Below are 115343 nucleotides of genomic sequence, written 5' to 3'. Positions count from 1 at the left end.
CGAGGCGCTAATTATGGCCTCTATTATCGAAAAAGAAACCAGCGTGCCATCAGAGCGTGAATTGGTGTCAGCGGTATTTATCAACCGTCTGAATAAAGGCATGCGTTTGCAGACAGACCCAACCATTATCTATGGTATGGGTCATCGTTATGACGGTAATATTCGCCGCGCCGATATCGATGAGAAGACCGCCTATAATACCTACCAAATCGACGGCTTGCCGCCAACACCTATCGCACTGCCTTCACATGCCTCAATTGAAGCGGCAATGCACCCTGCAGACAGTGATGCGTTGTACTTTGTGGCTACTGGTAATGGCGGACATAAATTTACCAAGACCTATGCTGAGCACAACCGCGCGGTGCAAGAATATCTCAAAGTAATGCGTGAGAAAAACAGCAATTAATTAGCAGATTAGGTGGGGGGAAGCATGACATCAGCGGCGGTAACTGGGCAAGGTAAATTTATTAGTTTTGAGGGCACAGAGGGCGTGGGTAAGACCACTGCTATCAATAGCCTGTGCGCGCGATTAGAGGTAGAAGCCATTGATTATGTGCGTACTCGTGAACCAGGGGGTAGTCCCTTTGCAGAGCAGCTACGCGGCCTGTTACTAGACACTGATACCAAGATTGATGATGATACCGAGCTGCTACTGATGTTTGCGGCACGAAGCGACCATTTGAATCACGTTATTTTGCCAGCGCTTAGGGACGGTAAGTGGGTGGTCTGCGACCGCTTTATTGACTCTACGGTTGCCTATCAAGGCTATGGCCGCGGCTTTGCTAACCCTGAGGTTTTGTGCAAAATTGAGACATTAGTGACGCAGTTTGTGCCACGTTTGCCCGATGTCACATTGTGGTTAGACTTACCGGTAGAAGAGGGCATGCGCCGTGCCGGTAAACGTGGCGCAGCCGACCGTTTTGAACAAGAAGCGATGGCTTTTTTTGAGCGGGTTTATCAGGGCTTTAGCGAGCAGTATCAGAACAATCTCAGCCGTATTCAGCGTGTAGATGCTAGCGGCGATGAGACGCAAGTTGCTGAGCGTATTTGGGATGTAGTGAGTGCATTATAAGTTTAATTAGTTTGTCTGGTAGAGTTAGTGACCTACTAAACGGTTACGGTGTTAACCCGCTAAACCTACGCTTGTAATTGCGCTCGGTTGCCTTATAACCATGTTAGACTTCGCTAACTATAGAGACAGACAACAAAAAGGGCAGCCCATGGGCTGCCCTTGTTTACGGTAACGGTTTAACGATAACTTTTAGGGCGATCACTAACTCACGACTTCTTATCAGCTTCATTTTTGCGTGCTTGCGTGTCTGGTAGGCGCTCTGGATCTAGTGAGCCATCGGCTTGTTTCGGGGCTTGCGAGTTACCATTGGCTTGCGACTGTAGCGATTTAACCGAGGTGTTCTTATTCTTGCTAGACGCTTCGGTTTGTTTCTCAAGCGATTTTTCAAGCTTGCTTGCTAAGTCGGCTTCAAGCTGAGTAGCAGGTGTCGGCATTAGCGTAGCTTTAGACTTATCATCTGTCGTAGCGGCCGTTTCCGGTGCAGCAGCAGTCTCCGCTTTTGGCTTAGTTGCGGTATCCGCTTTAGTATCTGACTGTTTATCGTCATCATACATAGGGTCACGCACATCAAGCAGCGTCTTTTGCTTACGCTTCTCTGGCGCTTTCGAGGTCGCCTCAAACTGTGAGTCTGCCAAAGCACGCGCTTCATTTTGTTTTTGCGTCACATCGACTTCTTTTGGCTGAACCTCACCTTCGATAACCAGTGCAACCAGCTTATGGTCACGTGGAATCTCATTTTCGAAGCTGTCAGTAATGACGTTAAGATGGCCCTCTTTATCAATGGTATATAACGGCACAAACTGCTTATTATCCGCACGATACTGGCTATAGCTGTAGCTGTCGGTAATGTTGGTAATCTTAATACGGGCCTTTTTCGACAGCATACTGGCCATCTTGGTGTAGGTCACATCTTTACCAAACAACCAACGTGATTCGAAGTGCGAGCGTTTCTTTTCACGCTCATTTTTAGACTTATCATCACTGAATTTAAGGCGATAGATTTTTTGTTCACCAAACTCATGACGGTAATGCAGCTCCGACAGCGTATTCATCTCTTTGTCGGTACTCATCGCAAATAAATGACCAATACCAATCAAGTCTAAGTGACGGTCTGCATGGTCTGAGATTGGGTTACCAAAATAAGTGCGTAGACCGGCCATACGTGCTTTGGCAATATTGGTGTAGTTGTTATGTGCAACCAATACATCAAAGCCTTGTTCTTGCAGCGATTCAGCGACTTTTAATGCCACTGGGTTTGAGCCGACAATAAGCACGCCGTTACTGGCAGGCTCACGTACACCAAGCAAGTTACCGACGATTTTAGCACCCAAGCCTTGAATCAAGACCGTACCGATAATCACCATAAATACCAGTGGTACCAGTAGCTCAACCCCTTGGATGTCATACTCTTGTAGACGAATCGCAAACAGTGATGAGATTGCCGCGGCAACAATACCACGTGGGCCAATCCAGCTAATCATCATCTTCTCAGAGGTCTTCAAATTCGACCCCATTGCTGATGCCCATACCGATAATGGACGTGCGATAAACATGACAATTGCCAATAGCACAAGGCCACTAAAGCCAACGCTTAATAAGCTATCAAGCTGTACACGGGCGGCCAATACAATGAACAGAACCGAGATAAGCAGAACCGTTAACGATTCGTTGAACTCTAAAATCTGCTCACGTGGGAAGCCTTTCCAATTAGCTAGGGCAACACCCATTACGGTCACGGCCAATAAGCCTGATTCATGTTCTAAATGGTTAGATAAAGAGAATAACAACAGCACAAATGCCAAGGTAAAGACGTTATGCAAAAACTCAGGAATCATATGGCGCTTGATCAGGTTTGCCAGTACAAAGGCACCAAACATACCGATAATAGTCGCGATAATGACGATTTCAGCAAACAAGAAGATACTGTTCGCCTCACCGCCTGAGATGATGTATTCGTATACCAAAACCACTGCGATGGCGCCCACAGGGTCGATAATAATACCTTCCCACTTCAAGATGTTGGAGATGGTCTTATTCGGACGCACACTGCGCAGCAGCGGCATGATTACCGTTGGGCCGGTCACACACACCAAGGAGCCAAATAATAGGGCAATCAGCGGATCGACATCGAATAATAGGTAAGTGGAAAGTGCCACCACCGCAATGGTGATAACCACACCTAAGGAGACCAACATTTGTACCACTTTACCGTGTTGCTTAATCTCCTCAAACTCTAAGGTCAATGAGCCTTCAAATAAAATGATGGCCACACCGAGGGAGATGAACGGGAACAGCAAGTCGCCGAGCACAGCATCAGGATCAAAGTAGCCCATCACAGGACCAACGAAGATGCCGATAAGTAATAAAAATAAGATGGACGGCTGTTTTAAGTACCAAGCAAGCCACTGAGCTGCAATGCCAAGCCCGACCACGCCAGATAGTAATAAGGCGGTATCCATGAAGTTTTCCTTGTGTTTGCAAGACATCATCACGATATCATTTTGTGTCAGCTAACCCATTATCTAATGGTAGACGCACGTGCTTTATTATTATAATAAATATTGATGACTATCCGATGGATATGGCTCAAATATGGCTATTAAAAAGACGTACTGTAAAAAAAAGCCTAGTCATAACTAGGCTTTTTCGGGCAGCTGTTTTGTTGTTCAATAACAGTCATCAGTCGATTTTAATCTATTGTCAGCACTTAAGAAAGATTATTTGTACACTCAGTTTATCAATAAGCGAGTTATCCAACTAATTATCAAGACAGGTATCCTATCTAAGTTGATAACCTAATGCTTGTAATTATTCTGCCAATACGGTGATAAATAATGTGGTAAGTAATCAGTGCAATGATTAAAATCGATGATTCACTGCGTGTTATGATATCACGAAATACAAAAGTGGATTGTATCTGCTCTACACGTCATCAAGAATGTCTTAATGGTAATAGCAGTCGATGTAAATATTGGCTATTAACAGGAAACTATTTACCAAAATTACAAACGCGTGCAATCAGAGTGTGTTAAAACTCTGGTATAAAAGAGTAAGGCGAGGTCTGCATACTTGTTAATTTTATCAAAGTAATTGATTATAAAGATCATGAGCATATACGTCTGAGCGCTGATAAAGTCATTAGGCTCAGCAGATAACAGACTATTTAAAGGAAAGTACTCTTGGAGGATACAACAGTGAATAACATGGAGCCAAATAACTTGGCGAGACAAATGAGAAAAACACATACGAATCAAGATAATAAAGCAGCTTTTAGTCCTATACTCAAAAAAGGACAGGCTGCTTTGAAAGCCTTAGGAGCAAGTTCATTATTAACCCTAAGCGCAATCGGCGTTAGCTCTGGTATTGGCGGATTAGCGGTGAGTAGCGCTGTGGTTGCTGCCTCTACCATGCCTACCTCTGCTCAGGCCGCTGTGGTCGCTGCTGACTTCTCTGACCTAGTCGAGCAAGTGACCCCAGGTGTGGTCCGCGTTAACGTGGTTAAGCAAGTCAGTCAAGAAGAGTTGGCCAAAGCGCAAACTGCTGAGCTATTACGTCAATTCTTCGGTAACCGTATTCGCATACCGGGCGCACAAACCGCCCCTGCCATCGAATATAATTACGGTACCGGCTTCTTTGTGACCGCTGATGGTTATTTACTAACCAACCATCATGTGATTGCTGGTGCTGATAAAATCACAGTCACCTTAAATGACCGTACCGAGCTGGATGCGACTTTAGTTGGTAGTGATGAGCGTTCGGACGTGGCAGTGTTAAAAGTCAAGCCACAACCTGGTAAGACGTATCCGTCATTACCAACTGGCGATTCTACCTTACTAAAAGTAGGCGAGCCGGTACTGGCAATTGGTTCTCCATTTGGTTTTGACTATTCTGCCTCTGCAGGTATCGTCAGTGCCAAATCACGTAACTTCTCACGTGATACCAGTGTGCCTTTTATTCAAACTGATGTGGCATTAAACCCAGGTAACTCGGGCGGCCCGTTGTTTAACCGCAAAGGTGAGGTAATAGGTATTAACTCGCGTATCTTTAGTGGTACCGGTGGCTATATGGGTCTGTCGTTCTCTATTCCCATTAATGCGGCGATGGATATCTATCAGCAATTAAAACAAAATGGCGAAGTAACCCGTGCTTATTTGGGTCTATTCCCACAAGATATCGACCGCAATCTAGCCGAAGCCTATGGCTTAAGTAAGCCACAAGGTGCTCTAGTGATTAAAGTATCGTCAAAGTCACCTGCAGAAGCGGCGGGCTTACAATCAGGCGATATTATTACCCAGTTTAATGGCCGTAATGTGTTAGAAGCCAATGACTTGATTAACCAAATCAACCGCTCTAAGCCAGGTGACAGCTTTACTGCACAAATTTTGCGTGGCGGCAAAGTCAGACGTATCTCAGGTAAGCTTGAAGTCGCGCCAAGTGATGTGACGTCTGATACCATGACTAAGGCTAATAACAGCCAAGTACGCTTAGGCCTACGTATTCAGGCATTGCCTGAGGCAAGCTTAGCGAAGCTTGGCGGTGAAGGCGTACTGGTCACAGAGGTCGATCCAACAGGGCTTGCAGCACGTGCAGGTATTCGCCCAGGAGATGTTATTACCAATCTTCATCAAAGGCCAATCACTAATATAGAGGACTTTCAGAAGGCATTGAGTCAACTTCCGACAGAAGGGGTGGTCACGATTGAAGTCATCCGTCAAGGTATCCCAGCAATTATTGGTCTGAGACTCAGCTAAATTATTTCCTTTAACTTATCTTCTTCTATACGTAGCCATAAAAAAAGCACCCTGACAATCAGGGTGCTTTTTTTTATATGGATAATTATATGATAGGAGCAAATTGCATTTAAACCAATAACACTAAAAAAGATAATATTGATTTAAAGTAATCGTCTCAATTAACGTACATTGTCACCCATTCTAACGATTGGTTTGTCTAAGCGGTAGTTAGCAGCGGCACTTCTTGCACCCATAGTACTGGCAAGGAAAGTAAGTAGCGCACTAATCAACCAGAATAACCCTGAATATAAGGCAGTTTTGCGTGCCACATCTTCAGCAGTATCTAAGGCTTGATCCACTTTTTGCATACCTTGGTCAGCTTTTTGTTGGGCAGTAGCAACCATTTGCTCAGTTTCAGTTTTGTACTCATTGTAAGAGGCAACAACTTCATTACGAACTTCTTGAGCTTCAGCTTCACTGAGACCTTCAGCTTGTAAACGCGTGATAATTTCATCGCTAGTTAGCGTTTGTTCGATATCAGCCAAACGGTTTTTAGCGATTTCATCAATGTTTTTCCAAGTATCGAGGCTGGTGAAGTCAAGATCTTGTACTTCTGCTTTTTGCTCATTAACCATCTCTTCAACCACATCAGTGGTCGCAGTGATTTGTTCTTGGTCTAGACCTTGGGTGTTTTTAGCAACCCAGCTTTCGATATCACTACGGCTGATATCACCGGTTACTTTGTTATAGATATCTTTAGCTTCTTGTTGCATATTTACATCTGACTGCTCTACCGCTGTACCAACCGCACCAGAAGTAGCCGTGGCAACACCGCCAGCAGCTGAGGCTGCAGTGCTCGCTACCGTGCTAACTGTACTGCCTACAGCACTAGTCGCTGACGATAAAATACTTGTAGCGCCATTAATAGCCATCAATGTGGTTAGCGCAACCATTGCTGCTGCTGTTAATAGACCAGTTAAAGTGGCATCTTTAGGATCAATTTCAGTACCATCACCGAAAAGGGTTTCAGGTGCTGAATATTTCACAGCAAAGTAGCCTGCGACATAAGCACTAACTAAAGCGGTAATAGCAGCATAAATACCAGCGGCTATGCTGGTACCTTGAAGACTAAAAGGTAGGAAAGAGCTTAGAACTAGAGCTAGTGCAATCATGGCCATAACCACGATCAAACCCATCAAAAGCCCTGCTATTACGCCGCGCCAAGATGGGCGACGCTGTGGTGTATAAGATGGCATCATATTGTTATCCTCATAAAAAGTATTATTTCAAAGCCGAAATTGTCAGGTGCCGACTTTGAAAATAGAGTGTAATTATTTTATTTGGTCAATGACTAAACGTTTGACTTAAGTTTTTGTTTAGCTTTGATTTTTGAATACTATCACAGCCAAACTTTAAAAAGATTAAGTTTGGTAAGGTTTTGACACGAAATGTATACTTGTACCTATAAGGGTGTGTACTGTGTGTACTTGTGTAACGTTAAATAAAGAGAGTAGCGGTTATGTGAAATAGTAAATAGGCATTACTTTAAACAAGGTTATTTTTATCAAATGGCTATTAAAGCCTCAGATTATTAAAATCACAGTTTAAGTCACCGCTTGTATCTTAAAGTAAGAGGGTTAACAGGGAATATAGAGTTTTGAGACAGTTGACAGAGAGTAAAGAGATGAAAACAGTAATAACTAAATAGCAAGGCATAAAAAAACCTCCAATCATTGATTGGAGGTTTAGTTGCTTATCTTCTAATGCTGTTGATTAAAACAGTCTATTAAAGACAAGCTCGAATAGGTGGTATCCCGTAGGGGATTCGAACCCCTGTTACCGCCGTGAAAGGGCGGGGTCCTAGGCCTCTAGACGAACGGGACACAAAATCATGTAAACATGAAATAGTTTTACAACGTAAGGTGCTATGAATAGCGTTGCCTAGGTGCTTACGTTGGTGCCGCTGACGGTCATTATATATAAAATATGATGATTATCAACTATTCTTAGTATTGGTGGAGCTAAACGGAGTCGAACCGTTGACCCCTTGCATGCCATGCAAGTGCTCTACCAACTGAGCTATAGCCCCTTGCTAAGAGTGGGCGTATTTTAGGCGAGGATAGTGATTCTGTCAATACCTTTTTTCGAAAAAAGAGTAATTAATTTAAAATACTTGTTCTTATACCTGCTAAGACCTTGTTTTAAATATATTTAGTAGTAGATTTTTATTGAATTAAAATCGCTTAAAATACCCCATAAAGATAAGGTCGCCAAATTGGCGACCTTATCAGTACTGCAGTAAGTCAATACGGGGTGACTTACTGTACGCTAAGACGTCGGTGTCGGTTACGCACCTTCACCAAAACGCCCCTCTTGGAAGTCGGTTACTGCTTTGATGATCTCTTGCTGTGAGTTCATCACAAATGGGCCATATTGAACGATAGGCTCATTTAATGGACGACCGGTAACAAGGATTACTTTGGTCTCTTCATCAGCAGCGTTTTCAATCACGATACCATCAGAGTTGGCATCATTTTTTAGAATCGCCATGTTTTTAACCGGTACTTCTTGATCCGCAATGCTTGCGTGGCCACGATAGACGAAGGCAAATGCATTATGGTTTGCCGGTATCTCGTGGCTAAAGCTTGCGCCTGCTGGCAAATGAATGTCAAGATAGGTAGGTTCAGTCACTTCACGAGTCACTGCCCCTTCAACCCCATTTGATTCACCAGCGATAACGGTCACTTTGGTACCATTCTCGGTTTCAAATTTAGGCAGATCTGCGTCTTGGAAGTCTTTATACCAAGGGTCATTCATTTTGTCCTTGGCTGGTAGGTTTAACCATAATTGGAAACCTTCCATTTCGCCATCTTCTTGCTCAGGTAACTCTGAGTGAATGACACCACTGGCTGCGGTCATCCATTGTACGCCGCCGTTTTCTAATAAGCCTTCGTTGCCGGCGCTGTCTTTGTGACGCATACGGCCAGTAATCATATAGGTAATCGTCTCAAAACCACGGTGTGGGTGGTTTGGGAAACCTGCGATATAATCGTCTGGGTTATCGCTTTTGAAGTTATCGAGCATTAGATAAGGATCAAGACGTTTTTGTAATTGCTGAGTTAGCACACGGGTTAATTTAACACCCGCACCATCTTGGGTATCGACACCCGCATATAAGTGTTCAACTTGGCGAGGTTGAGTAATAGTGACATTATTTTGAATTTTATTAGTCATAACCTTCTCCGAATGTTTCGTTATGCTCTATATATGGAGCTAATAGTACGCCCTTCAATGGATTAGAGTGTTATTAGTGTGTTACTGATTAGGTAAGTATTGTTAACTAAATTTAATTATTTGCACATATAGATTTAGTTTTACTTTTTAATAAATTTTGAGATATCTTAATAAATCGTTGATTTACAGCTTTTTAAAATAGGACATGACTGTGACCGCTTTAAAATATATCGCGCATTATCCCGCTCATATACAAGACCAAGTTAAACAGCTTGTTGAGCAAAATAAGCTTGGCGCGTACCTACAACAAAAATATCCGGATACCCACCAGATTCAAAATGACAAAGCGCTATATCAGTATGTGACTGAGATTAAAAATCAAAACATGCGTAAAGTAGGGCAGCTGTCCCAAGTGAGTTATAACAGCAAGCTGAGTGTGCTCAAAAATGCGCTTGGCATTCATACCCATCAATCGAGGGTACAGGGGAGTAAGCTTAAGGCACATAACAGTATTACTGTGGCCAGTCTATTTAGAGAGGCTCCGCCAGAGTTTCTACGGATGATTGTGGTGCATGAGTTGGCACACTTTAAGGAAAGCGATCACAATAAAGCCTTTTATCAGCTGTGTTGTCATATGCAGCCTGATTATCATCAGGTTGAGCTGGACACTAGACTTTGGCTATTGTGGCGGGATTTGGAGAGTAAGAAGTGAAGGATAGTATAAGCTAATAGGAGAGTTACCATGAAATATGTATATCGAATTCTGAGCACGTTAGTAGGCATTGGCATCGCCATATTGATGACTCGTATGTTTAATATCCCAACTCAGTGGCAACTAGTGGTATGGCTAATAATGATAGTTATAAGCAATTATATCTCAGAGCAGATTTATAAGAAAAGTGTTGGGTAGGCTGTGGGTAAAATATAGTCAAAAAAGATTGTAGTTTTACCTTACGGTAGGCAAGTAATATTAGTCAATACAAATAACCTGTTTAGAATAATTAGACAATAAAAAACGCAGGTTCTACCTGCGTAAAACTTGCGTTATTTTTGAGTCAATTAGAAGCAGCAGGTTTAAAATATTTCTGAAGCTAGCTATAGTAGGAGGTTGCTTATAAACTGGGCTGAAAAGACAGGCTATCCCCTAATGATAAACCCTTTCCTACGTGTTTAAGTGGCGAGCTAACTTGATATGACTCTAGCGCATATAATGTGCTGTCACCGACGTACTACCGATTTGATGCTGGCGAATCATGAAGCCTGCAACGGCTGGACTGACGTCCGCTGGAAGCTCGATACTGGCAACATCCAAGGCATGAATGGTTAACGCATAACGATGTGGATTATCACCCGCAGGCGGACACGCTCCACCAAACCCTTTTATGCCATAATCATTGCGGACTTGCGACGCACCCACTGGCAAATTCTTATTGCTCAGATTGCCTGCATCAAGATTTAAATGAGTCACATGGTTTGGGATATTGAGCACCGTCCAATGCCAAAACCCTGACCCTGTTGGCGCATCGGGATCATATAAACTCACTGCAAAGCTTTTGGTATCTTCTGGAGCATTGTGCCAATAAAGGGCAGGGGATAAGTTGCCACCGTCACACCCAAACCCGTTAAACACTTGGTTGTCGGTGAGTTTTTTGCCTTGGATAAAGCTTTCACTATTTACGGTAAACGTTTCAGCAAAACTGGGTTGCATGGCGACCGTAGATAACATTAACGCACATAAAACTTTGGTCTTCATAGGTTAAGTCCTTAAAAAATAAATAGGGTCAGTATTGACTACTGACCCTATGTATTCTATAGGAGCTCACTTCAGTTCATTCGCCATATTGCCTCAATGTTTATGCCCAACGCATCAATTTAAAAATATTAGCAACCTTTAACAAATAGCAGAGGGCAATGCATCAAAATGTTTATAAAACGCCTGACTAAATCGGCTATGTGATTGATAGCCACACGCATAAGCGACTTCTCCAACTGATAGCTGGTTTTGTAACAGTAAACTCATGGCTTGTTCTAGACGCAAAGTACGTATTAATTGACTAAAATTAGTGCCTTCTGCTTTAAGCTTACGGTCTAGTGTGCTTTCACTTATATTGAGCGTTTTACTCACTTCACTTTTTTTCCACGTCTTATGCAACTGGCTACCAACAAGTCGAAAAACCTTATCGCTCATGGTCATAGTGCTACCGACCTTAAATTGATAGCCTAAACTTGCAAGCAGTAAGCATAGCTCATCTAAACGATGCCGATAAATCAGCGAATCTATAGCCCCATCCGCTCTATTAAACGTTTCAATACTAGTTACGGTACGCTTAAAGGTTTCACTAAGCACTGCTTTGGCTTTTATGTCTATATCTGTAGTCACAGAGGTGATTGCTAAAGTATCAGGCTTGTAAGGCATGGTTTTAATAGCTGATAAATCATGTTGATAACGAGTAGTAAAGGACTCAAGATAGTCAGCAGATAAGTCGATTACGGTTGCTTGATACGGCGCACCTGCTGGAGGCTCGTTGATGATATCTACCGTGCTACCTTGGTGTAGCATTAGTAAGCTATGAGTGTTAAAAGTCAAACGGCTTGACTCATTTTGTAACAAATACTTGGTACCAGAGGTGATTAAGCACAGCATATTATCGCGTAGGGTCAGCTCACGCACCCGAACTTCGTTGCGAGATTTTAGGTGTAATACGGCTGGGGGTGGATTTAGCATAGGGATACTTATTAAACATTGATAAAGTAGTAGGTATTGGAGGCATACTACTATGATTTCTTAACCATCCAACCTTTTTATAGTAGGACTATCCTCAAGAGTGGCTCGCATCTGCTCAGCCTGTTGCTTTAATATCTTATAGCGCTCGCTCATAACAATACCTTGCTGAATTAAAGTCGAGTTGAGCATCTCCATATTGGCAATGATGGCGTTATCTAAATGAGAGGCATAATCACGCTGATTTCCCGTTTTATCAGGATTCTCTTTTTTCCATGTAGCAGCCGTTTGCCCATAAACAATAACGTTTAGCATATCCGCTTCAGAAGTATAATGCTTCCAATGCTCTTTCTCGTTAATGCCAAGTAATAGGTTTTGCTGAATGGCATCAGTATGCAATCGATAATTAATCTTCGCCAACTCTCGGTTTGCTTGCCACTCAACAGACTGACGTCCTGCTTCCTCTTCTTTTAGGCGTTGAAACTCTTTAATTAAGTATAGTTTGAACTCGGGGCTTAGCCATGCACCAAATTCAAAAGCGATATCTCTATGAGCGTACGTGCCACCGTAACGTCCCGCTTTAGACTTAATGCCAATAGCATTGGTCTTCTCGACCCAACGCTTACCTGACAAAGAAAAACGGTTTAGCCCAGCTTGATTTTTAATTCCCTCGAATTCGGGGGAATTAAAATTAGGGTTATTAATACGCTCCCAAGTGCCTAAAAACTCAATCGTATTTTTATTCCTAAGCCATGCCTCTATTAATGATAAGCCACCTTCAAACCCTTTAACCATATCTGTTAGGCTTAAAAAATCCTCTTCCTCAATCCGTGAGACAGTGATAGGGATGTCGTTAACCGTTATTTTTCTATTATGCTTACTCACAGACTTACTCCTTTAAGACGAAAGATTTACCATTAAAATGACAGTGCTAGCTCAAAATCTACCCCTCAACATCCCCTAAAAAGTCTGGCATATCCGCTGCCGTCTTCTCAAGCTTTTTGAGTTTCTTTTTGCCCAGACCACCCAGTACTTCAACCGCATGACGTAGGCGCGCCATAGTCATATCAGCGCCAATCACAAACATAGAGTTCATCACAGGCGTGGATGAGGTACTACCAGCGATAGCGATAAAGAATGGCGCCATCATATCGCGCAGTTTGATATCTAGCGCAGCGCTCAAGCCTTTAAGCGTCTTAAAGATATTGTCTTCTGTCCACTCTGGCAACGTCTCAAGCTTCCACGTTGCGATTTGCAAGATTTCGATAATTTGCTCAGGCGTTAGCGTTTTGTGCTCGAAATCTTCGGCTTTAATCTCTGGTAGGTTCTGGAAGTAGAAGCCGCCCCAGTTTACCGCATCCGATAGCAGGTGAATACGTGGCTGAATCGCTGCCGCAATGGCGGTTAATTTATCTGAATCACTGGCCCATACTAGGATTTTATCTCGAAGCTCTTCAGGTGATAAAGCACGTAGCCATTCACCGTTTAACCAGTTCAATTTTTCCACATCAAAGATAGGGCCACCAAGCGATACACGAGTGATGTCAAAGCTGTCAATCATCTCATCTAAGGTGAAGATTTCTTTATCATCAGGCATTGAATAACCCATACGGCCCAGATAGTTCAGTAGTGCTTCTGGCAACACGCCCGCATCACGGTAGTAGGTGATAGAGGTTGGGTTTTTACGCTTAGACAGTTTTGATTTATCTGGGTTACGCAGCAATGGCATGTGGCACAGTACAGGCATCTCCCAACCAAAATAGTCATACAACAGCTGATGCTTCGGCGCTGAGTTTAGCCACTCTTCACCGCGAATCACGTGGGTAATTTCCATTAAATGGTCATCAACCACGTTGGCCAAATGATAAGTTGGCAGGCCGTCAGTTTTAAGCAGTACTTGCATGTCGACTTGTTCCCAAGGAATCTCGACTTCGCCGCGCAGCATATCTTGCACCTTACACACGCCCTCGCTAGGTACTTTCATGCGAATGACGAAGGGTTTGCCCTCAGCGGCTAATTTGTCTGATTCTTCACGTGGGAAGTCAGCATAACGCCCATCATAATGTGGGTTTTCGCCACGTGCAATTTGCTCTTTACGCATCTCATCAAGCTCTTCTGGGGTGCAGAAGCAGCGGAAGGCGTGACCTTTGTCTAATAATTCTTGGGCATGTTTTTTATAAATATCACTGCGCTCACTTTGACGGTATGGCGCGTGCGGACCACCATTGTCTGGACCTTCCGCCCAATCCAAACCAACCCAGCGCAGCGCATCAAGGATCATTTTTTCTGATTGATCGGTCGAGCGGCTTTGGTCAGTATCTTCGATACGTAGGATAAATTCGCCACCATTTGCTTTGGCAAATGCTAAGTTAAATAGAGCAATATACGCCGTGCCAACATGAGGGAAGCCGGTAGGTGAGGGGGCAATACGGGTACGAACAGGGCGATTAACAGAGGTCTGTGTCATGGTTATCTCTTAGGTTTGTGAAATTGAAGATAGTAAAATAATCAGTAATAAAACAGTGTAAAAATAATAATGCAAAAGGGGTAGTAATATTTGACGGTTATTATAACAGGTTTGATTTGGTGCTTATAATGCGTAATGCTCTTGAGTGTCGTCGTCTTATATGGATGCTTGAAATGACCGTCTTAAACTGTCTCTTTAATAAGAGGGTCATACCGATTTTAAAGACCTATAAAAAAGAGGATGAAACTGGTCATACATTTTGTTTGGTTAACTTATCTTGCTTTTCTTGACAAGCGGCTATAGCTTGCGATAATGGAGGGGTTTAATCTACCTTTTTGCTGTTTATTTTTAAGGGATCAACTTTACTGTGACCGACGCCCAAAACCCCGCCTCAAAACCTTCTACTCAATCAAATCCACCTCAAGCCGAGACTGCTTCCTCAGAATTTAGTCATGAGACAGTGCTATTGTTTGAAACCGTGGCTGCGGTACTCGGTGAGAAGTCGCTGAGCGATGATACGCCGAAGCACTTTGGCATCTATGTCGATGCGACATTTGGCCGTGGCGGGCACAGCAAATTACTGCTCAATTATCTAAGTGATGATGCGACGCTATTTGTGTTCGATAAAGACCCGGAAGCGATTGCAGTTGCTAATGATTTAGCCGCACAAGACAGCCGCGTGGTGGTGGTTCACGAAAGCTTCGCTGATATTACCAAATGCCTAAAGGCGCATGGTGTCACTCAAGTCGACGGTATTATGGCTGATTTGGGCGTATCGTCACCGCAGCTTGATGATGGCAGTCGCGGCTTTAGCTTTATGCGTGACGGCGCCATTGATATGCGTATGGATACCAGCCGCGGTCAGTCGGTTGGTGAATGGCTAGAGACGGTGGACGAGGAAACCTTAGCCAATGTGTTATATGACTTTGGAGAAGAGCGTCACAGCCGCCGTATTGCTCGCGCTATCAAGGGCATGGAGCAATACACCTCGACTCTAGAGCTGGCCGAAGTGATTAAACAGGCGCATCCAAAATGGCAGAAAGGCAAACATCCAGCAACCCAAAGCTTTCAGGCCATGCGTATCTTTATTAATAATGAGCTTGGCGATATTGACAGCTTCTTAGAGCAAAGCTTGCCGTTACTGGCCTCTCATGGTCAGCTTGCCGTGATTAGCTTCCATTCATTAGAGGATCGCCGTATTAAGCAGTTCTTGCAGCGTCACAGTCGTGGTCAATATCCAGAAGATCAAAATCTGCCGATGCCACCACTGCGTCCGCGTTATTTTAGTAAGCCGCAGCGTATTGCACCAAGTAAGGCAGAAGTCGGTGGTAATAATCGTTCACGAAGTGCGTGGTTAAGAGTAGCCACACGCAGCGATACCCCATATAATACAGAGATGTCTTCATAACCCACTTGATTGACTAAAATGATGAGTCATCTGCTTATTGACTCACACCGTTATCTTCATTTTATTTTTATTCTACTTAAATTGAGTACAGCCGCTGTTTAAGCATATGCTTGTGCTTACTGCACGTCCAGAGAGTGGTATGATTAAGACAGCACAGTCTTCCCTAACAAATAAAACTGCTCTTTCATTGAGTCATTCACAGCGCATAGGTCAACAAATCAGTCACTATATGGCAAATAAACAACCCCCTCGTCAGGATGAATTGGATTCGCACTCGCTAGCAATGGGCGATCTGCTCACAAAACGCTACGGCGGCATAAGCTTTTATGCGGTGTTGATGGCGCTGCTTGCCATCGCGATTATTTGGACCGCCATTCTAAATGCAGAACAGATACAGCAGTATCATGAAGACTATATGGCGCTGCAAAAGATGAAAGTAGAGCACCGTAATCTACAAATTGAGAATCAGCGTTTGGTGATTGAACAGCAGACCTTTAGTGCCACGCCGCAAATTGCGAATCGCGCGGTAACTCAATTGGGTATGTATTCTCCGACTACCAAAGATAAGCTGATTTTGCAGCCAATGTCTACCAAGCCGGGTGATCATCTAAACATCGACGAAGGCAGTCAGCCACAACAGCAGACACAAGCTGGAGCGCAAGCCACGACCGAGCAAGGAGGCGTAGATGACTAAGAAGCCTTCTACCAAGAATACGGCGAGCAGTCGTAAGTCCACCGCCAAAAAGGGCGCTAACAAACCTTTACATGGCAAGGTGACTGAGCCATTAAACAAAAAAACGACCAAATCAACCAAGAAGTCGACCACAAAGCCATCAGCGGCCAAAAAGAGTGCAAACAAAAGCGCACTTAGTAAACTGACGTTCTGGAAAAAAGAAGACGACAATAATGGCGTCTATACCAGTGTTAAACAGCGCGGTGCATGGGGCTTTGGGCCAAAAGGCGGGGCGTTAACCCGTGGCGGCGTTGAAAACGATCTCATTCGCTTTAAGATTATGTGGGGGCTGGCGCTATTTTTATTGTTAGGGCTGGTGATTCGTGCCATTGATTTGCAAGTTGTTAACTCAAATGTCTATATTGAAAAAGGCAACGAGATTATCACCAGTGAGCGCACGCAGCGCGCGTACCGTGGCATGATTACCGACCGTAATAATCAGCCATTGGCAGTGAGTGCACCGCTATCAAGCGTCTCATTTAGCCCTTATGACTATGCACTGGCTTATTATGACCTACAAAAGCGTATTTTAAAAAATAGCGACAATCCAGAGGCCCGCGAGCGTCTGCTTAAAAAGTTAGACGACATGGATTTAACACGTCTGGCCTCTATCTCTGGCGTATCTCTTGAACGCTTGCAGCAAGCTGTAGCGATAGATAACAGCATCGATTTTGAAGATGAAGAGGCGGTTAAAGCCGCTTTGCCAAAAGGGTCTGGCTCGCATTATGTGCCATTATTAAATAAAGTTACCCCTGAGATTGCTGATGCAGTGATGCAGCTCGATTTTATTGGTGTGTATGAAAAACAAGAGTTCCGCCGTTATTACCCGCAGCCGCAGCCGAATGCGCAACTGCTTGGTTTTATGGGCTATAACGCCAATGATCCTAAGAGCAGTTATCAGGGACGTGCCGGTATTGAGCGTCAATATGAAGCGAAACTGGCTGGCGAAGATGGCAAGGTGCGCGTCTTAAAAGACCGTTATCAAAACAGCATCGAAGAGCTTGAGCAAATCAAACCGATTGTACCGGGCGAAGATGTGGCGTTATCGATTGATTCACGCTTGCAGTATTTGCTGTACAAAGAGCTTGAGCGGGTAGGGCGCGTGCAAGAAGCACGCTGGTCGACTGGTATGGTCGTTGATGTGCATACCGGTGAGGTATTGGCATTATCAACATGGCCGTCATTTAACAACAATAATTTAAATGAAATGACCGGTAACAATCAGCGTAACCGTGCGGTGCTCGATGTGTTTGAGCCCGGGTCAGTAATGAAGCCATTTACGGTAGCGGCCGCATTAGAGTCGGGTAAATATACTGAGCGCTCGTTGATTAATACTAGTCCAGGTTCGATTCGCGTCAAAGGCTATACCATTCGTGACCATAATAACTTGGGCTCGATTACGATGGGCACCTTGATTCAAAAATCGAGTAACGTGGCCTCTACCAAGATTGCGCTGTCATTACCGCCTGATGCGATTACCAATATGCAAAAGAGCTTCGGCTTTGGTAAAAAAACCGCGTTGCAGCTCCCAGGTGAGCAAGCCGGTATTATCCCAACACCTAAAGAAAACGAAACCTCACGCCGTGCTACCGTCAGTTATGGTTATGGTCTACAGGTCACCTTAGCACAAATCGCTCAAGCGTATTCAGCGCTTGGTGCAGGTGGTGTGCTGCATCCGCTCACGCTTATTAAGCAAGAAGAAAAAGTGCCAGGTCAGCGCATTATTAGTGAAGACAAGGCGATGGCAGTGGTTAAAATGATGGAAGCCGTGACTCAGCCAGGTGGTACAGCGACAGCGGCCGCCATTGATGGCTACCGTGTGGCAGGTAAAACAGGAACATCACGCCGTGTGAACCCAAATGGTGGCTATTATACTGATCAATATCGTACCGTGTTTGCAGGTATGGCGCCGGCATCTAACCCGCGTTTGGTCTCGGTTATTTTAGTCGAAGACCCTCGCAAAGCACATTACGCTGGTATCGTGGCAGCACCTGTATTCCACAATGTGATGCAAGAAGCGCTGCGTCTGTATAATGTGCCACTAGACAAGCCGTTAAAATCAGAATAGGGCAATTAGATGACAGTACATAGCCAACACAACGACACTAACGCTGACGCAGAATCAAAGGCATTGACTCTGCGTCAGTTGTTAAGCACCACATCAAACGTGTTCTCTAATCAAACGCCTTTGCAGCAGCTGCAAGCAGAGGCGACTTCAAAGCAAACCGTACTAGATACCCCTTTTTCAGCATTCGTTTTAGACAGTCGCCAATTATCCTCATCAGATGCCGCTCAACCAGCGGCTTTTGTGCTATTAAAAAGCCATACTCAGCCTATCCAAAATAGCCAAGCCTATGTCAAGACTGCCTCACAACAGGCGGCTTTTATCTTAAGCGAGATCGATCCACAAGATTTAAAGTATGACGATAGTCTAGACAATGCCTGCCCTCTGCTATTTGTTCCCAACATTCGCGATATTCTAGGCACTTTAATTCAGTTAAGCCTTCTGCCCGTATCGACTTTATCAACCATTCAAAGCAGTGATGATCTATTGGCTCAATTGCCACATATTGTTGCAGTGACAGGGACTAATGGTAAGACCACTATTAGCCAATTAATTGCTCAGCTATGCCAATTATCTAAGCTGCCAGAGCTGCAAAATAGTGCGGTGATGGGCACGGCCGGTAATGGTCGTTTAGATAACTTAATCCAAGCCAGCCATACCACAGGCGATGCGCTTGCGGTGCAGTCGTTTTTACATCAGATGGCCAACGAGGGTGTGGATTTACTGGCATTAGAGGCCAGCTCGCACGGACTTGATCAACAGCGTTTGCAAGGCGTACCGGTACAAGTGGCGGTGTACACTAACTTAAGCCGTGATCATCTGGATTATCATCCTGATATGCAAGATTACGCACGTGCCAAGGCCCGCCTATTTGATAACGTTTATTTTCCTCAATTGACCCATGCGATTATTAATATCGATGATGATTTTGCACCGCTTATGATTGAGACGGCCACTAAATCTGGTCTTCAGGTGTGGGTATATAGCTTAAATTCTGGGTTTAATACAGATGCTTTAAAAGAAAGGGTGGCTCAAATAGATACGATTGATGCGACGTTTATTGCCAAAAATATCAGCCCAAGCTTAGAGGGCGCGACTATTGATATTGAAATAGCAGGAGATAAGGTATCAGGCACTGAAAACTCATCTAGCATGCTAACGGTCAATAGCCCGCTGTTAGGTCGCTTTAACGTTGCTAACTTATTGGCGGCGATTGCTGCAGGTCTGGCATTGGGTATCGATGAGCAACTCATGCCGAAACTGGTTAGCCAGCTGCAAGGCGCAAGTGGGCGCATGCAGCGCGTGGAGTCAGCAAGTAGGGAGCACGGTGTGTTTATTGTTGACTATGCACACACTCCAGATGCGTTAACCCAAGTATTAACCAGTCTTAAACCGCATTGCAGTGGCGACTTATGGGCAGTATTTGGCTGCGGCGGTGACCGTGATAGAGGCAAGCGTCCGTTAATGGCACAAGCAGGCTTAAGCGTCGCCGATAAAGTAATTCTGACCTCAGATAATCCAAGGAGCGAAGACCCTGCGCTGATTTTAGAGGATATGGTCGAGGGCATGACTGACGAGCAGTATGCGAAAACCACCATCATTGCGGACAGACGTGAGGCGATAACCCATGCAGCTGAACACGCAGGAAGAGAAGATATTGTGGTCATTGCAGGTAAAGGTCATGAGACCTATCAAGAAATAAAGGGCGTGCGTTATGACTTCGATGATCGTTTAGTACTGCAAGAGGCGTTGATTAAAAAATATGAGTGTTAAAAGAGAAATAGTTAATTATCTCAGCCTGACACTGACTCTAAATAGCAGACGGTATCAATTTTAGGAACTATAAAAGATGGCAATAGCGGACACCCAAAGTGGCTTATACATTTGGCAGGCGGATAACTTAGTCGCAGCAACGCAAGCAGTTAACGGTCAATGGCATCACCTAGCTGATGGTAGTCAGATTCAAGCAACTCGTATCATTACCGACACGCGTAAAATTGAAGCGGGCGATATCTTCTTAGCCATTGTCGGTGACAAGTTTGATGGTCATCAGTTTGTAGAAGCTGCGGTAGAGAAGGGCGCAGTTGCGGCTATTGTCAGCACCGTTAACGGCAAGGTTAATGTGCCGCAATTACAAGTTGATGATACGCGCTTAGCGTTCGGTCACATTGCCGCCTATCGCCGTCAGCAGCACAGCGATTTAAAAGTGATAGCCATTACGGGCTCTAGTGGTAAGACCACAGTGAAAGAGATGCTACGCAGTATCTTTGTCGCCGTAGAGTCTGAGACGAGTCAAAATGCAGCCAAGGCGGAAGGTCATTCCACACTGATTACCCGTGGTAATTTAAACAATGACTTTGGCGTACCCATGATGCTGCTAGAGTTAGAAAATCAGCATCAATACGCAGTACTTGAATTAGGTGCTAACCATGTCGGTGAGATTGAATATACCTCAGCGATGGTTAAGCCAGATGTGGCTTGTATCTTAAACATAGGTACTGCGCATTTGGGTGAGTTCGGTGGTCGAGATAACATTGCTAAGACCAAAGCAGAGATTTATCAGTCGTTAACAAAAGCAGGAACTGCCGTGGTGCCGGCAGATGATGATTATAGTAGCCAGCTAACTGCGACAGCACTGCAATATAGCGATAAGGTGCTACGCTTTGGTTGGCAGGCTGGCACGCCAAGCAAGGCAGATATTTATGCCACGGATGTGTATACTACGGCGTTACAAAGCCAGTTCATTTTACATTTGCCTACGGTTGGTTATAATGCGTCAGCCGATTTGGACGCAGTGTCGGTAGAGGTAACGCTGCCTATGGCCGGTCAGCACAATGTCAGCAATGCGTTAGCGGCAGCTGCTTGTGCTTATGCTTTGGGTGTTAGCCCGCAAGTTATTGCACAAGGTCTGGGACAAGCGCAGTCTAGCAAAGGCCGCTTAGGTCGTCAGACTTTGGGTCAACATCATATTATCGATGACACCTATAATGCCAATCCAAATTCAATGCGTGCGGCAGCGGATGTGCTTGCTGCTCAAGCGGGCACTAAGATTTTAGTGTTGGGTGATATTGGCGAGTTGGGCGATGCATCGATTGATGAGCATACCAAGCTAGGTGCTGCTATTGCTGATAAAGAGATTGACTTATTGCTGAGTGTGGGCGAATTTGCCCCACATACGATATCTGGCGCGACCAGTCAGGGTATGAAGTCTGCGTATGCTTTTGCAACCAAAGCTGAGCTGTTGGCCAAGCTTGAGGTTATATTGGTAGAGAAGAGCGCACAAAATCAAATGTGCACTTTGCTGTTTAAAGGCTCGCGCAGTGCCACAATGGAAACCCTTATCGAGGATTTGACCAAACAATCAGCGGCTTATCAATAACGATTAAGTCAGCCAATGATTGCTAACTTGATAACGTCGGCATGTTTTTTTTGGTATAAACTTCTAGCCACGCTGTTCTTAGAATGGTGTTTTTGCGATAGTTTTACGATTAATTGTAATGATTAAATGGTTGTCACTGTGCTGAGCATTATTAAGTGCCGCAAGCTGGCAGGTATTTGCCCTATATTGACCTACAAAATTTTAAGTAAATAAATGAGGAGTAAGCGGTGCTATATTGGTTATTTGACAGTGTGTTGAGTCAATTCTATTCACCGTTCTCGGCGGTTTCATCATTAACCTTGCGTGCCTTGTTGGCCGTTATTACTTCTCTTGCTTTTAGTATCATGTTGGGTCCTCGCACTATTGCTTATCTGCGTAGCGTCAAATATGACCAAGCGGTACGTGATGATGGTCCCAAAAGCCACTTAGCCAAAACCGGTACACCGACCATGGGCGGGGTGCTTATTTTGACCTCCATCGGTTTTGCTACCTTATGTTGGGCGAATTTAACCAACCCGTACATCTGGATTTTGATGGTGGTCATGGTTATATTTGGCGGTGTGGGCTGGGCAGATGACTGGCTGAAAATCAAGTATAAAAACCCTAAAGGTTTGATTGCTCGAAAAAAGTATTTTTGGTTATCACTGGGTGCGTTGTTTGTGGGTGGTTCGCTTTATTATATCGCTTCGCAGCAGCCAGACATTGCCACTACACGCGCTATGCAAGATTTGCTATTACCGGTCTTCAAAGACTGGATTATTCCTTTCTCCGTTGCCCCTCTTGGTCTTGCCTTTATTATCTTTACCTATTTTGTGATTAATGGTTCATCGAATGCGGTGAACTTGACCGATGGTTTAGACGGCTTGGCTATTTTGCCAGTGGTGTTTGTGGCAGCTGGGCTCGGTGCCTTTGCTTATGTCTCTGGGGATGTACGTTTCGCTGAATATTTGCATGTGCCTTATATCTCTTATAACTCTGAGGTGACTATTGTCTGTGCAGCAATGATTGGTTCTGGTTTGGGCTTTTTGTGGTACAACGCACATCCAGCACAAGTGTTTATGGGCGATGTGGGCGCGTTGGCCTTGGGCGCTATGCTCGGTACAATCGCAGTGATGACCCGCCAAGAAATTGCGTTTGCGATTATGGGCGGTTTGTTTGTGGCAGAAGCGGTATCAGTAATGCTACAGGTCGGTTCATACAAGCTGCGTAAAAAGCGTATTTTCTTAATGGCACCGCTACATCACCATTTCGAGGAGCTTGGCTGGAAAGAGACTCAAGTGGTGGTGCGTTTCTGGATTATTGCTATCTTGTTAGTAGTATTAGGCTTGATGACATTGAAACTAAGATAAACAAAGTAATCAAGGTGAACTGTTTTGCTTATGAATTCTGTTGAAAAAAATCCAATTGATCGTAATCACATTGGGCCGATAACCAAGCAGCAGGCACGTGCTTATAATCTCTTGCTAACCCGTTTGAGCAATTTATTGATTAAATTAACGGTCAAGTCAGAGACGGATACTCAAGACAGTAAAAGCCGACAAGCGATTGAATGTTGGCAGGTATTCTTAAATGATTTAACGGATGTTGTGTTGCCTGAATTTTATGTGGTGTTTCATGATGAGACGACAGATATTAAGCAGCGCCGCCGCCTATATGATATTACTCAAGCCATATCTTTTACCTTTTCTTATTATGATAGTACTGGTTTTTTGCCTTATTTAGAACAAGACAACCAAGACAGAATCATGAAGCAAGTAATAGAAAATAAACCGCTGTTTATTGATGAAGAACAAGATTCTTATATTACCGGTAAAGGCCCTCATGCCAGTGTTGCCTATGAATTACTTCAAATAGCCGAATATGTAGAGGTTAATGGTCAATCGTATATTGATTATTTTATACCTTATTATAATTTACTGATTGTCGAGAGCAATCTTCGAGTATGCCTACTTAACAGTAGTGTACAAGGTATCAAACAGCAGCTAAAAGGGTGGCAAAAAAAGCGTCTATTGGCATTTAGTATCCCCTCCTTATCAACTATCGTAAAGTCACCTACCTTAGTCAATGCAGATATTTCACATGCTTTGGCGGATTGGGTGCTACAGGATTATATTGGCAGTAAAATACATCTTGCCAAAACAAATAATAGTGCTGTCAGTGCCGATAACTATGCATTAACAACCACTAATAATTCTTCTTCCCCTAATATGTTATCAGTGACTTGGAAGCGAATAAAAAACTGGTTTATTGGGGGTAATAACCCCAAGACCTCCAATTCTGAGCAAAGCACAAAATCAGTCAAGCCAACAGAGAGTGATGCGTATTTTATGCCGCTGTCCAGTAAGCGCCATGCTGCACACTTATCGATTTTATTAACGGCAAAACCTACTTCGCGGCTCAAGCAACTGATTGAAGCAACCAATGTACTTTATGGCCATCTTGATTACCTAAAGCAAGCCCACCCCTACCTTGCTACCAGTGTGGAAGAGTCTATTAAAGACTTAACTTATAATACGATTTTACGCCTAGATGAGACAGCCAGTCAGTTTGTCAAAGATGGTAAGGTAAGCCCTGATGTTAGAGATTTATTTAAAAAACAGCACGAAGCACGTATTGACCGTCTTATCTCTTTGAATTTGGCACAGGTTAAAGATCTCAATAAGACCATCTTAGAGAAAAAGATGGCCGGCTTTGCGTCTGTGGGAAATGAGCGAGAGCACCAATTTAGACAAACCATTATGGAGCTTAAGATTTTATTGCGCTGGCTGATTGCTCAGCAGCCAGATGAGATGCAAGCGACCAATTATCAAGTGATTTTATCCAATCTTGAAGCCACTACGTTATCGGATATGCAGGCCATCTTCTTTGCAACCCAGACCACGTGTGATCAACGACAAGCACTCCAGCAGCAGTTAGAAAATTTATTAAACCACTTCAAACAGCAAACGGACTTAAACCATATGCAATATGCTGTTGAGGACGAGAGTGAAATGAATTTGTTGTTGAAGTTAACAAGACCCAATACCCGCACTCCCCTTGAGGCAAATAAAGAAAAAGATGTGGGATCAAAGCTCGATAGCGTGAATCGTCAACTCGAAGCGGATAGCTTTATTGAATACAATAAGCATTATATTGACCAGTTATTAAAGCATTGGTCTTAACGCGCCCTATATGGGTCAAGTGAGTGCACTTATTTTATCGCCCTGATTTTGCATAAAAACACCACGCCTATCCTCTTCCAATACTCATATTGAGAGACTTATGTCATCACTGCTTTGCCCTTCTGCTGCTGCATCACCGTCATTTGTTTGCCCATACTGTCAATCCCCATTAATGCCTGATGCCAAAACATGGCTTTGTGATGGCAGTCTAAACGCTAAAAATACCCGTCATCCGTTCGATGTGGCGCGTCAGGGCTACGTCAATCTATTGCCAGTACAGAATAAAAAATCCAAAGACCCTGGTGACAGTCAGGATTCTATTGAAGCACGCCATCGTTTTTTGAGCCAAGGCTTTTATCAGCCGTTGCAGCAGCTGATTGCCAGCTTAGCTAAACATGAAACAGAGGAATCGGCTCAATTAGGTAATCAGATTTGGCTCGATGTTGGCTGCGGTGAAGGGCATTACACGGGAGCTATCGCTCAAGAATTAGCGGCAACTAATAACAGCAAGTCGTCTTTAATTGCACTGGATATTAGTAAGCCTGCCGTGAGTTTATTGGCAAAAGAGGCCAAGCAGCAGCATAAGCTGTGGACTCAGGCGGATAATATTCTGAGTCCGACGGCTGCGATTTATCCCATGGTTGCTAGTGCCGCCCATTTGCCATTAGCCAGTCTTAGTATTGACGGTATCAGCACGATATTTAGTCCGATATTGGCTGATGAGTTTGCTCGGGTACTAAAGGTAGGCGGACGGCTGCTTATTGCCAAGCCTGATGCGGGGCATTTGCAAAGCATGCGTGAGGCGTTATTTGATGACGTCCGTCCGCATGATTCGGATAAGTTTTTGGAGGAGCTTGCGCCGTATTTTGAGCTGACAAAGACCCATCACGTCCAAGCAGATTTGAGTCTAAATGCCGATCAATTAGCAGACTTGCTGACTATGACCCCGTATTCTTATCGTGCTAAGGCAGAGAAGCGTGGGGCTTTATTGACGTCTGCACAGGATAATAATTTTAGCACTGAGGCAAAGTTTGTGGTGTATGAACTGATTAAGAAGTAGACGTATTTGGAGCTTATCCCGCTTTCGCTACTATCTGCTTATCTACCCGAGGCAGTGGCTAAGATGTGGCGTGTCGCTTACTTCGTGCGCCGCGCCACAGCAAGCGACTGCAACTCGTCTATCTAAACAGTATATCCGCTACAATCGGGGCTAAACCGCATCACAAGTCGACCATATGAGTGGTGGGTTACGCTTCACTAATCTACCCTTACAAACTATGATAACTCATTGAGCTCTATCTTTTACACGATAGAGTGTAGTAGGGTGCGCCCCGTGCGCCATGGATAACACTCTATTTTAAAAGTACGTGGGACGCATCCTACAGGCCATTTAATCAAACAAACCCTTAGTGTTAATAGGGATGGGTTAGATTTATTAAAACTTCGGAGAGAATAGGCTGGGCTTTTAGCCCAGCAAATAAAACTAAATTAAAGTGAAACCAACGTTTTAATGGTTTGAAGGTTACGCTTCGCTAACCCGATCTACGCAGACTAGGTAGATTACTATACATGCTTAATCGCCATAAAATGCCTAATCACTTCATTAACATGGTGTTTAGTGGCGTCATCTTGTTTCACTAACCAATCCATCACGTCATCGTCAATAGGTGATGCATTATTTTGTGATTGGCTTTTGTTTGTTTGATAGGCTTTGATAACGTTTGGCATAACGTGATTTGCTCTAGAAATATCCATGTCTTCATAATCTAAATTAGTATCAACCATGATTATATCCTTTTATTTGTTTCTTGCTTGGTTTAAACGCAGTAATAATTGTTAAGCTATCATCACTTGACTCAAACCAAGCGACTGCAAATAGTCTACCTTTATTGCTTATACCAATCGTCAAAAATCGTAACTCTTCATAGTCAAAACGAGAGTCCATGTTGGTTACATGCATTGGGTCATCAAATACTGATATGACTTCCTCAAAATCAACTTGCCTATTATCGTACACAATTCGAATTTACTGTCATTCCAATAGAACCAAATACCGTGCTTAAATATCTCTGGCATAATTTACCCCCTCGGATGATGCGCCTCATGTAGCTGTTGCAATCGAGCTGTCGCCACATGGGTATAAATCTGAGTGGTGGATAAATCACTGTGCCCAAGGAGCAATTGCACGCTGCGCAAGTCCGCCCCATGATTTAGCAAATGGGTGGCAAAAGCATGGCGCAAGCTGTGCGGCGATAGGCTCTCTTCAATACCGGCTTGTTTGGCATATTTTTTTAACATATACCAAAAGTTTTGACGCGTCATATAACCGCCTTGGGTGGTCAAAAATACTGCTTGGCAGTTGCCTGATTTTAAATGAGCGATTAGCTCACCGCGAGCATGTTGCAGATAATCGTCTAATGCCTCACTGGCATATTCACCGAGTGGTACAAGGCGGGTTTTATTACCCTTACCTGTGATTTGTAACCAGCCGGCATTAAGATTTACCTGCTCTAGAGATAAGTTCATCAGCTCGCTGACCCTCAATCCACAGGCGTAAAGTACTTCAAGCATCGCCTTATCACGCAGTCCCATAGCGGTACTGGTATCAGGCGCTGACAATAGGTTTTCTACATCACTCTCTGATAAATCTTTGGGCAGTGAGCGTCCTATTTTTGGAGTTTTAATACGCTCGCACGGATTGTCTTCACGGCGCTCATTACCCACCATCCACAAATAAAACTGACGCAAGCTTGAGAGCATACGCGCTTGAGTACGTGGCGTTTTACCTTGTCTATCTAATGCCGTCAAACATTGCATCACATCCAAATCTGTCCATAGCGTTAATGCCTTGGAATTGGTGGTTTCGCACAGCTTTAAATCACGCACATAGGCATTACGGGTACGTGTCGACAAGCCACGTGACAGCATCGCCTGACGAAACTCGGTGATATAGGCAGGTTCGTCATCCACGGCTAAGGCTTTGGGTTGTCTTGGCTGAACGGCTCTGTCACGACTCATTGAAGATGCTCACTTAATACATTTTATTTTGGATAGAGAGAGAATATAGCATAGCATTAAAATAAAAGGCGACAAAAAAAGAGGCAACATAACGTTGCCTCTTATTTTAATATGATTGCTTTAATTGGCTTATTAATCGGCTTGCTCAAAATTTATATGAGCAAGTGTAGCCTATAAAGTTTACCTATGTTTATATTTATACTTTATATTTTAAAGTCAATAATTTCTTAAAGTCCATAATCGCGGGGTTCATTTTGGAAAGATACCCAATGAGTCTTGGTGAACTCTTCTAACACTTTATCGCTGTTAAAACGACCGATACCTGAGTTTTTCACTCCACCAAACGGAACCATGCTTTCATCGTTCACTGGCATATCATTGATATGGGTCATACCTGCTTCCATACGTTTAGCAAAGTTCATACCACGTTGCATATCGCTGGTAAATACCGCACTTGATAGGCCATATTGAGTATCATTGGCCAGTCTTAACGCGTCTTCTTCATCTTTGGCCTTAACAATACCAACTAAGGGACCAAATATCTCATTGCGGAACAAGTCCATCTCAGGGGTGACATCCGTGAAGATGTAAGGATGTACGAGCTGACCGTCGATTTTGCCCTCAAGAATCATGTTAGCGCCTTCTTTTTTAGCAGTGGCGATTTTTTCTTGTAATGATTCTAACTGGTTTTTGTTGACGATAGGACCCACAAAAGTATCTTCATCATTTGGATCGCCCACTTTTAAGGTCTCAACCAAGGATTTGAATTTATCTATAAACGTAACATAGATATCTTGTTCGACAATGATACGGTTGATCGCCATACAGATCTGACCTTGGTGCAAGAATTTACCAAAGACCGCCGCTTTAACTGCTTGATCCAAATCCGCATCTTTTAATACCACAAATGGGTTATTACCACCCAGTTCTAATGCCACATCTTTGATATAGTCGCCGCTAAAGGCAAGCTCACCGATGTGTTTGCCGACAGGTGTAGAGCCTGTAAATGATACAAGGCTTGGCGTATCATGGGTCACGATGGCGTCGCCGATTTCACTACCTGCGCCAATTACTACGTTTAGAACGCCTTTTGGGAGGCCTGCTTCTTCAAACAGTTTGGCCAATAATAAGGCGCCAGTTACAGGGGTATCGCTGGCAGGTTTTAATACCACTGCATTACCTAAAGCAATAGCTGGGGCAAGTGAGCGCTGAGTTAAATGCAGTGGGAAGTTCCAAGGACTGATTAAGGCAATAACGCCAACGGGATCACGGAACACAAAGTTTTGTTTGCCTGGTGTATTGCAAGGGCGAATCTCACCATGCATACGGTTGGGATAGGTGGAGGCTTCTACTGTCACTGCACGGGCAATTTTTAATTCCACTTCCGCTTTTATACGGGTGCTGCCTGATTCTTTAATAAGCCAGTCAACGATTTCATCATGACGCTGATCCATAAGCTCTATAACTTTATGCATAACAGCTGTACGCTCACCAGGTAGCTTTTTGGCCCATTCAGTTTGAGCCTTACTTGCGGCTTTGAACGCCTCATCCAGTTGCTCTTTGGTAGCTTGAGGAATTTCAATAAGAGTATCGCCATTGTATGGGTTGGTATCTTTATTGACACTGTCATCTTTACCTTTTACCCATTCGCCGCCGATAAACTGTAAATCAAAATTACTATAGGGAGTTGTATTGTTATTATTACTCATCTTATTTGTCCTTATTAGATTATATATTTAATATGATAGGTCACAATCAGAGTTTAAAATCAAAACTTATATTTTTAAAGCCTAGCACAGAGCTTAGCAACTAAGTCACTAAATCGTATCATAAACTGAACTCAATACTGTTTATTGACAATGAACAATTGTTTAAAATAAGTAACTTCTTAGATTATTTTATTAATAAAATCTTAATTCTTAAACAAGTATTTTAGGAACTTTAATGATGTTAAAGCTCTCGTTTGATACGGCATCTATCAGATTAGTAATACAGATAAGACGTGTTAATAAGCAAAGTTGATACAAATCGGCTCTAAAGCAGACGAATAGACTAAATAAAGACAGCGTTGCATACTATTAATAGTAGCCCTAAGACAAAAATAACTGAGCGTTTAATTAGCTTCTTTTCTTTTGTACCACATAGCGATACAAGGTATCCGTGTGATTATCAGGATTACCGGATGGGTTTTGTGTTTCAGAATTCTCTACCAAGGTATGGCCAAGATGACGACAGAAGTTAGGAATGTCTCGGGTAGTGGCAGGGTCGGTAGCTAATATTTCAATGTACTCGCCGCCTTCTGCCTTACGAATAGTACGATGCAGCAACATGACTGGTTCGGGGCAGATAAGCCCTTGGGTATCAAGGTGATGATCAATCGCTTGAGCTGATTCTAAGTTATCGGTATTAGAAGTGGTCATAGTGTTAGCACCTATTGGGTTGAAATTCTGTTTCTATTGTCTATTAACATAAGGGCAAGTCGGCAACTATTAAAGGGCGGCGAGTGGCTGATTGTAAAATAGTTTCTCTGCCCAATATTTAAGCTCTATTTAAGGGGTGCTGACTATACCTCTGTTTGAGCATCAATAAATTTAAAAAAGCGCTTGAAGGTTGCCTGAAACCAATATGCCACACCAATCCATGCTGCCATAGCGAGCCATAGCCAATCAGATAATGAAAAAATTAAGCAAATAATAAGCAGCAAGCTGGCACCGCCGACACTGGTGACTAGCATAGAAGGCTGACTAAGACGATAGCGATATACCAAAAACGCTTGATATAAAATCGGTGGGATCGTTAAAGCAACGAGTGCATACGGCAAATAGTGAAATAACAGATACAGCTCACGACTACCATGAAACATCTTTAAACTGGCTAACGTGCCGAACACCACAAACGAGAAAATAGCTAAAACGATAAGAAAAATGCAATAGCGGTTAATTTTTTGGGCGCCGCGTATGGCTTGAATCGCAAGTGCAGGGAACCCAGCGATAGATGTTGAGCGAGGGTTGGGGCTATGAGATGTTGACGGATTTTCGGTAGGCATGGCAAAGGGCTTATATTTGGCAAAATTTAAAAGAGCACACATAAGTAGAAGGGCTACTGCTGCTATACTCAAAAGGGTAAAGAATAGTTATATACGGGCTTGAGCTTATATTAATGCTAAGCGTCAGGCTTATAGGTCAGGATATCTTTGGCGTGCTCGGGATTGGCTAAATAAGTACGTAGTAGCAAACAAGCGGAGATATCATCAATCGGGTCACGCTCGTTTTTGATAAGTCCCAACTCCCACGCCATTTCGCGTGCTTCAACAGAGGTCAGCCGCTCATCAAACAATTGTACTGGCACGTTAATACGCTGCTCAACCAAACGGTGTGCTAAGCGCCGCGCAAACTTATGTGCTCGTTTGGCAAGCATTGAGCTACTGCCATCCATATTCAGCGGCAATCCAACCACCACTTGACCAATTTTCCAAGTGTCGATAATCCCCAATAGATTGTCCCAGTCAGCCGGCTGACCATTATTCATCGCGAGGATATCAAACGGGCGAGCATCTTGGGTCACGGTATTACCCAGTGCCATACCCATCTTTTTAACGCCGTAATCAAGTCCAAGTAACACAGTGTCTTTGGTGTCGAGCATAATGTCTGCCATTAAATGGTGCGTTATTAAGGTGTGAATTATGAATAAGTTCAATAAGTATGTGGTGATAACAATAATTAAGGCGTATTAGCAAATACTAGGCATGCCCGATATCATCGCTTAAAAAGTCCAAATGAATACCGATTTTTTCAGCAGCCAAGCGCCAGCGCTCTTCAAAAGGCGCTTCAAATAAAATAGATAAATCGGCAGGGCTAACCAACCAATCGCCTTGTTTAATCTCTTTTTCCAATTGATCTTTGAACCAGCTAGCATGACCCAAGCACAGATAATAATGACCCACACCTTCACCGGCGGCAATACGGCGCAAAATATCCTTACTGGTCGTAATCGACACATTTTCAGAGATGCCAAATGAGGATGCCCAATTGGGCTGACCGGTATGCAGTACAAAGCCGACTTCAGGAAAGACAGGACCGCCGTCTAGTGGCGTGTCTTGCATCACCTCATCGTCGGTGACTTCAATCTCTAAGTTCTCGAGCAGTTTGCCGACTTTGGTATCCAAGATAGGACGATTCACGATTAAGCCTAATGCGCCATGTTTGTCATGACGACAAATATAAATCAGCGTTTGGGAAAAGCGCTCATCGGGCATGCCCGGAGACGCAATTAAAAAGTGATGGGTAAGATTATCAATAGTCATAAACAAGAGGTACTCAAAATATAGGATGTACTTAAAATAGGGCGTACTTAGAGGGTAGAGGGTAGGCGACAGCGACATAGAGTGTGCCATTAGGCACACATAAACGTATCTTATCTATCGGGTTTAACCCTCTAGTGTACGGGGATAAATACAGGTCGTCTATTCGCTAGACACATCCGCAAGTAAGCTACGCGCGTGCTCACGGGTAATCTCAGTGATGTTCACACCGCCTGACATTCGGGCGAGTTCATCGACCTGTGCATCGTCATGGATGACTTGAATTTGACTGGTGGTCTGACCTTCATCGGTATCATGGTGTTTTTGTACCAAAATATGCTGATGCGCTTGTGCGGCGACTTGGGCTTGGTGAGTAATGGCCAATAACTGACGACGGCTGCCCAATTGACGTAATAATTCACCCACAACCTGTGCGGTGCCGCCACTGATACCGACATCCACCTCATCAAAGACCAACATAGGTTCAGATGCCATTTCTACTTCGTCAGCGCTTGAGGTTTGCGCATTGTCATGCTCATGAGTCGCCAATAATACCTGCATTACCAGTGCCATACGTGATAATTCACCACCTGAGGCAATTTTATATAGTGGCTGCATCGGCATACCAACGTTGGCACTAAACATTAATTCGATATCTTGTATGCCCTGAGCGTTATAACTGTCTTCAGCCTTATCAGTAAACACAAATTCAGCACGTGCATTGGGCAATGCTAAAGGTTTAAGCTGAGCGACTAACTGCTCGCTAATCGCAGGTGCTGCTTTTTGACGTGCCTTGCTTAATTTTTTGGCAGTGGTCACAAAGTCTTGCCATGCGTCTTTAATTTGAGCTTCTAACACCTCTGAGGTCGGCTGATTGACCAAATCGTCTAATTCTTGCTGCCAAATCGTGGCTTCTTCTACTAGATTTATGGCAGGCAGGCCATGTTTGCGTGATAAACGGTGACCTAAGCTGATTAAACTGTTTAACTCTTCTAGACGTTCAGGATCTGGCAGTTGCTGCTCGGCATAATCGGTCAATAATGCAGCCGCTTCACTGACATGTTGCTGAGCCAGATGCAAAGACTCACTGGCTTGGCTAAAAGTGGGGCTGACGTCAGACTGATTGTCACAAAGGCGTATCGCTTTGCCTAATAAATCCATCGCATCAGGATCATCGGTGTCATTATCGAGTAGTTGCACCGCATGGCTGGCCTCCAACATCAAGGCTTCAAGGTTAGACAACTCGTCGTGCTCGGCTTCTACTTGTTCATAATCGACGACTAGCAACGGCTCAATGTCAGCAAGTTGGCTTTTTAACAGCTCAATGCGGTCATTACGATGCGCTTCTTTGGCAGCAATGTCATCAGCTTGACGTTTTAATTTCTGATAGCTTTTATAAGCCTGAGCCGTTTGTTTCGCTAACGGCGTTAAACTGGCAATGGTATCGAGCCAATCGACCACAAATAGCGGTTTTAATAAGGCTTGCTGTGCATGCTGACTGTGGATATTAACCAACATAGCGCCAAGCTCTTTAAGTTCGGTGATACTCACTGGAGAACCATTGAGCCATGCCTTAGAGCGACCATTGCTGCTAAGCTGACGGCGAATTAATACCTCTCCATCAAAGTCACGCTCATGACGCTCAAACCAATGGGCAATGGCAGCGGCACTGCCATCTTGAGCACTGTTCTGTTGACCTTGGCTGATATCAAACTCAAATTGTGCATATATATCGGCATTGTCTTTGCCATGACGTACCATACTGGTATCCGCGCGCCCGCCAATACACAGGGACAGCGCATCTAATAGTAATGATTTACCAGCACCGGTTTCACCAGTAATGACATTAAAGCCATCATAAAGTGACAGCTCATGGTGGTTAATCAAAGCAAAGTTTTGCAGTGTAAGCGAAGTGAGCATCAGCAATCTCAAAATAACAGGTATGTGTTATAAAAACAGGGTAAGTTTAAAACGAGTGCATGCCTTAAAAAAGATATGAGTAGGGCTATCGTATCGCTATGACCACTTAAAAGCAAACACTGCTCTGTGTTGTTTTACCGCATCAATAAGCCATCTAGCGTCATATATTGAAAAGCTTTATATCGGCATCTTTAAGATATAATAGCTTAGTCAATTGAAGTCAAATAGGATGATTGCTTCAATCCGTGTCTATTTTATCGCAGCTTCTAAAATTTAAGAACCATCATAAATTAAAATGCCTGTTATTATCGAATAAAAATACAGTGACGCTATATTTAAAAAACCACCAATTGCTATAATGGAGGTTCGCTTAACCTTATTAAAGAGTCAATAGTAATGGGCTTAACGCTGTCTTTGGCAGATAGTAGATTATTTGATGGAGGTCTTGTCTGACCTCGCTATGACGCTTATTTTAGCGGTATAAATAGGGGTGGTCTGGATACATAACAACAAAAAAATTGAAGGGCTGTCACAATTATCTTAGTAATATTGTGGTAGGATTGAATAACAAAAAATTGCACCAAAAAAGTAGGGCTGTAAGTTTAGCGTTATCTGATTTTGGCCCATAAGTATTATTAAGTAGACTAAGATTGAGGAAGTCATCATGCCGACGACTTATGACCACGTTTCTGTCATAAAAAACGCCACCATTTCTTATGATGGACGCTGTAGTAGCCACACCGTATTATTTGATGATGGCAGCAAAAAAATGCTTGGTGTTATCTTACCGTGCGATGAGACGGTATTGGAATATGAGTTCGCCACCCATACCTCAGAGCGTATGGAGATTACCAGCGGCGAATGTGAGGTTAAAATCACCGGCGAAGAAGACTTCACCTATTACCGTGCAGGACAAGCTTTTGTCGTTGCGGGTGATAGTAGTTTTAGCCTGCGCACTGATCAAATTGTGCAATATATTTGCCATCTTGAAGGCTAGTCATTCGCTGATTAATTGTGCGAGAAGATTAACAGTAAACTAGACAAAAAATGAAATGCGCAGCGATTACATAGGGCAGTGGATGCTGCCTGTTTATTGGTGTTTATTATCCTGCTTATCCTATTTAGTCAGTTTCGTTATAACAATTCTTATTTGATAAACGCCCCTCTTATCTCTATCTTAATACCTATCTGTCGTCTGCCTTATGTGATGGGCGAGGGTAGGTATTTTATTTATTATTCATTTTAAAGCTTAAAAGGTTATTTTATGGCAAAGCCGGTTTATTTTTATGGCATTCATGCTGTGCATGCTTTGTTATCGCATCGTCCTACGGATGCCGTAGCGTTGTTTGTACAACAAGGGCGCAGTGGCGGCGAGTCGAGCAATAGTGAGGAAAGTGAGTCTACCTTTAATGAGATTATTCAACTGGCAGAGCAAATGGGTGTCAGCGTTCAAGAGGCCAGCCGAGATAAGCTTGCTGCTTTATGCCACAGTCCTCAGCACCAAGGCGTGGTACTACATGCCCGCCCACTTGTGATGGGCGATGAAGGGGACATTACCAGTCTAGCGAAAGCAGATGACTGCCTGTTTTTGATACTTGATCAAATCACCGATGCGCATAATTTGGGTGCTTGCTTACGTACCGCAGCAGCGATGGGTGTGGATGCGGTCATTTGTCCTAAACATCACTCAGCCAGCTTAACGCCAACGGTTGCCAAAGTATCTGTGGGTGCTATGGAAATTATGCCGGTTATTGCCGTGACCAATTTGGCACGCTGTATTGAAAACTTAAAGCAAGAGGGCGTATTTGTCTATGGTACTGCTCTTGATGAGACCGCAAAAGCACTGCCGGATGTGGATTTAACTGGACGTGTTGCCATTATCATGGGCTCAGAGGGCGATGGTATGCGCCGCTTGACTACTGAGCGCTGTGATGAACTGGTTTATATTCCGATGACCGGTAATAAACATGGCTCACTACAAAGCTTAAACGTCAGTGTGGCAACGGGTATGGTGCTTTATGAAATAAGTCGTCAGCGTCATTAAGCCACTGATATTAAGTTAAGCATTGAATATCTATTATTCAAATAAAAGCATCGATAACTGAGTTATCGATGCTTTTTTATAGACGCCAGATAGGCCGAATGAAGGCTAAATCTTTTTTAATACCAAATACTTTTGATGCAAAGGTTTGAGTTGTTCATATAATGACGCCAAACTGCCCTCGTTAGTGACCACGTCATCTGCTTGTTCAATACGTGCTTCACGCGGCAATTGATTGGCCATAATGGCTTCGATTTTCTCGATACTTTGGGTATCTCGGCTACTAGCACGCTGAATCTGAGTTGACTCTGCCACATCCACCACCAAGACGCGATCACAAAGTGAGACCAGTCCTGCTTCATAGCTTTCTAACAGTAGCGGTGCAGAGAGAATCACATATTCAGAAGTCGCTTCTGCCAACTGCTTTTTAATTTCTTGGCGAATAGCCGGATGGGTAATCGATTCCAAAGTCAGTAACGCTTTATTATTGGCGAAAACATGCTCACGAACTGCTCGGCGATCCATGTCGCCCTGTTCATCAACCACCCAATCACCAAGTGCGTCTACTAAAAGCTGCAGGGTCGGACTGCCTTTTTGCATAATCTGATGCGCAACCACATCGGCATCGACCACATCAATGCCTTGTTCTGCAAACCAATCAGAAACCGCCGTTTTACCACTACCAATACCACCCGTTAAGCCAATAATTGGCTTAGCAATATGAAAGTGTTGGAAGGTTTGCGGTGGGTCAATATCATCCAAATGAGAGTGAGCATCGGTGTCTGATGTGTGAGAATTAGGATAAGTCATGTCAATACCTTAACGGCTGTGCTATGAAAATGAGTGGGTATTTTGCTATCAATCAATACCCAGAGGTTAATGGTTAGCTCTCTATTAAGTAGCTTTGTTTTTTATTTAATCTATTATTCAATAGGCTGTCATAAAAATAACATATTTGATGGTCGCTTTTGTATCAACTGGGTGCAGTTAATATTGCCCAAGGTACCACTGCATAAGTGAATGGCCATAGAGCAGAGCAATAATACCGGCAATGGCAATAAATGGGCCAAAGGCAAACGGACGACTCTCGCCGCGTTTTTTCATTAATATGATGCCAATTACCGAGCCAAGTAGGGAGGCTGTAAAGATAATAAATGGCAGCATAATTGGGCCAAACCAACTGCCAAGCGCCGCCATTAACTTAAAGTCACCTTCTCCCATGCCTTGCTTTTTGGTGAATAAGAAAAACAGTTTAACCACCAGCCATAAGCACAGATAACCAATAATTAAGCCCCAAATCGATTGAGTAGGCGAGGTAAACCAGCTTTGACTATTAATGGCCAAGCCGAGTCCCATCAATGGGAACGTGAACCTATCCGGTAGCAGCTGAGTATCAAAATCAATGATAGCCACGGCAATCAGCGTCCATACTAAAATAAGCGCAGCTAGGGTAGGCAGACTAACACCGAGCCTAAATATCACTAGCATAGATAACAGTGCGCATAGTAGCTCTATGAGCGGATAGCGGATACCAATCGGTGCCTGACAATACGCACATTTACCACGTAGGGCAAGCCAGCTGAGTAGCGGAATATTATGATACCACCGAATCGTTTGCTCGCAATGAGGGCAATGCGAGGCAGGGAGTGATAAAGACAGGGGTGTATCTTGTTGAACGATGTCAACGATGGGCTGGGTAAGCGACTTTGGAATGTCTGGCTGCTGCGCTAAATAATCTATGGAGCCGGCACGCCATTGCTGCCGCATAATCAGCGGAGTACGGTGAATCACGACATTCAAAAAGCTACCCACACACAGTCCAATCAAGCCAAAGAAAGCGAGTGCCAACGGGGTATTGTGTTGCAATAAGTACCAAAGCTGCATCGTGTATTGCCTTTAAAGAAGCACTAAATAGGGCAGAGTAGAGAGATAAGTAATGGGTCTTAGAGTCATTGTTTTGATTTAAACCATAGAATTAGCCGATAACCGAACCCATTTTAAAGATAGGCAGATACATGGCAATGACCAAGCCGCCAATAAGTATACCAAGTATTACCATAATGACAGGCTCAATTAAACTGGTCAGACCATCGATGGCATTATTGACCTCATTTTCATAGTAACCGGCGACCTTATCGAGCATATCTTCTAAGCTGCCAGACTCTTCTCCGATACTCACCATCTGTATGGCCATGTTCGGAAACAAAGCAGTGGCCCGCATTGCACTATGCAGCTGTTGGCCAGTAGCCACATCTGCTTTGATTTGCTGAGTGGCATTATAAAACACGATATTATTGGTGGCGCCTGCGGTCGATTGTAGTGCATCAATTAATGGCACCCCTGCGGCAAATGTGGTTGATAAGGTTCTAGAAAACCGAGCCACAATAGCTTGATAGCTGATGTTACCAACAATAGGTAATTTTAGACGAAGTCTGTCTAATTGGTTGCAAAATTTTTGGCTACGCTTCTTGCTGTGCACAAAGGCCACTGGTAACGCGATAAATACGATAATCAGCGCCAACCACCACTCACGAACGCTATTTGATAAATTGACTACCCACTGGGTGAACGTCGGCAGCTCTGAGTCAGCTGAGGCAAATAAATCAGCAAATACAGGCACTACATGAATCAATAATATTAAAGCGACAACAAGGGCAACGATAATCACCGCTATTGGATATTTGATGGCTTTTTTGATTTTAGACTTCAGCTGCTCGCTTTGCTCTTTATAAGTTGCGACTCGATCAAGCATGGTTTCTAATGTGCCGGACTGCTCCCCAGATTCAATCAGCGCACATAATAAGGGGTCAAAGTGTTGTGGGTGCTTACGTAGAGCAGCAGCAAACACTGTACCCGAGGCCACTTCTGCCTTAACATCTAGGATTAATAAAGTCATGCTTAAATTATCGCCAGATTCTGCCACAATATCCAAAGATTGCACTAAGGGTATGCCTGCTTTGATTAATGTGGCAAGTTGACGCGTAAATACAGCAATGTCCAGCGGTTTAATACGCTTTCTTTTTTCAAAGATAGGTTTGGATTTGGTTTTAAGGCGAGTAACGCTAATGCCTTGCTTTAATAACTGCGCTCGAGCGAAAGTGCTGTTTTTACTGGTAAGCTCGCCAGTGACTTTATGACCAAGGCGATTGGTACCGGTATAAGTAAAGTCGAGCGACCTGTCGCTTAATACGTTGGTCATAGATGTCCTAAATAGTGGCTTAAATGGGCTGCTCTATAGATTATTCTGAGGTAACCCGTGACATTTCTTGTACGCTAATAATGCCCTGCAATACTTTGGCAATGCCGGACGATCTTAAGTCACGAAAACCATCGTTAATGGCTGCAGCTTTAATATCCAACGCATTGCCACCTTGCATGATAATTTGAGCCATATCGTCATTTACCGTCATCACCTCATAAATACCAATACGCCCTTTATAGCCATGACGGCAGTGCTGACAGCCGACGGGGTCATAAATCAGTGTATCTGGATGGTCCAAATCTGCTGCAGTAAAGCCCATTTCCATGAGGCTAAATCGGGTCGCTAATGTGGGCGTCTTACAATGCGTGCAGATCCGACGCGCCAAGCGCTGTGCAATTACTAAGCTAATAGACGTGGCGATATTAAAATAAGGTACGCCCATATGATGCAGTCGAGTTAACGTTTCTGGCGCAGAATTGGTATGTAAGGTCGATAACACCAGATGTCCAGTTTGCGCGGCTTTTATAGCGGTATCGGCAGTTTCCAGGTCGCGTATTTCACCAACCATGACGATATCAGGGTCTTGACGTAAAAACGACTTAAGGGCAGCAGCAAAGCTTAATCCTACCTTGCTATTCACATTGACCTGATTAATACCAGCTAGGTTAATCTCCACCGGATCTTCGACGCTAGAGATATTGGCCTCACTGGTATTTAAAATATCGAGTGCGGTATATAAAGAGACCGTTTTGCCAGAGCCTGTTGGACCGGTGATTAAAATCATGCCTTGCGGACGGCGAAGCGCCTCTAAAAACAGCTGCTTTTGATCATTATCGTAGCCAAGCGCATCGATGCCCAGTAAAGAGGAAGCAGGATCTAGAATTCGTAAGGCGATTTTTTCACCAAATAAGGTCGGCAGTGAGTTAACTCGAAAGTCGATGCTTTTATTATCGGACAGCTTTAAGGTAATGCGTCCATCTTGTGGCACACGGCGTTCGGTAATGTCCATTTGCGACATGACCTTTAAGCGGGCAGAGATATTAGCTGCCAATTGTCGCGGCGGTTTGGCGATTTCATGCATTACCCCATCGATCCGAAAGCGCACTCGATAGAAGCTTTCGTAAGGTTCAAAATGCAAATCAGAAGCCCCCATATTCACCGCATCAGTCAGCATCGTTTGTACAAATTTAACCACAGGCACTTCGGCAATACTTAGTGTATTTGAGTTTTGGTCATCTAAAATATCTGCAGTATCAACCACTCCCTTTAATAAGTCATTACAATCATAAGGTGTGTTTAAGCTTGGAGATAACGTACTGAGTGTGTGGCTATAAAGAGTATCAAGTGCTTTATTAAGCTTGTGATAATCAACAATAACCGTTTGTATGGTCAAGCGTGATTGGCTTTGAATGGCATCAATAGACTTAAGACAGGTGGGGTCACTCATCGCCACAAACAGACGTTGACCACGTACAAAAATAGGCAAAGCATTATGCTGGCGAGCAAGCGTCTCATCAATGTAAGCGACTGGCAGACCAAGCGGATTAATCTGATCCAAATCAAATAATGGCTCGCCCAACTCTTGCGACAGATACCATGCCAAAGGTGCTGCAGGTATCAGCTGATGGTCAATCAGATAGCTTACCAAGCTGGTTTGCGCTTGCTGCGACAGATTAAGTGCTGTCTGCATCTGAATACTATCGATTAATTCAGCAGCAATTAAGCGTTTGGCAATCCCGTCAAAAGCAGTAGGAGGCAACATAGTAACGTCCTGTTATCTGTCAGTAAGGTTGGCGATTTTTATGCGTGTTATTATCGCTGCTATTTATAAGTACTATTTAAAGCGACTGTTTATGAGCTGTGTTAATCAGTATCAGTTAGCGAAGCAATCAATATGGATAATCAGTCGGTTTATGCCATTATTGATAGCAGCGCTAATAAAGGTGAGCTAGAGTAGCACTATTTTTTACAATTTATTGAAGTGGATATAACAAAGGCTAAATCTGTTGTTAGAGACTATGATATAATTTAGAGCTATTATAATTTTAGACAGTATTTTTAGGCAGTCAAAGTCTGGCTACTGCAAGTTAACATTGTTTATTTGAGAGTGAGTTATGACGTCTTGGGTTATCGGAAACTGGAAGCTAAATCCTGCCTCGCTTGAGGAAGTAAATGCATTGGTCACGGACCTAACCATGGGTATTAAGGCTCAAGACGTAGCAACCAATAACTGTCAGATTGTGGTTGCCCCAAGCTTCTTGCACCTATCTGCGGTTAAGCTGGCTCTTGATAATGCAAAGGCATCTATTGGGCTTGCCAGTCAAGATGTGAGCGCTCTAAACGCGAACACTGGCGCTTATACCGGTGATATTTCCGCCGCTCAGCTTAGCGATTTGGGCGTGCAGTGGTCTATTATTGGTCACTCGGAGCGTCGTCAATATCATCGAGAAGATGATGCGTCATTACTCCAAAAGCTAATGAACAGCGCTGAGCACAACCTTGGTGCGATTCTGTGCATTGGTGAGTCTGAAGCAGATTATGAAGCGGGTAACACGCAAAAAGTACTGGGTGAACAGCTCAATGTAGTGAATACTTTTTTAAAGCAATTAACGAAAGACTTGGGCGATAAAGCAGCTGACTATATTGCTAACCGTTTTATCGTGGCTTATGAGCCTGTATGGGCAATTGGTACCGGTAAAGTTCCGAGTGTTGAAGAAGTAGCAGAAGTTCATGCCTTTATCCGTCAACGTTTAAGCGATTTTAATGCAAGCTTAGCACCAACACCACTATTATATGGTGGCAGTGTTAAGCCAGAAAATGCCAAAGATTTTGCGGCATTAGAGGCGGTCGATGGCGTGTTAGTCGGCGGCGCAGCACTCAAAGCAGATAGCTTTATTGAGATTGCCAAAAGTTTTTCCAGCTAATTTATGATGGGTAGTATCCTTTCTGCTTAGCTAGCCCTTTTTTATACTATATATACTCTCGTCGTTTAACTCTTAAGTTTAAGTAAGGCCACACATGTTTAACATCATTTTAGCCATTCATATTATTGTTGCTATTGCCATGATTGGGCTGATTCTTATTCAGCACGGCAAAGGTGCAGATGCTGGTGCCTCATTTGGTGCCGGTGCTTCAGGTACTGTATTTGGTGCCGCAGGTAGCGCAAACTTCTTAACCCGTGCGACCGCTGTTTTGGCAGTGATCTTCTTTAGTACCAGCTTAACCTTGGCTGTGCATGCGCGTAAGCAAGCAGAAGGTCAGTATCAATTAGATATTCCTGCGGCTTCACAAGTACCAGTAACCGAAACGCCAACTACAGACGCATCTGAATAATCGGCATACGTCAGAGTAAACGCAATAAAAGAAGTAGGCCTTGTTTTATTTAAAGGAAAGGTTGCACCATTTGCCAAACCCGAGTAGAATGTGCGACCTGATTTAGTAAATAGTTAACGTAAACGCTACCGCTTCATACCTCAATAAGCGTTAGCGGTTAATCATGCAGTAGATTAGAATTAGCGATTGTGGTGGAATTGGTAGACACGCCATCTTGAGGGGGTGGTAGCGCAAGCTGTGAGGGTTCAAGTCCCTCCAATCGCACCAATATATAATCGGTTATAACGATTATATAGGCTGTTTTAAATAATGTATCATTAGTTATACTGTACTGTGCCTATTTAAACAGCCGAAAGAGTTAAGTAGTATCAGGCGTATTATTGGTCTTAAAGCGATAAGTTTTTTAATTTAATTGATTAAAGACTTGACAGTAATAAGATTTTTACATATAATAGTCAGCCTAGATTGATGCGGGGTGGAGCAGTCTGGTAGCTCGTCGGGCTCATAACCCGAAGGTCGTTGGTTCAAATCCAGCCCCCGCTACCATTTTTATATTTCAATCTTACCTATTTTATTTAACCCACCATTCTGTTTGTGGGTTTTTTTGTATCTGTTATTTTTAATATTGCCTAATAGTCATAATATGCATTTATAATAGATACTTCTATTTATGGACTAAACAATAAGTCATGAAGTTATCTAATAAAGTTACTCAATTAACTGATATTATTGCACCAGCTGTTGCGGCTTGCGATGTCGCGCTTTGGGGTGTTGAATTTTTACCGCAAGGCGGACGTTCGCTATTACGCATTTATATTGAAGCTTTGCCAGAAGACAAAGCGGCCGATAAGCAAGTTACTATTGAAAATTGCGCTGCTGTTACCCATCAAGTTAGTGGTATTCTTGAAGTACATGATCCTATCTCTGGTGAATATGTACTCGAAGTATCATCACCTGGTCTAGATCGTCCTTTCTTTGCTACTGAGCAAATGGCTGACTACATTGGTCATACCATTAATCTACGCTTAATCCAAGCGGTAGGAACAGGCAGCTCAAAACGCCGTAAAGTATCTGGTAAGCTCGAGCAGTTAGACGACAAGCAACTAACGGTTGTTACGACCGATGGTGAGCAATACGATATTGCACTAGATAATATCGATAAAGCGAATCTAATTTACCAAGAGATTTAATCTCATCAACATAAAGACTAATACTATCAACTAGTGTGGTCTTAGCATATTAGGGTATTGAAGCTTGCCATTTAGTTTGATATTGCTAACGAACTAAGATTAATAATATTCGTTAGACAATATTTTAATAAATTTAAACATCAAAGCTTTTAGGCCTAAGATAAAATAAATTTTAATAATTTTTTGCTGCTTTAAATTCTAAGTATGCGAGTATAGGTGTGTAATGAGTCGAGAAATTTTAACGGTTGTAGAGACCGTCAGTAACGAAAAAGGCCTAAATCCAGAGGATATCTTCGAAGCCATCGAAGAGGCCTTAGTCGTTTCTACCAAAAAAAGAGTATATACCGAGCAGCCTGAAGTTGCCGTACGTGTTGAGATTGATCGTGAAACAGGCGATTATGACACGTACCGCTATTGGACAGTGGTTGCTGACGAAGATCACGAGATGCCAGCCTGTCAGTTGGCAATCAGCGACCTAGATGAAAATGAATGGTCGATTGGTGATGTTAAAGAAGAACAAATAGAATCTATCGAGTTTGGCCGTATTGCAGCAACGCAGGCTAAACAAGTTATTATTCAAAAAATTCGTGAAGCAGAGCGTGCGTTAACAGCCGATGCCTTCGAGCCTAGAATTGGCGAGATGATGTATGGCGAAGTTAAAAAGCAGACTCGTGATGGTTATATCATTGATTTAGGTGATAATGCTGAAGGCTACTTGTCACGTGATCAAATGCTACCACGTGAGCAATTACGTGCAAAATCACGTATCAATGCCATCTTATATCATGTGAACCGTGACAACCGCGGTGCACAGTTATTGTTATCACGCACTAGCCCTGAAATGCTGATTGCATTGATGAATAAGGAAGTACCTGAGATTAACGAACAGATCATCGAGATTCGTGATGTGGCGCGTCAGCCAGGTGTTCGTGCTAAAATTTCAGTGAAAACAAACGATCATCGTATTGATCCAGTCGGTGCTTGTATTGGTATGCGTGGTACACGTATCCAAGCAGTACAGTCTGAGCTTGACGGTGAACGTATTGATGTGATTGTTTGGTCAGATGACCCCGCACAATATATCATTAGTGCATTAGAGCCTGCTGATGTGAGCAGTATTATTCTAGATGAAGATGCCAAAACAGCAGACATTATTTTTACGGCAAATGATCAATTAGCCCGTGCTATTGGCGCACAAGGTCAAAACGTACGCTTGGCATCAGAACTAACCGGTTATAAACTAAACATGATGCTTGAGGAAGAATACCTTGAGCGCCAACAAAACGAAACAAAAGCCTATTTAGAGCTGTTCTACAATCGCTTAGAAGTCGACGAAGATTTGGCTCAAGCGTTAGTTGATATAGGCTTTACCAGTATTGAAGAAGTGGCCTATGTGCCTATTGAAACCTTCTATGATATCGAAGGGCTTGACGATGAAGCGATTGAAATGATTCAAGAGCGTGCAAAAGAAGTCGTTATTGCCGATGAACTGGTTAAACAGCAAAATATGAAAGAGCCAAGCGCAGAATTGCTCGCGATGGACGGCATGACGACCGACTGGGCGTACAAGCTGGCTCAACGTGACATTATCACGGTAGATGACTTAGCCGAACAAGCCGTATTTGATCTTGAAGACATCGAAGGTCTTGATGAAAAAACAGCAGGCGAGCTCATTATGAAAGCCCGTGAATCTTGGTTTAATGAAGAATAATAAATAGGTGACTATAAATGGCAGATAAGACCGTCAAAGAATTAGCAGACATGGTAAGCAAGACAGTCAGTGCGCTACAAAAGCAACTGGTTGATGCTGGGCTGCCTGCTCGTGGCGAGGATGACCTAGTCACCGAGCTTGAGCAAGAACAGCTAGTAGCATACTTAAAACAATCGCATGGACAACAAGAGAAGCGCCGTATTAGCCTTAAATCTAAAACAACGAGTACCGCTCGCGTAACTGGCTCTTCTGGTAAGTCTAAGAGTGTGAACGTTGAAGTACGCAAGAAAAAAGTATTCGAAAAGCCAGATCCAGCAAAAATTGCTGAAGAAGCTAAAAAACGTGAACAAGCAGCTGCAGAAGCGAAAGCCAAAGCAGAAGCAGAAGCTAAAAAACGCGAACAGGCTAAGAAAGAAGCAGAAGAGCGTCAAGCAGCAACACTTGCTGCCATGCGTGCAAACTTAGGTGGCGGCTCATCATCAGACGATAAGAAAGATGAAGTGTCGACAGTAGTCGTGAAAAAAGGCAGTAAAGCTGCCGCTGCGGCGAAAGAAACCCCTAAGAAGAAAGTTGCTCCAACTAAGCCGAAAGTCGAAACGGCTGCAGAACGTAAAGCTCGTGAAGCTCGTGAAGCAGAAGAAGAACGTCTACGTCAAATCGAAGCCGAAACCCGCCGTAAGCAAGCTGAAGAAGCGCAAAAGAAAACGCTTGAAGAAATGCGCAAAATGGCAGGTAAATATAGCGACAAAGAACCGGTTGCTGAAGTTCGTAAAGATGAACCATTAGCCGAAGGTTTGGTTGGTGAAGCATTAGAAGAGTCGTTTGAAAAAGAACGTCGGGAGATTAAACGTGGTTCTTCAAGTACAGCCACTCGTGGCCGTCGCCGTAAAGGTCAAGAAGAGCGCGAAATTCGCAACCGTAAGCATGGCTTAAAATCTAGCCAAGCCTCTCAGCATAAGTTTGAGAAGCCGGTTGAGAAGATTGTTCATGACGTTGAAATTCCTGAACAAATCGTTGTATCAGATTTAGCACAGCGCATGGCTGTTAAAGCCCGCGAAGTAACTAAACTTCTGATGAAGATGGGCGAGATTGTGGGTGCTGATGAAGAGATTGATCAAGCCACAGCAAGCCTAATCGTTGAAGAAATGGGTCATAACCCTGTCCCTGTTAGCGATACCAAAGTTGAAGACGACTTACATGAAGCGGTTGAAGAGCGTCGTAGTAACGTTCAATCCCGCCCTCCTGTTGTTACTATTATGGGTCACGTTGACCATGGTAAGACTTCTTTACTGGATAAAATCCGTGAAACTAAGGTTGCTACTGGCGAAGCCGGCGGTATTACCCAGCATATCGGTGCTTATCATGTGAAAACAGATCGTGGTTTGATTACGTTCCTAGATACACCAGGTCACGCAGCGTTTACCGCAATGCGTTCACGTGGTGCTCAGGCAACGGATATCGTTGTACTTGTGGTTGCTGCCGATGACGGTATGATGCCGCAAACTGAAGAAGCGATTGACCATGCACGTGCCTCTGGTACACCTATCATTGTTGCTATCAACAAGATGGATAAGAGTTCAGCTGATCCTGACCGCGTTCTAAATGAGTTAACGACTAAAGAAGTGGTTACTGAAGAGTGGGGTGGTGATACGCCAGTCGCTAAGATTTCTGCTAAGACCGGTGAAGGTATTGATGAGCTACTTGAGCTGATTAACCTACAAGCCGAGCTTATGGAACTTGAAGCGCCTACTGATGGTGCAGCTCAAGGTGTGGTTATTGAATCACGTCTAGAGAAAGGCCGTGGTGCGGTTGCCAGTATCCTTGTTAAGAAAGGTACGCTAAACCAAGGCGATCTAGTTCTAGCGGGCGAATACTACGGTAAAGTACGTGCGATGATTGATGAAACGGGTCAACGCATTAAGTCTGCCGGTCCTTCGATCCCAGTTGAGATTTTAGGTCTGCCAGATACGCCAGCATCAGGTAGTGAATTCTTAGTCGTATCTGATGAGAAAAAAGCACGTGAAGTGGCTGAATTCCGCGCTAACCGTGAACGTGAGCAACAGCTTGAGCGTCAGAACAAGATGCGCCTTGAGTCTATGTTTGAGCAGATGGGTCAAGATGACTTGTCATTCTTGAACATTATCTTGAAGACAGATGTTCGTGGTACATTAGAAGCATTGCTTGCTGCACTAAATGAGTTATCGACTGACGAAGTTAAAGTGAAGGTCATTAGCTCAGGTGTTGGCCCTATTGCTGAGTCTGATGTGACTCTTGCTGAATCAAGTGAAGCGGTATTACTTGGCTTTAACGTTCGTGCCGATAACGCAGCAAAACGTAAAGCGGACGAAGCGGGAATCGATATTCGCTACTATAGTGTTATCTATGGTCTAATCGACGATGTGAAAGCGGCAATGAGTGGTATGTTGTCTCCAGAACATCGCGAGAAAATCTTGGGTATTGCTGAAGTACGTGACGTATTCCGCTCAAGTAAATTTGGCGCTGCAGCGGGTTGTATGGTTGTTGAAGGTACGATTTACCGCAACAAGCCTATCCGCGTATTACGTGATGATAAAGTTGCCTTTACCGGTAATCTACAGTCGCTACGTCGCTATAAGGATGACGTAAACGAAGTACGTTCTGGTATGGAATGTGGTCTTGCGGTTCGCGGCTATGATGTTGAAGTGGGTGATAAGATTGAAGTCTTTGAAATCCAAGAGATTCAGCGCACCATCTAATCGGTTAAAATGTAGTAAAAGACCTATCAGGTCATCCTGTTAGGTCTTTTTTTTATCAATTTTATTATGGATTATTAGTGTATAAACTCGTATCGTGCATTATCAGATAACGATTTGTAGCTAATAATTATTAAGGAAGAATACCATGAACCAACGTATGCAACGATTGGGCGATCAAATTCAACGCGAGCTTGCGGTGCTTATCCGTGATGATGTTAATGACCCTCGTTTGACTGGGTTTGTGACCATCTCGAGTGTGAAAGTTAGCTCTGACTTGGGCTATGCTGATGTGTATGTCACCATCATGGAGCCTGAGCTTAATGATGCGATGAGCAAGCACAGCCATGAAGAAAGCTTAAAAGTGCTTAATAAAGCAGCAGGCTTCTTGCGTACTGAGCTAAGCCATCGTCTAAAGACTCGTACCACGCCGCGTCTACGCTTCCATTATGATGAAGTGACTGCCCGTGGTAACTATATGATGGACTTGATCCACCAAGCAGTGACCAAAACAGAAGAGACATCAGCTGACGATAATGATGTAGATATGGATATCAGCTCAGATAAAACTGACAGCGAATAATCTAAATCCTTTTTAACTAGAGTAGATATGATGAGCCTAGATAACCAGTCAGCCACCGCTCGGCCTTCTCAAAATAAGCCGCTGAAAACTCGAGTTTCTGGGGTTATGTTGATTGATAAGCCAAAGGGGCTGACCTCGCAGCAAGTGGTCTCTAAGGTCAAATACCTACTTAAGTCGCCATTGCACGATAGCAAAAAAGCAGGACATACCGGCACGCTCGATCCTATGGCGACTGGCTTACTACCTATTTGCCTAGGTGAAGCGACCAAGTTCAGTCATTATCAGCTGGATGCCGATAAGTCTTATCAGGCGGTGGTTAAGCTTGGTATTCAAACCGATACGGGTGATGCAGAAGGGCAGAGTATCACCGAAAAATCGGTTCCTGTTATCACTCGGCAAATGCTTGATACGGTCACCACTCAGTTTATGGGTGACATAAAGCAAACCCCGCCTATGTACTCTGCGCTCAAAAAAGACGGTAAGAAGCTGTATGAATATGCTCGTGAGGGTATTGAAATAGACCGCCCTGCACGTCCTATTACCATCAAGGCGCTGGGTTTAAAGATCGCTGATTCTCAAGATGAGCTGATTTTAAATGTCACTTGCTCAAAGGGCACTTACGTACGTGTTTTGGGAGAAGATATCGCCGTAGCGTTAGGCACTTTGGGTCATTTAGTGGCGCTGCGCCGTACTCAAGTGGGTCATTTTGATATTGCAGACTCTATTAATCTAGATGAGCTTGAAGCCCTTTCTCATGAGCAGCGTATGGCTCAGCTATTAAGTATCGATGCTTGTATCAGCGGTGTGCCGCTATTAACAGTTTCTGATAGTCAATGCGAGCGACTGCATATGGGGCAGCGCCTTAATGTTAAAGAGCAATTAGACGAGTCACTATCTGATTATTTGCGTTCTGACCATTCTTCATATGATAGCGCTGACAATACCTATGATATTAGGCTGATTAACAGCGCAGGAGAGTTTTTAGGGCTAGGTAAACTTGAACCGACAGGACGTTTGCAACCTAAGAAGATGATTCAGCGTTAAATAAAACGGCTAGCAAATATCAATTGCGAAACCTTTAAGAAAGCTTATCTCATCGCCTCATTTTTATTATTGAGCCCAAGTCATTATCGTAATAGTGACTTGGGTTTTTTGTGCTTATCGATATGAGTTTTTGAAGTTACGCAGGTTAAACACAATTCACAATCCCACACATTTCCTTGCAACTGTTATCTATTGCAGATGGGTTTAAGCTTGTATTCTAAACTTAATCAATCAGGACGATGCCTTAAGTCATTGAATAGTCATTGAATATATGACCAATTATAAAAATAGAAAAATAAAACCCTAAGAATAATATTTCAATAATTAATAATAAATTTGAATAACTAAAACATTAGCTGAATATTAATTAGCAGATTAATAATAATAAATAGAAGAACCAACGATAAATAATAATAAAAATGGAAAAAGAGGGGGATCATTTACTGACACCAATAATTAATAATAAAAGCGCCGATTACATAATAAATAGCGGCCAAGATAATGACTACAAGTGCATTATAAAAATAAAAACGATAATTAAGAATTAAATTTCACATTTATTACCCATACTAAGGGAGATTACCATGAGTAAGAAGATTGCATTTTTATTAAGCTCGTATTTCGAAGAAGCAGAATATGTGGAAGTCGCTCGTTTGTTAAAAGATAAAGGTTATGACACCACGTTAATAACTACCAACGACAGCAAAAACGTCCAAGCGATGAAAGGTGATGTTGAAAAGGTAAAAACCTATAACGCTGATTTATTCCTAAGCGAAGCAAATGCTGAAGATTACGATGCGATTGTTCTACCAGGTGGTACTGTCAATGCCGACACTATTCGTCAGAATAAGGACGCACAAAGCTTTGTGAAGAAGTTTTATGATGCGGATAAAACCGTTGCTGCCATTTGTCATGCGCCTTGGTTATTAGTAAACACCGGCTTGGTTAAAGGCAAAACATTAACCTCTTATCCTAGTTTGGAAACGGATATCAATAATGCTGGCGGTACTTACGTTGATAAAGAAGTTCAGCAAGATGGGGTGATAATTACATCGCGTAATCCTAATGATATCGAAGCCTTTGTGGACGCTATTGATAAAGCCTTATCATAATTAGTTATCATACAGCTCCATTATTAAGAATTATCAAGACGGTATTTTAGTAATTTAACCGTGAGTATAATGCTCTAATACAAAATCTAACGTCAAACTATATTAATAGATGTTAGATTTAATAAGTGGTTTTAATAATTAAACTATTTGTATCACTAAGATGATGTTTAAAGCTGTTTTATAAGCATCGTATTTGAATTTACTTTATGAGGAAATGATTATGTCAAACGATAAAAGCTATGAACAACAACAGTCAGACGCTGAAATTGCTGGTCTAAAAAACCAACTGGAAGGCAATTTAGGTAATAATAAAGATAAAGACGAAGAGGCAGCCGCAGAAGGTATCGCTGATAACCTAGAGCAATCTCAGTCTAAATAATGGGTTAATATGTTAGCGTATTACCTTACGTGAGCCTAGATATCGTCTCATCAATACTTAACTTGACTTAACTTGGAGATTATAATGAGTAATGATCCTAAAAAGACGCCAGAAGGCGAAGCGATTGATACATCTTTAGAAGAGTATGAAACGCCAGACAGTTTGGCAGAAGCCACAACTGCGGCACTAGATGACGACGCACTAGGCGTTCATGCTACAGAAGATGATGCTGACAAATAAGAGATAGATAATTGTTATCAAGTTTAGTTTAAGAGATTTTTGATTCATTTATAGGAGTCAAAATGATTAACTTAACTAAAATAGATTATTTATCAATTTAGATAAAAAACTACCCAACTTTGGGTAGTTTTTTGTTATAATCATACGCTTACCCAGTCATTTTTTTAGGTCATCTCTAGTAATGCAGGGATGTCCCCAATAAAACTGACTTATATTAGCAATGCATTGCAGGAGAAAGTTATGTTAACTAACACTGATCGTCAACAGATTATCGCTCAATACCAACGTGCCCCTGGCGACACGGGTTCACCAGAAGTACAAGTTGCTCTATTAACTGCGCGTATCAACGATCTACAAGATCACTTTAAAGCTCATAAAGCTGATCACCATAGTCGTCGTGGTCTTATCCGTATGGTAAACCAACGTCGTAAACTGTTAGATTACTTAAAAAGAAAAGATTTACCACGTTATGCGTCACTAATTAGCGAATTAGGCTTGCGTCGTTAATTTTAGATGTTTATGGTGGGGTTATACACAATGTATGATTCAACAATCATCTAAAATCAAAGCGCTCATGCCTTGGTAAAAAAAGAAACGGTGTGAATATTTCACGCCGTTTTTTTGTATGTATGGGGTTTACTATTCGTAGTCGAATGATTAGCTAATGCAAGTCAAAGAGAGGTGCTTGGCAGATCATTCAAGACGCCTAAACAGACTTTTATTGGTCAAGTATGCTAAATCCCTGTAAAATAAGCACACGTCTTATTGAGAATGGCAGGCTTCTAACGTTTGTGTGGTTTAATAGCCTTGAATATGAGCATAACCATATAAACGTTAGAGGCTGAAAAAATGTCTCAATAGACGAATTAACTCATTCGTATCAGTAATTTATAAAAAATAGGAAAAATTAATGTCAATGTTTAATACCATTTCTCGCGAATTCCAGTATGGCAACGAACAGGTTGTTATCGAAACTGGTCGTATTGCCCGTCAAGCAAACTCAGTATTGGTTCACATGGGCGGCGTATCTGTATTGGTTGCAGCGGTTGTTAAACCTGAAGCCAAAGAAGGTCAAAACTTCTTCCCGCTAACGGTTAACTATCAAGAAAAAATGTACGCTGCAGGTAAAATCCCTGGTGCGTATGGTAAGCGTGAAGGCCGTCCAACAGAATTTGAAACGCTAACGTCACGTTTGATTGACCGCCCAATTCGTCCATTATTCCCTGAAGGTTATGTGAACGAAGTTCAAATCACAGCCACCGTTATCTCAAGTGATAAAAAGCACTATGCTGACATCGCAGCGATGATTGGTGCTTCAGCAGCATTGGCTATCTCAAGTGCGCCATTTAATGGCCCAGTTGGTGGTGCTCGTGTTGGTTTCATCAATGGTGAGTATGTACTTAACCCATCAATCGAAGAGTTAGAGAAGAGTGACCTAGACTTAATCGTAGCGGGTACGAAGTCTGCAGTATTAATGGTTGAGTCAGAAGCGGCTGAGCTGTCAGAAGATCAGATGCTAGGCGCTGTACTATATGGTCATGAGCAGCAACAGATTGTTATCGATAACATTATCGAGCTGGCCAAAGCAGTGGGTACTGAAAAGCAAGAATTTGAAGCGCCACAGCTTGATGCTGAGCTAAAAGAAAGAGTAACATCACAGTTTGGTGAGCAAGTTGCTGAAGCGTACTCAATTGGCGATAAGCAAGACCGTTATGAGAAGCTTGATGAGATTAAAGCGGCTGCTATCGAAGCATTAGCCGGTGATCCAGAAGCTGAAGAGTTCTCTGAAAAAGAAGCTCAAATCAAGGACATTTACAACGATCTTAAATACCGTACCGTTCGTGATGCGATTTTATCAGGTAAGCCACGTATTGACGGCCGTGACCTAGATACCGTTCGTGCACTTGATATCCAAGTAGGTGTACTACCTTACACGCATGGCTCAGCGCTATTCACTCGCGGTGAAACTCAGGCGTTAGTAACCACAACGTTAGGTAACTCACGTGATGTGAACTTAATTGACTCGCTAGCGGGTACGATTCAAGACCACTTCATGCTGCATTACAACTTCCCACACTTCTCAGTCGGTGAAACGGGCCGTGAAGGTGTGCCAAAACGTCGTGAAATCGGTCATGGCCGTCTGGCTCGCCGTGGTGTACAAGCCATGCTTCCAGATAGCGACCGCTTCCCATATGTTATCCGTGTAGTATCAGAGATTACTGAATCAAATGGTTCATCATCAATGGCTTCAGTTTGTGGTGCAAGCTTAGCGTTAATGGACGCTGGTGTACCAATGAAAGCGCCAGTTGCTGGTATTGCGATGGGTCTGGTTAAAGAAGGCGATCGTTTCGCTGTATTATCAGATATCTTAGGTGATGAAGATCACTTAGGCGACATGGACTTTAAAGTTGCCGGCTCTAAAGACGGTATCACTGCTTTACAGATGGATATCAAGATTGAAGGTATTACGCCAGATATTATGGAAAAAGCACTTGAGCAAGCTCATGCCGGCCGTATCCATATCCTAAATGCAATGAACGAAGTATTACCTGCTAGCCGTACTGAAATCAACGCACACGCGCCAAACTATGCGGTAATGGAAATCAACTCGGACAAAATCCGTGATGTTATCGGTAAAGGCGGCGCAACCATTCGTCAGCTAACTGAAGATACCGGTGCAGTTATCGATATCGATGATACTGGTACAATTCGTATCTTTGGTGAGAACAAAGCAGCGACTAAAGAAGCTATCCGTCAGATTGAAGCGTTAACAGCTGAAGTTGAAGTGGGTAAAGTATACAAAGGTACGGTCGCTCGTGTTGTAGACTTCGGTGCATTCGTCACTGTATTACCAGGTACTGACGGCTTAGTGCATATATCACAGATCGCTGATGAGCGTGTCGAAAATGTCTCTGACTACTTAAGCGAAGGTCAAGAAATCAACGTATTGGTACAAGACGTTGATAACCGTGGCCGTATTAAGTTGACCATGAAAGGTATTGAGCAGCAAGGTGGCTCTGCTGAGTAATAGGCTTTAATGGCTTACACGTAAATTAGTAATATAAAATGCGCCCAATTTGGGCGCATTTTTTTGAGTCAAAAAAATTGGGCTAATACGATAAGTAGCCCAACTCTTTTAGATACTTGTTAGAGGTTTATTTTAAGAATTTAACTGTACCCTGAGTTCCGGTACTCATTGCGTCATTGGCTAAGGCATTCTTCTCTTGAATAGTTTCTGCATCAGGACGACGCTCGATGTGACCACACTGAGTGCACTCGATATATTCATCCTCTTCAGGCTCAAAGATGCGTACCTGAACCACAGCGTCCATCGTCTGACACTTAGGGCAGCTTACACCAGCCAGAAACTGTCGTCTAGGACGGGTTGATTGATAACGCATACTAAGCCACCTCGTCTACATCGACAAAACCGCCATGGCGAAGTAAGGCATCAATGCTGGCTTCACGACCACGGAAAGCCTCAAAGTTCGTTTTAGCAGGTAGACTACCACCGACGGCTAGGATGCTTTCGCGGAAGTCTTTCCCTGTTTGTGGATTAAATACGCCTTCTTCTTCAAAGCGACTAAAGGCATCGGCTGACAGCAATTCTGCCCACTTATAAGAGTAATATCCTGCCGCATAACCACCCGCGAAGATGTGGCTAAAGCCGTTGGCAAAGCGGTTGTAATCTGGTGTTTCCATGACAGCAACATCGCTGCGAACCTTGTCTAAGGTCGATAAGATGCCTTGGTAGTCAGGGGCAGGTGTGGTCGCATGAATCAGTAAATCAAACAGAGCAAACTCAATTTGACGTAAAGTTTGCATACCGCTTTGGAAGTTTTTAGCAGCCAGTAACGCATCAAGCTGAGACTTCGGTAACGGCTCGCCCGTGTCAACGTGGGCACTAATGAGGTTAATGCCCTCACTATCCCATGCCCAGTTCTCCAAGAACTGACTGGGCAGCTCAACGGCATCCCACTCAACACCATTCACACCAGCAACATCACTGACGCTCACTTTGGTTAATAAGTGGTGCAGACCATGACCAAACTCATGGAACAAGGTCAATACTTCATCGTGAGTCAATAAGCTTGGTTTATCGCCATTTGGTGGTGTGAAGTTACCAACCATAAAGCATACAGGCAATTGCGAGTAAGCTTCAGAGCTATTACCTGTATAGGTGTATCGTGACTGGAAGCCGCTCATCCAAGCGCCGCCACGTTTGCCACTACGCGCATATAAGTCAAAATAGAAGCCACCAATTAAGCTGTCTTCACCGTCTTTGTTAGTATCAAATAGCTGATAGAAGCGAACATCATCGTGCCATAACGCAACTTGATCGGTTTTCTCTTCGGCACGGACACCAAATAATTTATTAACAATAGTAAACAGTCCGTCGATCACTTTAGGCAATGGGAAGTAAGGTCGAATCTCTTCTTGTGACAGCTTGAACTTGGCTTGTTTTACTTTTTCAGCCAGATAAGCGGTATCCCAAGGTTTAATGTCATCAATACCTTGATTGCGCGCCTCCTCTTTAAGCTGTGCTACATCACGCTGTGCTGCTGGTGTGGCTTTATCGGCTAGATTACGTAAGAAATTTTCAACTTGCTCAGCACTGTCTGCCATTTTACGAGATAGCGAGACTTCTGCATAACTATTAAAACCAAGTAGATCTGCTTTTTGGGTGCGCAGCTCTAATATCTTCGCCATCCCCTCACTATTGTCTAGTGACTCACCTTTGGCGTTTTTGTGTTCGTCAAATTCTGAAGCGCGAGTGACATATGCCTTATATAAAGTCTCACGCAGTTTGCGGTCATCCGCATGAGTCATGACAGCTAAATAAACAGGGATATCTAAAGTAGCCACATATAACGGCTTACCGTCATCTTGTTTATCGGCTAAATCAGCTTCTATCTGTTTGGCTTTATATTGCTCACCGGCGGCTTGTAGCATGGCAAGGCCACTGTCTGTAATACCAGATAACTGCTCATCTGTTAACGGTAATGCAAACGCTTGTGTGGCATCTAAGATATTGTCAGAGAATTTAGCAGATAAGGTCGACAATTGACTTTGAATATCTGCATAGGTGGCTTGTTTGTCAGTGGGTAGTGCCACACCTGATAACTCGAAACTCTGCATAGCAAGCTCAATTGCACGCTGACGAGCAGTTTCTAATGAATTAAATACTGAAGCATCCTTTTTTACAGCTTGATAGTGCTGATACAGGGGCTTGTGCTGACCAACACGAGTACCAAAAGCCGATAATAATGGCAGTAGTTCATGATGAACATGACGAATCTCATCATTACTCATCACGCTATTTAAATGAGATAAAACGCCCCAGCTGCGGTCTAATTCTAGACCGATGTGATCAAATTCAATGATATTTGTCAGTGCTTGCGTGCTATCAACATGATTGTCGGCATTGTCTAAGTCATCTAAAAACTGGTTGCCTTTATCTATTGCTGCGGTCACCTGCGCACGTAACTGCTCAGGGGTCACGCTAGAGAAATCAACAAGATGTAAATTATTATCTAGTATAGAGGTAGACGAATTTTGCATAATTATTTTCCTAATATTCAATGAAAGATGAAATGCTCAGTACTGACGATTTGAACCAATTGTCGTTATAGGATGCTTGTTATTTATAAGTTAATAGTATAACTATTGTGCCTATCTTGACAGATTACAAGGTAGGGGCATGCTTGAGAATAACGACCAGATAATCTTCAGTAGCGTGCAGTTAGTATCAGAGATTTTGTGAATACAGGTAACCTAAATTGGCTATAAGGTATCGGTTTAGCAGAAGTGGTTACACAACAGGAACAAGGCACGAAGAGTAATTACATTATTTACAAAGCCCGTATAGTCTTCATTGACTCGGGTTGTTACTCTGAAATTATGAACTAGATTATGTCACCTGCTTAAAGATGCCGCTTAAGGGATTTAATAACAATAATTAAAGCAGTAGATTTTTATATCTGGTTTTAAATCCGAATGGGTTGCCATATTTAAATCGATTGCATAACTATAAATCACATTATAAAAGATATAACGGCAGAAATCGGTGACATGGTTGTTTTATAAGCCAGATTATTTTTAACACGATTATCCAGTATAAGTACGTTATTCAGTACTGTTTAATTATAAAAATTCATTAATTATAAGAAAGGACTATTTATGAAAGCGACACTAAAAAGTTTACGTGAAACCACAGCAAATCCAGCGGTTAGTATCTTTGTTAAAACTCACCGCGAGCATCCTGCCAATGAGAAAGACCACATTGCTCTAAAAAACCAATTAAAAGTGGCAGAAGAGCGCATTACTAACGAATATGACAAGCGCACTGCGGCGACTATTCTAGAAAAAATCCATGCCGAAACGGATGAGCTGGATCATAATTACAATTTGGATACGTTAGCGATTTTTGCTAGCACTGATGACGTTAAGGTAATCCGTTTACCACTAGATACTGAAGAGCGTGTGATTCTTGGTGAACATTTCGCCACACGTGACTTAGTACGTGATATGGCAAGTGCAGTACATTACTATACTGTTGTCATTACTCGTGAGCATGCTCGTCTAATCGAAGCATCAAACGATCGTGTTGTGCTTGAGTTTGATAAAAACGACGATGCACAAAATCATATGGATCATATTCCATTCCCTATTGAAAACACGACATTGCATACATCAAGTGGTGCAGCTCGTTCGAATGCATCGAATGAAGATAACTATCTAAAAGAGTTCTTAAACCGTGTGGATAAGAGCGTGCAAGAGCTATGGGGCGATCATAAAATGCCATTAGTGATTGTCGGTGATGCGCGTAATATCAGCTTCTACAAAGAAGTGTGTGACCGTCCTGACAATATTATTGCGACTGTTGACCACATTACTGATTTAGAAAATGGTTCAGCACAGCATATTATTGATGGCGTACAAGAAGCTATCGAAGGCTATCGCAGCAGCTTGCATGAAGAAGCACTGGGTAAAATTGAACAGGCACGTGGTGCAGATTTAGTACGTACTGACTTGCAAGAAATTTATAAAGCAGCTTTCCAAGGTGCTGGCGAGACCTTATATGTACGTAAAGGTTATATCCAACCTGCAAAAATAGATGCCAAAGCGCAAACGCTAGAATTAGCAGACGACCCTGCAGCAGACGGCGTAACCGATGATGCGGTTGGTGAAATCATTGAGCTTGTTATGCATAATGGCGGTGATGTTGTATTCTTACCAATAGAGACGTTGGGTGAAGATCAGCCAATCGCTTTAGTAACCCGCTACTAATCTAGAATGGTCTATTTGCTGAGCATCTTTTAATGAAGATGTTAAAAGCACTGGTCAAGTCATTGGCCGGTGCTTTTTTATCGGTTTAATCTTATATATTTGCTTATATATTTAAGCTTTTAGTATTCGAGCATCTATACTTTAATCAGATAGACATCTACTTACGCTATGCTGAGTACAGTCAAAGGTGTTTTACTCTAGTATAATATCGACCATATCTCATCAATAACAGTGTGCCTATAATGAGTCAAAAAAGCAGTATTGTTCTGACAAGCTATAACATCCATAAGGGTATGTCGCCGCTAAATAGACAAGTTGTGACCAAAAAGATAGGGGAGGCGTTACGTGAGCTAAACCCAGATATTTTGTGTCTACAAGAAGTGCAGGGTCAAAACTTAAAGCGTATGATCAAGTACAACGAATACCCGAATCAGTCGCAGCATGAGTGGTTTGGTGAATATTTAAATCTTGATCACAGCTATGGGAAGAACTCTGAATATGATAATGGGCATCACGGCAATGCGGTATTAAGCCGTCATCCACTTGACCCAAAGCATAATATTAATATCACCGTTAATAAGCTTGAGAAGCGTGGTGTATTGCATTGTGAAGTACATCCAGAAGGCTGGGATGAGCCAATCATTATTTTATGCGCTCACCTAAATTTGCTAGAGAATGATCGACAAAAGCAATACGATGCCATTGCTACCTATGTTAATGAAACCATCGATCAGAATCGACCTTTGATATTAGCTGGTGACTTTAATGACTGGAAGAAGGTATCTTGCCAAAAGCTCGCTAAAGAGCTAAATATGACCGAAGCCTTTATGGACCAGCACAATAAGTTGCTCCCCACCTTTCCTGCTAAACTACCTGTACTGAGTTTGGACCGTATTTACGTGCGTAATTTAAAGGTAAAACGTGCTTGGGTACATAAGGGCAAACCGTGGTCTGGATTGTCTGACCATTTGCCCATCAGTGCCGAGTTAACGCTAACCTAGAAGAAGAGAATAAACAAAAAATACCGCTATCTAAGATAGCGGTATTTTTTGTTCTTTTTTATAGAATAAAAAGGTTCAAAGTAAGGGGTTAACCCATATCTTCACTGCCATCGATCACAAAACTAACAATCATGATTACATGGTATGAGCTGATATTACCATCAGATACACCGACTTTTTGTTCTTTGACCCAAGCGCCTTGGACGCTATTTACTGTTTTAGAAACTTGTGCGATACCTTTTTGAATGGCATCTTCAAAGCTTTTGGTTGAGGTACTGCTGACTTCAATATTCTTAGCAACTGTCATTATATAATTCCTTTTTATGGTTAATTTTCTTATTAATAAAACAGTATTTATTTAAACACTGAATGTAACGTAGGCGACCTGAGCCCTATCTGTTAATTTACTTATGAAGACGTAAACTAATCTCATAACTAAATTCAACGTTATGACTAACATCATTATCATTGATTGAATTTGATGACGAATCAGTAGAAACTTGTCTGCCTAACTATTATTCTAACACTATTCTTGTGGACATCATACTAGGTATAAGGTTGTGATTAAGTTATTGTTTTATAAGCTAATATTTAAATATTTAGCCCTATTATAATGATAATTGGTAAAAATATAGAACGTTATAATATCTCTCGGTGTTGCCCACAGTTTTCATATTAATGTCAAGATTTGGTATTTATTTAAAACCCTATAATTATGGCAAAAATATTAGGGCAAAAGAAAAGCTGCTTAGCAGGGCTAAACAGCTTTGGGTTTCAAGGTATTGATGACTCAGTTATTTAAGGTGACTGATTAAATAAGATAACAGTTCACAACTAACTTTAAACTGAGCCAATAATTAATTATTAGCTTTTAGGTTTCGGTTTGCTTTTACTGCGGCTGTTACGGCGACGAGTTGGTTTCTTCTCATCACCTGCTTTGCTTTGATTTGCAGGTTTGGCCTTACCCTCTTTTTTAGTTTGATTCATGGCGCTGGCTTTTAGCTTAGCGATTAAATCAAAGTCAATTTGTAACAAGTCCATATTAACACCGGCTACTTTAATACGTACCAAGTCACCTAAGCCGTATAAGTTACCTTTGTCTTTACCAATCAACTGCTGCTGCTTCTCATCATAAACGAAGTAATCATTACCGACGTTTGAGATATGCACCAAACCATCAATAAACAGTTCAGTTAGGTTAATAAACAGGCCAAAGCTGGTCACTGCGGTGACGACACCATCAAACTCTTCACCAACGTGGTCTTTCATATAATGACACTTCAGCCAGCTTTCAACAAAGCGAGAGGCTTTTTCGGCACGGCGCTCGGTATCTGAGGTTTGTTGGCCTGCCTCTTCTAGCGTAAAGTCCATCTCTGGCTGTTTTTTACCAGTGACTTTTGCTTTAATCGCACGATGCAGCATTAAGTCAGGATAGCGGCGAATCGGCGAGGTAAAGTGTGAATACTCGTCGTAAGCCAAACCAAAGTGACCGATGTTATCAGGCGAGTAGTTAGCCTGCATCATAGAACGCAGTAGCATACTGTGAATACTCACCGCATCTGGACGATCTTTTGTCGCTTCGATAATACGCTTGTAATCCGCTTGAGTCGGGCTTTCTTCTGGGAAAGCGATACCAAAGTTTTTGGCATACTCATGAATCATGCTCGACTTTTCGGTATTAGGCTTATCATGGTTACGATACAGTACCGGCAGCTCTTCTTTTAATGCAAAGTTAGCCGCACAAGTGTTGGCAAGTAGCATTAACTCTTCAATCAGTTTGTGTGAATCGCCACGAGTACGCGGTACGATAGCCTCAATGCCACCTTCTTCGTTAAACTTGATATAAGTCTCAGGCGTCTCAAACTCCATCGCATTACGCTGTTCGCGTTTTTTCACCAGCACTTTATATAACTGATGCATGGTATCGACAGACTTCTTAACGTCTTTATTGTCGGTTAACGATTCAGGAACGCCTTCTTTATTACCATCAAAGTAATCGTTTACTTGATTGTAGGTCAGACGTGCTTGCGAATGCATCACTGATGGATAGAACTCATAACCAGTGATATTGCCGGCACGCGACAGTTTGATATCTGCCACCATACATAAACGGTCAACACCTGGGTTTAACGAGCACAGGCCATTTGATAGTACTTCTGGTAGCATCGGAACCACGTGATGTGGGAAGTAAACAGAGGTACCACGCTCAAAGGCTTCATGGTCAAGTGCTGAATTTGGTGTCACATAATGGCTGACATCTGCGATTGCAACGACCACACGGTAGTTACCGCCCGAGCGTTTTTCAGCGAATACCGCATCATCAAAGTCACGTGAATCTTCGCCATCAATGGTAACCATTGGTAGGTCACGAATATCTGTACGGCCTTTGACGTCTTTTTCGGTCGGCTCTTTATAGCTGTTGGCTTGTTTTAGTACCGCTGCACCAAATTCGCTTGGGATATCGTAGTTAAGCAAGGTGGTCTCGATAATAACCTCACGGTCGTTATCGTCATCCATTACTTCAATAATTTTACCAGTAGCAAATTCGTGCTGGTTTGGCCAATCAATAATATCAACTTTTACTGGGACACCAAGTTTGGCATTCATGGCCTTAACGTTGGCTTCAGTCACGGTAATTGGTTGATGGTTATTTGGACTGGCTAGACTGACGGTATAACCTTCGTCATCTTTTTCAAGTGTGCCAATAAAATGGGTCTGTTGACGGTCGGTTACTTCGATAATACGGCCTTCTGTGCGGCCACGATTATCGGTTGAAGTACCAATCGCATCGACAGTGTCGCCATTAAATACCCAGCGCATTTGCTTTTCATGTAAAAACAAGTCTGGCATATCATCTAGCACCACAAAGCCAAAACCTTTGGCATGTGCAGAAACCGTACCATTAACCACATCTTGTTTGGTTACAGCACGATATTTATAAGGTCTGCCGTCGCGATTGACTTGGCCATCGCGTACCATCGCTTTTAAGCGATTACCTAAGGCATCAAACTGATCTTCATTGGTGATGCCAAAAGATTCGGCTAATTGCTTGTGAGTCAGCTCACCCTTATCCGCTAAGGTTTGCAAAATAAGCAAACGGCTTGGGATAGGATTGTCGTAGTTTTGAGCTTCTTGTTGTGCGTTTGGATCGTTCCAGGTCATAGAATACCGTATAAGTTATTTATATTTTAATTGAGTCGAAATGTGAGTCTTGCTTATAGAATAGGGTTAAGCGTTATGCTTGATTGTTAATAAATCACTTACTTACTTGCTTAACCTGCTTAGGTACTGACTATTTATCGCTTAGCTTACTGCTTGTTATTTAGTTAAATACTAACTGTTAAATAGGGATAGCGTCTGCTCGTTAATATCAATCTATACATTGATAATCGAGACAGTATCAACCTTTTACAAGCGCTGCGGCTGTTTATAACACAAATAAATGAGGTCACATCTAAGACATTGAGCGTTAAATAAAGACTCAATGACGCTTATTATATTTTCACAATGTGTCATTTAGAGTGTTTAAGCAAGCAAGGTCGCTGCCTATGACAAGTATATTAACATAAAAAAAGAGTGAATAAGTATGACCGGCAATGATAGTCCACGTTAACAAACGTAAATAACATTAAGCCTGCCTTTTAACTTTATAGATAAAAATAAAGCCCGCTCTTATAAGAGGGGGCTTTATCGCCTATAACAGGCAAATTATGCTATCGCATTACTTCTGTTTGCTTTTTTCGTCTAAATAACGACCAATCTCGTCTTTTAGTGCAAGCTTGCGACGTTTCATTTCATCGATTTCGTCTTCACGGCTTGCTGACTTAACCACATCATTTTCAAGCTTATCGATTTCAGTGTCTAAGTCGTTGTGCTCTTTGAACATTTTTTGGAAATGAGTGTCAGTATTCTTAAGCTCAGAAATTAAATCACGATGTTCATGGAACATATCATTATCCTTTTTGGGTTGGGTTACATAAATCAAATGGGTAGCATAAGGAGCATTAAGTAGATTACCCATCAAAGAGAAAGTATATTTATTTTTATTACCTTCTCATTAAATTGTACCCAAAATATCAAGTGTTGACCATGGCAAAAACACTTAGTTTTGGCTTAACTTACAATTTACCTGTCAAAAAGTATAAATGGTGTCAGTTTTTATCAATAATAAGTATTACAAAACTAATTTCTATAATAGTTCAGTTTTATCAATCATATTATTCAGCTTTATACGCTTGTTGTTTTGCGCCTATGCCCCGATAATAAAGACATAAGCTAATCAGTAATCCTTTATTTACTTGCCATTACGCTGCTTAGTGAGCAACTAATGCAACAATAATTATTCAACCATCAATTAAATCGTATTTATTCCCTATTTTAGAACATTGATATAGATAACAGCCCCGAATGAGGAGTTCGATATGTTAGACCAAAGTTTATTAGATGCGGTAAAAAGCTATAGTGAAAAAATGACTCGCCCTATTAGTTTTGTTATTGGTGCCGGTGAGCATCAAAAACGTGCCGAACTGGTTGATTTCTTGACCAAAATTGCGGGAACAACCGACAAGATTAAGTTTGATGAGAGCAACACTGACGACAGTCTACCAAGCCCAATCAGCTTCAAGATTACAAGCGAAGGCGATGATGTTAATAATGAAACGGGTATCGTATTTAGTGGTATTCCAGGCGGTCATGAGTTTACATCGCTAATCTTAGCCATCTTACAAGCCGGCGGTCACACACTAAAGCTTGATGAAAGTATTCAAAAGATGGTGAAGCGTATTGGTCAACCATTACAGTTCCAAACTTATGTGTCTCTGTCTTGCCACAACTGTCCGGAAGTGGTGCAGGCGCTTAACCAGTTTGCGTTATTGAATGATGGCATTAGTAACGAGATGATTGATGGTGGCTTGTTCCAAGAGCAAGTCGAAGCCAACAACATTCAAGGCGTACCAGCGGTATTTTTGAATGGCAAGCCTTTCTTAAATGGTAAAGTGGACACGGCGCGCATTATCGATAAGCTACAAGCAGAATACCCAGACTTATTGAATGCGGCGAGCGCCAATGACCAAGAGCAGCTAGAGCGTCAAGACGTTACCGTTATTGGAGGTGGTCCAGCAGGCGTGGCATCAGCGATTTATAGCGCACGTAAAGGTTTAAAAGTTACTATCATTGCTGACCGTATCGGTGGACAGGTGAAAGATACTCAAGCAATTGAAAACTTAATCTCTGTGCCTTTAACCACGGGTAACGAGCTGTCAGCTAACTTTGAAAAACACCTTAAAGAGTACGACATTAATATCAAAGAGCACGTCAGCGTCAAACAGCTGTCTGAAACTGAAGATGAAAACTATAACATTCATCTTAATACCGGTGAGCAGTTTGAGACCCGCAGTATCATCATCGCAACAGGTGCTCAGTGGCGTAAGCTGAACGTTCCTGGTGAAGAAGAAAATATCGGTAGCGGTGTTGCATACTGCCCACACTGTGATGGTCCATTCTTTAAAGGTAAAGATATCGCAGTTATCGGTGGCGGTAACTCAGGTATCGAAGCGGCGTTAGACTTAGCGGGTATCGTGAAAAACGTCACAGTATTTGAATTCGCGGATGGCTTAAAAGCGGACCAAGTATTGATTAACAAAGCCAAAGAGACTAAAAATATTAACATTATTACCTCAGCGGCGACCAAAGAAATTAAAGCAGCTGACGGTAAAGTGACATCCATCGTGTATGAAGACCGCACGTGCGGCGAAACCAAAGAGCAAGAATTGTCGGCGGTATTCGTGCAAATTGGTTTGGTACCAAATTCTGAGTTTGTTAAAGGGTTTGTCGATGTGAATCGCTTTGGCGAAATCGAAATTGATGAAGCTTGCCGAACAGACCGCAGAGGTATCTTTGCTGCGGGCGATGTGACTACCGTACCGTTTAAGCAAATCAACATTGCAATGGGCGAGGGTAGTAAAGCGGCGTTATCCGCATTTGAATACCTTGTGATGCAATAATTTGCATGATTTATTAGCCTACTGTTAAATCATTTGTATGTACTACTATGATTTAATATTGAGTGACTTAAAAAGCCATCCTACAGTAGTGTAGGCTGGCTTTTTTATTTGAGCTTAATCGCCTTAGTTTTAATTGATTTGGTCAACTTACGATACTCAAGTAGTTATCTGTTTTTAATTTTAATTTCTATAATCTTAGCGTCTATTTTGCTTTAGAATATACCCCCAGAACTGAGCGCACCGCTGATAAACGTGTCTATTAACTGTGCTATTAAGCCATTTATTATAAATGCTAAGCAGCTCGTTTAAAGGTCTAGGTGTCCAAATTCACTTGACTGTCTTGTATCTGATGCACTCTCATTGATGGCGTTTTTATTTTGATGGTGTGTCTATGGCCTAACCAGATGCAGGGTTTACTTTAAAAGGAATGAGAATACGATGGAGTTAATTCAAGCATTTTTTAGCAAAGTGGGTGATCTGACATGGGGGTGGTCGCTTGTCCCGATGCTCATCATTTTTGGGCTATTGTTTACGATAGTCGGTAATTTTGCACAGATTAGATATTTTAAACGCATGTTTTCGGTATTCCGCAGCGATGAAGTCGGAGAAGGTGGTATTACAGCGCGTCAGGCACTATTGGTCTCTATCGGCGGGCGTGTCGGCGGTGGTAACATCGCTGGTGTCGCGGTTGCTATCTCACTGGGGGGTCCAGGTGCGGTGTTTTGGATGTGGACAGTAGCGGCCATCGGTATGATGACCAGTATTGTCGAATGTAGCTTGGCGCAGCTGTATAAGCGCAAAGACCATGAAGGCAACTTCCGTGGTGGTCCAGCAACCTATATCTTGCACGGCTTAGGTCGTGAGTATAAATGGCTAGCAGTTATCTATGCGGTGTCATTATTATTGTCATTCTCAATTGGCTTTGTGGCATTCCAAGGCAACACGGTGGCAGGCTCAGCGTTAGAAAGCTTTGGTATTGAACGCTGGATTTCAGGCGTCATTTTGGTTATCGCTGGCGGGTTTATTGTGTTTGGTGGTATCAAGCGTATTGCAAAAGCTGCTGACATCGTGATTCCTATTATGGCGCTAATTTACCTATTAATGGCAGTGGTCATTATTGTGCTAAATATCACGGAACTGCCAGCACTAATCACTATGATTGTCAAAAATGCGTTTGGGTTTGAGTCAGTGGTCGGCGGCGGTATTGGTGTTGCCATTGAGCAAGGTATGAAGCGTGGTCTGTTCTCAAATGAGGCCGGCTTAGGCTCAGCACCAAACGTTGCGGCAACTGCTTATGCGACCCATCCAGTGAGCCAAGGTATCTCGCAATCGTTGTCTGTATTTATTGACACTATCGTGGTGTGTAGTGCTACTGCGTTTATGATTTTATTGAGCGGTGTGTATCAGCCCGGTGTTGAGATTGACGGTATTGTATTAGCGCAACAGGCATTAACTAGCGAGCTTGGAGAATGGTCACAGTATGTGCTAACCATATCGCTATTATTATTCGCCTTAAGCTCTATTATGTATAACTACTATATGGGCGAAAATGCGATTAACTTTTTGGTAAAAGATAATATTAAAACGGCGACCTTTATTTTACGTGTGGTGGTGGTTGCTATTTTATTCGTCGGTGCAGTTGCGCCAACAGCAACAGAGGTATTCTTCTTCGCAGATCCACTAATGGGTGTATTGGCATTGGCCAACTTATTGGCACTGATTATGCTATTCCCACGTGCCAAGCGTTTGCTTGATGACTTTGCAGGTCAATTAAAAGCCGGTGTCAAAGTACCGTTATTTGATGCAAAAGAGTATGAAAAACTTGACTTAGATTTGGCTGCTTGGGGTAAAGAGGCCGTATTAGAAGCCAAAGAGCTCAAGCAAAAATCTTAAATCGGGTTCATTGCTAACGTCCAACCTTTCACAATAGAGCCATCGTAGCCGCCGTAACAGTGGTTACGGTGGCTTTTTTTGTTTTTCAATAGCGAGGGTCATTAGGTTGATTGCTTTGGAATGTTGTATGGTCTAATTCGGTTGCCAACGTCATAGCCGTGATAACTTATTAAATGATGCTTGAGTTATTGTTTGCCACGCACATAGGCAATTACTGGCAGCGCGATAACATACATCAGTATTCCATACAAAGCGGCAGGCAGTGCAATCACTGGTAGTGCCACAGAAGTGCCAATAATAATCGGCGCAAGCGTTATCGCCGTGGTGCTGTTTTGGATGCTGGTTTCAATAGAGATCGTTTTGGCATCTGTCCAGCTCAGATGAAACGCTCTGGCAACAAGTAAGCTCAATGCAAACAAAATCGCAATAATTAACGCCAGTTCCAGTCCGATTTCAGTAATATGTGATTGAGTCAACCTCCAGTTTGAGGCAATAGCTGCAATAACGATTACCACAAAAAACAAACTGGCCAAGCCATTTAATAAGCCGCTTCTGCGTGTCATAAAGTCAGTAAATTTATGACGTGCTAACATACCTAAACCGACCGGCAAGGTAGTGATTAAAAACATAACCAACCCAATCTTTAAGGCGCTGATTGAGCCGGCTTGGTCCTGCATAAAGTGATTAAAGGCGAGCGTAATCATAATAGGTAGGGTAATCACAGATAACAAGCTGACCACGCCGGTGAGTGCAATGGATAGCGCCACATTACCTTTGGCATGGTAAGTGAGAATATTGCTGGTAACACCGCCGGGACAAAAGCTGATTAGCATAATACCAAATGCAATGGCAGGGGGTGGTGACATCAAGGTGACGACGATTATGGCCACTAAAGGCACTAGTAATATTTGACTAAACAGTCCGAGCAAGAACACTTTTGGGCGCTTGACAATGATTTTAAAATCGGTAGTGGTCAGCCCTGTACCCAAGGTGAACATAATATAGGCCAGTGCTAATGGCAGCAGAGCGAGTGCATGATTCATGAGACAATCCTTGTCAAAAACGTAGCTAACTGGTGTGCAAGCCATAAGTGTGAAAATAAAAGTGTAACGACCTCATCATAAACGTAAATGGTGAATCTGCCAATGATTCATTATTCAGTTATCGATAATAGATATGGATTGAATATGAAATGGAGCAAAGCACTGTTTATAGACCTTGCTATAGAAAGTCGATTAACGTAATTTATTAAACTATCTAAAACTTATCTTATAGAGATATGGCATGTCAGTATTAAAAGAGACGTTATCGATTAAAGGGTTATCAAGAAAGGTGTCTTTGGCATTATTTGCCATGGTGTCAATCAGTGTGGCCAGCCATGCCTCAGCAAAAACGGTCAATGACATCATTAAATCGTATTACCCTATTTATAATGAGACCAAACAGTGCCGAGGTATTTTTGCTAAAGACGGCTCATCAAGTTGGGAGGGGCAGTACAATAAAAGTGGCTATTGCATTAAAGTGGACAGGCTATTGCAGGTGGATACCTCTCAAGGTAAGCGATTGTATATGTTAGTCAGTGGAGAAGTCGCCTTTCATGAAGACGGTAGCGAAGACTCTGGTTCGCATGCAGACACGGGTCTTGTGGGGATGTTGGTTCTAAAGCCCAGATCAGATTCTAACGCAGATCTAGAATTAACAGCCGATGGCTGGCAGGTTGAGTACGCTAATCCTGCTATGAATGCCGGTAGCTTTGGCAAAGGGTTGGTGGACTGGGAATTGATACAAGTGGCACCTGATTATTGGGGATTTATCAATACTCACAGCGACTCACATGGTAGCCAGTCTTTTTCAGAGTATGTCTTATTAACACCAGACCCTAGCTCAAAACAGATTATGGACCATCGTATAATGGCAAAGTCCTCGTCTGAGAATAACTACTATGCACCATCAGGGTGTAGTAAAGACAGTCGTATTGAGTACTGTAACTTGATTAAAGTGACGTATGATATTGATAACAACACGATAAAAAATGGGTTCTATCCATTGAAACTGACCATTAATGGTCATGAATACAATCAAGGTGCGACCTATAAGACAGTCTATAATAGTGAGACACATAAGATATTCTATGTGCCTACTAAGGGCTATGTTTTACCGGAAGATTATCCGCTTAAATAATGGTCATATCTGTCAAATACTAATCTGCCAAGATACCTTCCACAGACAATATCTCTCCTGTTTCATCCTCTGGTAATATGGTCGTTTCTTTTAGGGCGTCCTCACGCCACTGCTTTAAATGTGGATTACTTAACATAGTCTCACAATATCGCTGAGTCGTCATTTTTAGCTCAATATTTGAGGCATTGGCATAGCTTTGCAATCGGAATACCACAGGCGCATACCAAGCATCAGCAATGGTGAAGTCGCCAAAGAGATAGTTATTTTCACTGTTCTTATGAGCATCACTGTTTAAACACGTCTCAAAAATAGATTCGATGCGCTGTAAATCTTTAAGACAAGCAGACGTGGGCGTAATTCTTGCGGTTGCCCGAATGTTCACAGCCATTACCTGACGCAGACCGATAAAACCTGAGTGCATTTCAGTCACGATACTCTGACAAAAGGCTCGCTGCTCTCGGGCAGATGTATCTGATTGATTAAGCAGAGCTTTGGACTTTGGTTGTCCTGACCAGATATCTAAATCGGTTAAATAATCATTAGCATATAATGCAATCGCTAAGCTATCCGTGATATTGACACTAGACTGAGCGTCACCTTGAAAATCTACTAGTACAGGTACTTTCCCTGATGTAGAGTATTTATCCAGGGTGGGTTTAGATGATGGATGAAACAGCTCAATTTTTTGCTCTTTAAAATCAATATTGAATGCTTTTAACAGTAACCATGCACGTAACGACCATGATGAATAGTTTTTATTGCCGATAACAAGTAGAGGGATGTTCATCAAACTTCCTTATTATTTATAGATATAAAATTTATAAAACCGAATAAGTAGTATGCAAGATTTATTGGTCGTTTACGAACGTAAAAATCTGATATCACCTATAAGTAAATCGCTTGGGTATTATAAAAAGTAATGTCATAAAATGTGCTACTGTTAACGATACAGGCTAAATAGAGTCGATATTTAATTTATTCAAAAACTTTAAGAAAGGAGATAAATTGGAGATTGATGCATTACGCTGCTTTATTGCGGTAGTAGAAACGGGTAGTTATTCTCAAGCTGCTAAGCAAGTATATCGGAGCCAAAGCGCAGTTAGCCAAAAAATGAATAAGCTCGCTGAACAAACCGGTAAAGTATTGTTTATACCAGCAGGACGATCGCTTGAGTTAACCGAAGAAGGCAAGTTTTTACTCAGCTATGCACGGCATATTATTACTCTGCATGACGATGCAATGCGGCAAATGAGCATGAGTCAACAAATAATTAGACCACTGCGGTTGGGATGCCCTGACGATTACGCAGATAGTATTTTGCCTAAAGTTATTGGGTTAATACGTCGGTATGTGCCAAATTTACCTATTCATGTGACCTGTAATAATTCAACTAACTTGCAGCAAATGCTGGCCAATGGTGATATTGATACCGCAATTATCTCCCGATCCTCAACCAAAGAGGCAGGGCAATATTTAGAAAAAAGTGAAGGCGTTTGGGCCTTTAATGGAGATGTTCAGGGATTGTGTTCACTTTACAAAGAGACGAGGGGTGTACCTTTAGTGCTATTTGAAGAAAGTTGCGCGTTTCACCATGCTGCCGTGCAAGGCTTAAGTCAGCTAAATATAAACAGTTACATTGTGTCTAGTACTAATAGCATAGGTGCGATTAAAGGCTTAGTGATGGCGGGGCAAGGGATTACCGTGGTAGCAGATAGGAGTTTAGGAGAGATGACAGTGCTGAATAATGAAAACAACCCATTACCCTTTAGGCTGCCCAAATTACCCAGTGTGATTATCGAGATGGTCATAGTTGCAAACGCCCATCCAAATTTTGGACGGGCGCAGTTGAATGAGATATGCTCGAAATATTAGTCAATAAATCAGACTTTATACGGCCTTATTTCTTAGCAGGTGGCACAAAACCATCCGCTTCAAAGCCCACTTTTGCATGGGTGCTGTCACAAAATGGCTTGTGTCCAGAGTGGCCGCAGCGGCATAAATGCACTTCGGTATCACGGGTAATGGTGCGGTTCCTGTCACCACTTCTACATTACCGTAGATGAAGTTTGGTCCGTTTTTCATCGGTTCAATACGCAGCTCACCGCCGCTGGCATCTTTTACTTCTGGTAGTTTGATTTCAACAGATGGCGGCTCGCCAGTCGCTTCAAAGTTAACCTCTTTATGACTGCCGTCACAATAAGGCTTTTGCTTCGAGTGTCCGCAGCGGCATAACACCATGCGTGTGCCATTATCCTTGCCTTGGACGCTATGTTTTGCATGAATATAAGACGGCCCGTTTTCTGTCACCCGAATAGTATTCACTTTCGGTGCGGTTTCCATCGGTGTGCCATCAGGATGAAATACTTGAATGGCGCCAGAAGGGCAGTTATGAGCAATCTCTAACAGTTCATCTGGGGAGGCGTTTTCAGGATGAATCCATTCACCGTCGACGTTCGGAACGAATACATCAGGGCGACCTAACACACAGTTGCGTGAATGAATGCAGCGGTTACTATCAAAAGTAACCGTTGCATCGTCAGTTTTGACCACTTCTACATTATTATCATTGTTGTCCATTGGAGTTCCTATTGGCTTGCCAAGGCTGCTGCCTTGGCTGGCTAGATAGAGAATAAAAGATGACCGAGCTCTACAGCTGAAATCTATCCATGAATTAGCATTGAGTAGGACGAATGTTCAATAAACTATTATTTATTATATTTTGATTAAGTCTTAATGCAAATGCTTTATGGCTATAATAGTTGCATATTTAAGGGTATAGCTTTTCTAAGAAGTCCAAATAACGATTCCATGAGCGTTTATCGGCACGTTCGTCATAAGACTCTGCTTCAAAGTCAGTAAACGCATGCGGTGCACCACTATAGGTAATCATCTCATGAGGTACATGAGCTTCCTCAAGTGTTTTACCAAGGGTAGTGAAGTCCTCAAAAGGCACGACTTGATCGGCTGTACCATGGAATACTAATATCTCACCTTGAGTATTGTTATAGTTTTGCAGGGGAGGTGTTGCAAGGTCACCATGAAAGGGAACAAATGCTTTTTGAGGGAATCCAGAACGGGCAAGCTCTAGTGCAGCACTGCCACCAAAGCAATAGCCCATCGTCACTCCGTCACGTACATTATTGCCTTGGGCTTGACCAGCATTTAGAGCGGCTTCAATTAAATGACGCATTTTATTGCGGTCTTGGTATAACTCACCAGTAAGGCGTTTTTTATCTTCTAATTCGGTAGGTCGAATGCCTTGCCCATATAGGTCAGCGGCTAATACGTTATAGCCTTCAGTTGCGAGCATGTCGGCACGCTTGCGTTCATAATCGGTGAGGCCATCCCAATCATGCAGGAGTAATATAAAGGGCGCGTTGGGAGTATCTGCTTTGGCGTAATAGCCTTCATAAGCCTGATTATCGACAGTATAAGTGATATTTTTAGTGGTAATCGCAGAGGCCGCTTGGCTAGCACCCAAAGTTAATAGTCCGATTGATGCACCAACCAGCAGTGATTTGTATTGTTTTTTAAGGGCTTTTATAGACGAGTCTTTGTTTGAGAATGACATCATAGTTCCTTAATAGTTTCTTATTTTATACAGTATCAATAGAGGGGTGACGATTGGACAGAATAAATTAGTCGTCTAATTTATCCATCTTTTTGGCCGCTTCATACAAGCCATTTGAGCGGTTACCGGTACGGCAGAACATCAAGATAGGCTGCTCAGCTTGATTAAAATAGTCAGCGAAATCTTCGACATGTTGCATATTTAATTCATTACCTGCGAACGAAATCTCTTTATAAGCAAGACCCGCTTTTTTTGCAGCCGCTTCGATATCGCTGCTAGTAGGTTGATCGGGTGCTTCGCCATCTGGGCGGTTATTAATAATGGTTTTAAAGCCTTGGTCAGCAATTTCTTGTACTTGTTCTGGGGTAATTTGACCGGCAAAGCTAACTTGATGTGACATATATTTTCCTTATTGGTGGGTAATTAAAATTTAGTGTTTTCGACTAAATGACATTATAGATAACGTTGATGTAAATGATGTTAATACAAGATACTCGATTCAATATAACTTATAGCAATCCTTGCATCAATGCACTTTGGTATAGCAATTTTGCACGTGCCCCCGAGCCGCAAAACAGCATAATCGGCTTGGGCAGACTGTGATAATGCTCGGCAAAGCGTCTCACTGTTTGCAAGCTTAGGCGCTCTTCGTCAAAAGGGATATAAGCGTATGCCAAATCAGCCTGCTGTGCCGCAGCATTAATGGCTTGGCTTGTCGGCTGATTGGGCTGCTCATTATCAGGACGAATATTAATCAACGAGCGGTAGCCTAGCTTCGATAGCTTGGCGCACTGAGCAGGATAAATCTGCTTATAAATAGTAAGAGAATCGCTCATAAAGGGGGGCTTTGGGTTAAAAGTTATGTGTAAGTTTGAATGATAGTCTTAATCTAATCATCGTTATTGTACGTTTTTCTGGTCTCTTCAAGTGGCTATTCAAATTCTTGTTTTTGAATGGTCGGCACAATATCGTTGCGCGGATCATCATCGGTGAGTAAGATAACTGCTTGTACCGTGCTTAGAAATACCCGTCCAGACAGCTCTTTAATCACAGGCGTATGTTTGATGATATCCATCACGGGACCTTTGATAACGGAATAATGTAGCCGTTTTTCTTTATCGACCAGCTCACGATTTAGCGTGGTTAGCATTTCTTGAGCGGTCAAATCAATATGATTCACTGCAGACATAATCAGCACTAGATTATCAGCTTTAGGGTGCGCTTCAAGGGCATTGTGAATCTGGGTATGTACCGCATTACTGTTGCCAAAGAACAGGCTTTCATCGACACGTATGATTAATAGATTATCATAGGTAATCACGTCATGACGATTCACGTTACGAAAATGCTCAGTACCTAATAATCTGCCAACCACAGCGATATGCGGCTGACTGGACTGCCAAATGAGCCCCGCAAAAGAGGCAATTAAACCAATCACCAAACCGGTATTTAGTCCGAAGATAAGCACGCCCAATAAGGTAGCTAGGTAGCTCATTGCATCTAGGTGATCTGATTTCCATGCCTGCTTTAGGGTGTCGATATCAATGAGGCTAATAATGGATGCCATAATCATGGCGCCAAGTAGGGCGTAGGGCAGGGGCGCAATGGCTCGGCTGAGCACTAATAGACTTGCCACCATGACCATTACGGTAATGATGCTGGCAAGCGGTGTTCTAGCGCCAGAGTCAACATTAATGGCGGTTCGTGAAAATCCGCCGGCGACTGGAAAGCTTTGGCTAAATCCGCCGGCAATATTAGCAAGCCCGAGTCCTTTTAACTCCTCATTAGCATTGAACTTCTCACCGCGTAATCGTGCGTAGGTGCTGGCAACTGAGCTGCTCGAAACAAACGCGATTAATGCCATTAATCCTGCAGTGGGTAGCATAGACACCTCTTGCGATAGACTGTCTATATGCGGCAAGGAGATTTGCGGTAAGTCACTTGGAATATTACCGATAATCCGGATGCCATCCGTCGACCATTGCCCGACATAACTGGCAATAATGGCAATAATGACCACAATTAACGGAAATAAACGACCCATCCAATTTGCAGCAGACTTAGGTAGCCAAGACTCCCATAATATACGACTGGCATAGCGGTTGAGTATGAATAAAATAAAGGCAATAACACCCAGAATAAAGGTAGGTAAATGCAGAGTATTTGCCTGTTTTAGCAAGGACACAAGTGCATTAGGCAGTGTGTTACCACTGATAGAAATGCCCGTGATGTATTTAATTTGGCTTACAAAGATAAGAATCGCTGCCCCACTAACGAAGCCTGCTGAGACGCCGCGGCTGATAAATTGAATAATCCAGCCGAGTTTTAATCGTCCTGCTACCCACAATAAGACACCGACCATTAGTGCCAGTAGGCTTGCTAATAAGCTGTATTGTGCGCTGCCCGGTTCGGCGAGTCCATGCAGGCCGCTCGCAGTCATAATGGCCGTGATAGCGACGGCACCAACTGCTTGTACGTTGCTTGAGCCGACCCACGCATAGACCAGTACCGGCATGATAGAGGCGTATAGCCCATATTCAGGGGGTAAGCCTGCCAGCACCGCATAACCCAAGCTTTGTGGAATAACCAATACCCCGACTACCACACCCGCAATGATATCGGCAGGCAAAAGTGGCATCGAGTATTGGGTAATCCAAGTCGGTAGCAGGCGAGAAAAAGAGCGTGACATAAGCACCAAATCTTCTATTTAGTCGACCCCTTCTGAATATAACTGTTTTAAATCTTGAACGGTCAATTTCAGAAAAGAATTTTTATTATCAGCACCAACACCGCTGACTCAGCCATCAAATCAGCTACAAGTCCGCTGTTGAGCGAATACGTATTGTAGCAGCATTAGCGCCTATAATAAGTTGATGAGTTGCAACACCGCCCTTATATAAGCAAATATTGCTTAATCATGAGCGTTTAGTAGCGAATTTAATAATAAATTGAATAAAAGGATAAGACCATGACAACAGATTCTGTTCATTTAGTATGCCCAAACTGTGCTGCGACCAACCGTATTCCACAAGCCCGTTTAACTGAGTCACCAAAATGTGGTAAATGTCAGCATCAGCTATTGACTGCTAAGCCGGTGATGTTAACCGATCAGACTGCACATAAAACCATCCAAAAAAATGATGTCTTAACCATCGTTGATTTTTGGGCAAGCTGGTGTCAACCCTGTCATATGATGGCACCGCAGTTTGAGCAAGCAGCAGCACAATTACCGAATGTGGTATTCGCGAAGCTACAAACTGACCAGTTTGAGCAAGCCGCTGCACCGTATGGCATTCGTAGTTTGCCGACTATGGTGGCATTTAAAGGCGGTAAAGAGATTGCCCGTCAATCAGGGGCATTGCCTGTAAATCAAATTGTACAATGGGTACAGTCTTTAGCTTAATATCTTAAGGCTATTAGGCAAAGCACACTTGACCTAACACCACCGCTTTATTGGCACCGGTAACCGCTGGCAGGTTGCCGGTCTCACCCATAATGGTTTGACGAGCAAGCCATGCAAACGCCATGGCTTCTATCCAAGTCGGCGCAATACCAAAATCCTCACTGGTTAATACCGTCCACTGCGGTAGCAGAGTTGAGATTTGCTCAAGTAGATAAGGATTATATGCACCGCCACCACAGACCACGACTTCACCTTGCTGCATGTTAAGGCGAGTTGCTTCGGCCTTAATGGCATCGGTTAGCGTTTGAGCAGTCAGTATGGTAAGCGTGGCTTGAACGTCAGCAGGGTTAAGTGCCTGTTGCTGCTCGATATCAAGTTTAGAGATTTGAGCGGTAAGCCAAGTTAAATTAAAGTCCTCACGGCCGGTACTCTTTGGGGTGGGCTGAGTGAAGTAGTCATGAGCCAATAGCTGATTAAGCAGTTCTTGGTTCACCCTACCCGAACGTGCCCACTGCCCATCTTTATCATATAGTGTCTCAAAATCAGCATTATCTGAATCTACCTTTAGCTGATCCACATGCTTTTGATACCATGCATCTAGCAAAATGTTGGCCGGTCCGGTGTCATAGCCAATCACTTTTTCGCCAAGGCTTTGATTGCCATGGTTATTAATGGCAGGCAAGACAGTAATGTTAGAAATACCGCCTAGATTGACCACAATACGATGCTTGTTTTGCTGCGCATCGTCAGTATTAGTGGCTGCTATATTACTATCACCAAACTGTGCCGAATGAAAGGCGGGTGCGAGTGGCGCACCTTGTCCACCCACTGCCATATCGCGGCGACGAAAGTCGGTTACCACGCTAATACCCGTTCGCTCTGCAATAATATTGGGATCGACCATTTGCAAGGTAAACCCTAGATTTGGGCGATGGCGCACGGTTTGCCCATGACAACCAATGGCTAAGATGGCGTCTGCTGTGATGCCTGACTTCTTAAGCAACTCATTTACCACGGTACTGGCAAATTCTGCATATTCTTTACTGGCCCAACCAAACCACTCAAGTTCACTGCGTGGCTGCTGCTCCAAGATAACGTTACGGGCAGGATTTGCTAATTCAAGCGTCCCATTAGGCTCACATAAAGCCAGTAAAACCTCGCGAAGCTGAACCGGAAATTGAGCACTGTGAGTGGCGATAATTTTTTCATTTTGAGTGTCATCAAACTGACAAATTACTGCGTCCATGCCATCAAGGCTAGTGCCTGACATCATGCCGATATAATAGCCCGTATCGAAGCTATCAAATAAAGTCTCAGAAAAAGCCTGCTCAAAATCATCAAAGGTAGGGGCGGTATTGTCGCTTATAGATTGGGTCATAAGATAAGTGCCGTACAATAAGAATAAGTATTCTGATTATAACAGACTGTCAAAGGGTCGGCTTTAAAAGCAAGGTTCATGAGCCAAAAGGACGCCAAAACAAAAGGCTGCTAGAGCATTTCTCTAACAGCCTTTTTTAAAATTATATTTTCTACTATGGGTAGACTTTATTGCAGTTTAAGCAGTGGCTGACCGTATTCAACAGCATCACCGGTTTCAACCAGTATTTCATCAACCATACCCGCCATCTGACTCTCAACAGGCAGCAATTTGCTAAGCACATCAACATAAGCAATAGTCTGACCCACCTCAACGCTGTCGCCTAGATTGACCAAAAGCTCTGGACCACCGTCTGGGCTAAGCTGGACATGACCGACATACGTTGAGCTCACGATAGAGGCTTTGGCGTCCTCTTTTTTTTGAGCATCTGTGTTTGGCAAACTGTCTGCTTGAGCGGCTGTATTGCCCTGAGAGCTTGCTACAGATTGACCTGACAGATAATTGACCACAGTAATAGATTGTGCACCGTCAGCGACAGTCACTTGATGCACCTGACTGCGCTCGACACGTTGTACTATCTTTTCAATAATTTCTATATCCATGCTAAGACCTCAAAACTGATAAACGCCAACTCACTGATGCGAGGTGCTAAAAGTAACATACTAACCGCTTATATAATTTGCCAACGTCATAAAGCTTAGACCACTCATGATAATCGCAATAATCCAACCAAATGCGGCAATCCAAATAGGATGTTTATAATTGCCGACAATATTTTTTCTGTACGCGGCAATTAAGATAATAATCATTGCAATCGGTAGAATCAGACCGTTTAATGTACCGGCCAATACCAATAACTGCGCAGGCTTACCTATGGTAGCAAACACAAAGGTAGAAATAAGAATAAAGGTAATAATAAAGTAACGTTTGTACTGTTCAATAAAGGGATGGAAGCTACTCATAAATGACACTGAGGTATAAGCGGCGCCAATAACAGAGGTGACCGACGCGGCCCAAATAACAATACCAAAGATAATTTTACCGACATTACCTAAGATATGCTGAAACGGAGACATAGCAGGATTTGTCGGGTCAAGCGCAATACCTTTAGATACCACGCCTAACACAGCTAAGAATAAAAATACCCGAACAATGGACGCAATCAAAATGCCTGATACAGAGCTGCGTGTCACTGAGGGCAGATTTTCCTCTCCGCTAATACCCGCCTCTAGCAACCGGTGTGCCCCTGAGAAAGTAATATAACCACCGACAGTACCGCCCACTAAGGTCACAATCGCCATAGCATCGATTTTACTTGGCATAATAGTACGTGCGGCCGCTTCTGCAAAGGGCGGGTTAGATTTAAACATCACATAGATTATGAGCACCAGAAGCGTAAAACCCATAAGTTGGGTGAACCTATCCATGATAGGCCCAGCTTCACGGCTTAAGAAGATAGCCACGGCTATGACACCACTGATTAAAGCACCAGTAATAGGAGAGATGTCAAATACCGCTTGCATACCAAGACCAGCGCCACCGATGTTACCAATATTGAACGCCAGACCCCCTAACACCACTAAAAAGGTTAAAAAGTAACCCACCCCTGGGAAGACAAGGTTGGCGACTTCCTGAGCCCGCTTTTTAGAGACCGCAATAATACGCCAGACATTTAGCTGAACCCCAATATCCATAATAATCGAAATCAAAATGACAAAGCCAAAGCTGGCCATTAAGCTTTCAGTAAAGGTGGCAGTTTGGGTTAAAAACCCTGGACCCACTGCCGAGGTCGCCATTAAGAATGCGGCACCGAGTATGGCAGTATTGTTCTTCTTTAAGGCGTTCATAGGCATCCTTATTAAAGGCTTTGTTTAAGATAATAAAAGTGAGTCGTGCTTATTAAAACGGTCATCAAATTAGAGCGCTATAAGGTAAAATTAGAGCGCTATAAGGTATAAATTGAAGCGACATACAAAATAGAGCTTGAGATAAAAGGGTCTATCTCGCTATTATTTTAATGCCCTGTTGTTCTAGCTGGCTTTTAATCTCAGCGGCAAACTTAACGGCGTGTGCATTGTCGCCATGTAGACAAATACTTTGAGCCTCGACGGCAACTTTAGTGCCATCGACACTGGTAACCACGCCTTCGGTTATCATCTGTAGAGCGTGCTGTGTTGCTTGAACAGGGTCGGGAATCAGTGCATTGTCTTTGGTACGTGAGACAAGGGAACCATCGCTTTCGTAATTTCTGTCGGCGAACACTTCTGAGATTGATGCCATACCCTGTTCTTTGGCAACGCTAATTAAATAGCTGCCTGACAGCCCCATAATTGCCAAACTGGGATCAAAGCGTTTCACTTCACTGATCACAATATTAGCCAAACGTTCATCTTTAGCGGCTTGGTTATATAGCGCACCATGCGGTTTGACATAGCTCAGCTCAACGCCCACCAAGTTGCAGACGGCTTTAGCAGCGCCTAATTGATAACTTATCAGCGCCCGATATTCCGCTTCACTTAAGTCTTGCGGCGTACGACCGAAGTTTTCTTTGTCATCAAGACCAGGATGGGCGCCGACTCGTACCTGATATTGTTTGGCAAGTTGTAAGGTCTCTAGCATATGCTGATAGGAGCCGGCATGCAGACCGCAGCTGACATTGGCTGAGCTGATAATACCCATTAATGCCTCGTCTTGACCACAGCCTTCGGCCACGTCCGCATTAAGATCAACACTGACGTTTTTGGTCTGGTTTGTATTATTAATTGTCATCTGCATATCTCCTAATGCGCTCGATGTAGCGCTGTCGTTGTTGACGAGCCTCTAGAGCGTCTTCCATTGATACCAATTCAAAACGGCAATGCTGTCCAAAGCGGGTTTGCGCCATTAGCCCAATATCGGCTTCAATAACGGTCGCTATTTTGGGATAACCGCCAGTGGTTTGCGCATCGGCCATTAGTACAATCGGCTGGCCTTGTGGCGGTACTTGAATCATGCCCGCGGCCACACCATGAGAACTCATACTGATATCTTCAATCGTTTTTAATGGCATGTTACCGACGCAGCGATAGCCCATACGGTTACTGCTGGTATCCACTTTCCAGTCCTGCTGCACAAAGTTCATTTTTGAGGTGTCATCAAAGCAGTCGTATTCACTGTTTTTGACCACACGAATGATATTGTGTGCAAAGTCGTCATTATCACTAAACAGACGCGGTACACCAATAACCGGTAATGGCGTGTGCGGCGTGGTCTTTAAGCTAATGTCGTCGCCTTGTTGCAAGAATCTACCCTCTTTACCACCAAATTCAGCCTTGGTATTGGTACTGGCTGAACCAAGCACCGGCTCGATATTAAATCCGCCTTGTACGCATAGATAGGCGTACATGCCCTGTAGCGGACGAACCAGTTTTAAGGTTTGACCAGCTTTGGCATTGATACGCCAGTAGCCATAGATTCGGGTATCATCGAGGTAAGCTTCGTAAATAGCACCGGTTAAACAAAAACAGGTATCTTGGCTAAACTCAAATTCCATACTACCAAGAGCAAATTCGATAGCAGGCTCATCCAAATCATTTTTCATCAGCGCATTGCCTGCTTGCAGCGCCCACGGGTCCATCACACCATTGGGGCCAACACCTAAGCCACGAAAGCCAAAGCGACCCCTGTCTTGAATACTTGCCAGTGCGTTTGAGGCTAAAATTTTCATTGTGGTTGCCTGTTTCTGGTTCTTATTCATTTATAGTACTTATTAGTTATGAGCTTATGCATCATGAATATCGATGGCTTTAAACTGAAGCGTATCGCCAGCGCTCAAAGCGGTTGGTGGCGTTTGGTTTAAATCAAACAAAGGCATCTCGGTCTGTCCGAGTAGTTGCCAGCCTCCAGGGGATGAGAACGGATACACACCGGTTTGCTCACCGCCGATACCGACTGAACCTGCTGGAACTTTAGTGCGCGGCGTCTCACGTCTTGGGAAGTACAGCTTTTCTGATAATCCGCCCAGATATGGGAAGCCTGGCTGAAAACCAATAAAATAAACGGTATAGGTGGCTTCGGTATGCAAACGCACCACGTCTTCAACGGATAAACCAAGCGACTGTGCCATTGACTTTAGATCAGGGCCATATTTACCGCCGTAATGCACGGGTATTTCGATATGTTTGCCTTGAATACTTTTGGCTTCGGTATGCTGACTAATGTCGGCCAACTGTTTTTGCAATGCGTTTAGCTCATTAAAGCTAAGCGGCTTAGTAAACACGCTGAGCGTATTCATGCCAATAATGACCTCAACCACTGTGTCAAGTTGTTCGATACGCTCGGCCAATGCCCAGCAAGTTTGCTGCTTCTCTAGCGTAATCGGTGGCTGCATATATAGTGCAAGGCAGGTTTCACTACACCATTGCCACTGCGTGCCTGCGCTATTGCTATCGGCTGTGGTCTGAACATCCGATTTGGTATCGGGCTGAGTCTGTGACGTTTGCATGCTTGGCATCCTTAAATATTCTTCTCAATCCATTGTTCTAAATAGTGAATACTTACCTGACCATCATTAAAGCCGTCATCTCTAAATAGACGCTGATGCAAGGCGATATTGGTATCAATGCCTTCGATTTGAGTTTCACTCAAGGCAGCCTGCATTCTTTTGATGGCATCTTTACGAGTCAGCCCGTGCACACAGATTTTGGCGACCAAGCTATCATACGATGGCGGTACGGTATAGCCAGTCTCAATGTGACTGTCGACACGCACCCCAAATCCAGCAGGCAGGTGGCAGTAGCTGATACGACCCGGTGTTGGCAAGAAGGTATAAGGGTTTTCGGCATTAATACGACATTCAAATGCATGCCCTGATAGGGTAATGTCTTCTTGTTTATAAGGCAGTGGCTGACCAGCTGAGACCAAAATTTGCGCTTGGATAATATCAATACCGGTCACAAGCTCGGTAATTGTGTGCTCTACCTGAATGCGGGTGTTCATCTCAATAAAGAAGAACTCGCCATTTTCAAATAAGAACTCAAACGTACCCGCACCCACATAATTCATAGTCTGGCAGGCTTTGACACAGGCGGCGCCAATTTGTTGACGCTGCTCCTCAGTAATACCTGGTGCAGGCGCTTCTTCAATCACCTTTTGATGACGACGCTGCATAGAGCAATCACGCTCTCCTAAGTGAATGGCGTGACCTTGCGTATCGGCGAGCACTTGTATCTCTATATGACGCGGCTTTTGTAAGTAACGCTCCATATAAACCACCGAATCACCAAAGTTAGCCTCAGCCTCGCTTTTGGTCATTGAAATGGATTTTAGCAGGTTGCTCTCTTTTTCGACGACGCGCATACCTCGACCACCGCCGCCACTGGCTGCTTTAATAATCACTGGATAACCAACCTCTTGAGCAAGAGCTAATACTTCTTGATCGTTATCAGGTAAAGCGCCCTCAGAACCGGGCACACAAGGCACGCCTGCTTTTAGCATCTGTTTTTTTGCCTCAACTTTATCGCCCATCTGACGAATATTTTGCGCAGTGGGTCCGATAAAGACCAATCCTGCCTGCGTCACATTGTCGGCAAATATTGCATTTTCAGCTAAAAAACCATAACCCGGATGAATGGCCTCGCTACCCGTCATGAGCGCCGCTGATAAAATAGCATCTTGATTTAAATAGCTTTTATTGGCAGGAGTAGGACCGATGCACACGCTTTCATCAGCAAGGCGAACTGCCATAGAGTCTTTGTCCATTTCAGAGTAGACCACAACAGAGGTAATGCCCATTTTTTTGCAGGCCCGCACAATACGTAGGGCAATTTCGCCACGGTTGGCAATAAGAATCTTTTTAAACATGGTTGCTTCCTAGCATTATCATTAACAGACGGTCATTGACAAGCGCCGATAAATATACGCATCATAAACGGATAATAAACGAATGATGTATAGGTTTTATTAATTTAAGCAGTATGAGTCTCGAATAATTTTTGTCCAAAATCGACCACATCACCTTCACTAATCAAGATACGGTCAATCACGCAGTCGGCTTCTGCTTTAACTTCATGCATGATTTTCATCGCTTCAATCACACAAAGCGTATCGCCAGCGCTGACACTATCGCCCTCATTAACGAAGACATCCGCACTTGGCTCAGAGCGTAAGTAAAAAGTACCCATCATTGGCGCCACAATCGCATCACTTTCAACAGCGTTGCTGTTGGCTAGTTGTTCTGATACAGCTGAGTTTTGGTTTGTATTATCATCTGCAGTATTGTTAACGCTACTGGTGGCAACGTTATTAGATGAAGACGCTGCTGATATAGCTTTAGCATCAGTTAAAGTAGATGGCGTGGCTGATTGGTGTACCACCACATGAATACGCTGCTGGCCATCAACCACTTCAAGCGATTCGATATCAGAGCGCTCGGCTAGAGCAATAATTTTTTCTACATCATCAAAATTAATATTCATGAGAGTCACTTATTTATATTCAGAGTATTGGGATAGGGGATTAATCACCCATAATTAAGACAGCTATTATTGTTATATGCAGATTGCCTTAATGACACAGTGCGGTGGATTGGGCGCATGACACTGGCGTGATAAATAATCATAACGTAAAAAAAGTGAAAAACTAATTGTTATATACAAATCGTGCACAAAATATCATAGGCAAATTAAGCCATCTTATGATGATTGTAACTATCTTTATGAGTTATCTGAAAAACCAGATGTTTTTATGTAACGGCCATTAAATCTATTTAAGGGGTGACATTAGCGCAAATAGGTAACAAAATAGCGGCTAACATAGCTTTTTGTTGTATTCTTATTTAAAATCTAGAGATTCACAATAATACGTCCTAAGATAGGCGCCACGATTACATTTATATTATTAAATGACACAACTACTGAGGCAATTATGAGTCAAGCGACAGCAGAACAATCATCCAGTCAATTAAGCAACCTAAGCATAGATGAGCAGCTTGCTATTATCAAACGTGGCACTCATGAGATTTATTCTGAAGAAGACTTAATTGCTAAGTTGAAATTAGGCCGCCCGCTAAAAATCAAAGCCGGCTTTGATCCTACTGCACCAGATTTGCATTTAGGCCACACGGTACTGATTAATAAACTAAAACACTTTCAAGACTTAGGGCATGAGATTTATTTCTTGATTGGTGATTACACCGCCAAAATTGGCGATCCAACGGGTAAAAACGCCACCCGTCCGCCGCTAACCGACGAGCAGGTATTGGCCAATGCCAAAACCTACGCTGAACAAGTATTTAAAATCTTGGACAAAGACAAAACCAAAGTGGTGTTTAACTCACAGTGGTTTAACGACATGAGCGCCGGCGATATGATTCAGTTGGCGAGCCAGTTGACGGTATCACGTATGCTTGAACGTGATGACTTTGCTAAACGCTATGAATCACAAACCCCAATCGCCATTCATGAATTCTTATATCCATTGGTACAAGGCTATGATTCTGTTGCGCTAGAGGCCGACGTCGAAATGGGCGGTACGGATCAGACCTTTAACCTATTAATGGGCCGTACATTGCAGGGTCGTTATGGTCAAGAGTCGCAAGTGTGTATCACTGTGCCTATCCTAGAAGGTTTAGACGGTGTTAATAAAATGTCTAAATCTTTAGGCAACTATGTGGCAATCTATGACGCGCCAGGCACCATGTATCAAAAAATCCTATCGATGCCAGATACGCTCATCCAGCGTTATTATGAATTTTTAAGCTTCAAGCCAATGGATGAAGTGAATGCATTAATGGCAGAGATGGAAAATGGCCGTAATCCGCAAGAGATTAAACGTATTTTGGCTGAAGAGCTGATCGAGCGCTTCCATGATGCAGAAGCGGCTGCCAATGCGCATAAATCAGCGGGTAATGTACTTTCTGATGGCGAGCTTCCCGTTGATTTACCAGAGGTGACACTTGAGTTGCCAGAAGGTCAAGATGCCTTATTCATTACGCAAATCTTAAACCAAGCGGACCTAGCCAAAAACAACGCTGCTGCCAAAGATATGCTAAAACGCAACACGGTCAAAGTGGACGGTGAAGAAGTGAACGCAGGCTTTAGCTTAACATCAGGTCAGACAGTGGTTATCCAAGCAGGCAAAAAAGCGTTTGCGAAAGTGACGGTGGTTTAAAAGTTTAGATTTTAGTCTATCATAGGGTTGATCTTTCATAATGAAGGATCAACCCTTTTTTGTATGAGTCATTTGAGGCAACAATGAAAAAGCAGTTAGACATATTAATGAGAGTAGTCACGTTTATTTTGTCTATCTACTTTATAGTGACCGAAATTGAAAGTTGTGAAGAGGGGGACTCTGCTCTCAAAGTAAGAAAAGACGTCAAAAATATCGTAAAAGAGAGTCGACAACAACTGCCTATCAGGATTAACGGGACGGTATGGGATGGTATTGATCAAGATGACCTGACTGTCAGTTACTTTTATAAATACGATACAGAGCCCTTTAATAAGACAGAGACGCTGGTTGCACTTAATGCTTTAAAGGTGCAATCAGCTAATTTAATGTGTGCTGATGCATCAACCTTAGCAGGTTACCAATATATTTATCACTTTAGAGATGTTAATAACCATGAGCTTATGAATTATGTGATTAATACCTATACTTGCAAGAAGATTACCGAAGAACAGTTCCACCTCAAAAAGTTAGAGAAAAAGGGTGAGTATTATTTTCCAGTAAGTAACAGTCTAAAATACAAATTGAGTTTAGCTAATATTGGTTTTATCGCTTCGAATTACACGCCAAATATGAAAGAAGACTTGGCTTTATTTCAGAGGCAAGACATGGAGCGAAATGGTAACGTTGAGTTTCCAGCAAGTTTTCTTGAAGTAGAACCTGCGTCTCAAAAGCAAATGAAAAAAGCGATTGTTGAAGATTGATGCTTGAAATTTTGATGACATTATCTAAGACACAATTTTAAGACTTTATTTTATCTGGCTGATTCGGAATAATAGGCTGATAATAAGTTCTAGTAAATAGGATTTACAGCGGTTATATTAAAACTAAAAGCTTATATCGTTTTCGATTAGGAACCACCATGCTAAAGCCGACAACACTATCTTACAATGGCATAACCCTTGAACCACTCACTCAAAGTCATGCAACTGACTTAGCCAAAGCCTGCCAAGATGGAAAGCTTTGGGAAACGGTGTATACCTCTGTACCAAGTCCAGAAACCATATCTGACTATATTAATAAAGCTCATAATATGGAAGATAGGGTTGCGTTTGCCGTTATCGATGAGACCACAGGTAAAGCGATTGGCTCGACCAGCTTTTATAATATTATGCCAATGGTGAAACGGTTAGAGATTGGATACACATGGTATGCTAAATCGTATTGGCGCAGTCATATTAATACCTCATGTAAGCTGATGCTAATGACACATGCTTTTGAGACGCTAGAATATCTGACGGTAGGCTGGCGTACAGATATCATAAATACTCAATCACAACGAGCGATAGAGAGATTAGGCGCTAAACAAGACGGCGTGATTCGTGGTGATCGCATGCGTCAAGATGGCACTATTACGGACTCTGTGGTTTATAGCATGACGATTAATGAGTGGCCACAAGCGAAATCGAAACTAGAAAATAAGCTGAAACGTTATGACCAAATATAAAACAGACACTGCGCAACATGTTGTCCAAGGTATTTACCGACATTACAAAGGTAACTTATATCAGGTGCTGCATACCGCGCATCATTCTGAAACCGAAGAGGCGCTTGTGGTCTACCGCTGTCTCTATGGTGAGTACGGCGTATGGGTACGCCCGCTTGAGATGTTCACCGAGACTATCGAGCGTGATGGCAAACAGATGCCACGCTTTGAGCTCATTAAAGCTTTGGCTGACTAGGCTGTTTTAATGAGCGCTTATTCGTCAATCTAATCATTAGGTTGTTCAAAATTAGGATGATCCTCATACCACTGATTGTTATCTCTATTGAATAGAAGAATCATCACGACGGGTGCTAAGATACTGAGCCAAATACCATAGTTGATGGGCAGGTTTAAGGTCACGGCCAAATAGCTGATGACGATAAGGGTCAGTGCTAGCGAGAAAGTGCGCAGGTTAAATGTCGAGTGTTTGCACATAAATTTGCGCAGTAAAGTCAGCGTTAGCAAAAACACAGCCAACTGCGGCAAAATAGTGGCCATGACATAAGTTTCGGTGACTGGGGTAGTGGTGGCCACTGCATTATTGCTTAGCGTGGCATGGGTATCCATCACCAGCTTAAGTGCACTACTGAGCCCTGCGATAGAGATAAATATAAAGAAGTGTCCATAACCAAAAACAAGTAAGTCGCGGCGGTGGCGATGTGCGCTTAGCATATGGGCGAATGGGATACTAAAGTATAACCACCACATCGAGAATAATAAGGCGACCAATCCTGATGCTGAGATAATAATTGAAGCAGCATTATGAGCAGAGTCCACCACGTAGGAGTGGATGATACCGCTGATACCGACCACCCCTTCACCCAATACGATAATGGTTAATAATCCATAGCGTTCAGCGATATGGCCGGGATGCCAGTTATTAAACTTCTCTGAGCGTGCCCATATAGGCATGAACAGCTCTAAAAATATAAACAGAAACAGCGACGGTGTTTGCAAATACTGGGGTAAAAATAGCCAAATAACCCACATGCTTTGCAAGGTAAATAAGCCCAAAATACTACGCAGTGCCACCTGTCTATGTTCCGGAATATCACGATATACCCGCCACCACTGAGTACAAGCCGCTAGGCGCATAATGGCATAGCCGGTCACCCCAATCCACATCAAGCCTTGATCAAAGAATTGATTGATATTGGCCGCAATGAGTAGCGAGCCAAACATCTGCATCATCACCGAAATACGATACGGAACATCATCTGGATCATATCCTGAGGCAAACCATGTAAAACTGGTCCATGCATTCCATAAGATAAAAAATGCCACAGTAAAGGTGAGAAAGCCTGAGAGATCAAGCTCTCTTAATCGCTCATAGAAGCCACCAGCAGCTGCCGATACCGCAATTACATAAACCAAGTCAAACAGCAGCTCGAGTGTGGTTGACACACGATTAGGCTCTGAGGTGTCTCTTTCACGAATGGGCGGGATGTGAAGTAGTGACATTGATAGGCAAACTCCAGTGATGATGATTGCTATAGTCAGCGAACTACTAAACGGTTACGGTGTTAACCTCGCTAGGCTACACTTATAGTACTTGCGCTCGCTTATCTTATAACCATTTCAGACCTCTCGGACTATATTGGGCTTTTAGAATAAATGGGCGATTGGTTGGCTAACCATTTTAAATCATTTGCTGACGACGTTATAGCCAAGACATTAAGTAACAGGCTGAGTATAATCAGGCTAGGACATACTTGAGGTTAAAATCCATTGTTACTCAAAAGCGTACTAAAAAAGCGCCACTAAATTTAGTAGCGCTTTTTTTTATAAGCTGTCTCATTTGTCATATAAATGGCAGATTGAGACCGGCTTATTGTATCCGTCTCTAAGCGGGTCTTATTTTTTTAGACCTGCTTCGATTTGGATTTTCAGCTTAACGTCTTTCATCATGCCGCCGTCAGTGTAAGTGTTGATGCCCCACTGAGTTCTGTCAATCGTGGTTTCAAAATCGCCACCACATACTTGGGTTTTTAATAATGGGCTATCATAACAGTTGAAACTTGTAGCTTTTAAGGTAACAGGATGGGTTTGATCAAGTAGCGTCAACTCACCTTTAACTGCTGTTACTTTATTACCGTCAAATTGCCAATCTGTCGATTTAAAATAAGCGGTTGGATACTTCTCAACGTTAAAGAAGTCAGCAGATTTGAGATGCTTATTAAAAGGTTTGATACCTGTCTCTAAGCTACTAATAGGAATTGTTACGCCAACGAAACCTTTTTGGGCTGCAGGGTCATATTCAACGATACCTGATAAGCCGTAGAAGCCACCAGCGTTAGTAGAGGTACCAAAGTGATTCACAAAAAAGCGGGCATTAGCATGATGCGGATCAATCTCGTAAGTGGCTGCGTTGGCAGAAACACTTAACGTACCTAGAGCAGCTAATGTAGCAATAGTCAGGGTTTTCTTAAATAGATTCACAGTCGGTTCTCCTATTACTGACCTTAAATGGTCAAGTTTGAAAGACATCAAATGATAAAAAAATAATCACATATAATGCGCACGGGTTATTGCATATTAATTAATCGGCAATAGCCACCTATAAGCGCTACTTATATATAGCGACAACTAGTTTAACAAAGATTTAAGCAATTTTGGGTAACATAAACCCGTAAAACCAGAAAGTTTGGTTATAATTTGGTTATAAAAAGCCGTTGAGAGTAGTGCTAATTAATGACTCGGCTTAATTTTGCGACCCATAAGCGTATTGGCAACCCAAGCTGGACCAATAAGTAAGAACTGCAAATCTTCAAGGAAAGAGGGTTTTTTACCTTCTAGCTTATGACCGACGAACTGACCAATCCACGCCACCACGAATACCGCTGCCCACGCTTTAAAGCCAAGTGGTAACACACTAATAGCAGCCATGCTAATCAGCATAAAAATACCCATTGAGATAAATAATGGGGTAGATAGACGTAGATAAAATACGGCAACCAACATGGCTAAAACGATGGTGAACCAAGCCGCCACAGACATACCCATGCCTAAGATACTGACAAAAATAGTTGGCACACATAGCCAGTGTATTTTTTTGTTAATCGGGTTTTGATGGCTAACTGCATATTCTGCAAGCCATTGATCGAGCGTACGTTTTGAAGAGCGTTTAGAAGATGACATTCCAATATCCTTATTAGTAATGAATGAACTTGTTTAATATAACGGTCATTATTCATGATGACAATGACCATTACAGGTTTGATTAATACAATTGATAGCGCCTATTATTGCAGTATAAAGGAGGGTTGTAAATATGAGGACTGTAGCACAGTTTGTGATGTTACTGACTTACCGCATAGCCGGAGAAACCATCTGGCTCTCTAAGAGGTAGCGATAGTTGGCGATTCATATTGATAATTTGGCATAATGTCCCCATCTTAGTCTGCCACGTGTGTGGTTTTTGCTACTATTGATTGATAATAGCGGTGTGCCACCTAAGTATTTGAAAAGGAAGTTTAACCTATGATGCGTATTGGCCTGTTTTTATTGACCAACTTAGCAGTACTGGTTGTGTTTGGTATCGTATTTGGGATTTTATCTCGTGTGTTTGGACTCGGTTCTGTGCATGGCGCAGGCGGGATAAACATGGCAAGTCTTGCCGTTATGTGTGCCGTTTATGGCATGGTCGGCTCTATTATTTCTCTGTTTTTATCTAAATGGATGGCAAAACGTTCAACCGGCACTGTGGTCATTGAGCAGCCAAGCAACCGCACTGAGCAGTGGTTAGTGGATACCGTTGCCAAGCAGGCTAAAGCGGTCAATATTGATATGCCAGAAGTGGGTATTTTCGATAACGCACAGCCAAATGCGTTCGCCACTGGTTGGAACAAAAACAAAGCCTTGGTTGCGGTGTCTTCAGGCTTATTACATACTATGACGCCGGATGAAGTCGAAGCGGTACTGGCACATGAAATCGGTCACGTTGCTAACGGCGATATGGTGACATTGGCGCTGATTCAAGGGGTGGTTAACGCCTTTGTGATGTTCTTCGCGCGTTTAATTGGTAGCTTTGTGGACCGTGTGGTGTTCAAAAATGAGGATGGTCCGGGTATCGGTTATTTTGTGACCAGTATTGTGATGGATATCTTGCTTGGCTTCTTGGCGTCAGCGATTGTGATGTGGTTCTCACGTCAGCGTGAATTCCGTGCCGATGCGATGGGTGCTAAGTTAGCTGGCCGTAATAAGATGATTGGAGCCTTAAATGCGCTACGTCCTGCAGAAGCTCGTCCGGATCAGATGCCAGAGAATATGCAAGCCTTTGCGATTTCAACGGGTAAGCCAGAAGGGTTTAGTATTGCAAACGTCTTTCGCTCACACCCTACTTTGGATGACCGTATTGAAGCGTTGAAAAAGTTGCAATCCTAGGTTTTTTAAGTTCGAGACTTAAGCTTAATAAGAAAATACCGCGATAGCAGCTATCGCGGTATTTTCTTATCTAAGTCTGTGTTTATTGTCTAAGCATACACTTAATTGACTATGGTATCGCGTTCATGACGGTGCCATTCATACAAGCCGATACAAGCATTGATTTGGTAAACCATGGTCTGAATCGCAAAGATATAGTTGCCAGTCATTAGGTTAATGGTTAGCCACACAAAGTTGCTTAAAATCCAAATCCACCAGTTAAATGAATAACGCAAAATCATGGTGACCTGTGCGGTAATACCCAGCACAAACGCAAAAACGTTTAACCAATAGAAGTTAATCACACCAAACAATTTACGATTATCCTCATCAAATAACGTCGTGTAGCCTTGCGCCGCTAAGATATTATTAACCGTAGGAAATAGCATCAGGCCGATGGCAATAAAGATAAAAGTGATAATCCACACTGCTTTGGTAGCAGACTTGGGCACCATGTTGCCTTCAGTATCGGTGTTCTTTGACCAATAAAACAGACCATAAGCATGGGTGAAAAAGTTGAACATCGGTGCCATCATTAGGCCGACTGCACCGGATGTGGCTTGAACCACACTTTCGCCAGCGGTAGCAACCATACCCAGTCCATTGCCCATAATGGCTTTTCGGAAAGAGAGAGAAACCACACATACTAGGCCAACCAAGGACACACATAAGTAAAACCAATCTAGCGGTAAGTGATCGGTGGTTTTCCAAAATCCTGTGCCCAGTGCTGTAACGCCGAATACAAACCAAATGACAAACCACTGCTTTGCCCATTTGCCGGTAATATTATCTAGTAACTTGATTCTCATGTGTGTCCTTAAGGAGTTTGATTGAATCTGTTAGATTAAGTGAATTAAATACAGGTCGCGCTTTCTAAAAGGAGACTATTTTATTGATTAAAGATGTGTCTATCAATATAAGCAATCGCATCTTGATAACGTTCGAAGTAATCTGGGCTAGTAATAGGGTATGTTTTGATATTATGACGATTAAAAATATCCGTTAGTCGGGCCTCAAAACGGTCGCGGGCATTGTCTGTGCCTAAGGAGCGCATACCGTCATCTACCCACGGCGTGTTATTTTTCAAAAATAAGGTATGATCAAAGCGAAATTCATCGATACAAGCAGTCACAAACGGATGGGTTCGACCTTCATATTCTTCACAAAACGCTTGAGTGGTGACAAAGTCAGTATCTATAATCGTTACTGGAGATTTGGCTTGATAAACAGCTTCGCGTACTGCATGGGCATGGTCTAAAGCAATGGGCGCATAATCACTATATTGCAGACCTTCTTCTGTGCCGCCCAAATCACTGCCTACATATAATCGTCCCATCTCCAAAGCAATATCAGCTCCATAATAGTTGGCAATTTTGTGAACCAACGTTGTTTTACCAGAGCTCTCACCACCAACGATGGCAACCGTACGCGTATAGTCACCGCGCGCTTCAGGATGAATAATATCCCAATTAGCGATAGGGCTATAATGAATGGCAACACTGTCAAATTCAGGATGCAGCGGTGTAGTAACGACCTTAGTATTTAGCGTCGAGGTCACTGCCTCTTTTGACAACGGATGACCTTCGGTGACCAGCAACACATTATCTTCATCAATCTGGAATTTATCTTTGATATAGTCAATTTTGGCGTTATACGCATCAATATTGATAGTAATGTCTTCAATATTGTCATGCACCGGAAACGAGAAGTCATCTAGAATATGGATTTTAATAAAGGGCAAATCGCTACACGCCATTTGTAACCAGCGTGCTTTATCTTGCAGAGTAACTGGGAAAGCGGGATTAGGGTTCGGGTGACGGGTAATGACAATATGTAATACCTCAACCATACCTGATGCCTGCAAGATACTGCGAATATGGCCCAGATGTAACGGCTCAAAATGACCAATCATTAATCCTGATTTTTGCATCGACAACCTCACTTGTTAATACTCGAAAAATAGTTACGCTAGCAAAGCCTTATATAGTCGTACAGGCCCTATATGCGTTATAGTTAGATAAGCGGCAATAAGCCTATATAAAACAAAAAGTTATATTGTGTAAAAAACATCGAGACTGGCTAATATTAAGTAAGACTTGACCGTTACAATGTTACAAAGTCCTTGTAAAGTGCAAACAGCATTTTTAAAAATAATCGATATAATAACTATTAATAGATAGGCCGTTAAGGTATTGAGTGGTTAGATGCTTTATAGCTCTTACATAGTACTTATTATTTAATAAATTCAGCATTTTATGAATAATAACACTTAACCCATCCTTCATACATACTCGATAATTGGGCTTATCGGCCATGATAGCCTCAAATGTTGTTTGATTTAAAGCGTATTTGAGTATCATGTCTTGACCCTCATTTTTTGCAAGGGAGAACCACTATTATGGAAAGACTGAGTAAATTACATCGTTCACGTAATCATCGAATGATTGCTGGTGTAATGGGCGGCGTTGCCGAATATTTTGGTTGGTCCCCTAATTTGACCCGTATCTTGTTTGTGGTGATTTCTTCAGCCAGTGCGGCCGTGCCCGGCATTCTAATTTATCTAATTCTTTGGTTAATTATGCCAAATGCGACCGCAGAATCGTACAGATAACTGCATTTGCGTAAATAACAGTATATTTGAAAAATCAAAAGGCTGACTGATTATAATCTGATGGTCATTATGCAAAAGTAGCAGATAACAATAATGACAGACCTATATCGCTTTCCTCCTGCCTAGATGGATAACCATCTAGGTATTTTTTTGTCTAAATTTGTCCCAAATCGGCTCTCAATATAGATAAAATAACGATTTTTTAGTAAGGTGAGGGTATAAAATTTATCACCTCAAAAAACGGACAATAAACGCCTATTCTAAGCGGTTGCCGTCCTAACCAAACAATTAACCAATACATGGCGACATTATGACTTTTCAAGAACTCATTTTAACTTTGCAAACCTATTGGGCAGAAAAAGGGTGTGTAGTATTACAGCCTTACGATATGGAGGTAGGGGCAGGTACCTTTCACACAGCGACTTTCTTGCGCTCATTAGGGCCTGAGATTTGGAATGCCGCTTACGTGCAGCCATCACGCCGTCCAACCGATGGCCGTTATGGTGATAACCCAAACCGTTTGCAGCATTATTATCAATTCCAAGTTGTGATGAAGCCAAATCCGCCAAATATCCAAGAGCTGTATTTGGGTTCTCTAGAGGCGATTGGTATCGATACCTTGATCCACGATGTACGCTTTGTTGAAGACAACTGGGAGTCGCCAACACTAGGCGCTTGGGGTCTGGGCTGGGAGGTTTGGTTAAATGGTATGGAGGTGACTCAGTTTACCTACTTCCAGCAGGTAGGTGGTCTAGAGTGTTTTCCAGTGACCGGTGAAATCACCTATGGTCTTGAGCGTTTGGCGATGTATATCCAAGGCGTAGACAGCGTTTATGATCTAGTATGGACAGATGGTCAATTTGGTAAAGTCACTTACGGCGATGTGTTCCATCAAAATGAAGTGGAGCAGTCGACCTATAACTTTGAGCACGCTGATGTGCCTAAGATGTTTGAGCTGTTTGATTTTTACGAGCAGCAGGCAGATAAATTGGTTGAAGCCGGCTTACCACTACCTGCCTATGAGATGGTGCTAAAAGCGTCGCATACCTTTAACTTATTAGATGCGCGCGGTGCGATTTCGGTGACTGAACGTCAGCGCTTTATCTTAAGAGTGCGTACATTAGCTCGTAAAGTTGCCCAAGGTTACGTACAGGCACGTGCGAAACTTGGCTTCCCACTTGCTGCTGAGGAGCACCGTGAGGTGGCATTGAAGAAGTATCTGCCACAAGATAAAGATGATGCCGATACCGATGACAGCAAAGGCAAGAAAAAAGACAAAAACAAGAATAAATAACGTCGATGTCGCAGCGTCTTGCATTAAGAGCAGCTGCGATTAAAAACAGACCCCTCTTAAATAAGCAGAGACCCTCATGAGTACAATTTTATTTGAATTAGGTAGTGAAGAGCTACCACCAAAGAGCTTAAAGCCACTACGTGATTCACTGCAGGCCAGTGTTGAAAGCCAGCTAAAAGAAGCCGATATCAGCTATGACAGTCTAAAAGCGTTTGCGGCACCGCGTCGCCTAGCAATTCAAATCGAAGGTATCAGCGATAAGCAGCCAGACCGTACCGAACAAAAGCGCGGCCCAGCGGTAAAAGCGGCTTACGATGCCGATGGTAATCCAACACGTGCGGCCGAAGGCTTTGCTAAAGGCTTAGGTATTGATGTCAGTGAATTGACGACTATCAAAACGGACAAAGGCGATTACATTGGCTATGAATTAAAGATTCAAGGTCAAGCAACAACTGAGCTGTTACCTGCCATTTTCCAAACGGCATTAGATAACCTGCCAATTGCTAAGCGTATGCGCTCGGGTGCCAGTCGTGAAGAGTTTGTGCGCCCTGTCAAATGGTTGGTCTTTATGAAGGATGACAAGGTTATCCCAGCAACGATTCAAGGGCTAACAACCGGTGTGAAGACGAATAAAGGCATTGAGACCGGTAATATAACCTTAGGTCATAGATTTCATGCTGGCAATGCACTCATTCCCCATGCCAAAGAGTATGAGCGTGTGCTTGAGAAAGTAAAAGTCATCGCAGATTTTGATCGTCGTCAGCAGCTAATCGTAGATCAAGTACAAACCCTAGCGGATGAAGTCGATTCCACGGCTATTGTCCCGCAAGAGTTGCTCGATGAAGTGACGGCATTAGTCGACTTGCCTGTTGCGCTACGTGCCAGCTTTGAAGAGCGCTTTTTACAAGTGCCGCAAGAGGCGCTTATTAGCACTATGCAAGCGGATCAAAAGTATTTTTGTCTGACGGACAGTGAGGGTAAGTTAAGACCGTATTTTATCTTTATTAGTAATATTGAATCGAAAGACCCAAGCCAAGTGATTAGTGGTAATGAAAAAGTAGTACGTCCGCGTTTGGCAGATGCCGAGTTTTTCTTCTTGCAAGATCAAAAGCAGCCACTTATTGAAATGGCAGAGAGCTTAAAAAATCGTGTTTTCCAAGACAAATTAGGCACCATTTGGGAGAAGTCTGAGCGTATCGCTAAATTGGCAGCCTTTATTGCAGCAACGATTAAAGAGCAAAATATTGAAGGCTACTCAGACATCGATGTCGAGCAAACCACGCGTGCGGCAATGCTATCGAAAGCAGATTTGACCAGTACCTTGGTTGGTGAGTTCCCAGAACTGCAAGGTATTGCCGGTACATACTATGCACGTCTCAATGGTGAGCCTGAAGCGATTGCTGCCGCTATTGAAGAGCAGTATTTACCGAAGTTTAGTGGTGATAAATTACCACAAACAGCGGTTGGTATTTGCTTAGCATTGGCAGATCGTTTAGACACGCTAGTGGGCATCTTTGGTATTGACCAAGCGCCTACCGGTTCAAAAGATCCGTTTAGCTTACGTCGCTCAGCCATTGGTGTGCTGCGTATTTTAATTGAGAAGCAGTTGCCTATTAATTTGGTTCGTCTCGTTGAACAAGCCATCTTAAATTACCAAGGCAAATTGCCAAAAGCGGGCGAGACCTTAACGCAAGTGGTCGACTTTATTAACTCGCGTTACCGTGCAATGTATACAGAGCAGGGCGTAAGCGTTGATACTATCCAAGCAGTAGCGGCAATTAACCCGCATATGCCGCTTGATTTTGATCAGCGCATCCGTGCCGTTAATGAGTTCCGCAGCTTACCACAAGCAGCGACACTGGCTGAAATCAACAAGCGTGTGGCCAACATCCTAGCCAAGTCTGAAGGCGAAGTCAGCGATACAGTTAATGAATCACTGCTAACCGAAGAGGCTGAAAAGACCTTATATCAAGCATTCAGTAAGGCCAAGACCGAAGTAACGCCTTTGCAAGCCGAAGCGAATTATACGCAAATCCTACAGTCATTGGCCACATTAGAAGCGCCGCTAACGGGTTTCTTCGATAATGTAATGGTGAACAGTGACGATGAAGCGCTTAAAGCCAATCGTTTGACCCTGCTTAAGCAAGTGCGTGAATTGTTCTTGACCGTTGCCGATGTGGGTGAATTACAGATTTAGGAATTCACGAGACCAGTTTTTAAGAATTTACTAGACCAGTTTTAGGAATTTACTAGACCAGTTTTAGGAATTTACTAGACCAGTTTTTGGGATTCACTAGACAAATTATCTGCGACAGTCTTTAAATAGTGAGCAGGTGTTGATAACACATCGTTTAATAACAGCAGGATAGAGTATGCGAAGAAAACTGGGTTGGGCGCTGATTATTTTAGGCATCGCTGCTATTGTGGGTGGGGTGTTGCTGTTCTTTAACTTAAAGAATAGGGGAGCCACAGCGAGTACTGTTTCACTTCAGTTAGCATTACCAAAAACTGAAGTGTTGCAGCAATTAGAGAGTCCGATTGGCTCCATAAGCGTTACGACAATTATGAGGGGCTAAAGCTCAATCTTTAGCTACTGGCCTAGCTTAATCGCTATAGCTTGTCTAATTGGACAGTCAGCCGTCTTACTCTTATTCTAAAAAGCCTGCGCCAGTGCGTGGGCTTTTTGCTGCTTGCAATAAGGCATGTTTCGCCCCATTAAGGCTATTATAGTCATAGCCAGACTAAAGAGTTACGGTGTTAACCTCGCTCAGCCTACTACAGTAGTACTTGCACTCGGTTGCCTTGTACCTTTTTTAGCTGGCTTCGACTATATAAGCTTTTATATTTACTATTATTTTAAATGGGTAACCCATGGTTAAAGAGTCTACATCACCGAATGTTGATGATAAACAAGCCCGCCTGAAGCATTTAATCAAGCGCATGCCTAATTTGCCTGGCGTGTATAAAATGCTGGGTAAAAACGGCGATATCCTATATGTGGGTAAAGCCAAATCCCTAAAAAATCGGGTGACTAGCTACTTTGCTAAAACCATCGATCATCCCAAAACTCGGGCATTAGTCTCGCGTATCCATAATATCGAAACCATTATTACGCGCAGTGAAACTGAGGCATTGCTACTTGAGCAGAACCTCATTAAGGAGTATCGTCCGCCTTATAATGTGCTGCTGCGTGACGATAAATCGTATTTGTATGTGTTTATCTCAGCCGATCAGCCGTATCCAAGACTCGCGTATGGACGCGGTAAAGGCAAACATCAAAAGGGTAAGTTTTTTGGACCTTTCCCTTCTGCTCATGCGGCAAAAGAGACTTTGGTGTTGATGCAAAAGATGTTTCAAATGCGCCAATGTACCAATACCTTTTTTCGTCAGCGTAAACGGCCGTGCCTTGAATATCAGATTAAGCGCTGCCGTGCGCCCTGTGTTGGACTGGTATCACCAGAGGATTATGCGACCGATGTGCAAAATACCATCCGCTTTCTAAAGGGTGATTCAGGAGAGATTCATGATGCCTTGATTACTAAGATGGAAGGAGCAGCAGAGGATTTAAACTTTGAAAAAGCTGCCTTTTATCGTGATCAGTTATCCATGCTGCGTGAGGTTCAGTCTCGCCAAGCAGTCTATACTGTGCAAGGTGAGGCTGATGTCATCTCGATTGCCAGTCAGGCCGGCATGACCTGTGTCAACGTATTGACCGTGCGTGGCGGGCGTGTGTTGGGTGGTAAAAACTACTTCCCAGATGTCGACAGCACCGCACCACTCAATGACAATCTATCGGCGTTTATCACCTCGTTTTATTTCCAAGTGACCGATGATTTGCCCGGTGAGATTATTATTAGCCATGAGTTGCCTGACCAAGCAGCCCTACAAGAGGCACTGAGCACTCATTTTGAAACTAAAACTGTCATTAAGACCAACGTACGTGAACACCGTGCAGAATGGCTCGATTTGGCCAAGCTTAATGCCAATAATGCACTGAAAACTAAGCTTGGTGATTATCTCGAGTTACATTCCCGATTTAATGCGCTCAAAGAGACGTTAGAACCGGTTACCACCGCCAATATTGATCGTATCGAGTGTTTTGATATTTCGCATACTATGGGCGAGGCGACGATTGCCAGCTGCGTGGTGTTTGACCAAGGCGGTGCTCGCAAACGTGATTATCGTCAATATGCGATTCACGGCGTAAAAGATGGCGATGATTATGCAGCGATGGCGCAGGCACTAACGCGACGTTATAAAAAGCATCCTCTACCAGATATCCTCATTGTGGATGGCGGTAAAGGTCAGCTAAATATGGCAATAGAGGTGTTGACTGAGCTGGGTATCTTAAACGAGACGCTGCTTATTGGGGTGGCCAAAGGTGAGGGGCGTAAAGCAGGACTAGAGGTGTTGCATTTCCTTGACCACGAGCCACTAGACTTACCGATGGATTCTAAAGCGCTGCACTTGATTATGAATATTCGTGACGAGGCGCACCGTTTCGCCATTACTGCACACCGTAAAAAGCGTGATAAGCGTCGTTCCTCTTCGGTCTTAGAAGCGATTCCGGGACTGGGCGAGAAGCGTCGCCGTGATTTACTCAATCACTTTGGGGGGTTGCAGCAGCTATTGGGTGCATCACAGCAAGAGCTTGAGGGCGTCAATGGTATTGGTAAAGTAATGGCCAATACCATCTATAAAGTACTGCATGAATAGTGATGGCTGTGCTTGATAAGTAATCGATGTCTCGTCCTAAAAAAGGTCGGATAGAAATCTATCCGACCTTTTTTGTTCATGTCTTAACCATAAACTTGAAGCTTAAGACTGCTTATTGTTTAAATGCGCTTGCACTTGATCACGCACCCAAGCTTTTAAATCCTCTGACATATTGGCTAACTGTTCACTAAGATAGTCCTCAATATGTGACTCTAACTCTTTAACAAAATCCTCATCTAATGGACCTTGAATGTTTTTGAATTGAAACGATTCTGGTTGATTCGATATAGAGGGTGTTAATTCTACAGGGGAATCTGTCTGTGAGTTCGACTCAGATTCTGACTCTACTGAGTCTTCTAAATCAACCGTACTATCTGTCTTAGCTGTATGGTCAGTAGTGTTGTGAGCTACAGCATCTATCGAAGCATCTTCTGCTGTATCCATACTTTCTTTACTATCATCCTCAACACTGTCTTCAATCACGTCATCTGAAGGCTCAGCTTGTACCGGTTCAACTGAATCAGCGTTGGTATCCTCTTTCTCAGAGATTGTTTGCGTTTCGGCCTGATGTTGCATCGCCTCCTCAGCCTCTGCTGATTGTATCGCTTCTCGCTCTGCAGCCAGACGTTCAGCTTCTAGGCGGCGCTCTTCTTGTCTAGTGGCTTCCTGTTCGGCGGTAATTTCGGCATAAATACCATCAATATACACATGCAAATCAGGAATAGAGAACTCAAACTTTTCTAGGTCTGTTTTATCATCAAGCAGCTGTACAATGTCATCAAGCTCTTGAATCAAAGCCCCTTTTACTTGTAGCGGCGCGTTGGCCCAGCGATGAGAGAATTGGTGTGAGAACGCGACTTGTGTCATATAGAACTGTCTCCGTGATTGTATGTATGCGCTATAAAGGTAGGAGGCTAACTATTACTTATTAGTACAGCAGTAATTAACTGCATCCTGGCCCAACCCATTTATAAATAGGCTAGGCTAATAATGATCAAGTTATGATAACTGCCCAATATTAAAAACCAAATATCTCTAATTAGGCTTAGGACAGAACAGCAGCCTACTCAGACCAACGGCCAAAGACCAATGCACCATTGGTACCACCAAAGCCAAAACTATTGGACATGGTGTATTTTAAATCCGATACCGAGCGTGCAGCATTGGCCACATAATCTAAATGGCAGTCTTCATCCACCTTATCTAAATTTATCGTGGGCGGTACTACTTGGTCTTGCAGTGCTAAGATACTAAAGATTGCCTCAATAGCACCGGCAGCGCCTAATAAATGTCCAGTCATAGACTTAGTAGAGCTGACCAGAATGCTGTCTTTACATTGCTCAAACACGCCTTCAATCGCTTGTGATTCAGCAACATCACCGGCAGGGGTACTGGTGCCATGGGCGTTGATATAACCAACCTCACACGCATCAATTCCGGCATCTTTTAATGCCGCTGTCATGGCACGTGCTGCGCCATCGCCATCGGTTGGTGGCGCAGTGATATGATGCGCATCATCACTCATACCGAAGCCCGCAAGCTCAGCCAAGATAGTCGCGCCACGTGCTTTAGCATGCGCCAAGCTTTCAAGCACTAATACACCCGAGCCATCGCCGAGCACAAATCCGTCGCGGTCTTTATCAAACGGGCGACTGGCTCGAGTAGGGTCATCATTTCGAGTAGATAGTGCGCCCATTGCTGCAAATCCTGCCATACCAAGCTCGCTTGAGCCTTTCTCGCTACCGCCGGCAAGCATCACATCACAGTCGCCATAAGCAATCAAACGTGCGGCTAGACCTATAGCATGGGCAGACGATGTACAAGCTGTTGCCGTCGCCAGATTAGGACCACGTAATCCATGCTTAATCGCCACCATACCCGCAGCCATATTGATAATCGCACCGGGTAAGGTAAAGGGAGAAACACGGCGCACGCCCTTTTCGGTTAATGCATTTCGATTGTCTTCAATGGTTTGTAGACCGCCAATACCCGAGCCAATAATGGCGCCAAAGCGATTGGGGTTAACATTTTGTACTGGTGTAGGATCGGCACTGACCTCAGAGATAAAGCCAGCCTGCTTTAGAGCCATACTTGCAGCAGCCACGCCATAATGAACAAAGCTGTCATAACGGCGCGCTTCTTTTGCCGCCATATACAAACTGGCATCAAAATTATCAATGGTACCGGCAAACTGTGAGCGGTAACTTGAGGCGTCAAAATGACTAATAGACTTAATACCACTCTCACCATTTAATAGACGTTGCCATGTCGTTGAGACATCTAGCCCAAGCGGGGTGATGGCACCCATACCCGTAATCACCACACGTTGATGGTCATTACGCTGATAATGCGGCGGTTTGTTAGAAGCGGTATTATTTGTGGCAGTGTTTGCTGAAAGCTGGCTCATGATTTGGTTGCCTTATTACTGTTCGCCGTAGACTTTTAGGTTGGCTGCAAAACCACAGTTTTTCATGCGGGCAGACTGAACCACGGCATCACGCTCGCCATAGAGTCGAGATAATTTAGCTTCGTTGGCTTTGGCATTGCTGCTTTTACCTAGACCGAAGTTGATATTTGGTGAAATACCCCAGCGACCAGCAGAGACGCCAACACCCACACCAGTGGTTGTGATACCTGAATAGGTATTTTTTTGGTTATTAATATAGGTGTTAATGCGATTGTACTCTTGGCTCAAGTTGTTGCAGTCATAAGACTGATAAGTGCTTGGCGGAATATACTGTGGTGAGACGTTTCCCGTACTGGCGCAGCCCACCATCATTAGGCAGCCGGTCATCAGCAATCCTGTGCTTGATAGAGCTTTTGATAAAATATGTGTCATAAATAAATCCAATTTTGTCATGAGCGAAAACGAGTGACTAGTACAAACGGTTAATACGAATTACTGATAAAAGCTATTTAAGAGAGGCACTGATGTTAATGTCCTCGTTAATCTCTAAATAAAGTTACCAGGCTTAATCACGGCAAGGGTGACAATACCGATATAAGCAAGCAGCGCAATAAAAATGCCGGCTTTACTTTGAGACGGTGTTGCAGTGGCTCGGAATGCTTTAATACTAGCACTTATTGCCGCAATGAGTAATATAAATTTGGCGGCAACCCATTGCAGCGGCACATTAAGAGACAGGAGTGGCATCAGCGATACAACCCCTGAAATAATAAGCAGGGCATAAACCACATGCGTCGCAATTTTACCTCTTTTGTCCAAGCGTTCGCTTTTGGTCAATACTAAATAACTCTGCCACAAAAATAAAATAATCGTCAGAGCTGCCATAAGCATGTGTAGATGTTTCATAGTATCCTCAAGTCGTGGCAGACAAATTGCTCATGCCAACTTAATGTTAACTGAATATAAATAGGTCTTATTTTGTACAAGCTTATACAAATAAGTGTCGGTTTGATTGTCATTTTAAAGAAGTTGTGCACTCAAATAAACAATGCACTTAACTAAACAGCGGTGCTTCTTTTTATAATCGTTAATTAACCTTTATTTTGTCCGGCACATAAGGGGCTAGCAGGGACAGTTTGTGCTTTGTTGTTTAGCTCATCCCATTCTGTAGGACTATAGGCATGGATAGCCAGTGCATGGACGCTGCCGCCTTGCGCAGTCATTAAGTCATTAACCAAGCCATAAATTTGTTGGTGTCTGGCAACCGCACGCTTGCCATCAAAGTCGCTACTGACAATGGTTAGTTTAAAGTGGCTTTCTTTACCATCAAAGTATCCGGCATGATTCATTGATTCATTCACTAAATCAATATGCAGCGGATTTAAAGGTTGCAGATTATCAATAATCGCTTGTTGTGTTTGCAAAATAAAGCTCCTAATTGAGGATAAGTCGTAAACAAACGCTTGGGCAAGATACGGATCATACGACACGTCTTAACAAAGATGGTCTAAAGGGCAATAATTATAGATAATCATCCTAAATCAGTCGTCTGTTTTTATTGTAAAGCTATGGCAGTAAGGGTAGCAACAAAAAACAGTCAGAGCAAAGCCACTGACTGTTTAACCGAGTATTAAGCTTACTCTTTATCGATCACTCAATTATCAAGCAAACTTGATGTTTAGTAGATAATTTAGACAATGGCTTATGGTCTATATTTTTGAGTGACTTCTGGAATCAAGCTGCGCAGTGTGGACATACGTGCTGCGCTTGATGGGTGAGTGCTTAAGAATTGTGGCGGCTCGCCTTGGCTGGCTTGTTGCATTTTTTGCCATAAGCTAACGGCAGCATTAGGATCGTAGCCAGCTTTGGTCATCAATACCAAACCAATTTTGTCGGCTTCTGACTCTTGTGTACGGCTGTGCGGACGGGCAATACCCAAGTCGCTTGCCATAGAAGCCAGTTCAGTTTGACCTTGTGATAGACCGAATATGCTAGCAGCAATACCTAAGCCTGCTTGAGTGGCATATTGACTAGAGATACGCTCACGCGCGTGCTCACGGATAGCGTGTGCCATTTCGTGACCCATAATCGCCGCAATCTCGTCATCGGTTAAGTTCAAACGGTCAACAATACCTGTGTAGAACATCACTTTACCACCAGGCAATACAAACGCGTTTAACTGGTTTGATTTGATGGTGTGTACTTCCCATTTCCAGCCTTTAGCATCACTGCGATAAAGCTCTACTTGGCTGATTAAACGGCCCGCAATACGGTTTAAGCGATTTAATAGGGCAGGGTCGGTATCCAAAACACCTTTAGCGCGCGCTTCTTGTAAGCTTTTTTGATAGCCTTGTGCTGACATTTGTAAGACTTGTTCGCTTGATACTAATAATAGCTGCTGTCTGTCGCCGCCGAGCACCCCAGTATTGGTCGTGGTGCTACAACCGGTCAAAGCCATCGCAGTAACCGAAGCGGCTAACGTACTACGTATCAAAAATTTCTTCATTATAAATAATCCTCGCTAATGGGTTTGCGTCCTATGCCAGACAGTTTTTTATGACTGTTCTACTACCTTTCAGACGATGGACAGATAGTCGCTCTCAATTTAACACAGTTATATTGCTAAATAATGCAGCATTAAATAGATTGTGTCTTAACTATATATCACCATTCACCTAAGCAGATAGAACAACTAACCTTAACTTCAATCGTTGTTAGTTCATCTAATGTATCGGCTTAGCATAATCAAAGTTTATCGAATCAACAGTAACAAAACAGCTTTTTATTGTAAATTGCATTATGAGCCGGCATTTTAATAATAAACACGAAGGGGGGAAATTAACTGTTTTAAAGTCTATTGCTCTTCTAAATATTTGATTTATAAGCAAGTTATCATGGTTTAAAGTTTCAAAGTTAAAAAAGTCAATAAAATAGTGAAAAAAGGTGTTGACAGTAATTTTTTTTGGTCTATAATAGCCCACCTATCGAGAAGATGCGATTATTTGGATAAGCGGGATTAGCTCAGTGGTAGAGCATAACCTTGCCAAGGTTGGGGTCGAGAGTTCGAATCTCTTATCCCGCTCCAATATTTTAAGACACGTTTATTTTAAGTCTTAAAGACCAACAGCCCATAAGTTGGACAATATATCCAGATAATGGTAGTATTACCATACAATATGCGGGATTAGCTCAGTGGTAGAGCATAACCTTGCCAAGGTTGGGGTCGAGAGTTCGAATCTCTTATCCCGCTCCAATTTCTAAAAAGGCCTCACTTAATAGTGAGGCTTTTTTTTGTGTGTAAAATTAAGGGCTTAACTTGATATCACAATAAAATTATAAAGTTTATGTATTAGCTATATTCATAAATCAAATTATCAGATTTTTGACGGTGCCCATTTGGTGACCCCTGCCGTCAAATCCGTACACCTAAACTTGGGAGATTTTAATCAGGCAGCTTGACGATAGAAATCCATCCAAACCTGTCTTGGCGATCTCATACCTAAACTCTACTGAATCCTGACTTGATTGTAATCTAACTCGATATATTTCATGAAACTGTTGATTATTTTAAATCGAGTTTTGTAATTATGATGATATATCAGCTCATTCTTTAAAACGCCCCAGAAGCTCTCTATTGGCGTATTGTCATAACAGTTACCTTTATCACTCATAGACCCTCTAAATCCGTATTTACTGATGATTGTGCGATATAGTCAGCGAAGTTAAAAGCAGTCACAGAGCCAAAGGAAATAAAAGAATAAAGTATCGATGCAGTCTATCTTCCAATCTTTGCGTTTACGTTTGACCCAAGCCCAGACCTGTTCAATAGGGTTTAGGTCAGGACTATACGGTGGTAACCATAAAATGGTATGTCCTGCATCTTCGATTAGTTCTTGTATATCTTGTCTTTTATGAAAGGTTGCATTGTCCATTACAATAACATTTTCATTAGGCAATTGAGGCAGTAATAACTGCATTACCCAACTATGAAACACGTTACTATTGATACTACAGTCGTAAAGTCCGACACTAAACAGTACGTTGTTGTAGATAGCTCCAATAGCATTCGTCTGATTCTTTAGTTGCCAATTATACTCACCTAAGCATGGTTGACCTTTGTACGAGTAGCCATGAGGTCTGTTGTCATGAGCCTTAAACCCCCTTTCGTCTAAATAGATAATAGGTCTACCGTTACTTTCAAATTGCCATAATTGTTCAAGAAATATCTGTCTTCTTGCGTCGTCAGCCTTCGGATGATGTAGTGTCTTTTTTTTGAGTGATACCTAAACGCTTTAAGGCAGTTGCTATACCTCTGTCGCTACAATTAAAGCGTCTTGCTCGCTCATAGTGGTAGTCATCAGGATGTGCTTTAACGTCAGCGATAAGTGTCTCGTTGTCTATTTTTGCTGGTGATCGTTGGTATTTCTTTGGCTCAGGGTTTTTCTTCCAGCGTTGAATAGTAGTTGCACTGATCTGATATTCTTCAACAAGCTCTCGGTAGCTGTAGCCTGCTTCTAGTTTGTCTAGTATCATTTGTCTGTAATCTTTGGAGTATGCCATAGATTTTAGTGTAACCCTTTTTCGATTCGCTGACTATAGCATAAAACTTATGATGATAATAAAGCTTATGAGTAAAGTACGTTGTTTGTTCATAATATTAAAGACTCATAATCAGGTTAAAATATAAGTGTAATGCTTTCTTATTATTCAAGGTTTTTCCGTATGGACTTGTGATTTAGAGTATGCGCAAAATCGGCTTCTTCTGCTATGGCTGGATCATGTGTGGCAATGATAACGATGCGCCCAGCATCGGCAAGTTTTCTAAGCTGCGTATTAAGCCGTTTAGCATTAGCACCATCTAGTCCAGATGTAGGCTCATCAAATAGACAAACCTCTCTGTCTGCAAATAACGCTGTAGCGATAACGACACGTTGTTGCTCACCGCCTGATAATGCTTGTGGGTGTTTGTCTCGAAGTTTACCAAGTCCGAACGTATCTATATAGTGATTGAGACGTTGGTTATCTTCGCTATCAATCTTACGTCGAGACAGCTTAATCTCCTCAGTAACAGAGGCGGTAAATAACTGTTGATGTAAGTCTTGTAGCACCAAAAAGCTTACTTTTTGGCGTGCTTTAGCTTTTATGAATCGTCCGTCTAAAGATATGCGATAGGACGATTTATCCAGACCAGCCAACGTCCGTAGTAAGGTCGTTTTACCGCTACCATTACCACCCAGAAGCGTTGTAATTTTGCCACGAGGAAAGTGGAAAGTGGTGTCATCATCAATCTGACAGGTTAGTCCATTAGCATTATTAGCGTCGTCATTAGACTCGCTGACGTTTTGAGGTGGGGCGCTAGGTAAGCTGTAATCCTCGTTATGGCGCAATCCATACGCTTGCAACTGGGTATCAGTATAGTCCCAAAACGATTGAGCTTTGATGTCTTCTACTATCTGACCATCTTCCATCCTTACTACTCTATCTACCACATCTTTTAGAAACTTAAGTCGGTGTTCAGCGATAATCAAGGTAATATTATTTTCTTTCAGCTGCCGTATGAGCCTACTTAGTTGCTCAATGCCCTCTTTATCAAGATTTGAGGTTGGCTCATCAAATAAGATGATACCAACCCTATCCGTTAATACTGCTGCAATAGCGACCCGTTGACGCTCACCACTCGATAAATTAAATAAATTTTTGTGCCAAAGCGGAGTTATGGTTAACTCATTACTAAATAGATAGATATCTTCAAGAATATTAGTAGGATTATCCCCTGCATTTTCACGGGCAAAAGCCATCTCATCACGTGCTGTGGTACAGAAAAACTGCATGCGTGGGTTTTGATAAATCATACCTACTTTTTTTCCGATGGTATAAGCTTGCGCTTGGGCAGGTACTAATCCATCAACACTAATATCTCCCTGTATATCACCATCATAAACATGAGGCACAATACCACTTAACAAACGTAGCAAGCTTGATTTACCGCATCCACTACGCCCTGTTAACAAGATACACTCACCCGTTGCTATATTAAGTGATAGTTTTTCTAGGGCAGGCTTAGGCGAGTTTGGATACTGCAAACTAACTTGATTAAGTGAAATCATAGGCTAAAATTACCGAAAATGAGGTTTAAATATGTTAGGTTTTATGACGCTTAATTATCAAGGTTTTAAGAGATTAAGTGCTCAAGGTCAATACGAAAATCATGATGCATACTAATAGCAATACCCCGTCATACCAGTGAAAATGTAAGGTGGTAATACTGGTAGGCTTGGTAGGTCTACCTAATCCGCGCATTAACGCCGATGCTGTCAATGCCTCGCCTGAGCGGATGGTTGCTGAAATTAGGGGTATTAAGAAATATTCAAGCATTTGAATGGGGTGACGTAACCAATAACTTCCTGCTAATCCACGTATCCGCATGGCACTCTTAATGGCACTGGCCTCTTCACTAATAGTAGGAATAAGCCTGAATATAATAGCAAGTGGCACAATAAATATACGGGGACAATTGAGCCGATAGAGTCCCGTTAAAAGCAGGTTTGGCGGCGTAACTTTGACAAAGTAATAAGCCATACAGCCTGTCGTAATAAACGGCGCACTTAATCTTAAACTGGCATAAAGTATACTGCTGGCTATGCTACTTGATAGCGTCAAACTAAAATAGATAAGTAGTGCCAATATTAGAGCATATATCCCGACCACCAAAATTTCAAACCATGCTTTCGCAAAAGCAAACAGAATAATAATTAATAAGAATACCAATGGTAATAGCCAAGGGGAGTCATTGGACAATATTGCCGTATTGATAATCAATAATGCCCCAAGATTGCTACGTACGTCAAAGGGTGACTTCTTTTGTGTATTCGAGGTATTTGATAGTAGCTTAAGCATGGTTTAAATGCGCAAAATGTTTTTTCAATACTTTAACGGCTAATTTGCCACCAATAAAACCAGCGATAAGTGTACCAAAGAATAAAGATAGAATAATAGTTGGTGTAAAGAAAGCGCCAATTTGCTCAGCATAAACTGCACCATAATTTTTTTCAATATCGGCAAGTACAGAGCTGCGTAAAAACAAGAAAGGTAAGTATGCGCCAGATTGCCACAATGTGAATACCGCATAGCCGACAATAGATAAATTCATGTTACTTTTACGTCTAGCATAAGTGCATATAACATCAGCTATGCCGCCCATAATGATAGCAGTCAATAAGGTCAAGGGGTAATCACCTAATAGGGAGCTTATCGAACCTAGTAGTATGGCCATAATCCACACCAAGCCAAACTGTTTGATGCGTTGTAAGAAAAGCATAAATGGTATAGCGGCTACAATGACGGATAAGTAAGCAGCAATGGGCGTTAATAGAGGTGTAAATATGGCAATTGAATTAATCAGCATATATATAAAGTAATAAATTAAGGTATAAATACCTAATTGTATAAGTTGCTTAGAGTCAATTTTTAACATGGGTATCCCTTGAGCCTTATTATTTGTATTTTTTTAGACTATGTTTTATATGAGGTTTGGCTATGGCTTATCTTTTATTTAATCGTCATTTAATAAATGTCATTCAATAACGGTCAGTTAATAATTATTATTTAAGGACTAAACGGTATATGCTTAACCGCTTACCCCCGCGCCATCGAAGCAAACAACCCCTCTTTTTCCATAAGTACCTCCGGTGAACCAGCCTCGGCAACGCTTCCTTCTTTAAGCGCTACTATTTTGTCAGCATTGATCACCGTGCGCATACGATGGGCGATAATTAACACGGTTTTGTCTTTAATCAGTGTGCTAATCGCCTGCTGAATCTTACGCTCATTTCTCGCATCAAGACTCGCTGTTGCTTCATCAAGCAAGACCACAGGTGCATCTTTTAACACGGCACGAGCGATAGAGAGACGTTGACGCTCACCGCCTGATAAACGTTCGCCGTTCTCTCCAATTAATGTGTCATAGCCATTTGGCAAACGCTCAATAAACTCATGACATTCGGTCAACTTCGCTACTGCTTTTACCTCATCATCTGTGGCATCTTTGCGACCAAGGCGGATATTTTCGAGCACGCTACTGTTAAATAAAGCCACATCTTGAAAGACGATAGCAAAATGGGCAAGCAATGCTTCAGGGTCAATCTCCTTAATATTTGTGCCACCCAGCAGTATCTCACCTTTATCAATATCCCAAAAGCGAGCAGTCAGCTTTGCCGTGGTACTTTTACCGCCACCAGAGGGACCTATAAGTGCAGTCACCTCACCTTGCTTAGCCGTAAAACTCACACTCTTTAGCGTTTGGCCACCCTCGTGATAAGAGAAATCAACGTTTTTAAACTCAATATCAAAATGCTCAGGATGAAAGTCTTTGCGTCCCGTTTGCCGTGGCATCGCATCCATCTCTTGCATGCGCTCAATACGCACCTTTAAATACAGTAGTGCCGCAAAGTTATTCATGGCATCCATAAACGGGTCATAGATACGCCCAACCACAATCAAAAATACCAGATAGGTAAACAGGCTAATGCCGTCGTGGACGAAAAGGTAAGCCCCTGCAAAGATAACGCTCGGCAACCCAAGCTTTAGCACAAAATAGGATAGGTTTAGCAAGGCACCATCTAACAGCTCATTTTGAATCAGTGACGTTTCATAATTATCGAGCGTTTCATCTAATACTGTTAGATAACGCTCTTCTTGGTTGTAGGCTTTTACCTCTTGCACCATATCGATGCCGTTTTGAATCTGTTCGGAAATGGCTCTTTTATCGTTATAGATTTGCTGATGCCCTTGCGCCATTCTTTTTTTAGATAAATAGAACACACAAAAACCAACGGGCACTACCCAAAACATCGCCAAACTCATTTGCCAGTTGTACGCAAACATCATTAAGCTAATGATTGTCATACTAATTGCAGAGGCAAAAATCTGCGGCACAGCGTGGGAGAATAAATGCTCAATTTGGGTTACATCCTCCATAATAATGGCGCTCAAATCTGCTACATCTTTTTTACCAAAAAATGCCATCGGTAATGCACGCAACGTTTCAGCCAGCTTAATGCGAATACTGGCACTTTCCTCATAAGTTTTGGTATACGTTTTACTATAATCGACATAGGCAATGGCGTACATTATGGCAAACGCACACATGGCAAATCCGAGATAAAACCACAAACCATACGCTGTCGCTACATCTGAAATGATGCTAAATTCAAAGCTAGATGGCGATGTACCTGCTACTGTATCGCGTCCTAATAAAGGTAAATACTGTTGCAAAAAAATAAACGCAAGGGTGACGGGCAACATCAAACACAAATTAAGCAGGGTATGCCATACGATAGAGCTGCGTAAATCCTTGGCTCCTGTTTCACTAAGGGCGAAGGCATCTTGCAAAGGCTTGATCATAAACGGCTTTTTATCTAGCTTAATAGAGCTTGGTGATTCTACTGTTTTTACAGTATCTACTGCATCTATGGTACTCATACGATTACCCCACTTGTCGCCAACATGCTGCCGTTAACTTTCCAATCAATCGATTGCTGATATTCCTCCCACATGGTTTTATAAGCACCTTCTTCTGCCATTAAGGTATCATGTGTGCCTCGCTGGATAATTTTTCCAGCATCCATGACCAGTATGTGGTCAGCCTCTTTTACCGTGGTAAGCCTGTGAGCAATCATTAAGGTCGTTTTGCCTCGACTCAACTCACGCATAGCTTGCCCGATTAATTGCTCATTTTCGGGATCGGCAAACGCTGTCGCCTCATCAAGCAGCACAATAGGGGCGTCTTTTAAAATCGCCCTTGCCAGTCCGATACGTTGCTGTTCGCCCCCTGACAAATACGTACCCTCACTACCCACGATGGTGTCTAATCCGTCTGAGAGCTTGTCGATAATGTCTTGACTACGTGATAACTCAACGGCACGGGCAATCTCAACCTCGCAGGCATCTGCTTTGCCGTAAGTAATATTATCTCGAAGGGACACATTAAATAGCTTGGTGTTTTGAAACACAAACGAGATATTGTGCATTAAGGTTTGCCTCGATAAGGTGTTGATATTGCGCCCGCCAATGCTGATCTCTCCTGAGTCCACATCCCAAAATCGAGCAAGTAAACGCGCCACGGTGGTTTTGCCACTACCAGATGCGCCAATTAATGCGACCGTCTCGCCCTCTTTCATACCAAAGCTGACCCCATCGACCGCCTTGCTATTTGCACCGTCATAAGTGAATACAACCTCCTTGAACTCAACATCAAACGAGGTTAATGGGTCATCCTGTAATACAAAGGACATATCAGGGTAGTTTAAAATGGCATCAAAGCGATCAATAGATTGTTTGGTCATGCTAAGCGTATTACCAAAATACATACTACGCATAAAAATCAGGGTGAAATTAGGCGCTATCAATAAATAAAATGTAAAGTTACTGATAACGGACACCAAGTTGTCATCTGTCATTAAAAGCACTGCAAAAGGCACTAAAAAGAACGCCACGCTCTGCATAATCACGGTATAAAAAGACATTGGTGTTTGCCACATTAAAGTAAATGCCATGACCATTTCTTTGTATCTATTGATACTATCGACAAACTGTGTAAACGCATGCACGCTTTGTCCAAAGGTTTTCACCACAGGAATGCCCCGCACATATTCAACCGACTGGCTACTCATGTCCTCCAAATAGTCCATATAGCGTTTTCTGTGCGCCTCTCCTTCTTTGGTCATCATAAAGCTCATAGAAATGAAGCCGAGCACAATGGGGATTAAAGACACCAAGCCCATACGCCAATCAATGACGAACATCAATACCAACATAACCAAGGGTGCAATAATAGTGGCGGATAAATCAGGAAGTTGGTGGGCTAAAAAAATATGGGTTTGGCTAGCGTTGTCATCGACGACTTTGCGAATTTTGCCCGTCTGGTTTTGTACAAAAAAGCCAAGTGGCATGTTAATAATTTTACGCATGCCAACTTTACGCATGCCGACCTCTGCCCGAAAGGCCGTCAAATGTGAGCAGACCAGCGCGACAAAATACAGCAGTAGTGCAACAATCGCAGAGCCGAGCGCCAACCACGCATATTTGGTGACCTCGTCAAATATGGGCGTCGGTAGCAATAGCTCTTTGACAATTAGCCAAATGAAAATAAAGGGCAGTAAACCTACGATAGAGGAGACAGCAGATACGACAAGTGACGTTGTTAATAAGTATTTTTTGTCTCCCATATAGGGCGTAAGGCGTGAGAGAAGAGAGGGCTCTCTCATAATGAATTCCTAATTTTTTTTATTAAATTTTTTTATCGAACCTATTAAATAGGTGACCCAAGCAATATAGACGAAGCTTACTGTAACATAAATGATAATAATTATTGTTAACATTATCATTTATCTCTATAGTATTGAGGCACTGTAATAATTAGTAAAGCAAGCTAGCGTTTTTAAATATCTATAAAAATTAATATTGTGTGTAAAACTAATTCATAAAAATATTAATAAAACGGTGAGACTCAATGAATAAAAAATTAATAACCATAATTATTTTCACAGCTATATGTTCAAATAGTGCGATTGCAAACTCTATTACTGAAAACGAGGGTTCAGAGGTAAGTATTAATCCAGAAGTCACCATGATAGAACAAGATAATTGGTCTGCTGAAACGCCATTATCATTTTCTAAGAATGCCACAACAGATACACTGATATAC

The 115343-nt window shown here is 42.8% G+C and carries 102 protein-coding genes, 6 tRNA genes and 1 pseudogene (2 of these 109 cut by a window edge); 48 read left to right on the top strand and 61 right to left on the bottom strand.

Annotation, left to right across the window (positions count from 1 at the left end):
• On the top strand, window positions 1-406 hold the 3' portion of the coding sequence (gene mltG, locus AC2SLO_RS00765; protein ID WP_486540015.1) for an endolytic transglycosylase MltG. The gene continues 788 nt to the left of window position 1, outside the view; 406 of the gene's 1194 nt are visible here — the last part of the coding sequence; the start codon falls outside the window, past its left edge; its stop codon occupies window positions 404-406.
• A gap of 24 nt (window positions 407-430) precedes the next feature.
• Window positions 431-1072, top strand: a complete 642-nt coding sequence (gene tmk, locus AC2SLO_RS00760; RefSeq protein ID WP_486540017.1) for a dTMP kinase — start codon at window positions 431-433, stop codon at window positions 1070-1072.
• Window positions 1073-1278: 206 nt separating this feature from the next.
• Here tmk and AC2SLO_RS00755 read toward each other — a convergent pair whose 3' ends face one another.
• Window positions 1279-3531, bottom strand: coding sequence for a cation:proton antiporter domain-containing protein (locus AC2SLO_RS00755; protein WP_486540019.1), 2253 nt, complete (start codon window positions 3529-3531; stop codon window positions 1279-1281).
• A 948-nt stretch (window positions 3532-4479) separates the two neighbouring features.
• Here AC2SLO_RS00755 and AC2SLO_RS00750 point away from each other — a divergent pair.
• Complete coding sequence (locus tag AC2SLO_RS00750) at window positions 4480-5823, top strand: Do family serine endopeptidase (RefSeq protein ID WP_486540217.1); 1344 nt, start codon at window positions 4480-4482, stop codon at window positions 5821-5823.
• 161 nt (window positions 5824-5984) lie between these two features.
• Here AC2SLO_RS00750 and AC2SLO_RS00745 read toward each other — a convergent pair whose 3' ends face one another.
• The 4 genes from AC2SLO_RS00745 to AC2SLO_RS00730 all read right to left on the bottom strand — a co-directional run bounded on the left by AC2SLO_RS00745 (window position 5985) and on the right by AC2SLO_RS00730 (window position 9039).
• Complete coding sequence (locus AC2SLO_RS00745) at window positions 5985-7064, bottom strand: MFS transporter (protein WP_486540021.1); 1080 nt, start codon at window positions 7062-7064, stop codon at window positions 5985-5987.
• Window positions 7065-7612: 548 nt separating this feature from the next.
• Window positions 7613-7688: transfer RNA gene (locus AC2SLO_RS00740), tRNA-Glu, on the bottom strand.
• A 130-nt stretch (window positions 7689-7818) separates the two neighbouring features.
• Window positions 7819-7894, bottom strand: a tRNA-Ala gene (locus AC2SLO_RS00735).
• 257 nt (window positions 7895-8151) lie between these two features.
• On the bottom strand, window positions 8152-9039 hold the full coding sequence (locus AC2SLO_RS00730) for a pirin family protein (protein ID WP_486540023.1): 888 nt from the start codon (window positions 9037-9039) through the stop codon (window positions 8152-8154).
• Between the two features lie 205 nt (window positions 9040-9244).
• On the opposite strand from AC2SLO_RS00730, the gene AC2SLO_RS00725 reads away from it, so the two are divergent.
• Window positions 9245-9751 (top strand): YgjP-like metallopeptidase domain-containing protein, encoded by a 507-nt coding sequence (locus AC2SLO_RS00725; RefSeq protein WP_495637082.1) that lies wholly within the window; start codon window positions 9245-9247, stop codon window positions 9749-9751.
• A 486-nt stretch (window positions 9752-10237) separates the two neighbouring features.
• Here AC2SLO_RS00725 and AC2SLO_RS00720 read toward each other — a convergent pair whose 3' ends face one another.
• From AC2SLO_RS00720 to gltX, 4 genes are all read right to left on the bottom strand, one after another.
• Window positions 10238-10792, bottom strand: coding sequence for a YbhB/YbcL family Raf kinase inhibitor-like protein (locus tag AC2SLO_RS00720; RefSeq protein ID WP_486540027.1), 555 nt, complete (start codon window positions 10790-10792; stop codon window positions 10238-10240).
• Between the two features lie 138 nt (window positions 10793-10930).
• Window positions 10931-11764 carry a helix-turn-helix transcriptional regulator gene (locus tag AC2SLO_RS00715; protein ID WP_486540029.1) on the bottom strand — a complete coding sequence of 278 codons (834 nt, stop codon included), beginning with the start codon at window positions 11762-11764 and terminating at the stop codon, window positions 10931-10933.
• Between the two features lie 60 nt (window positions 11765-11824).
• A complete protein-coding gene (locus tag AC2SLO_RS00710) occupies window positions 11825-12646 on the bottom strand; it encodes a KilA-N domain-containing protein (RefSeq protein ID WP_486540031.1) in 822 nt (273 codons plus the stop codon).
• Between the two features lie 58 nt (window positions 12647-12704).
• A complete protein-coding gene (gene gltX, locus AC2SLO_RS00705) occupies window positions 12705-14228 on the bottom strand; it encodes a glutamate--tRNA ligase (protein WP_486540033.1) in 1524 nt (507 codons plus the stop codon).
• Between the two features lie 367 nt (window positions 14229-14595).
• Between gltX and rsmH the strand changes: the two genes are divergently transcribed.
• From rsmH to AC2SLO_RS00665, 8 genes are all read left to right on the top strand, one after another.
• Complete coding sequence (gene rsmH, locus AC2SLO_RS00700) at window positions 14596-15636, top strand: 16S rRNA (cytosine(1402)-N(4))-methyltransferase RsmH (protein ID WP_486540035.1); 1041 nt, start codon at window positions 14596-14598, stop codon at window positions 15634-15636.
• Window positions 15637-15748: 112 nt separating this feature from the next.
• Complete coding sequence (gene ftsL / locus AC2SLO_RS00695) at window positions 15749-16330, top strand: cell division protein FtsL (protein WP_486540037.1); 582 nt, start codon at window positions 15749-15751, stop codon at window positions 16328-16330.
• On the top strand, window positions 16323-18437 hold the full coding sequence (locus AC2SLO_RS00690) for a peptidoglycan D,D-transpeptidase FtsI family protein (RefSeq protein WP_486540039.1): 2115 nt from the start codon (window positions 16323-16325) through the stop codon (window positions 18435-18437). The genes ftsL and AC2SLO_RS00690 overlap by 8 nt, the downstream gene beginning before the upstream one ends.
• Before the next feature lie 9 nt (window positions 18438-18446).
• Window positions 18447-20207, top strand: coding sequence for a UDP-N-acetylmuramoyl-L-alanyl-D-glutamate--2,6-diaminopimelate ligase (locus AC2SLO_RS00685; RefSeq protein WP_486540041.1), 1761 nt, complete (start codon window positions 18447-18449; stop codon window positions 20205-20207).
• 76 nt (window positions 20208-20283) lie between these two features.
• Window positions 20284-21813 (top strand): UDP-N-acetylmuramoyl-tripeptide--D-alanyl-D-alanine ligase, encoded by a 1530-nt coding sequence (locus AC2SLO_RS00680; protein WP_486540043.1) that lies wholly within the window; start codon window positions 20284-20286, stop codon window positions 21811-21813.
• 227 nt (window positions 21814-22040) lie between these two features.
• Window positions 22041-23162, top strand: a complete 1122-nt coding sequence (gene mraY, locus AC2SLO_RS00675) for a phospho-N-acetylmuramoyl-pentapeptide-transferase (protein WP_486540045.1) — start codon at window positions 22041-22043, stop codon at window positions 23160-23162.
• A gap of 30 nt (window positions 23163-23192) precedes the next feature.
• On the top strand, window positions 23193-24974 hold the full coding sequence (locus AC2SLO_RS00670; protein ID WP_486540047.1) for a hypothetical protein: 1782 nt from the start codon (window positions 23193-23195) through the stop codon (window positions 24972-24974).
• A gap of 100 nt (window positions 24975-25074) precedes the next feature.
• Window positions 25075-26034 (top strand): putative RNA methyltransferase, encoded by a 960-nt coding sequence (locus tag AC2SLO_RS00665; protein WP_486540049.1) that lies wholly within the window; start codon window positions 25075-25077, stop codon window positions 26032-26034.
• A gap of 503 nt (window positions 26035-26537) precedes the next feature.
• Here the strand turns inward: AC2SLO_RS00665 and AC2SLO_RS00660 are convergent.
• The 9 genes from AC2SLO_RS00660 to recN all read right to left on the bottom strand — a co-directional run bounded on the left by AC2SLO_RS00660 (window position 26538) and on the right by recN (window position 34212).
• Window positions 26538-26759 carry a hypothetical protein gene (locus AC2SLO_RS00660; RefSeq protein WP_486540050.1) on the bottom strand — a complete coding sequence of 74 codons (222 nt, stop codon included), beginning with the start codon at window positions 26757-26759 and terminating at the stop codon, window positions 26538-26540.
• Window positions 26752-26991: a BrnT family toxin gene (locus AC2SLO_RS00655; protein ID WP_486540051.1), complete on the bottom strand. Its 240-nt coding sequence runs from the start codon at window positions 26989-26991 to the stop codon at window positions 26752-26754. The genes AC2SLO_RS00660 and AC2SLO_RS00655 overlap by 8 nt, the downstream gene beginning before the upstream one ends.
• A 62-nt stretch (window positions 26992-27053) precedes the next feature.
• A complete protein-coding gene (gene xerD / locus AC2SLO_RS00650; RefSeq protein ID WP_486540053.1) occupies window positions 27054-27992 on the bottom strand; it encodes a site-specific tyrosine recombinase XerD in 939 nt (312 codons plus the stop codon).
• 227 nt (window positions 27993-28219) lie between these two features.
• On the bottom strand, window positions 28220-29701 hold the full coding sequence (locus AC2SLO_RS00645) for an aldehyde dehydrogenase family protein (protein ID WP_486540055.1): 1482 nt from the start codon (window positions 29699-29701) through the stop codon (window positions 28220-28222).
• A gap of 408 nt (window positions 29702-30109) precedes the next feature.
• Window positions 30110-30412, bottom strand: a complete 303-nt coding sequence (gene tusA, locus AC2SLO_RS00640; protein WP_486540057.1) for a sulfurtransferase TusA — start codon at window positions 30410-30412, stop codon at window positions 30110-30112.
• A 143-nt stretch (window positions 30413-30555) separates the two neighbouring features.
• Window positions 30556-31038 carry a hypothetical protein gene (locus tag AC2SLO_RS00635; RefSeq protein ID WP_486540059.1) on the bottom strand — a complete coding sequence of 161 codons (483 nt, stop codon included), beginning with the start codon at window positions 31036-31038 and terminating at the stop codon, window positions 30556-30558.
• Between the two features lie 116 nt (window positions 31039-31154).
• On the bottom strand, window positions 31155-31634 hold the full coding sequence (ruvX, locus tag AC2SLO_RS00630) for a Holliday junction resolvase RuvX (RefSeq protein ID WP_486540061.1): 480 nt from the start codon (window positions 31632-31634) through the stop codon (window positions 31155-31157).
• Window positions 31635-31731: 97 nt separating this feature from the next.
• Window positions 31732-32295, bottom strand: coding sequence for a YqgE/AlgH family protein (locus tag AC2SLO_RS00625; protein ID WP_486540063.1), 564 nt, complete (start codon window positions 32293-32295; stop codon window positions 31732-31734).
• A 159-nt stretch (window positions 32296-32454) separates the two neighbouring features.
• Window positions 32455-34212 (bottom strand): DNA repair protein RecN, encoded by a 1758-nt coding sequence (gene recN, locus AC2SLO_RS00620; protein ID WP_486540065.1) that lies wholly within the window; start codon window positions 34210-34212, stop codon window positions 32455-32457.
• A gap of 664 nt (window positions 34213-34876) precedes the next feature.
• Here recN and AC2SLO_RS00615 point away from each other — a divergent pair.
• Together AC2SLO_RS00615 and rlmB are read left to right on the top strand one after the other, a co-directional pair.
• Window positions 34877-35209, top strand: coding sequence for a pyrimidine/purine nucleoside phosphorylase (locus AC2SLO_RS00615; RefSeq protein WP_486540067.1), 333 nt, complete (start codon window positions 34877-34879; stop codon window positions 35207-35209).
• A gap of 267 nt (window positions 35210-35476) precedes the next feature.
• Window positions 35477-36256, top strand: coding sequence for a 23S rRNA (guanosine(2251)-2'-O)-methyltransferase RlmB (rlmB, locus tag AC2SLO_RS00610; RefSeq protein WP_486540069.1), 780 nt, complete (start codon window positions 35477-35479; stop codon window positions 36254-36256).
• A 105-nt stretch (window positions 36257-36361) separates the two neighbouring features.
• Here the strand turns inward: rlmB and coaE are convergent, their stop codons facing one another.
• From coaE to pilB, 4 genes are all read right to left on the bottom strand, one after another.
• Window positions 36362-37063: a dephospho-CoA kinase gene (gene coaE, locus AC2SLO_RS00605; protein WP_486540071.1), complete on the bottom strand. Its 702-nt coding sequence runs from the start codon at window positions 37061-37063 to the stop codon at window positions 36362-36364.
• A 177-nt stretch (window positions 37064-37240) separates the two neighbouring features.
• Entirely contained in the window at window positions 37241-38137 is an 897-nt protein-coding gene (locus tag AC2SLO_RS00600) for a prepilin peptidase (protein WP_486540073.1), read from the bottom strand.
• A gap of 91 nt (window positions 38138-38228) precedes the next feature.
• Complete coding sequence (locus AC2SLO_RS00595; RefSeq protein WP_486540075.1) at window positions 38229-39452, bottom strand: type II secretion system F family protein; 1224 nt, start codon at window positions 39450-39452, stop codon at window positions 38229-38231.
• A 40-nt stretch (window positions 39453-39492) separates the two neighbouring features.
• The gene (pilB, locus tag AC2SLO_RS00590; protein WP_486540077.1) at window positions 39493-41217 is read right to left on the bottom strand and encodes a type IV-A pilus assembly ATPase PilB; all 1725 of its coding nucleotides are present in this window, start codon (window positions 41215-41217) and stop codon (window positions 39493-39495) included.
• A 352-nt stretch (window positions 41218-41569) separates the two neighbouring features.
• Between pilB and tpiA the strand changes: the two genes are divergently transcribed.
• The 14 genes from tpiA to pnp all read left to right on the top strand — a co-directional run bounded on the left by tpiA (window position 41570) and on the right by pnp (window position 54807).
• Entirely contained in the window at window positions 41570-42379 is an 810-nt protein-coding gene (gene tpiA, locus AC2SLO_RS00585) for a triose-phosphate isomerase (protein WP_486540079.1), read from the top strand.
• Window positions 42380-42473: 94 nt separating this feature from the next.
• The gene (gene secG, locus AC2SLO_RS00580; protein WP_486540081.1) at window positions 42474-42788 is read left to right on the top strand and encodes a preprotein translocase subunit SecG; all 315 of its coding nucleotides are present in this window, start codon (window positions 42474-42476) and stop codon (window positions 42786-42788) included.
• Window positions 42789-42970: 182 nt separating this feature from the next.
• Window positions 42971-43055 (top strand) — tRNA-Leu (locus tag AC2SLO_RS00575).
• Between the two features lie 202 nt (window positions 43056-43257).
• A tRNA-Met gene (locus AC2SLO_RS00570) sits at window positions 43258-43334 on the top strand.
• A 143-nt stretch (window positions 43335-43477) separates the two neighbouring features.
• Window positions 43478-43978, top strand: a complete 501-nt coding sequence (gene rimP / locus AC2SLO_RS00565) for a ribosome maturation factor RimP (RefSeq protein ID WP_486540083.1) — start codon at window positions 43478-43480, stop codon at window positions 43976-43978.
• Window positions 43979-44201: 223 nt separating this feature from the next.
• Complete coding sequence (gene nusA / locus AC2SLO_RS00560) at window positions 44202-45689, top strand: transcription termination factor NusA (RefSeq protein WP_486540085.1); 1488 nt, start codon at window positions 44202-44204, stop codon at window positions 45687-45689.
• A gap of 17 nt (window positions 45690-45706) precedes the next feature.
• Entirely contained in the window at window positions 45707-48424 is a 2718-nt protein-coding gene (infB, locus tag AC2SLO_RS00555; protein ID WP_486540087.1) for a translation initiation factor IF-2, read from the top strand.
• 145 nt (window positions 48425-48569) lie between these two features.
• Complete coding sequence (locus AC2SLO_RS00550; RefSeq protein WP_486540089.1) at window positions 48570-49004, top strand: ribosome-binding factor A; 435 nt, start codon at window positions 48570-48572, stop codon at window positions 49002-49004.
• 30 nt (window positions 49005-49034) lie between these two features.
• Window positions 49035-50048, top strand: coding sequence for a tRNA pseudouridine(55) synthase TruB (gene truB / locus AC2SLO_RS00545; protein ID WP_486540219.1), 1014 nt, complete (start codon window positions 49035-49037; stop codon window positions 50046-50048).
• Between the two features lie 584 nt (window positions 50049-50632).
• Window positions 50633-51160, top strand: coding sequence for a type 1 glutamine amidotransferase domain-containing protein (locus AC2SLO_RS00540; RefSeq protein WP_486540091.1), 528 nt, complete (start codon window positions 50633-50635; stop codon window positions 51158-51160).
• Window positions 51161-51380: 220 nt separating this feature from the next.
• Window positions 51381-51539 carry a hypothetical protein gene (locus AC2SLO_RS00535; RefSeq protein ID WP_486540093.1) on the top strand — a complete coding sequence of 53 codons (159 nt, stop codon included), beginning with the start codon at window positions 51381-51383 and terminating at the stop codon, window positions 51537-51539.
• Window positions 51540-51623: 84 nt separating this feature from the next.
• On the top strand, window positions 51624-51779 hold the full coding sequence (locus AC2SLO_RS00530) for a hypothetical protein (RefSeq protein ID WP_486540095.1): 156 nt from the start codon (window positions 51624-51626) through the stop codon (window positions 51777-51779).
• Between the two features lie 240 nt (window positions 51780-52019).
• Window positions 52020-52286 carry a 30S ribosomal protein S15 gene (rpsO, locus tag AC2SLO_RS00525; protein ID WP_486540097.1) on the top strand — a complete coding sequence of 89 codons (267 nt, stop codon included), beginning with the start codon at window positions 52020-52022 and terminating at the stop codon, window positions 52284-52286.
• Window positions 52287-52689: 403 nt separating this feature from the next.
• Complete coding sequence (gene pnp, locus AC2SLO_RS00520; RefSeq protein ID WP_486540099.1) at window positions 52690-54807, top strand: polyribonucleotide nucleotidyltransferase; 2118 nt, start codon at window positions 52690-52692, stop codon at window positions 54805-54807.
• A gap of 127 nt (window positions 54808-54934) precedes the next feature.
• On the opposite strand, the gene AC2SLO_RS00515 is transcribed toward pnp, so the two are convergent.
• Window positions 54935-55180, bottom strand: coding sequence for a YheV family putative metal-binding protein (locus tag AC2SLO_RS00515; protein WP_486540101.1), 246 nt, complete (start codon window positions 55178-55180; stop codon window positions 54935-54937).
• Between the two features lies 1 nt (window position 55181).
• Window positions 55182-57341, bottom strand: coding sequence for a M3 family metallopeptidase (locus tag AC2SLO_RS00510; RefSeq protein ID WP_486540103.1), 2160 nt, complete (start codon window positions 57339-57341; stop codon window positions 55182-55184).
• Window positions 57342-57959: 618 nt separating this feature from the next.
• Here AC2SLO_RS00510 and AC2SLO_RS00505 point away from each other — a divergent pair.
• Window positions 57960-59069, top strand: a complete 1110-nt coding sequence (locus tag AC2SLO_RS00505) for an AOC03_06830 family ribosome hibernation factor (protein ID WP_486540105.1) — start codon at window positions 57960-57962, stop codon at window positions 59067-59069.
• A 242-nt stretch (window positions 59070-59311) separates the two neighbouring features.
• Window positions 59312-60070: an endonuclease/exonuclease/phosphatase family protein gene (locus AC2SLO_RS00500; protein WP_486540107.1), complete on the top strand. Its 759-nt coding sequence runs from the start codon at window positions 59312-59314 to the stop codon at window positions 60068-60070.
• Window positions 60071-60158: 88 nt separating this feature from the next.
• On the opposite strand, the gene AC2SLO_RS00495 is transcribed toward AC2SLO_RS00500, so the two are convergent.
• The 3 genes from AC2SLO_RS00495 to AC2SLO_RS00485 all read right to left on the bottom strand — a co-directional run bounded on the left by AC2SLO_RS00495 (window position 60159) and on the right by AC2SLO_RS00485 (window position 64019).
• On the bottom strand, window positions 60159-60377 hold the full coding sequence (locus tag AC2SLO_RS00495; protein ID WP_486540109.1) for a dodecin family protein: 219 nt from the start codon (window positions 60375-60377) through the stop codon (window positions 60159-60161).
• A 557-nt stretch (window positions 60378-60934) separates the two neighbouring features.
• A complete protein-coding gene (gene rnr / locus AC2SLO_RS00490) occupies window positions 60935-63232 on the bottom strand; it encodes a ribonuclease R (protein WP_486540111.1) in 2298 nt (765 codons plus the stop codon).
• Between the two features lie 559 nt (window positions 63233-63791).
• Window positions 63792-64019 (bottom strand): HP1242/YdcH family protein, encoded by a 228-nt coding sequence (locus AC2SLO_RS00485; protein ID WP_486540113.1) that lies wholly within the window; start codon window positions 64017-64019, stop codon window positions 63792-63794.
• 472 nt (window positions 64020-64491) lie between these two features.
• Between AC2SLO_RS00485 and ahpF the strand changes: the two genes are divergently transcribed.
• The gene (ahpF, locus tag AC2SLO_RS00480) at window positions 64492-66072 is read left to right on the top strand and encodes an alkyl hydroperoxide reductase subunit F (RefSeq protein ID WP_486540115.1); all 1581 of its coding nucleotides are present in this window, start codon (window positions 64492-64494) and stop codon (window positions 66070-66072) included.
• 438 nt (window positions 66073-66510) lie between these two features.
• Window positions 66511-67965 (top strand): alanine/glycine:cation symporter family protein, encoded by a 1455-nt coding sequence (locus AC2SLO_RS00475; protein ID WP_486540117.1) that lies wholly within the window; start codon window positions 66511-66513, stop codon window positions 67963-67965.
• Between the two features lie 185 nt (window positions 67966-68150).
• Here the strand turns inward: AC2SLO_RS00475 and AC2SLO_RS00470 are convergent, their stop codons facing one another.
• A complete protein-coding gene (locus tag AC2SLO_RS00470) occupies window positions 68151-69008 on the bottom strand; it encodes a bile acid:sodium symporter family protein (protein ID WP_486540119.1) in 858 nt (285 codons plus the stop codon).
• Between the two features lie 241 nt (window positions 69009-69249).
• Between AC2SLO_RS00470 and AC2SLO_RS00465 the strand changes: the two genes are divergently transcribed.
• Complete coding sequence (locus AC2SLO_RS00465) at window positions 69250-70146, top strand: hypothetical protein (RefSeq protein WP_486540121.1); 897 nt, start codon at window positions 69250-69252, stop codon at window positions 70144-70146.
• 19 nt (window positions 70147-70165) lie between these two features.
• Here the strand turns inward: AC2SLO_RS00465 and AC2SLO_RS00460 are convergent, their stop codons facing one another.
• Entirely contained in the window at window positions 70166-70933 is a 768-nt protein-coding gene (locus AC2SLO_RS00460; RefSeq protein ID WP_486540123.1) for a glutathione S-transferase family protein, read from the bottom strand.
• 218 nt (window positions 70934-71151) lie between these two features.
• Here AC2SLO_RS00460 and AC2SLO_RS00455 point away from each other — a divergent pair, with 218 nt between their 5' ends.
• Entirely contained in the window at window positions 71152-72018 is an 867-nt protein-coding gene (locus AC2SLO_RS00455) for a LysR substrate-binding domain-containing protein (protein WP_486540125.1), read from the top strand.
• Window positions 72019-72033: 15 nt separating this feature from the next.
• Here AC2SLO_RS00455 and AC2SLO_RS00450 read toward each other — a convergent pair whose 3' ends face one another.
• From AC2SLO_RS00450 to AC2SLO_RS00430, 5 genes are all read right to left on the bottom strand, one after another.
• Window positions 72034-72723, bottom strand: a complete 690-nt coding sequence (locus AC2SLO_RS00450) for a (4Fe-4S)-binding protein (RefSeq protein WP_486540127.1) — start codon at window positions 72721-72723, stop codon at window positions 72034-72036.
• A gap of 190 nt (window positions 72724-72913) precedes the next feature.
• On the bottom strand, window positions 72914-73717 hold the full coding sequence (locus tag AC2SLO_RS00445) for a dienelactone hydrolase family protein (protein WP_495637081.1): 804 nt from the start codon (window positions 73715-73717) through the stop codon (window positions 72914-72916).
• Window positions 73718-73784: 67 nt separating this feature from the next.
• On the bottom strand, window positions 73785-74117 hold the full coding sequence (locus AC2SLO_RS00440; RefSeq protein ID WP_486540131.1) for a protein tyrosine phosphatase family protein: 333 nt from the start codon (window positions 74115-74117) through the stop codon (window positions 73785-73787).
• A 109-nt stretch (window positions 74118-74226) separates the two neighbouring features.
• On the bottom strand, window positions 74227-74553 hold the full coding sequence (locus tag AC2SLO_RS00435) for a protein tyrosine phosphatase family protein (RefSeq protein ID WP_486540133.1): 327 nt from the start codon (window positions 74551-74553) through the stop codon (window positions 74227-74229).
• A gap of 95 nt (window positions 74554-74648) precedes the next feature.
• A complete protein-coding gene (locus tag AC2SLO_RS00430) occupies window positions 74649-76406 on the bottom strand; it encodes a SulP family inorganic anion transporter (RefSeq protein ID WP_486540135.1) in 1758 nt (585 codons plus the stop codon).
• 279 nt (window positions 76407-76685) lie between these two features.
• On the opposite strand from AC2SLO_RS00430, the gene trxC reads away from it, so the two are divergent.
• Complete coding sequence (gene trxC, locus AC2SLO_RS00425; RefSeq protein ID WP_486540137.1) at window positions 76686-77120, top strand: thioredoxin TrxC; 435 nt, start codon at window positions 76686-76688, stop codon at window positions 77118-77120.
• Between the two features lie 13 nt (window positions 77121-77133).
• Here trxC and AC2SLO_RS00420 read toward each other — a convergent pair whose 3' ends face one another.
• The 8 genes from AC2SLO_RS00420 to AC2SLO_RS00385 form a co-directional block, all read right to left on the bottom strand.
• Window positions 77134-78498, bottom strand: a complete 1365-nt coding sequence (locus AC2SLO_RS00420) for an anhydro-N-acetylmuramic acid kinase (RefSeq protein ID WP_486540139.1) — start codon at window positions 78496-78498, stop codon at window positions 77134-77136.
• 167 nt (window positions 78499-78665) lie between these two features.
• A complete protein-coding gene (locus tag AC2SLO_RS00415) occupies window positions 78666-79100 on the bottom strand; it encodes an acetyl-CoA carboxylase biotin carboxyl carrier protein (protein ID WP_486540141.1) in 435 nt (144 codons plus the stop codon).
• Between the two features lie 60 nt (window positions 79101-79160).
• The gene (locus AC2SLO_RS00410) at window positions 79161-80345 is read right to left on the bottom strand and encodes an NRAMP family divalent metal transporter (RefSeq protein ID WP_486540143.1); all 1185 of its coding nucleotides are present in this window, start codon (window positions 80343-80345) and stop codon (window positions 79161-79163) included.
• 151 nt (window positions 80346-80496) lie between these two features.
• Complete coding sequence (pxpA, locus tag AC2SLO_RS00405) at window positions 80497-81267, bottom strand: 5-oxoprolinase subunit PxpA (RefSeq protein ID WP_486540145.1); 771 nt, start codon at window positions 81265-81267, stop codon at window positions 80497-80499.
• On the bottom strand, window positions 81257-82234 hold the full coding sequence (locus tag AC2SLO_RS00400) for a 5-oxoprolinase subunit C family protein (protein ID WP_486540147.1): 978 nt from the start codon (window positions 82232-82234) through the stop codon (window positions 81257-81259). The genes pxpA and AC2SLO_RS00400 overlap by 11 nt, the downstream gene beginning before the upstream one ends.
• A gap of 24 nt (window positions 82235-82258) precedes the next feature.
• Window positions 82259-82981 carry a 5-oxoprolinase subunit PxpB gene (pxpB, locus tag AC2SLO_RS00395; RefSeq protein WP_486540149.1) on the bottom strand — a complete coding sequence of 241 codons (723 nt, stop codon included), beginning with the start codon at window positions 82979-82981 and terminating at the stop codon, window positions 82259-82261.
• 11 nt (window positions 82982-82992) lie between these two features.
• On the bottom strand, window positions 82993-84339 hold the full coding sequence (gene accC / locus AC2SLO_RS00390; RefSeq protein ID WP_486540151.1) for an acetyl-CoA carboxylase biotin carboxylase subunit: 1347 nt from the start codon (window positions 84337-84339) through the stop codon (window positions 82993-82995).
• A gap of 104 nt (window positions 84340-84443) precedes the next feature.
• Entirely contained in the window at window positions 84444-84953 is a 510-nt protein-coding gene (locus AC2SLO_RS00385) for an acetyl-CoA carboxylase biotin carboxyl carrier protein (protein WP_486540153.1), read from the bottom strand.
• Window positions 84954-85401: 448 nt separating this feature from the next.
• On the opposite strand from AC2SLO_RS00385, the gene tyrS reads away from it, so the two are divergent.
• From tyrS to AC2SLO_RS00365, 4 genes are all read left to right on the top strand, one after another.
• Window positions 85402-86646 carry a tyrosine--tRNA ligase gene (tyrS, locus tag AC2SLO_RS00380; protein WP_486540155.1) on the top strand — a complete coding sequence of 415 codons (1245 nt, stop codon included), beginning with the start codon at window positions 85402-85404 and terminating at the stop codon, window positions 86644-86646.
• A gap of 83 nt (window positions 86647-86729) precedes the next feature.
• Complete coding sequence (locus AC2SLO_RS00375; RefSeq protein ID WP_486540157.1) at window positions 86730-87407, top strand: hypothetical protein; 678 nt, start codon at window positions 86730-86732, stop codon at window positions 87405-87407.
• Between the two features lie 158 nt (window positions 87408-87565).
• Window positions 87566-88150 carry a GNAT family N-acetyltransferase gene (locus tag AC2SLO_RS00370; RefSeq protein WP_486540159.1) on the top strand — a complete coding sequence of 195 codons (585 nt, stop codon included), beginning with the start codon at window positions 87566-87568 and terminating at the stop codon, window positions 88148-88150.
• Entirely contained in the window at window positions 88137-88385 is a 249-nt protein-coding gene (locus AC2SLO_RS00365; RefSeq protein ID WP_486540161.1) for a DUF1653 domain-containing protein, read from the top strand. Before AC2SLO_RS00370 ends, AC2SLO_RS00365 begins: the two co-directional genes overlap by 14 nt.
• 29 nt (window positions 88386-88414) lie before the next feature.
• On the opposite strand, the gene AC2SLO_RS00360 is transcribed toward AC2SLO_RS00365, so the two are convergent.
• From AC2SLO_RS00360 to AC2SLO_RS00350, 3 genes are all read right to left on the bottom strand, one after another.
• On the bottom strand, window positions 88415-89650 hold the full coding sequence (locus AC2SLO_RS00360; RefSeq protein WP_486540163.1) for a low temperature requirement protein A: 1236 nt from the start codon (window positions 89648-89650) through the stop codon (window positions 88415-88417).
• Window positions 89651-90043: 393 nt separating this feature from the next.
• Complete coding sequence (locus AC2SLO_RS00355) at window positions 90044-90628, bottom strand: YceI family protein (RefSeq protein WP_486540165.1); 585 nt, start codon at window positions 90626-90628, stop codon at window positions 90044-90046.
• Window positions 90629-90877: 249 nt separating this feature from the next.
• Window positions 90878-91327 (bottom strand): Mpo1 family 2-hydroxy fatty acid dioxygenase, encoded by a 450-nt coding sequence (locus tag AC2SLO_RS00350; RefSeq protein WP_486540167.1) that lies wholly within the window; start codon window positions 91325-91327, stop codon window positions 90878-90880.
• A 342-nt stretch (window positions 91328-91669) separates the two neighbouring features.
• On the opposite strand from AC2SLO_RS00350, the gene htpX reads away from it, so the two are divergent.
• Window positions 91670-92572, top strand: coding sequence for a protease HtpX (gene htpX, locus AC2SLO_RS00345; protein ID WP_486540169.1), 903 nt, complete (start codon window positions 91670-91672; stop codon window positions 92570-92572).
• Between the two features lie 101 nt (window positions 92573-92673).
• On the opposite strand, the gene pnuC is transcribed toward htpX, so the two are convergent.
• A complete protein-coding gene (pnuC, locus tag AC2SLO_RS00340; RefSeq protein ID WP_486540171.1) occupies window positions 92674-93420 on the bottom strand; it encodes a nicotinamide riboside transporter PnuC in 747 nt (248 codons plus the stop codon).
• A gap of 80 nt (window positions 93421-93500) precedes the next feature.
• The gene (gene nadR / locus AC2SLO_RS00335; RefSeq protein WP_486540173.1) at window positions 93501-94541 is read right to left on the bottom strand and encodes a multifunctional transcriptional regulator/nicotinamide-nucleotide adenylyltransferase/ribosylnicotinamide kinase NadR; all 1041 of its coding nucleotides are present in this window, start codon (window positions 94539-94541) and stop codon (window positions 93501-93503) included.
• 468 nt (window positions 94542-95009) lie between these two features.
• Here nadR and AC2SLO_RS00330 point away from each other — a divergent pair, with 468 nt between their 5' ends.
• The 5 genes from AC2SLO_RS00330 (at window position 95010) to uvrC (ending at window position 101232) form a co-directional block, all read left to right on the top strand.
• Window positions 95010-95222: a PspC domain-containing protein gene (locus AC2SLO_RS00330; protein WP_486540175.1), complete on the top strand. Its 213-nt coding sequence runs from the start codon at window positions 95010-95012 to the stop codon at window positions 95220-95222.
• Window positions 95223-95532: 310 nt separating this feature from the next.
• The gene (gene glyQ, locus AC2SLO_RS00325; RefSeq protein ID WP_486540177.1) at window positions 95533-96516 is read left to right on the top strand and encodes a glycine--tRNA ligase subunit alpha; all 984 of its coding nucleotides are present in this window, start codon (window positions 95533-95535) and stop codon (window positions 96514-96516) included.
• A gap of 76 nt (window positions 96517-96592) precedes the next feature.
• The gene (glyS, locus tag AC2SLO_RS00320) at window positions 96593-98713 is read left to right on the top strand and encodes a glycine--tRNA ligase subunit beta (RefSeq protein WP_486540179.1); all 2121 of its coding nucleotides are present in this window, start codon (window positions 96593-96595) and stop codon (window positions 98711-98713) included.
• A gap of 175 nt (window positions 98714-98888) precedes the next feature.
• Window positions 98889-99092, top strand: a complete 204-nt coding sequence (locus AC2SLO_RS00315; RefSeq protein WP_486540181.1) for a hypothetical protein — start codon at window positions 98889-98891, stop codon at window positions 99090-99092.
• 295 nt (window positions 99093-99387) lie between these two features.
• The gene (gene uvrC, locus AC2SLO_RS00310) at window positions 99388-101232 is read left to right on the top strand and encodes an excinuclease ABC subunit UvrC (protein WP_486540183.1); all 1845 of its coding nucleotides are present in this window, start codon (window positions 99388-99390) and stop codon (window positions 101230-101232) included.
• Window positions 101233-101334: 102 nt separating this feature from the next.
• On the opposite strand, the gene AC2SLO_RS00305 is transcribed toward uvrC, so the two are convergent.
• The 6 genes from AC2SLO_RS00305 to AC2SLO_RS00280 all read right to left on the bottom strand — a co-directional run bounded on the left by AC2SLO_RS00305 (window position 101335) and on the right by AC2SLO_RS00280 (window position 106145).
• Window positions 101335-102099 (bottom strand): hypothetical protein, encoded by a 765-nt coding sequence (locus AC2SLO_RS00305; RefSeq protein WP_486540185.1) that lies wholly within the window; start codon window positions 102097-102099, stop codon window positions 101335-101337.
• A gap of 196 nt (window positions 102100-102295) precedes the next feature.
• Window positions 102296-103639 carry a beta-ketoacyl-ACP synthase II gene (fabF, locus tag AC2SLO_RS00300; protein WP_486540187.1) on the bottom strand — a complete coding sequence of 448 codons (1344 nt, stop codon included), beginning with the start codon at window positions 103637-103639 and terminating at the stop codon, window positions 102296-102298.
• Window positions 103640-103654: 15 nt separating this feature from the next.
• Complete coding sequence (locus tag AC2SLO_RS00295; RefSeq protein WP_486540189.1) at window positions 103655-104071, bottom strand: hypothetical protein; 417 nt, start codon at window positions 104069-104071, stop codon at window positions 103655-103657.
• A 114-nt stretch (window positions 104072-104185) separates the two neighbouring features.
• Entirely contained in the window at window positions 104186-104545 is a 360-nt protein-coding gene (locus AC2SLO_RS00290; RefSeq protein ID WP_486540191.1) for a SirB2 family protein, read from the bottom strand.
• A 185-nt stretch (window positions 104546-104730) separates the two neighbouring features.
• Entirely contained in the window at window positions 104731-105063 is a 333-nt protein-coding gene (locus AC2SLO_RS00285; RefSeq protein ID WP_486540193.1) for a BolA family protein, read from the bottom strand.
• 278 nt (window positions 105064-105341) lie between these two features.
• Window positions 105342-106145, bottom strand: a complete 804-nt coding sequence (locus AC2SLO_RS00280) for a M48 family metallopeptidase (RefSeq protein WP_486540195.1) — start codon at window positions 106143-106145, stop codon at window positions 105342-105344.
• A gap of 504 nt (window positions 106146-106649) precedes the next feature.
• Here AC2SLO_RS00280 and AC2SLO_RS00275 point away from each other — a divergent pair.
• Window positions 106650-106724: transfer RNA gene (locus tag AC2SLO_RS00275), tRNA-Gly, on the top strand.
• 93 nt (window positions 106725-106817) lie between these two features.
• A tRNA-Gly gene (locus AC2SLO_RS00270) sits at window positions 106818-106892 on the top strand.
• A 253-nt stretch (window positions 106893-107145) separates the two neighbouring features.
• Here the strand turns inward: AC2SLO_RS00270 and AC2SLO_RS00265 are convergent.
• The 8 genes and pseudogenes from AC2SLO_RS00265 to AC2SLO_RS00230 all read right to left on the bottom strand — a co-directional run.
• Window positions 107146-107349: pseudogene (locus AC2SLO_RS00265) on the bottom strand (IS3 family transposase); the annotation flags it as partial.
• A 12-nt stretch (window positions 107350-107361) separates the two neighbouring features.
• A complete protein-coding gene (locus AC2SLO_RS00260) occupies window positions 107362-107865 on the bottom strand; it encodes an IS630 family transposase (protein ID WP_486540221.1) in 504 nt (167 codons plus the stop codon).
• Window positions 107866-107881: 16 nt separating this feature from the next.
• Window positions 107882-108199 (bottom strand): IS630 transposase-related protein, encoded by a 318-nt coding sequence (locus tag AC2SLO_RS00255; protein WP_486540197.1) that lies wholly within the window; start codon window positions 108197-108199, stop codon window positions 107882-107884.
• Between the two features lie 143 nt (window positions 108200-108342).
• Window positions 108343-109746, bottom strand: a complete 1404-nt coding sequence (locus AC2SLO_RS00250) for an ABC transporter ATP-binding protein (RefSeq protein WP_486540199.1) — start codon at window positions 109744-109746, stop codon at window positions 108343-108345.
• Between the two features lie 73 nt (window positions 109747-109819).
• Entirely contained in the window at window positions 109820-110536 is a 717-nt protein-coding gene (locus AC2SLO_RS00245; RefSeq protein WP_486540201.1) for an energy-coupling factor transporter transmembrane component T, read from the bottom strand.
• Window positions 110529-111113, bottom strand: a complete 585-nt coding sequence (locus AC2SLO_RS00240; RefSeq protein WP_486540203.1) for an MptD family putative ECF transporter S component — start codon at window positions 111111-111113, stop codon at window positions 110529-110531. Before AC2SLO_RS00240 ends, AC2SLO_RS00245 begins: the two co-directional genes overlap by 8 nt.
• A 161-nt stretch (window positions 111114-111274) precedes the next feature.
• The gene (locus AC2SLO_RS00235; RefSeq protein ID WP_486540205.1) at window positions 111275-113119 is read right to left on the bottom strand and encodes an ABC transporter ATP-binding protein; all 1845 of its coding nucleotides are present in this window, start codon (window positions 113117-113119) and stop codon (window positions 111275-111277) included.
• A complete protein-coding gene (locus AC2SLO_RS00230) occupies window positions 113116-114903 on the bottom strand; it encodes an ABC transporter ATP-binding protein (RefSeq protein ID WP_486540207.1) in 1788 nt (595 codons plus the stop codon). Before AC2SLO_RS00230 ends, AC2SLO_RS00235 begins: the two co-directional genes overlap by 4 nt.
• Before the next feature lie 245 nt (window positions 114904-115148).
• Here AC2SLO_RS00230 and AC2SLO_RS00225 point away from each other — a divergent pair, with 245 nt between their 5' ends.
• Window positions 115149-115343: the 5' end (the start) of a TonB-dependent receptor gene (locus AC2SLO_RS00225; RefSeq protein ID WP_486540209.1), read on the top strand. The gene runs 2031 nt beyond the window's last position; only the first 195 of its 2226 coding nucleotides appear in the window; its start codon is at window positions 115149-115151; its stop codon lies off the right edge, out of view.

Source organism: Psychrobacter sp. CX14, from assembly GCF_057396205.2.
Note: the sequence above shows the minus strand (reverse complement) of the source record. Positions and strands in the feature narration are given on the sequence as shown.

Excerpts from the sequence above, each read along its gene's own strand:
- tmk (WP_486540017.1), top strand. The coding sequence starts at position 431 with ATGACATCAGCGGCGGTAACTGGGCAAGGTAAATTTATTAGTTTTGAG.
- AC2SLO_RS00755 (WP_486540019.1), bottom strand. The coding sequence starts at position 3,531 with ATGGATACCGCCTTATTACTATCTGGCGTGGTCGGGCTTGGCATTGCA.
- AC2SLO_RS00750 (WP_486540217.1), top strand. The coding sequence starts at position 4,480 with ATGCCTACCTCTGCTCAGGCCGCTGTGGTCGCTGCTGACTTCTCTGAC.
- AC2SLO_RS00745 (WP_486540021.1), bottom strand. The coding sequence starts at position 7,064 with ATGATGCCATCTTATACACCACAGCGTCGCCCATCTTGGCGCGGCGTA.
- AC2SLO_RS00730 (WP_486540023.1), bottom strand. The coding sequence starts at position 9,039 with ATGACTAATAAAATTCAAAATAATGTCACTATTACTCAACCTCGCCAA.
- AC2SLO_RS00725 (WP_495637082.1), top strand. The coding sequence starts at position 9,245 with ATGACTGTGACCGCTTTAAAATATATCGCGCATTATCCCGCTCATATA.
- AC2SLO_RS00720 (WP_486540027.1), bottom strand. The coding sequence starts at position 10,792 with ATGAAGACCAAAGTTTTATGTGCGTTAATGTTATCTACGGTCGCCATG.
- AC2SLO_RS00715 (WP_486540029.1), bottom strand. The coding sequence starts at position 11,764 with ATGCTAAATCCACCCCCAGCCGTATTACACCTAAAATCTCGCAACGAA.
- gltX (WP_486540033.1), bottom strand. The coding sequence starts at position 14,228 with ATGACACAGACCTCTGTTAATCGCCCTGTTCGTACCCGTATTGCCCCC.
- AC2SLO_RS00690 (WP_486540039.1), top strand. The coding sequence starts at position 16,323 with ATGACTAAGAAGCCTTCTACCAAGAATACGGCGAGCAGTCGTAAGTCC.
- AC2SLO_RS00685 (WP_486540041.1), top strand. The coding sequence starts at position 18,447 with ATGACAGTACATAGCCAACACAACGACACTAACGCTGACGCAGAATCA.
- AC2SLO_RS00680 (WP_486540043.1), top strand. The coding sequence starts at position 20,284 with ATGGCAATAGCGGACACCCAAAGTGGCTTATACATTTGGCAGGCGGAT.
- AC2SLO_RS00670 (WP_486540047.1), top strand. The coding sequence starts at position 23,193 with ATGAATTCTGTTGAAAAAAATCCAATTGATCGTAATCACATTGGGCCG.
- AC2SLO_RS00665 (WP_486540049.1), top strand. The coding sequence starts at position 25,075 with ATGTCATCACTGCTTTGCCCTTCTGCTGCTGCATCACCGTCATTTGTT.
- AC2SLO_RS00660 (WP_486540050.1), bottom strand. The coding sequence starts at position 26,759 with ATGGTTGATACTAATTTAGATTATGAAGACATGGATATTTCTAGAGCA.
- xerD (WP_486540053.1), bottom strand. The coding sequence starts at position 27,992 with ATGAGTCGTGACAGAGCCGTTCAGCCAAGACAACCCAAAGCCTTAGCC.
- AC2SLO_RS00645 (WP_486540055.1), bottom strand. The coding sequence starts at position 29,701 with ATGAGTAATAATAACAATACAACTCCCTATAGTAATTTTGATTTACAG.
- tusA (WP_486540057.1), bottom strand. The coding sequence starts at position 30,412 with ATGACCACTTCTAATACCGATAACTTAGAATCAGCTCAAGCGATTGAT.
- AC2SLO_RS00635 (WP_486540059.1), bottom strand. The coding sequence starts at position 31,038 with ATGCCTACCGAAAATCCGTCAACATCTCATAGCCCCAACCCTCGCTCA.
- ruvX (WP_486540061.1), bottom strand. The coding sequence starts at position 31,634 with ATGCTCGACACCAAAGACACTGTGTTACTTGGACTTGATTACGGCGTT.
- AC2SLO_RS00625 (WP_486540063.1), bottom strand. The coding sequence starts at position 32,295 with ATGACTATTGATAATCTTACCCATCACTTTTTAATTGCGTCTCCGGGC.
- recN (WP_486540065.1), bottom strand. The coding sequence starts at position 34,212 with ATGCTCACTTCGCTTACACTGCAAAACTTTGCTTTGATTAACCACCAT.
- AC2SLO_RS00615 (WP_486540067.1), top strand. The coding sequence starts at position 34,877 with ATGCCGACGACTTATGACCACGTTTCTGTCATAAAAAACGCCACCATT.
- rlmB (WP_486540069.1), top strand. The coding sequence starts at position 35,477 with ATGGCAAAGCCGGTTTATTTTTATGGCATTCATGCTGTGCATGCTTTG.
- coaE (WP_486540071.1), bottom strand. The coding sequence starts at position 37,063 with ATGACTTATCCTAATTCTCACACATCAGACACCGATGCTCACTCTCAT.
- AC2SLO_RS00600 (WP_486540073.1), bottom strand. The coding sequence starts at position 38,137 with ATGCAGCTTTGGTACTTATTGCAACACAATACCCCGTTGGCACTCGCT.
- AC2SLO_RS00595 (WP_486540075.1), bottom strand. The coding sequence starts at position 39,452 with ATGACCAACGTATTAAGCGACAGGTCGCTCGACTTTACTTATACCGGT.
- pilB (WP_486540077.1), bottom strand. The coding sequence starts at position 41,217 with ATGTTGCCTCCTACTGCTTTTGACGGGATTGCCAAACGCTTAATTGCT.
- tpiA (WP_486540079.1), top strand. The coding sequence starts at position 41,570 with ATGACGTCTTGGGTTATCGGAAACTGGAAGCTAAATCCTGCCTCGCTT.
- secG (WP_486540081.1), top strand. The coding sequence starts at position 42,474 with ATGTTTAACATCATTTTAGCCATTCATATTATTGTTGCTATTGCCATG.
- rimP (WP_486540083.1), top strand. The coding sequence starts at position 43,478 with ATGAAGTTATCTAATAAAGTTACTCAATTAACTGATATTATTGCACCA.
- nusA (WP_486540085.1), top strand. The coding sequence starts at position 44,202 with ATGAGTCGAGAAATTTTAACGGTTGTAGAGACCGTCAGTAACGAAAAA.
- infB (WP_486540087.1), top strand. The coding sequence starts at position 45,707 with ATGGCAGATAAGACCGTCAAAGAATTAGCAGACATGGTAAGCAAGACA.
- AC2SLO_RS00550 (WP_486540089.1), top strand. The coding sequence starts at position 48,570 with ATGAACCAACGTATGCAACGATTGGGCGATCAAATTCAACGCGAGCTT.
- truB (WP_486540219.1), top strand. The coding sequence starts at position 49,035 with ATGAGCCTAGATAACCAGTCAGCCACCGCTCGGCCTTCTCAAAATAAG.
- AC2SLO_RS00540 (WP_486540091.1), top strand. The coding sequence starts at position 50,633 with ATGAGTAAGAAGATTGCATTTTTATTAAGCTCGTATTTCGAAGAAGCA.
- AC2SLO_RS00535 (WP_486540093.1), top strand. The coding sequence starts at position 51,381 with ATGTCAAACGATAAAAGCTATGAACAACAACAGTCAGACGCTGAAATT.
- AC2SLO_RS00530 (WP_486540095.1), top strand. The coding sequence starts at position 51,624 with ATGAGTAATGATCCTAAAAAGACGCCAGAAGGCGAAGCGATTGATACA.
- rpsO (WP_486540097.1), top strand. The coding sequence starts at position 52,020 with ATGTTAACTAACACTGATCGTCAACAGATTATCGCTCAATACCAACGT.
- pnp (WP_486540099.1), top strand. The coding sequence starts at position 52,690 with ATGTCAATGTTTAATACCATTTCTCGCGAATTCCAGTATGGCAACGAA.
- AC2SLO_RS00515 (WP_486540101.1), bottom strand. The coding sequence starts at position 55,180 with ATGCGTTATCAATCAACCCGTCCTAGACGACAGTTTCTGGCTGGTGTA.
- AC2SLO_RS00510 (WP_486540103.1), bottom strand. The coding sequence starts at position 57,341 with ATGCAAAATTCGTCTACCTCTATACTAGATAATAATTTACATCTTGTT.
- AC2SLO_RS00505 (WP_486540105.1), top strand. The coding sequence starts at position 57,960 with ATGAAAGCGACACTAAAAAGTTTACGTGAAACCACAGCAAATCCAGCG.
- AC2SLO_RS00500 (WP_486540107.1), top strand. The coding sequence starts at position 59,312 with ATGAGTCAAAAAAGCAGTATTGTTCTGACAAGCTATAACATCCATAAG.
- AC2SLO_RS00495 (WP_486540109.1), bottom strand. The coding sequence starts at position 60,377 with ATGACAGTTGCTAAGAATATTGAAGTCAGCAGTACCTCAACCAAAAGC.
- rnr (WP_486540111.1), bottom strand. The coding sequence starts at position 63,232 with ATGACCTGGAACGATCCAAACGCACAACAAGAAGCTCAAAACTACGAC.
- AC2SLO_RS00485 (WP_486540113.1), bottom strand. The coding sequence starts at position 64,019 with ATGTTCCATGAACATCGTGATTTAATTTCTGAGCTTAAGAATACTGAC.
- ahpF (WP_486540115.1), top strand. The coding sequence starts at position 64,492 with ATGTTAGACCAAAGTTTATTAGATGCGGTAAAAAGCTATAGTGAAAAA.
- AC2SLO_RS00475 (WP_486540117.1), top strand. The coding sequence starts at position 66,511 with ATGGAGTTAATTCAAGCATTTTTTAGCAAAGTGGGTGATCTGACATGG.
- AC2SLO_RS00470 (WP_486540119.1), bottom strand. The coding sequence starts at position 69,008 with ATGAATCATGCACTCGCTCTGCTGCCATTAGCACTGGCCTATATTATG.
- AC2SLO_RS00465 (WP_486540121.1), top strand. The coding sequence starts at position 69,250 with ATGTCAGTATTAAAAGAGACGTTATCGATTAAAGGGTTATCAAGAAAG.
- AC2SLO_RS00460 (WP_486540123.1), bottom strand. The coding sequence starts at position 70,933 with ATGAACATCCCTCTACTTGTTATCGGCAATAAAAACTATTCATCATGG.
- AC2SLO_RS00450 (WP_486540127.1), bottom strand. The coding sequence starts at position 72,723 with ATGGACAACAATGATAATAATGTAGAAGTGGTCAAAACTGACGATGCA.
- AC2SLO_RS00445 (WP_495637081.1), bottom strand. The coding sequence starts at position 73,717 with ATGTCATTCTCAAACAAAGACTCGTCTATAAAAGCCCTTAAAAAACAA.
- AC2SLO_RS00440 (WP_486540131.1), bottom strand. The coding sequence starts at position 74,117 with ATGTCACATCAAGTTAGCTTTGCCGGTCAAATTACCCCAGAACAAGTA.
- AC2SLO_RS00435 (WP_486540133.1), bottom strand. The coding sequence starts at position 74,553 with ATGAGCGATTCTCTTACTATTTATAAGCAGATTTATCCTGCTCAGTGC.
- AC2SLO_RS00430 (WP_486540135.1), bottom strand. The coding sequence starts at position 76,406 with ATGTCACGCTCTTTTTCTCGCCTGCTACCGACTTGGATTACCCAATAC.
- trxC (WP_486540137.1), top strand. The coding sequence starts at position 76,686 with ATGACAACAGATTCTGTTCATTTAGTATGCCCAAACTGTGCTGCGACC.
- AC2SLO_RS00420 (WP_486540139.1), bottom strand. The coding sequence starts at position 78,498 with ATGACCCAATCTATAAGCGACAATACCGCCCCTACCTTTGATGATTTT.
- AC2SLO_RS00415 (WP_486540141.1), bottom strand. The coding sequence starts at position 79,100 with ATGGATATAGAAATTATTGAAAAGATAGTACAACGTGTCGAGCGCAGT.
- AC2SLO_RS00410 (WP_486540143.1), bottom strand. The coding sequence starts at position 80,345 with ATGAACGCCTTAAAGAAGAACAATACTGCCATACTCGGTGCCGCATTC.
- pxpA (WP_486540145.1), bottom strand. The coding sequence starts at position 81,267 with ATGACAATTAATAATACAAACCAGACCAAAAACGTCAGTGTTGATCTT.
- AC2SLO_RS00400 (WP_486540147.1), bottom strand. The coding sequence starts at position 82,234 with ATGAATAAGAACCAGAAACAGGCAACCACAATGAAAATTTTAGCCTCA.
- pxpB (WP_486540149.1), bottom strand. The coding sequence starts at position 82,981 with ATGCAAACGTCACAGACTCAGCCCGATACCAAATCGGATGTTCAGACC.
- accC (WP_486540151.1), bottom strand. The coding sequence starts at position 84,339 with ATGTTTAAAAAGATTCTTATTGCCAACCGTGGCGAAATTGCCCTACGT.
- AC2SLO_RS00385 (WP_486540153.1), bottom strand. The coding sequence starts at position 84,953 with ATGAATATTAATTTTGATGATGTAGAAAAAATTATTGCTCTAGCCGAG.
- tyrS (WP_486540155.1), top strand. The coding sequence starts at position 85,402 with ATGAGTCAAGCGACAGCAGAACAATCATCCAGTCAATTAAGCAACCTA.
- AC2SLO_RS00375 (WP_486540157.1), top strand. The coding sequence starts at position 86,730 with ATGAAAAAGCAGTTAGACATATTAATGAGAGTAGTCACGTTTATTTTG.
- AC2SLO_RS00370 (WP_486540159.1), top strand. The coding sequence starts at position 87,566 with ATGCTAAAGCCGACAACACTATCTTACAATGGCATAACCCTTGAACCA.
- AC2SLO_RS00365 (WP_486540161.1), top strand. The coding sequence starts at position 88,137 with ATGACCAAATATAAAACAGACACTGCGCAACATGTTGTCCAAGGTATT.
- AC2SLO_RS00360 (WP_486540163.1), bottom strand. The coding sequence starts at position 89,650 with ATGTCACTACTTCACATCCCGCCCATTCGTGAAAGAGACACCTCAGAG.
- AC2SLO_RS00350 (WP_486540167.1), bottom strand. The coding sequence starts at position 91,327 with ATGTCATCTTCTAAACGCTCTTCAAAACGTACGCTCGATCAATGGCTT.
- htpX (WP_486540169.1), top strand. The coding sequence starts at position 91,670 with ATGATGCGTATTGGCCTGTTTTTATTGACCAACTTAGCAGTACTGGTT.
- pnuC (WP_486540171.1), bottom strand. The coding sequence starts at position 93,420 with ATGAGAATCAAGTTACTAGATAATATTACCGGCAAATGGGCAAAGCAG.
- nadR (WP_486540173.1), bottom strand. The coding sequence starts at position 94,541 with ATGCAAAAATCAGGATTAATGATTGGTCATTTTGAGCCGTTACATCTG.
- AC2SLO_RS00330 (WP_486540175.1), top strand. The coding sequence starts at position 95,010 with ATGGAAAGACTGAGTAAATTACATCGTTCACGTAATCATCGAATGATT.
- glyQ (WP_486540177.1), top strand. The coding sequence starts at position 95,533 with ATGACTTTTCAAGAACTCATTTTAACTTTGCAAACCTATTGGGCAGAA.
- glyS (WP_486540179.1), top strand. The coding sequence starts at position 96,593 with ATGAGTACAATTTTATTTGAATTAGGTAGTGAAGAGCTACCACCAAAG.
- AC2SLO_RS00315 (WP_486540181.1), top strand. The coding sequence starts at position 98,889 with ATGCGAAGAAAACTGGGTTGGGCGCTGATTATTTTAGGCATCGCTGCT.
- uvrC (WP_486540183.1), top strand. The coding sequence starts at position 99,388 with ATGGTTAAAGAGTCTACATCACCGAATGTTGATGATAAACAAGCCCGC.
- AC2SLO_RS00305 (WP_486540185.1), bottom strand. The coding sequence starts at position 102,099 with ATGACACAAGTCGCGTTCTCACACCAATTCTCTCATCGCTGGGCCAAC.
- fabF (WP_486540187.1), bottom strand. The coding sequence starts at position 103,639 with ATGAGCCAGCTTTCAGCAAACACTGCCACAAATAATACCGCTTCTAAC.
- AC2SLO_RS00295 (WP_486540189.1), bottom strand. The coding sequence starts at position 104,071 with ATGACACATATTTTATCAAAAGCTCTATCAAGCACAGGATTGCTGATG.
- AC2SLO_RS00290 (WP_486540191.1), bottom strand. The coding sequence starts at position 104,545 with ATGAAACATCTACACATGCTTATGGCAGCTCTGACGATTATTTTATTT.
- AC2SLO_RS00280 (WP_486540195.1), bottom strand. The coding sequence starts at position 106,145 with ATGAAGAAATTTTTGATACGTAGTACGTTAGCCGCTTCGGTTACTGCG.
- AC2SLO_RS00255 (WP_486540197.1), bottom strand. The coding sequence starts at position 108,199 with ATGGCATACTCCAAAGATTACAGACAAATGATACTAGACAAACTAGAA.
- AC2SLO_RS00250 (WP_486540199.1), bottom strand. The coding sequence starts at position 109,746 with ATGATTTCACTTAATCAAGTTAGTTTGCAGTATCCAAACTCGCCTAAG.
- AC2SLO_RS00245 (WP_486540201.1), bottom strand. The coding sequence starts at position 110,536 with ATGCTTAAGCTACTATCAAATACCTCGAATACACAAAAGAAGTCACCC.
- AC2SLO_RS00240 (WP_486540203.1), bottom strand. The coding sequence starts at position 111,113 with ATGTTAAAAATTGACTCTAAGCAACTTATACAATTAGGTATTTATACC.
- AC2SLO_RS00235 (WP_486540205.1), bottom strand. The coding sequence starts at position 113,119 with ATGAGTACCATAGATGCAGTAGATACTGTAAAAACAGTAGAATCACCA.
- AC2SLO_RS00230 (WP_486540207.1), bottom strand. The coding sequence starts at position 114,903 with ATGAGAGAGCCCTCTCTTCTCTCACGCCTTACGCCCTATATGGGAGAC.